Below are 115343 nucleotides of genomic sequence, written 5' to 3'. Positions count from 1 at the left end.
CCGTCGAGCGCCACCTTCAGCGCCTTGTAGCCCGACTCGCCTTCCTCGAACGACAGGTCGTCGCAGAACACGATGAAGCGCTCGGGACGTTGCGAGATCAGGTCGACGATGTCGCCGAGATCGTGCAGGTCGTCCTTGTCGACTTCGATCAGACGCAGCCCGTCCTTCGCATACGCGTTCAGGCACGCCTTGATCAGCGACGACTTGCCGGTACCGCGCGCGCCGGTCAGCAGCACGTTGTTCGCCGGCTTCTGCTGCACGAACTGCCGCGTGTTCTGGTCGATCAGCCCTTTCTGGCGATCGATGTTGTGGAGGTCGTCGAGCGTGATCGACGACACGGCCAGCACCGGCTGCAGATAACCGCGCCCCTGGCGCTTGCGCCAGCGGAACGCGTGTGCGGCATTCCAGTCGACCGCTGCCTGCGCGGGCGGCAACATCCCCTCGAGACGACCGAGCAGCGCTTCCGCGCGCGTCAGAAACTGTTCAAGCTTGTCCATGTCGTTCAGGCACTCCCGATCAGGAGCGGTAATCCGCGTTGATGCTCACGTAGTCGTGCGACAGGTCGCACGTCCAGATGGTGGCCTGTGCGTCGCCGCGGCCAAGCAGCACGCGGATCGTGATTTCGCTCTGCTTCATCACGCGCTGGCCGTCCTCTTCCTGGTACGCCGGATTGCGGCCGCCCGCCTTTGCGACGAGCACATCGTCGAGATAGAGGTCGATCTTGCCGACGTCGAGATCCGCGACGCCCGCATAGCCGATCGCCGCGAGAATCCGGCCGAGGTTGGGGTCGGATGCATAGAAGGCGGTCTTCACGAGCGGCGAATGGCCGATCGCGTAAGCGATCTGGCGGCATTCCGCGACGCTCTTGCCGCCTTCGACCTGCACCGTCATGAATTTCGTCGCACCTTCGCCATCGCGCACGATCAGCTGCGACAGCACCTGCGCAACTTCCGTCACCGCATCGCGCAGCGCCGCATAGGCCGGCGAATCCGTCGACGTAATCGCCGGCAGCGTGCTCTTGCCCGACGCGATCAGGATGAACGAGTCGTTCGTCGACGTGTCGCCGTCGATCGTGATGCAGTTGAACGAGCGGTCGGCCACTTCCTTCACGAGCGTGTCGAGCACCGGCTGCGCGACGTTCGCGTCGAACGCGAGGAAGCCGAGCATCGTCGCCATGTTCGGCTTGATCATGCCGGCGCCCTTGCTGATGCCCGTCAGCGTGACCGTGTGACCGTCGATCGTCACCTGGCGCGACGTGGCCTTCGGCAGCGTATCGGTCGTCATGATCGCCTGCGCGGCGTCGAACCAGTTCGCGGCCTTGCGGTTCGCGAGCGCGGCCGGCAGCCCGGCCTTCAGGCGGTCGATCGGCAGCGGCTCGAGGATCACGCCGGTCGAGAACGGCAGCACCTGCGCCGGCTCGATACCCGCGAGGCGGGCAAGTTCCGTGCAGGTTTCGCGCGCGTTCGCAAGGCCCGGCTCGCCGGTACCGGCGTTGGCATTGCCCGTATTCACGACGAGCGCGCGAATGCCCGCACCGCCCGCGCGCACCTTCGCCAGATGCTCGCGGCAGACGATGACCGGCGCGGCACAGAAGCGGTTTTCGGTGAACACGCCCGCGACCGTCGCGCCTTCGTCGACGGAGATGACCAGCACGTCCTTGCGATTCGGCTTGCGGATGTTCGCTTCCGCCCAGCCGAGCGTGACGCCGGCGACGGGATGCAGTTGGGCGGGATCGATCGACGGAAAATTGACAGCCATGGGGCACACCTGCCAGATGGAAAATGCCGGCGTGCGCCGGCATCGATTGGAAGAACCGGCGGCCGCATGCGCGGGCCGCCGCAACTCAGATCACGCGCTCGAAGCTGCGAACCGAGCGGCGCGCGTCACGCGCGCCGCCGTCGATCATGACAGCTTCCCGTGACATTGCTTGTACTTCTTGCCGCTGCCGCACGGGCACGGGTCGTTGCGGCCGACCTTCGGCATTTCACCGCCGGGGCCGCTGTGCGTCATCGCGCTGCCGACCATGTCGGCCGTCGCCGTGGCCGCCGCGGCAGCCGTGACGTTCGCCACCGGCGCACCGGCTTCCGCGTAGTCGGCGTGCTGGTACTCGACATTCTCGAGATGACCTGCGCGCTCCTCGATCTGCTCGGCCGCTTCCTCGAGCTGTTCCGGCGACTGGATCTGCACGTTCATCACGACACGCGTGACTTCCTGCTTGATCGCCTCGAGCATCGCGGCGAACAGCTCGAACGCTTCGCGCTTGTATTCCTGCTTCGGGTTCTTCTGCGCATAGCCGCGCAGGTGGATGCCCTGGCGCAGATGGTCGAGCGCCGCGAGGTGCTCGCGCCACAGGCGGTCGACCGTCTGCAGCATCACCGAGCGCTCGAATGCGCTGAACGATTCGCGGCCGACCATCGCGACCTTCGCCTCGTACTGCTCGTCGGCGGCCGTCATCACGGCGTCGAGAATCTCCTCGGCCGTAATCGACGACGACTCGTTCACCATTTCCTGGATCGCGAGGTCGAGCTGCCAGTCGTTGCGCAGCGCTTCCTCGAGCTCGGGCACGTCCCACTGCTCCTCGATGCTGCCTTCCGGCACGAACTGGCGGACGACTTCGGCAATCACGCCGTGACGCATCGCGGAGATCGTCTCGGTGATGTCGTGCGCTTCGAGCAGCTCGTTGCGCTGCTGGTAGATGACCTTGCGCTGGTCGTTCGACACGTCGTCGTATTCGAGCAGCTGCTTGCGGATGTCGAAGTTGCGCGCTTCGACCTTGCGCTGCGCGGACTCGATCGAGCGCGTGACGATGCCGGCCTCGATCGCCTCGCCTTCCGGCATCTTCAGGCGATCCATGATCGAACGCACGCGGTCGCCCGCGAAGATGCGCAGCAGCGGATCGTCGAGCGACAGGTAGAAGCGCGACGAGCCCGGATCGCCCTGACGGCCTGCACGGCCGCGCAGCTGGTTGTCGATCCGGCGCGATTCGTGGCGCTCGGTGCCGATGATGTGCAGGCCGCCAGCAGCCTTCACCTGCTCGTGCAGCGTTTCCCACTCGTCGTGCAACTGCTGGATGCGGCGCGCCTTTTCGTCGGCCGGGATCGCGTCGTCGGCCTCGATGAACGCGGCCTGCTTCTCGGCATTGCCGCCGAGCACGATATCGGTACCGCGGCCGGCCATGTTGGTCGCGATCGTGACGCGCTTCGGACGGCCGGCTTCCGCGACGATCGCCGCTTCGCGCTCGTGCTGCTTCGCGTTCAGCACCTCATGCGGCAGCCCGGCCTGCTTCAGCAGGTGCGACAGCAGTTCCGAGTTCTCGATCGACGTCGTGCCGACCAGCACCGGCTGGCCGCGCTCGTAGCATTCGCGGATGTCGCGGATCACCGCGTCGTAGCGCTCCTTGGCCGTCTTGTAGATCTGGTCCTGCTTGTCGATCCGCTTCGGCGGGCGATTGGTCGGGATCACGACCGTCTCGAGGCCGTAGATCTCGTTGAATTCGTACGCTTCGGTGTCCGCGGTACCGGTCATGCCCGCGAGTTTCGCGTACATCCGGAAGTAGTTCTGGAACGTGATCGACGCGAGCGTCTGGTTCTCGCTCTGGATCTTCACGTGTTCCTTCGCCTCGACCGCCTGGTGCAGGCCGTCGGACCAGCGGCGGCCGGCCATCAGGCGGCCCGTGAATTCGTCGACGATGACCACTTCGCCGTTCTGCACGACGTAGTGCTGATCCTTGTGGAACAGCGTGTGTGCGCGCAGCGCCGCGTACACGTGGTGCATCAGCGTGATGTTCTGCGGCGCGTACAGGCTCTCGCCCTCGCCGATCAGGCCCCATTCGGCGAGCAGGCGCTCGGCCTTCTCGTGGCCCGATTCCGTCAGGAACACCTGGCGTGCCTTCTCGTCGAGCGTGTAGTCGCCCGGCTTCTCGACACCCGTGCCGTCGGCCTTCTCTTCGCCGATCTGGCGCTCGAGCAGCGGCGGCAGTGCGTTCATCCGCACGTACAGCTCGGTGTGATCCTCGGCCTGGCCCGAAATGATCAGCGGCGTGCGCGCTTCGTCGATCAGGATCGAGTCCACTTCGTCGACGACCGCGAAGTTCAGTGCCCGCTGCACACGCGCGTCGGTCTCGTAGACCATGTTGTCGCGCAGGTAGTCGAAGCCGAACTCGTTGTTCGTGCCGTACGTGATGTCCGCCGCGTAAGCCTGCTGCTTCTGGTCGTGCTCCATGCCGGACAGGTTGATGCCGACCGACAGACCGAGGAAGTTGTAGAGGCGCGCCATCCATTCGGCGTCGCGCTGCGCGAGGTAATCGTTGACGGTCACGACGTGCACGCCGCGGCCGGCCAGCGCGTTCAGGTACACGGGCAGCGTCGCGACGAGCGTCTTGCCCTCGCCGGTGCGCATTTCCGCGATCTTGCCGTAGTGGAGCACCATGCCGCCGATCATCTGCACGTCGAAGTGCCGCATCTTCAGCACGCGCCGGCTGGCCTCGCGACAGACCGCGAACGCCTCGGGCAGCAGCTTGTCGAGCGACTCGCCGGCCGCGACCCGCTGGCGGAATTCGTCCGTCTTGCCGCGCAACTGGTCGTCCGTCAGCTTCTCGATCTGCGTTTCGAGCGCATTGATCGTCGCGACGGTCTTTTGGTATTGCTTGACGAGCCGCTGGTTGCGGCTGCCAAAAATTTTCTGGAGAAAACCGGTTGTCATCGGATCGGATCCTGCGTCGCAGCACCGGCGCCCGGCGCGTGTTGCGCGCCCCGACGCCCGAGCCTCGGCGGCTTAGCGAATTAGTGGACTCAAACGTCGAATTTTAGCACGCGGGAAAGCGTGCGCCCGTGTCTCGGCCGGACGGGCACTGCGCGCCTACGGCCGGGCCCACGGGGCGAAAGCCGCCCGTGCACGGGCCCGCGCGGGTACAATCGGCGTCAACGTCCGCGCGCGTGCGCGCCCGAAGAATGTCTCGATGAACCGATTTTCCAAGCGTTTCGGCCCGCTCGCCGCCTATCGCCCGCAACCCGTGTCCGAAGTGCTCGGCCGCACCGACGCGTTCGCGGCACTGCGCGCCGGCGTCGAGCAAATCGCGTCGCTGCAGCGCGATCTTGCCGCGCTTCTGCCCGACTACCTGGCGAACCACGTCGAACCCGGCTTCGTGAAGGACGGCACCCTGACCCTCTTTGCCGCGCACAACGCGCTCGCCGCGCGGCTGCGGCAGGTCGAGCCGCGGCTGCTCGGCGATCTGCAAAAGCGCGGCTGGCCGGTCTCGACGCTGCGCGTGCGCGTGCGCCCGAAGGATGCGCCGGAGCCGCCGCACGTGAAGCAGGCGCGGATGACGTCGGTCGGCGCGGCCGCGTTGCGCGATCTGGCCGACCATCTCGAACCGTCGCCGCTGCAGGCCGCGCTTGCGCGGATGGCGGCCCGGCACGGCGCAAAGCCGCGCTGACGGCCTACGCCGCCGGCATCGTCCGGCCAACAAAAAAGCAGCCCGAAGGCTGCTTTTTTGTTGCTTGCGCCGAACGCCGTTCAGGCGAAGGCCGTCTGCGCGTCGAACGCGAAACCCTTCGGCGCGGCCTGCGGATCGTCGAACGTGACGATCTCGTACGCATCTTCGTTCGCGAGCAGCTCGCGCAGCAGCGCGTTGTTCAGCCCGTGGCCGGACTTGTACGCCGTGTACGACGCCAGCAGCGGATGGCCGATCACGTACAGGTCGCCGATCGCGTCGAGCATCTTGTGCTTCACGAACTCGTCGTCGTAGCGCAGCCCGTCGTTGTTCAGGATGCGGTACTCGTCGAGCACGATCGCATTTTCCATGCTGCCGCCGCGGGCGAGGCCCATCTCGCGCAGCATCTCGGCCTCATGCGCGAAACCGAACGTGCGAGCACGCGCGATCTCGCGCACATACGACGTATTCGCGAAATCGACCTCGAGCTCCTGGCCGGTCTTGTCGACGGCCGGGTGACGGAAGTCGATCGAGAATTTCAGCTTGAAGCCGAAGTACGGATCGAGACGCGCGAACTTGTCGCCGTCACGGATTTCGACCGTCTTCTTCACCTTGACGAAACGCTTCGGCGCGTTCTGCTCCTCGATCCCGGCGGACTGGATCAGGAACACGAAGGTCGCCGCGCTGCCGTCCATGATCGGGATTTCCTCGGCCGTCACGTCGACATAGAGGTTGTCGATGCCGAGGCCGGCACATGCCGACATCAGGTGCTCGACGGTCGACACGCGCACGCCATCCTTCTGCAGCACCGACGCGAGCCGCGTATCGCCGATCGACGTCGCCGCCGCGGGAATGTCGACGGGCGTGGGAAGGTCGACGCGGGAGAACACGATGCCCGTGCCCGGTGCGGCGGGACGGAGCGTCAGCTCGATCTTGCGGCCCGAGTGGACACCGATACCCACGGTCTTCACGATGGATTTGATGGTGCGCTGCTTCAGCATGATGTTCTTCGTCGTGATTGAAGATATCAATCAGGAGTTATATTCAATAGGATGGATTATAGCGTAATTCCCTATTCAACGCAGTTTGAAACTGCGTATCAATCTGTTTCGGCTGTTTACCCCTGCCGATACGGGACGGGCCGATGCCCGGAACGGAGGCGTTTCCGGTCATCAGCCCGTGTTACAACTGCCCTGAGGCCGGTGAGCAGCGTTGCCGGCAGGCAACGGCGCACCGCACGATCAGGACGTCAACGTCGCGAGAACACTCGCCGCATCGCTCACTTCGAATTTGCCCGGCGCCTCGACGGCCAGCGTCTTGACCACACCGCCGTCAATCACCATCGCGTAGCGCAGGGAACGAATCCCCATGCCACGCGCGGACAAATCCTGCGTCAGCCCCAGCGCATGAGTGAAAGCCGCGCTGCCGTCCGCCATCATGCGCACCTTGCCCGCGGTGTGCAGATCACGTCCCCATGCGCCCATCACGAATGCGTCGTTGACGGACACGCACCAGATCTCGTCGATACCCGCCGCGCGCAGTTGCTCGGCGTGTTCGACGTAGCCCGGCACATGCTGCGCCGAACAGGTCGGCGTGAAAGCGCCCGGCAATCCGAAGATCACCACCCGCTTTCCCGCAACCTGATCGCGCACGCTGCAGGCGTTCGGCCCCAGCGTGCACCCTTCGCGCGCGTCGTCGATGTACTCGAACAGTTGCGCGTCGGGCAGCGCGTCGCCCACTTGAATCATGGCTGGTCCCTCATAGCGATACGGTTTTTCAGCGTGTCGCGGACAGCACGGCCCATCCCGCCCCGCTTGTGCGGAGAGGGCACGTTTCCCGGCCCGGCGTCGCAGCCGACGCGGCCTGTCGTGGTCCGTAGCATCCGTCACGCCGGCGATACCGCGGCAGTTTCGCCGCGGCTTCGCCTGTGTTTGCGTCAGTCAGCCTGCTTGCGCAGGAAAGCCGGGATGTCGTACGTGTCGACACCCTTCTCCTGCAGCGCCTGCACGTGCGATGCCGCGGTTTCACGCGAATTGCGCCACACCGCCGGCGTATCGAGTGCGCCGTAGTCGGCCGTGCTGACGTGATGCGCCGGTGCATAGCCGTGCGACACCGCGCTGACCGGCTGGTTGTCCGTACCCGTGCGCAGCAGCGTCATCGGTGCCGACTGCTGCTTCTTCGCCGCACGGCCCAGACCCGTTGCCACGACCGTCACGCGCAACGCATCGCCCATCGCGTCGTCGTACACCGCACCGAAGATCACCGTCGCATCTTCCGCCGCGTAGCTCTTGATCGTGTTCATCACTTCGCGCGTTTCCGACAGGCGCAGCGAACGGCTCGACGTGATGTTGACCAGCACGCCGCGCGCGCCCGACAGGTCGACGCCTTCGAGCAGCGGGCTCGCCACGGCCTGTTCCGCCGCGAGGCGCGCGCGATCGACGCCGGCGACCGTCGCCGTGCCCATCATCGCCTTGCCCTGCTCGCCCATCACCGTCTTCACGTCTTCGAAGTCGACGTTCACGAGGCCGTCGACGTTGATGATTTCAGCGATGCCTGCCACCGCGTTGTTCAACACGTCGTCCGCGCACTGGAAGCACTTGTCCATCTCGGCGTCGTCGCCCATCACGTCGAACAGCTTGTCGTTCAGCACGACGATCAGCGAGTCGACGTGATCCTCCAGTTGCTGCGAACCTGCTTCAGCGACGCGCATGCGCTTGCCGCCTTCGAACTCGAACGGCTTGCTGACGACACCGACCGTCAGGATGCCCATCTCCTTCGCGATCTGCGCGACCACCGGTGCCGCGCCCGTGCCCGTCCCGCCGCCCATGCCGGCCGTGATGAACACCATGTGCGCGCCGCGCAGTGCGTCGGCGATGCGCTCACGCGCTTCTTCCGCTGCCGCACGGCCCATTTCCGGCTTCGCACCGGCGCCGAGGCCCGTATTGCCGAGCTGGATCACCGACGATGCGCGCGAACGCGACAGCGCCTGCGCATCCGTGTTCATCACGATGAAATCGACGCCCTGCACGCCGCGGTTGATCATGTGCTGGACGGCATTGCCGCCAGCGCCGCCAACGCCGACCACCTTGATGATGGTGCCGTTGGTCTCGGTTTCCAGCATTTCGAATTCCATGTTGCCTCCGTCAAGAGAAAAACTGCTAATCGGCCGTTATTCGGCAGGAGATCGGGCAACCCCCTGTCGCGCGCCAGCCGCCGGCACCAGCGCGAATTTCGAGATTCGGTTTGTCAGAAGTTGCTCAGGAACCATTCCTTCATCCGCGAGAACACCTGCCCCGCGTTGCCGGACTGCACGGCGACCTTGCGGCCGCGCATGCGCTGGGCACTGCCTTCGACGAGCAGCCCCATCGCCGTCGAGTAGCGCGGATTGCGCACGACGTCGGAGAGGCCGCCTGCATACTCCGGCGCGCCGATGCGCACCGGTTTCAGGAAAATGTCTTCGCCGAGCTCGACCATGCCGGGCATCATCGACGCACCGCCGGTAATGACCACGCCGGAGCTCAGGAGTTCTTCGTAACCGGATTCGCGCACGACCTGCTGCACGAGCGAGAACAGTTCCTCGACGCGCGGCTCGATCACGGCCGCGAGCGCCTGGCGCGACAGCGTGCGCGGGCCGCGTTCGCCGAGGCCCGGTACTTCCACCATTTCGTCCGGATCGGCGAGCGCCTGCTTCGCGATCCCGTAGCCGACCTTGATGTCTTCCGCATCCGGCGTCGGCGTGCGCAGCGCCATCGCGATGTCGCTCGTGATCTGGTCGCCGGCGATCGGAATCACCGCGGTGTGGCGGATCGCGCCTTCGGCGAAGATCGCGATGTCCGTCGTGCCGCCGCCGATGTCGACCAGCACCACGCCGAGATCCTTCTCGTCTTCCGTCAGCACCGCCAGCGACGACGCGAGCGGCTGCAGGATCAGGTCGTTCACTTCCAGCCCGCAGCGGCGCACGCACTTGACGATGTTCTGCGCGGCGCTCACCGCGCCCGTCACGATGTGCACCTTCACTTCCAGCCGGATGCCGCTCATCCCGATCGGCTCGCGCACGTCTTCCTGGCCGTCGATGATGAATTCCTGCGTGAGGATGTGCAGCACCTGCTGGTCGGTCGGGATGTTGATCGCCTTCGCGGTCTCGATCACGCGCGCGACGTCGGTCTGCGTGACTTCCTTGTCCTTGATCGCGACCATCCCGCTCGAGTTGAAGCTGCGGATGTGGCTGCCGGCGATCCCCGTGAACACGTTGGTGATCTTGCAGTCGGCCATCAGCTCGGCTTCCTCGAGCGCGCGCTGGATCGACTGCACGGTGGCCTCGATGTTGACCACCACACCTTTCTTCAGACCCTTCGACTCGCTCTGGCCGAGACCGATCACCTCGTAGTGACCTTCGCCCTTCAGCTCGGCGACGATGGCCACCACCTTCGACGTGCCGATGTCGAGGGAAACCAGCAGATCCTTGTAGTCTTTGCTCATAAAGTGCTCTTGCGTGTGATCTCTCGTTACTTCTTGCGCTTGTCGGTATCGGTCAGGAACCGCATGCCTGCCGCGCGAATCGCGAATCCGTTCGGATAACGCAGGTCCGCGTACTCGATGTCGTTGCCCCAGCGCTCCGTGACCGCCGGCCAGGCGGCAACCAGACGCTGGCTCCGGTCATGCAGCGACTCGCTGTTGCGTTCCTTGCCCAGCTCGACCTGCATGCCGTTCGACAGCTTCACCGTCCACGCGTACCGCGCCGACAGCGTCACTTCTTCCGGCGCCGCCTTCAGCGGCGCAAACCATTTCCCGAAGTCGCGATACCGCGTGACGACTTCCTTCGCACTGCCCTCCGGGCCGTCGAACGCCGGCAGTTCCTGATCCAGCTCGCCCTGGTTCGCGGTGAACAGCTCGCCGTCGACGCTCACGAGCTGGTCGCTGCCCCAGGTCCCGAGCGGTTTGTACTCCTCGAGCGTGACAGCCAGCGCATTCGGCCACACCCGGCGCACGCTCGCATGGCGCACCCAGGGCATCTGCTCGAACGCGGCGCGCGCGGCGTCGAGATCGACCGTGAAGAAATTGCCCTTCAGCCGGCCGACCACGCCCGCGCGCACCGTCGGCGAATTGATGTGCTCGGTGTCGCCGTCGATCCGGATTTCCCGCAACGCGAACGTCGGGCGCTGGATCAGCCAGTAGCAACCGGCCGCCGCCAACACGAGCAGCAACAGCGCGTACAGCGCGCTGGCGGCAAGGTTGAGTTGGCGAACGTTGTTCCACATACGTCGTTCCGTTCCTGCGTCAGTCGTTGAGCGTGAGCGACAGCACCTTCACGACCAGCTCCGAATAGCTGATGCCGACCGCGCGCGCGGCCTTCGGCGGCAGCGAGTGGTCGGTCATGCCCGGTGCGGTGTTCACTTCCAGGAAGTACGCATTGCCATCGGCGTCGAGCATGAAGTCCGCGCGGCCCCAGTCGGTGCAGCCGAGCACGTCGAACGCACGGCGCGCGACGCGCTTGAGCTCCGCCTCCTTGTCGGCGGGCAGCCCGCACGGGATCAGGTATTGCGTGTCGTTGGCGATGTACTTCGCGTGATAGTCGTAGAACTCGCCGGCCGGCACGATCTTGATCACCGGCAGGTCGAGATCGCCGGCGATGCATGCGGTGTATTCGCCGCCGCCTTCGATACTCTTCTCGACGATCACGATCGGGTCGTGCTTCGCGGCTTCCTCGAGCGCAGCCGGCAGCGCATCGGCCGTCTTCACCTTCAGCACCGCGACGCTCGAGCCCTCGCTCGCCGGCTTCACGAACAGCGGCAGGCCGAGCTTCGCGACGATATCCGTCGCGCGCGCCGCGAGGTCGTCGCCGCGCAGCACCGTCTCGAACGGCGGCGTCGGCACGCCCGTCTGCTGCCAGACGAGCTTCGTGCGGAACTTGTCGAGGCCGAGCGCCGACCCGAGCACACCGCTGCCCGTGTAACGGATCCCGTAGAAATCGAGCGCGCCCTGGATCTGGCCGTTCTCGCCGTAACCGCCGTGCAGCGCGTTGAACGCACGCACGAACCCTTCGTCCTTCAGCGCCGCCAGCGGGCGCTCGGCCGGGTCGAACAGGTGCGCGTCGATGCCTGCGTCGCGCAGGCCCTGCAGCACGAGCTGGCCGGACGTGAGCGAGACCTCGCGCTCCGAGGACTCGCCGCCGAACAACACCGCCACCTTGCCGAAACGTTTCGGATCAATCCCGCTCATGTCATGCCTTCTGTTGAGTGTGCTGCGCGACCTTCGCCGGCACGCCGCCGATCGAACCCGCGCCCATCGTGATCACCACGTCGCCGTTCTGCGCGACCTTCGCCAATGCGTCCGGCACGTCGTCGACCGTCGCGACGAACACCGGGTCAACCTTTCCTGCCCCGCGCAGCGCGCGCGACAGCGCGTCGCCGTTGGCGGTCGAGATCGCGGCCTCGCCGGCCGCGTAGACTTCCGTCAGCACCAGCGCATCGACCGTCGACAGCACGTTGACGAAATCGTCGAAGCAATCGCGCGTGCGCGTGTAGCGGTGCGGCTGGAATGCCAGCACGAGGCGGCGGCCCGGGAACGCGCCGCGCGCGGCCGCGATCGTCGCGGCCATCTCGACCGGGTGATGGCCGTAGTCGTCGATCAGCGTGTACTGGCCGCCGTCCGCGGTCGGCACCTCGCCGTAGCGCTGGAAACGCCGGCCGACGCCGTTGAATTCGGCCAGCGCCAGCTGGATCGCGTCATCCGTCACGCCGAGGTCGGTCGCGATCGCGATCGCCGCGAGCGCGTTCTGCACGTTGTGCAGGCCCGGCATGTTCAGTACGACCGCAAGCGGCGCGCGACCTTCGCGGATCACCGTGAAGTGCATCCGGCCGTCGCGCGCGTCGATGTCTTCCGCGCGTACCTGCGCGTCCGGCGACAGGCCGTAGCGCACGACCGGCTTCGAGATGAACGGGATGATCTGCCGCACGTTCGGATCGTCGACGCACACGACCGCGCTGCCGTAGAACGGCAGGCGCTGCGTGAATTCGATGAACGCCTGCTTGAGCCGCGCGAAATCGTGGCCGTAGGTGTCCATGTGGTCGGCATCGATGTTCGTGATGACTTCGATCACCGGATACAGGTTCAGGAACGACGCGTCCGACTCGTCGGCCTCGGCGACGATGAAATCGCCCGTGCCGAGCCGCGCGTTCGCGCCGGCGCTGATCAGCCGCCCGCCGATCACGAAAGTCGGGTCGAGGCCGCCCGCGGCGAGCACACTCGCGACGAGGCTCGTCGTGGTGGTCTTGCCGTGCGTGCCGGCGATCGCGATGCCCTGCTTCAGGCGCATCAATTCCGCCAGCATCACCGCGCGCTGCACGATCGGCACGCGCTTCGCGCGCGCGGCCAGCACTTCCGGGTTGTCCGAGCGCACGGCCGTCGATACGACGACCGCGTTCGCGCCCTCGATGTTCGCCGCGTCGTGGCCGATCGCGATCCGTGCGCCGAGCGCCTGGAGACGATCGGTCACCGCGTTGCGCGAGAGATCCGAGCCGCTGACCTCGTAGCCGAGGTTGACGAGCACTTCGGCGATGCCGCTCATGCCCGCGCCGCCGATCCCGACGAAATGAATGTGTTTGACGATGTGTTTCATTGCAATATTTCCAGGTTCGCGCCGGCCGCCTTCGCGCACACGCGCGCGACTTCGTCGGTGGCCTCGGGCTTCGCCAGCGAGCGCGAACGTTCCGCCATGTCCGCGAGCGATGCCCGCGACTGGCCGCGCAGCCAGTCGGCGAGCAGTTCCGCCGACAGGTCGCGTTGTTGCACCAGCACGGCCGCGCCCGCATCGGCGAGGAACGCCGCGTTGCTCGTCTGGTGATCGTCGACTGCGTACGGGAACGGCACGAACAGCGCCGCCACGCCCACCGCCGCGATCTCCGACACCGTCATCGCGCCCGACCGGCAGATCACGAGATCCGCCGCCGCATACGCGGCCGCCATGTCGTCGATGAACGGCACGAGCCGCACGTCCTCGCCGGCCGCGAAACCGGCCGCTTCGTAATTCGCCTTCAGCGCGTCGATGTGCTTCGCGCCGGCCTGATGCACGATGCGCGGGCGTTCACCCGGCGTCAGCATCGCCAGCGCGCGCGGCACGACTTCGTTCAGCGCGGCCGCACCGAGGCTGCCGCCGACGACCAGCACGTTCAGCGGGCCGCTGCGCGATGCGTAGCGTGCTTTGGGCGCTTCGGTGCCGGCAAGTTCCGCGCGAATCGGGTTACCGGTCCATTCCGCGTGCGGCAGCGCGCCGGGGAATGCGACGAGCACGCGTTTCGCGAATTTCGCGAGCACCTTGTTCGTCAGGCCCGCGATCGAATTCTGTTCATGCAGCACGAGCGGACGCCCCGACAGCGCCGTCATCACACCCGCCGGGAACGTGATGTAGCCGCCCATCCCGAGCACGACGTCGGGCCGCACGCGGCGCAGCGCGGCGAGGCTCTGCCCGCATGCGCGCAGCAGGTTGAACGGCAGCGTCAGCTTGGTCTTCAGGCCCTTGCCGCGCAGCCCGCCGAACCGCACGTATTCCATCGGAATGCCGTGCTTCGGCACGAGCGTCGCTTCCATCCCGGCCGGATTGCCGAGCCACACGACGCGCCAGCCCGCCGCCTCCATCCGGTGCGCGACCGCGAGCCCCGGGAACACATGGCCCCCGGTGCCGCCTGCCATCACCATCAGCGTGCGTTGCGACGCGGTCATACCTTCCCTCCGCGCATCAGCACCCGGTTTTCATAGTCGACCCGCAGCAGCACCGCGAGCGCCACGCAGTTCAGCAGAATGCCGGAGCCGCCGTAGCTCACGAGCGGCAGCGTCAGGCCCTTGGTCGGCAGCAGCCCGAGGTTCACGCCCATGTTGATGAAGGTCTGCGCGCCGAACCAGATGCCGATGCCCTTCGCCATCAGGCCCGCGAACGTGCGATCGAGTGCGAGCGCCTGGCGGCCGATCTCGAACGCGCGGCGCACGATCCAGTAGAACAGCAGGATCACGACCAGCACGCCGACGAAACCGAGTTCCTCGCCGATCACCGCGAGGATGAAGTCGGTATGCGCTTCCGGCAGGTAGTTCAGCTTCTCGACGCTGCCGCCGAGGCCGACACCGAACCACTCGCCGCGTCCGAAAGCGATCAGCGAGTGCGTGAGCTGGTATGCCTTGCCCTGCGCGTAGCGCTCGTCCCACGGATCGAGGTACGCGAAGATCCGCTCGCGACGCCACGGCGACAACCATACGAGCATCGTGAAGGTGCCGACCGCCGTCGCGACGAGGCCGCCGAACAGCTTGCCGTTCACGCCGCCGAGGAACAGCACGCCCATCGCGATCGCCGCGACGACCATGAATGCGCCCATGTCCGGCTCGAGCAGCAGCAGCGCACCGACCAGGCCGACCGCGAACGCCATCGGCAGGAAGCCCTTCGCGAAGCTCTGCATGTATTCCTGCTTGCGCACCGTGTAGTTCGCCGCGTAGATCGTCACCGCGAGCTTCATGATTTCCGACGGCTGCATGTTCGTGATGCCGAGCGGAATCCAGCGGCGCGCGCCGTTCACGCCCTTGCCGACGTGCGGGATCAGCACGATCACGAGGCCGACCAGCGCGATCAGGAAGAGATGCGGTGCATATTTGTCCCACGTCGACACGGGCACCCGGAACGCGATCACCGCCGCGATGAACGCGACGACGAGCGACACGCAGTGGCGCATCAGGAACGCGTAATCGTGATACGCCGCGTATTTCGGCGAATCGGGCATCGCGATCGACGCCGAGTACACCATCACGACGCCGAGCCCGAGCAGCGCGATCGCGACCCACAGCAGCGAGTAGTCGAAGTCGAGCATCCGCGAACGGCTCGGGCGCACGCCGTTGACGACGCTCGCGAGGCCGCCGGTCGCGGCGCGCGTCGCCGACGCGACGCGGCCGCCCGCAGCATTGCCGCCGGTGTCGCGCCGATCGTTGAAACGGGAGACGAGGCGATCGGACCAGCTCATGGCGTCGCTCCTTTGTCGATGGCGATTTCGTCGACCGCCGCGCGGAACACATCCGCGCGATGGGCGTAGTTCCTGAACATGTCGAGGCTCGCGCATGCCGGCGACAGCAACACCGCATCGCCCGGCTCGGCGAGGTCGGCCGCCGCGTGCACCGCGCCTTCGAGCGTCGTGTGGTCGGCAAGCGGCACGCCCGTTTCGGCGAGCGTGTCGCGGATCGCCGGCGCGTCACGGCCGATCAGCATCACCGCGCGGCACCAGCGCGCGACCGGCGCGACCAGCGGCGCGAAGTCCTGGCCCTTGCCGTCCCCGCCCGCGATCAGCACGATCTTCTGGGCGAGCCCGTCGAGCGCGGCAACCGTCGCGCCGACGTTCGTGCCCTTGCTGTCGTCGACGTAGTCCACGTCGTCGATCGTCGCGATCACTTCGACGCGATGCGCTTCGCCGCGGTACTCGCGCAGCGCGTGCAGCAGCGGCGCGGCCGGCAGGTCGATCGCGCGTGCGAGCGCGAATGCGGCCAGCGCGTTCGCCGCGTTGTGCAGCCCGCGGATACGCAGTGCGTCGGCCGGCATCAGGCGCTTCTGCGCGATGTCGGGCGTGTGCGCGGCATCGCGCTTGCGCCGGCGGCTCGTCGTCGCCGCTTCGTCCGGTGCATCGCGATCGACGGCTTCCACCAGCCACGCGATGCCGTTGTCGCGCGACAGCCCGTAGTCGCCGTCCTGCACCGGTTCGTTCAGGCCGAACGTGACCGTACGCGGCGCGTCGGCCGCGCCGGCTGCCGGCGCGAACTTCATCACTGCCGCATCGTCGCGGTTCAGCACGCGCGTCGTCGTCGCGCCGAAGATCCGGCCCTTTGCTTGCGCGTACGCTTCGAAGCTGCCGTGCCAGTCGAGGTGGTCCTGCGTGATGTTCAGGATCGCGGCCGCATCGGGCGCGAACGTGCGCGCGGTCTCGAGCTGGAAGCTCGACAGTTCGAGCACCCATACGTCCGGCAGCGCGGTTTCGTCGATCGCGCCGGCGAGCCGGTCGAGCATCGCCGGGCTGATGTTGCCCGCGACCGCGACCTTCTTGCCCGAGCGCTGGCACAGCAGGCCCGTGAGGCTCGTCGTCGTGGTCTTGCCGTTGGTGCCCGTGATCGCGAGCACCTTCGGCTGATAGCCGCTCGTGCCGAGCGCACGCAGCGCCTGCGCGAAGAATTCCAGCTCGCCCCACACCGCGATGCCGCGCTCGTTCGCGGCCGCGACCAGCGCCGCGAGCGCCGGTTCGAGCGGCGACAGCCCGGGGCTCAGCCCGACGAGCTCGATGCCGCCGTCGAGCAGCGCAGGCGTGAACGCCCCGCCGACGAACTCCGCATCGATGCCTTCGGCCTGCAGCGCGGCAAGGTTCGGCGGCGCCTCGCGGGTATCGGCAATACGCAGCCGGCACCCGTGCCTCGCGCACCATCGCGCGATCGCGAGACCCGATTCCCCGAGCCCCAGTACGAGCACCATCGGCCGTTGCCGATCTCCAAACATCTCGCCAGACATCCTTGTTACCTTTCCTTTACCGCAGCTTGAGGGTGGTCAGACCGAACAGGCACAGCATCAGCGTGATGATCCAGAAACGCACGACCACCTGCGTTTCCTTCCAGCCGGACAATTCGAAATGGTGATGCAGCGGCGCCATCTTCAGCAGGCGCCGCCCTTCGCCGTAGCGCTTTTTCGTGTACTTGAACCACGACACCTGCAGCATCACCGACAGCGTTTCCGCGACGAAGATGCCGCCCATGATGAACAGCACGATTTCCTGGCGCACGATCACCGCGACCGTGCCGAGCGCGCCGCCGAGCGCCAGCGCGCCGACGTCGCCCATGAACACCTGCGCGGGGTGCGTGTTGTACCAGAGGAACGCGAGCCCGGCCCCGCCCATCGCGGAACAGAAGATCAGCAGTTCGCCCGCGCCCGGGATATGCGGGAACAACAGGTATTTTGAATAGACCGCGCTGCCCATCACGTACGCGAACACACCCAGCGACGCGCCGACCAGCACAACCGGCATGATCACGAGGCCGTCGAGGCCGTCGGTCAGGTTCACCGCGTTGCTCGCGCCGACGATCACGAAGTACGTCAGCACGATGAAACCCCACACGCCGAGCGGATAGCTGATCGACTTCAGGAACGGCAGCATCAGGTCGGCGCGTGCCGGCAGCCCCATCGACAGGCCGCTCCTCACCCACGCCATGAACAGGTCGAACACGCGCACGTTGTTCGCCTCGGACACGCTGAAGGCGAGGTAGACAGCGGCGAACAGCCCGATCACCGATTGCCAGAAATACTTCTCGCGCGACGACATCCCGCGCGGGTCCTTGTGGACGACCTTGCGGTAATCGTCGACCCAGCCGATCACGCCGAAACCGAACGTGACGAGCATCACGATCCAGATGAAACGGTTCGTCAGGTCGCCCCACAGCAGCGTCGCGACCGCGATGCCGATCAGGATCAGCACGCCGCCCATCGTCGGCGTGCCGGACTTGACAAGGTGCGTCTGCGGGCCGTCCTTGCGCACGGCCTGACCGACCTTCATTTGCGTCAGCTTGCGGATCACCCACGGTCCGCACACGAGCCCGATCCCGAGCGCGGTGATGGTGGCCATCACCGCCCGGAACGTGAGGTACGTGAACAAGCGCAAAAAGCTTGCGTCTCCTTGCAGCCATTGCGCCAGCGCCAGCAGCATGCTTCCTTCCTTCTACTCAGTGTGCAGCGGGCGCCGTGCCCGCCGCGGGTTGGTTCGTCAGCGCGTCGACCACGCGCTCCATCTTCATGTACCGCGAGCCCTTCACGAGCAGCGTCGCCTGCGCGCCGTAACCGGCCGCGAGCAGCGCCGCCACGAGCGCGCCGACGTCGTCGAAGTGGCGTGCCGTGTCGCCGTACGCCGTGCACGCATCTCGCGATGCGTCGCCGAGCGCGAACAGCGCGTCGATCCCGCGCTCGCGCGCGTATGCACCGACCTCGCGATGGAAAGCCGGCCCTTCGTCGCCGACCTCGCCCATGTCGCCGATCACCAGCACGCGCGGCGCCGGTTGCGTGGCGAGCACGTCGATCGCGGCACGCATCGAATCGGGATTCGCGTTGTACGTATCGTCGACGACCGTCGCACCCGCGAGGCTGCCCGCGATCGCCTGCTTCACCTGCAGCCGGCCCTTGACCGGCTCGAACGATTCGAGACCCTGCTTGATCGCCGACAGCGCGACGCCGGCACCCAGCGCCGCGGCCGTGGCGGCCAGTGCATTGCGCGCGTTGTGCTCGCCGAGCGCGCGCAGCCGCACCGTGACGGCGCCCGCGGGCGTATCGATCGCGAGTTCGCCGCCGTGAAGACGGCCCGTGACCTGCGCGTCGTTCTGCCGTTCGGCATCGTGCAGCGCGAAATCGAGGATCCGGTTGCCGGTCGACGCGACGCGCCAGATGCCCGCATACGCGTCGTCGGCCGGGAACACCGCAACGCCGTCCGGCGGGAGCGCGTGAATCACGGCCGCATGTTCGAGCGCGACCGCTTCGACCGTCGCCATGAATTCCTGGTGCTCGCGCTGCGCGTTGTTGACGAGCGCGACCGTCGGCGCCGTGAGACGCGCGAGGACTTCGGTCTCGCCCGGATGGTTCATCCCGATCTCGATCACCGCGAGACGATGTGCGGCCGACAGGCGCAGCAGCGTCAACGGCAGGCCGACGTCGTTGTTCAGGTTGCCGGCCGTCGCGAGCCGCGCGTCGGCGCCGACCGCCGCCGCGAAGATCGACGCGATCATTTCCTTGACGGTCGTCTTGCCGTTGCTGCCCGTCACCGCGACGAGCGGCAGCGCGAATCGTTTGCGCCAGCCATGTGCCAGTGCGCCGAGCGCGGCACGTGTTTCGCCGCCTTCGATCGTCGGCATCGTGACGCCCGTCGGCACGTGCGCGACGAGCGCCGCCGCCGCACCGCGCGCAGCGACATCGCCAAGGAAGTCGTGCGCGTCGAAGCGCTCGCCTTTCAGTGCGACGAACAGGTCGCCGGGGCCGACGGTGCGGCTGTCCGTCGACACGCGGTCGAACGTGACGCCCGCATCGCCGTGGACGGTTGCGCCGGGAATCAGGCGAGCGGCTTCGCCGAGACTGAGCATCGTCATTCGGCGCCTCCCTTGCCGTGCGTCGCGCGCGCTGCCAGCGCGAGCCGCGCGTGATCCTGGTCGGAGAACGTACGCTTCTTGCCCATGATTTCCTGCGTGCCCTCATGGCCCTTGCCGGCCAGCACGACGACATCCTCGCGTGCGGCGCCGCGCACGGCCTGCAGGATCGCGCTCGCGCGATCCTCGATACGACGTGCGTGATCGGTCGCGGTCATGCCCGCGACGATCTGGTCGATGATGCGCTGCGGATCCTCGCTGCGCGGGTTGTCGCTCGTGACGACGGTTTCATCGGCGAGCCGCTCCGCGATCGCGCCCATCAGCGGGCGCTTCGTCGCATCGCGATCGCCGCCGCAGCCGAACATGCAGACGAGCCGGCCGCCGCGCGCCGTGGCGATCGGGCGCAGCGCGTCGAGCGTCTTTTCGAGCGCGTCGGGCGTGTGTGCATAGTCGATCACGACGAGCGGTTCGTCGTTCTGCAGCCGGCCGCCGAGCCGCTGCATCCGCCCGTTGACGGACTCGAGCCGCGCGATCTCGGCGAGCGCCGCATCGAACGGCAGGTCGGCCGCGAGCAGCGAGCCGAGCACCGCGAGCAGGTTGCTGACGTTGAACGTGCCGAGCGTGCCAACCTCGACGTCCGCTTCACCCCACGACGAACGCAGGTGGAACGCCGTGCCGGTCGCGGTGGCGCGCACGTCGAGTGCGACCAGTTCGCGATCGGCGTCAGGCGCCGGTGCGTCGCCGATCCCGTACGCGATCGTACGCACGCGGCCGGCGAGCTTCTCGAGCAGGCGCCGACCGGCTGCATCGTCGCGGTTGACGACTGCCGCGCGCAGGCCGCGCCACGCGAACAGCTTCGCCTTCGCGGCCTCGTACGCATCGAACGTGCCGTGATAGTCGAGGTGATCCTGCGTGAGGTTCGTAAACACCGCGATGTCGAAACCCGTGCCGTTCACGCGCCCCTGGTGCAGCGCGTGCGACGACACTTCCATCGCCACGGCCTTCGCGCCCGCGTCGCGCAACTGCGCGAGACTGCGCTGCAGTTGCGGCGCGTCGGGCGTCGTGAACCCCGTCGGCACGAGCTGGCCGGGCATCCCGGTGCCGAGCGTGCCGATCACCGCGCACGGCTGGTGCAGCGCCGTCAGTGCGGCGGCGATCCATTGCGTGCACGAAGTCTTGCCGTTCGTGCCGGTCACGCCCACCGCAAGCAGGCTGTCGCTCGGATTGCCGTACCAGCCGCTGGCGATCTCGCCAGCGAGCTGGTCGAGCGCCGGCACGGCCAGTGCAACGGGCACCGCCGGCGCCGCGGCCAGCCCTTCCGGCTGATACAGTACGGCGGCCGCACCGCGCGCGACGGCATCGACAATGAAAGCGCGGTTGTCGGCCCCGTCGACCGCATAGGCAAAAAACACGTCGCCGGCCTTGAGGCTGCGCGTGTCGGCATGCAGTTGCGCTGCGGGGGCCACATGCTGATGCAGCCACGCAAGCGCGGCTGCGATCTGCTGATGCGCCGGATGGGAACTGCGAGCGGCGCTCATCGAACAACTCCTGGTGAATTACGCGTCGTGCTGGACACGATCATATGCTTCGCACCGCCACCTGCGGCCAGCTTTTGCGGCCCCGCTGCGGAAGGTGCTGCCGGCGAATCGTCAGACACGACGAGTTGCTTGATCGGCATGTTCGGCGGCACGTTCAGCGCACGCATCGTGTCGCCGGCGATCGCCGAGAATACGGGGCCGGACACCTGGCCGCCGAAGTGGCTGCCGGCGGTCGGCTCGTCGACCGACACCGCGACGACAATGCGCGGATTCGGCATCGGCGCCATCCCGACGAACGACGCGCGGTACTTGCGCGTGTAGCCGTGCCCCTCATGCTTGTACGCGGTACCGCTCTTGCCGCCGACGCGATAGCCCGGCACGGCCGCATCGGGCGACGTGCCGCCCGGCGCCACCACCGTTTCGAGCATCGCGCGCACTTCGCGCGCGGTGGTCGGGTTGAACACCTGCGTGCCCACGACCGGCTGATTGGGGTCTGTCTTGAAAATGGTCACAGGCATCAGCTCGCCGTCATGCGCGATCGCCGTGTACGCGCGCGCAAGCTGGAACAGCGACACCGACAGGCCGTAGCCGTACGACATCGTCGCCTGCTCGATGCGACGCCAGCTCTTCCACGGACGCAGGCGGCCGGCCACCGCGCCCGGGAACCCGACCTTCGGCGCCTGGCCGAGGCCGATGCTCGTATACATATTCCACATTTCCTCGGGCCGCATCGTCATCGCGATCTTCGTCGCGCCGATGTTGCTCGACTTCTGGATCACGCCGCCGACCGTCAGCGTGCCGAAACCCGCGTCGTCGGTGATCGGTGCGCCGTCGAGCACGAAATGCCCGTTGCCCGTCTCGACGAGCGTGTTCGGCGTCACGCGATGCAGGTCGAGCGCGAGCGACACCGTAAACGGCTTCATGATCGAGCCCGGCTCGAACACGTCGGTCATGATCCGGTTGCGCAACTGCTCGCCCGTCATGCGCGAGCGGTCGTTCGGGTTGTACGTCGGGTAATTGACGAGCGCAAGCACCTCGCCGGTACGCACGTCGACGACCATCGCCGCGCCGGCCTTCGCCTTGAACTTCTCGACGGCGGCCTTCAGGTTCGCGTACGCGATGTACTGGATCTTGCTGTCGATCGACAGGTCGACGTCGGTGCCGTTGTGCGGCGGGATCTGCTCGGCGACATCCTCGACGATGTGCCCCAGCCGGTCCTTGATCACGCGACGCACGCCCGACGTGCCGGACAGCATCTTCTGGTCGCCGAGCTCGACGCCCTCCTGCCCTTCGTCCTCGACGTTCGTGAAGCCGATCAGGTGAGCGGTGATCTCGCCTTCCGGATAGAAGCGCTTGTACTCGTTGCGCTGATAGATACCGGGAATGTCGAGGGCGGCAACCTTGTCCGCGACGTCGATCGGCACCTGGCGCTTCACGTAGACGAAACCCTTGTCTTCCGACAGCTTCACGCGCAGTTCCTTCGACGTCATGCCGAGGAGCTTGCCGAGCTGGTTGACCTTGTCGGCATCGAGATCGTCCGGCACCGCGTCGGGAATCGCCCAGATCGCGCGCACGGGCAGGCTCGTCGCGAGCACGAGCCCGTTACGGTCGAGGATCTTGCCACGCGTCGCCGGCAGCTCGAGCGTGCGCTGGTAGCGGCTTTCGCCCTGCTTCTGGTAGAACGCGTTGCCGGGCCCCTGGATCCAGAACGCGCGCGCGGCCAGCGCGACGAACGCCATGAACAGCAGGAACACGACGAGCTTCGAGCGCCACATCGGCAGATGCACGCCCAGCACCGGGCTCGACGAGAACTTCACGTTCTGGCGCTTCTGGGACGGCTTCATCGCGCGCCTCCCTTGCCCTTGCCGGCCGTGTCCGCCGATGCCGGGATCGGTGCATCGATCGCCTTCGCCGCGCCCGGCGGCAGCGTCAGGTATTGCGTGCGGCCGGTCGAGATCGGCTGCATCTTCAGCGAATCGTTCGCAAGCTGCTCGATACGCGACGTCTTCGACAGCGCGCTCTGCTGATATTGAAGCTGCGCGTAGTCCTGCTGGAGCTGACGCTCCTGCGACTGCGCGCGCTGCAGCTGGATGAAGATCTGGCGCTGCTGGTTCGTCGAATTGACGACCGACAGCGCGCAGCCCATCACGATGATCAGCAGGAAGATATTGAAGCGGCTCATGGCGTGACGCGCTCCGCAATGCGCATCACGGCCGAGCGGGCGCGCGGGTTCGCGGCGACTTCCGCTTCACTCGGAAACTGGCGGCTGATGATCTTGAGCGGCGGGCTCGGGAGGTCGACGGCGCGGATCGGCAGGCGACGATCGACCGCAGGCGCACTCGCGTGCGCCTGCATGAATCGCTTGACGATCCGGTCCTCGAGTGAATGAAAGCTGATGACCACCAGCCGCCCCCCTTGCTCCAGCAACGACAGTGCCGCGTCTAGTACGACTTGCAGGTCCGCAAGCTCTTGATTGACGTGAATCCGTATAGCCTGAAAGGTGCGGGTTGCCGGATCCTTGCCCTTCTCACGGGTTTTGACGACGTGACCCACGATTTGGGCAAGCTCGCCCGTGGTGTCGAGAGGCCCAAGACGGTCGGACTCTGCCCGGCGAGCAACAAGCGCCTTTGCAATCTGAAAAGCAAACCGTTCTTCCCCATAATCCCGTATCACCTCCGTCAATTCCTGCACCGAAGCCCGTGCGAGCCATTCCGCCGCCGACTCGCCGCGCGTCGGATCCATCCGCATGTCCAGCGGGCCATCGGCGCGGAAGCTGAAGCCGCGCGCCGGATCGTCCACCTGCGGCGAGGACACGCCCAGGTCCAGCAACACACCCGACACCTTCTCGACGCCGCGCGCCGCAAGCGCGTCGCGCATCGATGCAAAGCTGTCATGCACGATCGAGAAGCGCGCATCCTCGATGCCTTGCGCCGTCTCGATCGCTCGCGGGTCCTTGTCGAACGCAATCAGCCGCCCGGCCGGCCCCAGCCGCGCGAGCACCGCACGGCTATGACCGCCGCGCCCGAACGTGCCGTCGACATAAACGCCGTCCGGCCGCGTCACGAGCGACTCGACCGCTTCATCCAACAGCACCGTCCGATGCCGCAATTCGTTTCCCATCGCGGGCGTCTCCGTCACCGCAATCAGAACGTGAAATTCTTCAGCGCGTCGGGCATGCCCTGCGCCATCGCCGCCTGCTCCTTCGCGTTGTAGGTCTGCGAATCCCACAGCTCGAAGTGACTACCCATTCCCAACAACATGACTTCCTTTTCCAGTCCAGCTGCCATGCGCAGCTCGGGCGATACAAGAATCCGGCCGGCGCTGTCGAGATCGACGTCCATCGCATTGCCGAGAAAAATGCGCCGCCACCAGTGCGCGTCCATCGGCAGCGCGGCGATCTTGGCGCGGAATACTTCCCATTCGGGGCGCGGAAACAGCAACAGGCAGCCGTCCGGGTGCTTGGTCACAGTCACCCGTCCTTCTGCCTGTCCTTGCAGCGCTTCGCGATAGCGAGCCGGCACCGACATCCGCCCTTTCGCATCGAGCGTCAGCGCCGACGCCCCTTGGAACACTTTCCGCTCTCCCGTTCAGGGCACCGAAGCACCCGCTCAATGCTGAGAATTTAGCCGGAATAGCCCGCCAAATCACACAAAAATACACTTTCTCACACTGTCTCCCACTTTAGAGGAAGGGTGTGGCACGGTCAAGGGAGCGGCCCGCTTTTTTGACGAATTTTGTTAGTTAGAACAAGGACTTACGCGCACACGCTCATGCTGCCCCTCATTCCAAAAACCGTTATAAATGAATGAGCTAGTGCAACTTGTGAAGGTGATACGTGAGAAAGACGGGCCAGACGGGTGTGCGGACGGGGCTTTCGGGGGCGGGAAAACGAGGAATAAACGGGCGGTATCAGCGGCGGGGAACCGGGGCGACGTCACGCATCGCCCCGGTGCGAATCTCACAGATAGTACGCAGTGCTCGTCATGACTTTCGACGCGGCGCGCATCAGCATTCGCGCGGGCAGCGGCAGTTCGATCCCGCCTGCGTCGGCGGCGGCCTTGCCGTGCTTCACCTCGTCGATACGCATCTGGTCGACGATCGCGCGCGACGCGGTATCGGCCGCCGGCAACTCGGACATATGGCCTTCGAGATGGCTCTCGACCTGCCGTTCGGTCTCGGCCATGAAGCCGAGACTGACCTTGTCGCCGAGCGCGCCAGCCGCCACGCCGATCGCGAGCGAACCCGCATACCAGAGCGGGTTCAACAGGCTCGGGCGCGAGTCGAGCTCTTTCAGGCGGTGCGCGGTCCACGCGAGGTGATCCTCCTCCTCGCGCGCGGCTTCCTCGAACATCGCCTTCGCGGATGCCGTGCGCGCGGTGAGCTTCTGCGCCTGGTACAGCGCCTGAGCGCAGACCTCGCCGACGTGGTTCACGCGCATCAGCCCGGCGGCATGCGTACGCTCCGCGGGCGTCAGTTCGACTGCGGGCGCCTCGGCCGGCGCGGGCACCGGCCGGCTCATCCGGCTAATGCCCGTCAGCGACCGCAGGCCGCGATCGAATTCGCTGATCAGTTCATCAAACACCATCCTGTTCTCCTGGCTGCATGTGCCGCCGCGAGCGGCAAGGGCACGAGTCCGCTGCGTAACCGACTTGATTATTCAGCGGAAATTGCGGTTAACCCGTGATTTTAACCATTGTTGCATAAAGGAAACATGGCGGCCTTGAGCTGCGGCATTTCGCTTTGTGGCAAAAACCGGTTTTGCTACATTACGTGCGACTTCTTGCGAAGTTGATGGGGCCCGTCAACAGAACATAACTATCCGCCCCGCCAGAAAAATTCAGTGATTTTTGGAGATCCGTTAATGAAAAAGTCGCTTCTCGCGCTCGTCGCGCTGGGCGCGTTCGCTGGCGCTGCCCATGCGCAAAGCAGCGTGACGCTTTACGGCATCATCGATGAAGGCCTGCTCTTCAACAACAATGCGGGCGGCAAGCACCTGTACAGCATGGCCAGCGGCGTGATGCAAGGCAGCCGCTTCGGCCTGCGCGGCACCGAAGACCTCGGTGGCGGCCTGAAGGCGATCTTCACCCTCGAAAACGGTTTCGACGTGAACAGCGGCAAGCTCGGTCAGGGCGGCCTGATGTTCGGTCGTCAGGCCTACGTCGGCCTGTCGAGCCAGTACGGTACGGTCACGCTGGGTCGTCAATACGACTCCGTCGTCGACTTCGTCGGCCCGCTCGAGGCAGGCGACCAGTGGGGCGGCTACATCGCCGCTCACCCCGGCGACCTCGACAACTTCAACAACGCCTATCGCGTGAACAACGCGGTCAAGTTCACGAGCCAGACCTATGGCGGCTTCTCGTTCGGCGGCCTGTACAGCTTCGGCGGTCAGGCAGGCCAGTTCTCGAAGAACCAGGTCTGGTCGCTCGGCGCAGGCTACAACAACGGCCCGCTGGTCTTGGGCGTCGGTTACTTGAACGCACGTACGCCGAACCAGTTCGGCGGCATGTTCAACAACGGTTCCGCGTCCTCGTCGGTCTCGTCGCCGATCTATGGTGCGTACGCGAACAACGCGAACACGTACCAGGTCATCGGTGCAGGCGGCGCATACACGTTCGGTGCAGCAACGATCGGCGCGACGTACTCGAACACGAAGTTCAAGGGCTTCTCGGCAGGCCCGTTCGTGAACCAGACCGCGACGTTCAACAACGGCGAAATCAACTTCAAGTATCAGCTGACCCCGGCGCTGATTCTCGGCGCGGCGTACGACTACACGCAAGGCAGCAAGATCGACGGCAACTCGGCAGCCAAGTACCACCAAGGCTCGCTGGGCGTCGACTACTTCCTGTCGAAGCGCACCGACGTCTACGCGATCGGCGTGTACCAGCACGCATCGGGCAACGTGCTCGACGCGAACGGCGACGTGATCAAGGCAACCGCGTCGATCAACGGTCTCGCCGGTTCGAGCACCAGCAACCAGGTCGCGGCACGCGTCGGCATCCGTCACAAGTTCTAATCAGCTTGCCTGACAAGCCGCAGCATATTGAAGGCGCCTCCGGGCGCCTTTTTCTTTTGCGGGGCAGAACCGCAAAAGCCGGAGCGCGGCGAATCGCGCCGGGCGTTGCGCGCTCGTCGTTGGGGGCCATGCCGCTTGCCTCTGCAGCCATCGAAACGCACGGCCGCCGCCGCAAGCCCATTCCGGAGGCAGTCTCGTTCGGAGACAAACCTCCTCGGGGCCGCACTGCAAACAAAAAGGCCCGGCATGTGCCGGGCCTTTCCCTTCGATCGACCGCGACGTTACGCGCGTCCGTCGCGCAATTCGCGCCGCAGGATCTTGCCGACGTTCGTTTTCGGCAGCTCCGTACGGAACTCGACCAGCTTCGGCCGCTTGTAGCCAGTGAGGCGCTCCTTGCAGTAGGCGAGGATGTCCTTGTCGGTGAGCGCCGGGTCCTTCTTCACGATGAACAGCTTCACGGCTTCGCCGGAATGCTCGTCGGGCACGCCGACCGCCGCCACCTCGAACACGCCCGGATGCGACGCCACCACGTCCTCGACTTCGTTCGGGTACACGTTGAAGCCCGATACGAGAATCATGTCCTTCTTCCGGTCGACGATCTTCACGTAACCCCGCGCATCCATCACGCCGACGTCGCCCGTCTTGAAGAAGCCGTCCGCGAACATGACCTTCGCGGTCTCGTCCGGCCGGTTCCAGTAGCCGGCCATCACCTGCGGCCCGCGGATGCAAATCTCGCCGGGTTCGCCGAGCGCGACGTCGTTGCCGGCATCGTCGCGAATCGCCACTTCGGTCGACGGCAGCGGCAGGCCGATCGTCCCGCTGTATTCGGTCGCCGTCACCGGGTTGCAGGTCGCGACCGGCGACGTTTCGGACAGCCCGTATCCTTCGATGATCGCCGTATGGGTCTTTTCATACCAGCGTTTCGCGACGCCTTCCTGGATCGCCATGCCGCCGCCGTTGGCGATCACGAGCTTCGACAGGTCGAGCTGATTGAATTCGGGGTGGTTCAGCAGTGCGTTATACAGCGTGTTGACCGCCGGGATCGTCGAGATCTGGTAGCCCTTCAGCTCCTTGATCATGCCGGCGATGTCGCGCGGGTTCGGGATCAGGATGCCCATGCCCCCGGTACGCATCGTCAGGAAACCGCAGACGGTCAGCGCGAACACGTGATACAGCGGCAGCGCGACAACGGTCACGAACTGTTTCACCTCCGGAAACTTCTCGTGAGCCGGATGATGCCAGGCGCCGGCCTGCAGCACGTTCGACACGATGTTCCGGTGCAGCAGCGTCGCCCCCTTTGCTACGCCTGTCGTCCCGCCCGTGTATTGCAGGAACGCGACGTCATCGGGGCCGATCTTCTGCGCCTTGAATGCCTGCCGCGCGCCTTCGGACAGCGCGGCCTTGAAGCGCGTGAACGACGGCAGTTGCCAGGCCGGCACCATCTTCTTCACGTTGCGCACGACGTAGTTGACGAGCCATCCCTTGATGCCCAGCAGATCGCCCATCGACGCGACGACGACGTGCTTGACGCTCGTATTCGCGATGACAGCCTGCAGCGTCGACGCGAAATTCTCGAGGATGACGATCGCCTCCGCGCCGCTGTCCTTCAGCTGATGTTCGAGCTCGCGTGGCGTGTAGAGCGGATTGACGTTGACGACGGCGTAGCCTGCGCGCAGTACCGCGGCGATCGCCACCGGGTACTGCAGCACGTTCGGCATCATGATCGCAACGCGCGCCCCGCGCGCAAGACCGCGCGATTGCAGCCAGGCGCCGAACTGGCGCGACAGCTTGTCGAGTTCGCCGTACGTGATGCCCTTGCCCATGCAGACGAACGCCGTGCGGTCGCGGTACTGGCGGAAGCTTTCGTCGAGCAGGTCTGGAACGGAGGGATACGGAGACGCGTCAATTTCGGCTGGAACGCCGGGTGGGTACGATTTCAGCCAAATTTTGTTCATACTGCGCGTCTCCTCACGGATTTTCGAATGATCGTGCTAAAACGCATCGTAACGGCTCGCCCGTCCCGATACAACAGGGTTAGATGTCCACTTCGAACTTCCGTGGAGATTCGTCGGATGATACGGTGATATTCGGTCAAATGCGTTCAACTTCCACAAGGCAATCGTAAAACGTCGCCGAATTGCCGAGATCGGTGAGCGCCTGGCTCGTCACCTCGTTCGCGTTCCTGCCGTCCGGCGACAGCTTCTTCCACCAGATCGACAACCCGACGACGAGCCCTGCACGTGCGCGATCGGTAATTCTCGCGAGCGCCTGCATCGAACCGCGGTCGTTGAAGATGCGGACGAGATCGCCCTCCGCGATGCCCCGTGCATCGGCATCCGACGGGTGAATGTCGAGATGTGGTTCGCCTTCGGTATGACGCAGGCTGTCGACGTTCACGAACGTGCTGTTCAGGAAGTGACGGGCCGGCGGCGAAATCATCGCGAGCGGATAGCGCGCGGCGAGTTCGGGTGCCGCCTCGGCCGATTCGAACGGCGGCAGGTAGTCGGGCACAGGGTCCACGCCCATCTGCTCGAGCCGCGGGCTGTAGAACTCGCACTTGCCGGACGGTGTACGGAAACCGCCGTTCGCGAACGGCGCCTCCGGCAGCTTGAGTTTCAACCAGCCGTCGCGCTTCAGCGTGTCCCAGTCGCTGTCGAGTGCCGGATCGTCCCAGCGGAGGGCCACGCGCGCGATCTCTTCGTCGCTGTGATAGAGCGCGGGCTCGTCCAGCCCCATGCTGCGCGCGATCCCGCGGAAGATCTCCGTGTTCGGCCGCGCGTCTCCCACCGGAGGAATCGACGGCAGGTTCGCCATCACGTAGGTGTGGCCGTACGATTTGTGAATGTCCAGATGCTCGAGCTGCGTGGTTGCCGGCAGCACAATGTCGGCGAAATCGGCGGTATCTGTCTTGAAATGCTCAAGAACCACCGTGAACAGATCGTCACGCGCGAACCCCGCCGCGACTTTCGAGGAATCCGGCGCGACCGCCACCGGATTCGAGTTGTACACGATCACCGCTTCGACCTTCGGTCCGAAGGTGGCATCGCCCGGGTGCAACAGCGCATCGCCGATCGCGTTCATGTTGATGATGCGCGGCAGTTTGTGCGGCCAGCCCGGCATCAAGTCCGGGCGCAGCAACGCAGCCTGGTTGACCGGCGCGGATTCCGACGACGAGAGCAACAACCCACCGGCCCGATCGCGCCATGCACCCGTCAGCGCCGGCAGACTTGCGATCGCCCGTACCGCGTTGCCACCGCCGCGGACGCGCTGCATGCCGTAGTTCAGGCGGATCGATGCCTTCCGGGTAGCGCCGTAACGACGCGCAAGATCGATCAACTCCGACGCGTCGATGCCGCAAATCTGCGCGACACGATCCGGCGGATAGGACATCGCCCGTTCCTTGAGTGCGTCGAAACCGAGCGTATGGTTGGCGATGTAGTCGTGATCGAGCAGGTCTTCGGTAATCAGCACGTGCATCATGCCGAGTGCGAACGCGCCATCGGTACCCGGTTTCAACGCAATATGCTGATGACACTTCTCTGCTGTCAGCGAACGGTACGGATCGATGGCGACAAGACGGGCGCCTCGGCGCTTCGCTTCCTGCGCACGCGTCCAGAAATGCAGACTCGACGCGATCGGGTTCGCTCCCCATATCAGAATCAGTTCGCTTTCCTCGAAATGCTCGAGATGCATACCGAGACTGGCGCCATATGTGTACCGTAACCCCGCAGCACCGGCCGCCGCGCAGATCGTGCGCTCGAGCCGCGAGGCGCCCAGTTTGTGGAAGAACCGCTGGGCGATGCCCTCCCCTTGCACGAGCCCCATCGTCCCCGCATAGCTGTACGGCACGATCGCTTCCGGTGCGCGCGCCGCGATTTCACCGAGACGACGGCCGATCTCGTCGAACGCCTCGTCCCAGCTGATCGGTACGAAATGCCCTTCCCCTTTGGCGCCGATGCGCTTGAGCGGAACGGTGAGGCGATCGGGATGATGAACGCGATCGGCGTATCGGCTGACTTTCGTGCACAACACGCCTTGCGTCGGCGGATGGTCAGGATCGCCCGTGACCTTGATCGCCTTGCCGTTTTCGACGGTCACACGCATTGCGCACGTGTCCGGACAATCGTGCGGGCAAACGGCCCGGGCTACCTGAATCGCGGCGTTCATCGTTTTGAGTGCTTAGATGGGGGTTCGCAAATTTTACGTGGACACGCCGAATAAAGCGTTCATTTCGTTCGGATCCTGGGTTATCTGACCAAAAATCGATTCGAGGAAGCCGGGGTAGTTTCGGTTACACCACGCATCATCTGCGAGGGAGGCTTGTATGGCCCATCCGATATGCGTAGTCGACGATGGAAGGCAGATCGTGCACGACGTCGCTAATCGGTACACGGAGAGGAGGGAGTTGCGGTTTTGATCGGAGATACGACCAATAGATCAAGGGATCGCGAATGATATCGGTCATTTCGGAAAACCAGGCGTTGCGATTGGGTGCACCTGGGAGTCGCGGAGAATCGGCACCCCGGCCCCAGCTCGAGCAGCGTCCTGGCCACCGATCCCGATCACTCGCGCATTTCCATCGCCGGAATGCAAAAACCCCCGCCTGTTCGGGCGGGGGTTTCTGGCTTAGGGAGCCTGACGATTACCTACTTTCACACGGGAATCCGCACTATCATCGGCGTAGAGTCGTTTCACGGTCCTGTTCGGGATGGGAAGGGGTGGGACCGACTCGCTATGGTCATCAGGCAAAGAGGGTTGTCCTGCTGGCGTGGCCAACAGAACCAATCTGGGAAGAAGCAGTAATTAGGTTGTGTGTATCACACACGAGAATCCAACATGTCGCTCTGGATCTTGCGGCCGGTGCTTTCACACGGCGCCGATCTACAAGGCAGACTTGTTATAGGATCAAGCCTTACGGGCAATTAGTATCAGTTAGCTGAACGCATTACTGCGCTTACACACCTGACCTATCAACGTCCTGGTCTCGAACGACCCTTCAAGGGGATCTAGTCCCCAGGGATATCTCATCTTAAGGCGAGTTTCCCGCTTAGATGCTTTCAGCGGTTATCTCTTCCGAACATAGCTACCCGGCGATGCCACTGGCGTGACAACCGGTACACCAGAGGTTCGTCCACTCCGGTCCTCTCGTACTAGGAGCAGCCCCCTTCAAATATCCAACGCCCACGGCAGATAGGGACCAAACTGTCTCACGACGTTTTAAACCCAGCTCACGTACCTCTTTAAATGGCGAACAGCCATACCCTTGGGACCGGCTACAGCCCCAGGATGAGATGAGCCGACATCGAGGTGCCAAACACCGCCGTCGATATGAACTCTTGGGCGGTATCAGCCTGTTATCCCCAGAGTACCTTTTATCCGTTGAGCGATGGCCCTTCCATACAGAACCACCGGATCACTATGACCTGCTTTCGCACCTGCTCGACTTGTCGGTCTCGCAGTTAAGCACGCTTATGCCATTGCACTATCAGCACGATTTCCGACCGTACCTAGCGTACCTTCGTACTCCTCCGTTACGCTTTGGGAGGAGACCGCCCCAGTCAAACTGCCTACCATGCACTGTCCCCGACCCGGATCACGGGCCAAGGTTAGAACCTCAAACAAACCAGGGTGGTATTTCAAGGACGGCTCCACCGAAACTAGCGTTCCGGTTTCATAGCCTCCCACCTATCCTACACAGATCGGTTCAAAGTCCAATGCAAAGCTACAGTAAAGGTTCATGGGGTCTTTCCGTCTAGCCGCGGGTAGATTGCATCATCACAAACACTTCAACTTCGCTGAGTCTCGGGAGGAGACAGTGTGGCCATCGTTACGCCATTCGTGCAGGTCGGAACTTACCCGACAAGGAATTTCGCTACCTTAGGACCGTTATAGTTACGGCCGCCGTTTACCGGGACTTCAATCAAGAGCTTGCACCCCATCATTTAATCTTCCGGCACCGGGCAGGCGTCACACCCTATACGTCCACTTTCGTGTTTGCAGAGTGCTGTGTTTTTATTAAACAGTCGCAGCCACCAGTTTATTGCAACCCCTTCACCCTCCTGGCGCAGGCCAGTCAAGCTACAAGGGCGTACCTTATCCCGAAGTTACGGTACCAATTTGCCGAGTTCCTTCTCCCGAGTTCTCTCAAGCGCCTTAGAATACTCATCTCGCCCACCTGTGTCGGTTTGCGGTACGGTCATCGTTAGACTGAAGCTTAGAGGCTTTTCTTGGAACCACTTCCAATTGCTTCGCTTCCGAAGAAGCTCGCGCCACACCCTTGAATTACGCACCCGGATTTGCCTAAGTGCCTTCTCCAATGCAGCGACCGGGACTTCCAACACCCGGACAACCTTCCGCGATCCGTCCCCCCATCGCATCTAACAATGGTGCAGGAATATTGACCTGCTTCCCATCAGCTACGCATTTCTGCCTCGCCTTAGGGGCCGACTCACCCTACGCCGATGAACGTTGCGTAGGAAACCTTGGGCTTACGGCGAGGGGGCCTTTCACCCCCTTTATCGCTACTCATGTCAGCATTCGCACTTCCGATACCTCCAGCACCCTTTACAAGGCACCTTCGCAGGCTTACGGAACGCTCTCCTACCATGCGAGCAAGCTCGCATCCGCAGCTTCGGTATATAGCTTAGCCCCGTTACATCTTCCGCGCAGGACGACTCGATCAGTGAGCTATTACGCTTTCTTTAAAGGGTGGCTGCTTCTAAGCCAACCTCCTGACTGTTTTAGCCTTCCCACTTCGTTTCCCACTTAGCTATATTTGGGGACCTTAGCTGGCGGTCTGGGTTGTTTCCCTCTTGACACCGGACGTTAGCACCCGATGTCTGTCTCCCGTGATTGCACTCTTCGGTATTCGGAGTTTGCTATGGCGGGGTAATCTGCAATAGACCCCCCAACCATGACAGTGCTCTACCCCCGAAGGTGAGACACGAGGCACTACCTAAATAGTTTTCGGAGAGAACCAGCTATTTCCAGGTTTGTTTAGCCTTTCACCCCTATCCACAGCTCATCCCCTAACTTTTCAACGTTAGTGGGTTCGGACCTCCAGTACGTGTTACCGCACCTTCATCCTGGCCATGGATAGATCACCTGGTTTCGGGTCTACGCCCAGCAACTGAACGCCCTATTCGGACTCGCTTTCGCTACGCCTGCCCTATACGGTTAAGCTTGCTACTGAACGTAAGTCGCTGACCCATTATACAAAAGGTACGCCGTCACCCCTTACGAGGCTCCGACTGTTTGTATGCATGCGGTTTCAGGATCTATTTCACTCCCCTCCCGGGGTTCTTTTCGCCTTTCCCTCACGGTACTGGTTCACTATCGGTCGATCACGAGTATTTAGCCTTGGAGGATGGTCCCCCCATCTTCAGACAGGATTTCACGTGTCCCGCCCTACTTGTCGCACACCTAGTTCTTTCATACTGTTTTCGCCTACAGGGCTATCACCTGCTATGGCCGCACTTTCCAGAGCGTTCGGCTAACAATACAAATAAAGAGTGCAAGGCTCATCCCATTTCGCTCGCCACTACTTTGGGAATCTCGGTTGATTTCTTTTCCTGCGGTTACTTAGATGTTTCAGTTCACCGCGTTCGCTTCACATGGCCTATGTATTCAGCCATGGATACTCCAAAAGGAGTGGGTTTCCCCATTCGGACATCTACGGATCAAAGCTTGTTTGCCAGCTCCCCGTAGCTTTTCGCAGGCTACCGCGTCCTTCATCGCCTGTGATCGCCAAGGCATCCACCACATGCACTTGTTCGCTTGACCCTATAACGAGTCTGTCTCATCGACAGTCGCTACAGGTTGAGTTCTCGCGTTGTGCCGTATTCCAATTGAGTCAAACTTAGAGTTCGAATCATCTTGAGATACATCGATACAATCACAACCCGGATAGTTTTCACGTCCATCTCAAGACGCTTCCGCTATCCAAATTACTTACTTCTTCCAGATTGTTAAAGAACGACAGCCGATACTTTCGTACCGCTCTGACTGGCTCAATCGCCAATGCAAAATTCTCGGTTCATCATATGAACCAAGCACTTAGCGTTGGTGATTGGTGGAGGCAGACGGGATCGAACCGACGACCCCCTGCTTGCAAAGCAGGTGCTCTCCCAGCTGAGCTATGCCCCCATTGAGTACAGATACCCTCAGGTGTTAGCCGGTCGGCTTGGGGTACTCGTAAGCGCTAAAGCGCTAACGATCACCGACACGTCAGACAATGGTGGGTCTGGTTGGATTCGAACCAACGACCCCCGCCTTATCAAGACGGTGCTCTAACCGACTGAGCTACAGACCCCTGAGTCTGTCTTTAATTTACAGCCGATAAGCGTGAGCGCTCAACTTTGCGAGATAGCTCTGGAAAGGAGGTGATCCAGCCGCACCTTCCGATACGGCTACCTTGTTACGACTTCACCCCAGTCATGAATCCTACCGTGGTGACCGTCCTCCTTGCGGTTAGACTAGCCACTTCTGGTAAAACCCACTCCCATGGTGTGACGGGCGGTGTGTACAAGACCCGGGAACGTATTCACCGCGGCATGCTGATCCGCGATTACTAGCGATTCCAGCTTCATGCACTCGAGTTGCAGAGTGCAATCCGGACTACGATCGGTTTTCTGGGATTAGCTCCCCCTCGCGGGTTGGCAACCCTCTGTTCCGACCATTGTATGACGTGTGAAGCCCTACCCATAAGGGCCATGAGGACTTGACGTCATCCCCACCTTCCTCCGGTTTGTCACCGGCAGTCTCCTTAGAGTGCTCTTGCGTAGCAACTAAGGACAAGGGTTGCGCTCGTTGCGGGACTTAACCCAACATCTCACGACACGAGCTGACGACAGCCATGCAGCACCTGTGCGCCGGTTCTCTTTCGAGCACTCCCGCCTCTCAGCAGGATTCCGACCATGTCAAGGGTAGGTAAGGTTTTTCGCGTTGCATCGAATTAATCCACATCATCCACCGCTTGTGCGGGTCCCCGTCAATTCCTTTGAGTTTTAATCTTGCGACCGTACTCCCCAGGCGGTCAACTTCACGCGTTAGCTACGTTACTAAGGAAATGAATCCCCAACAACTAGTTGACATCGTTTAGGGCGTGGACTACCAGGGTATCTAATCCTGTTTGCTCCCCACGCTTTCGTGCATGAGCGTCAGTATTGGCCCAGGGGGCTGCCTTCGCCATCGGTATTCCTCCACATCTCTACGCATTTCACTGCTACACGTGGAATTCTACCCCCCTCTGCCATACTCTAGCCTGCCAGTCACCAATGCAGTTCCCAGGTTGAGCCCGGGGATTTCACATCGGTCTTAGCAAACCGCCTGCGCACGCTTTACGCCCAGTAATTCCGATTAACGCTTGCACCCTACGTATTACCGCGGCTGCTGGCACGTAGTTAGCCGGTGCTTATTCTTCCGGTACCGTCATCCCCCGACTGTATTAGAGCCAAGGATTTCTTTCCGGACAAAAGTGCTTTACAACCCGAAGGCCTTCTTCACACACGCGGCATTGCTGGATCAGGCTTTCGCCCATTGTCCAAAATTCCCCACTGCTGCCTCCCGTAGGAGTCTGGGCCGTGTCTCAGTCCCAGTGTGGCTGGTCGTCCTCTCAGACCAGCTACTGATCGTCGCCTTGGTAGGCCTTTACCCCACCAACTAGCTAATCAGCCATCGGCCAACCCTATAGCGCGAGGCCCGAAGGTCCCCCGCTTTCATCCGTGGATCGTATGCGGTATTAATCCGGCTTTCGCCGGGCTATCCCCCACTACAGGACATGTTCCGATGTATTACTCACCCGTTCGCCACTCGCCACCAGGTGCAAGCACCCGTGCTGCCGTTCGACTTGCATGTGTAAGGCATGCCGCCAGCGTTCAATCTGAGCCAGGATCAAACTCTTCAGTTTAAACCTGTTACTGTTTTCGGTTCGGTTAAGAACCGGTCGCTCACTCAAAGCTGACAGGAATATGAATCACTTCATAAACCTGACTTACTTTAGTGTGAGACTCTTGATACTTTTGCTATCTGACCCGAAGATCAGCTCGCTTCCATCAAGCGCCCACACTTATCGGCTGTTAATTTTTAAAGAGCAATCTGCGAGGAACCTCGTGCTTCCCGGCAGCGCTGCGTTTTCAGCAGCAGAGAAGCGAGATTATGAACCGTGTTTCGCAGCTCGTCAACAACTTTTTACACTACATCGTTGCGACTGCGGGGTTCAACTTCCAGGCCAGCCGCGCGCCCGACACTGCAGCACACCACCAGCTTCGCTTCCCTCTCCCGCGCTGCGTTTCCGTTAGCGCGAAAGAGGCGTGATTCTAAGCACCCGCCCTCATCCACGCAAGCCCTTTGTGAAAATATTTTGAAAAAGCCCCCGTGCGCTGACGCGCACGGGGGCTGGGGCTGGGGCTCGGCGGGCCGAGGGTTATTACACCGACAACCGATACCAGCCAGGCACCGGCCACCTACTTCGGGCAGCGCAATCAGCGGTGCTTGAACACCGGCTTCCGCTTTTCAACGAATGCCGCCATCCCCTCCTTCTGATCTTCGGTCGCGAACAGCGAATGGAACAGCCGGCGCTCGAAGTGAACGCCCTCGGCCAGCGTCGTCTCGTACGCACGGTTCACCGACTCCTTGACCATCATGACCGCCGGCAGCGAAAACTCGGCGATCGTCGCCGCGGCGGCAATCGCCTCGTCGAGAAGCGTCGCGGCCGGCAACACACGCGACACGAGCCCCGCACGCTCCGCTTCGGCTGCATCCATGAAGCGGGCCGTCAGGCACATATCCATCGCCTTCGCCTTCGACACCGCGCGCGGCAGACGCTGCGTACCGCCCGCACCCGGCATGACGCCCAGCTTGATTTCCGGCTGGCCGAACTTGGCCGTGTCCGCCGCGAAGATGATGTCGCACATCATGGCCAGCTCGCAGCCACCGCCCAGCGCAAAGCCCGACACCGCCGCGATGATCGGCTTGCGGATTTCGCGAACCGTCTCCCAGTTACGTGTGATGTAGTCGCCCCGGTAGACATCCATATAGGAATAGGTCGCCATCATGCCGATGTCCGCGCCAGCCGCGAACGCCTTCTCGCTCCCGGTCACGACGATCGCGCCGACGCCATCGTCCGCATCGAACGCCTTCAGCGCATCACCCAGTTCATCCATCAGCGCATCGTTCAGCGCGTTCAGCGCCTTCGGACGGTTCAGCGTAACCAGCCCGACACGCCCCCGGGTCTCCACCAGGATGTTCTCGTAAGCCATCTATTTCTCCTCGATCAATGAAATGAGAAACGCCTCGCACATGCGAATAGTTTGATGCTACCATTCTCCGACCAACCGGTCGGTTAATTAATCGATCCAACCCTCTCATCGTCCATCAGGCTGCCGCCATGACCCATGCACTGTTCACGAAGCACGAAGACACGCTGAAGCACGCACTCGCCGCCATCGAGAGCCGCGGGTACTGGAGCCCGTTCGCCGAAATGCCGAGCCCCAAAGTGTACGGGGAAAGCGCGAACGCAGATGGCGAGGCCGCGTTCAAGTCATACCTCGACAAGACGTTCGCGCTCGACCACCCGGCGTCCGGAGAAACGGTCGGCGCGGAACGGTCGCCGTACGGCATCGCGCTGGGCATCCGGTATCCGAAGTCGACGCCCGACGAACTGATCGCCGCCGCTGCCGCCGCGCAGCGTTCATGGCGTGAAGCCGGCCCGAGCGCCTGGATCGGCGTCAGCCTCGAAATCCTCGCGCGCCTGAATCGTGCGAGCTTCGAGATCGCCTACAGCGTGATGCACACCACGGGGCAGGCATTCATGATGGCGTTCCAGGCCGGCGGCCCGCACGCGCAGGATCGCGCGCTCGAGGCCGTTGCCTATGCGTGGGACGAACTGCGCCGCATTCCGGCCGATGCGCACTGGGAGAAGCCGCAAGGCAAGAACCCGCCGCTCGCGATGCACAAGCGCTACACGATCGTCCCGCGCGGCACCGGCCTCGTACTCGGCTGCTGCACGTTCCCGACCTGGAACGGCTACCCGGGATTGTTCGCCGATCTGGCCACCGGCAACACCGTGATCGTCAAACCGCATCCGGGCGCGATCCTGCCTCTCGCAATCACGGTCCGGATCGCTCGCGACGTGCTGCGCGAAGCCGGCTTCGATCCGAACGTCGTCACGCTCCTCGCGACCGAACCCAACGACGGCGCACTCGTTCAGGATCTCGCGCTGCGCCCCGAGATCAAGCTGATCGACTTCACCGGCAGCACGCAAAACGGCACGTGGCTCGAGCGCCATGCCCACCAGGCACAGGTCTATACGGAGAAGGCAGGCGTCAACCAGATCGTGATCGACTCGACCGACGACCTGAAGGCCACCGCCAAGAACATCGCGTTCTCGCTGGCGCTGTACTCCGGCCAGATGTGCACGGCACCGCAGAACATCTACGTGCCGCGCGACGGCATCCGGACGGCGGACGGCCATGCCAGCTTCGACGAAGTCGCACAGGCAATCGCCGTTGCAGTGCAGAAACTCACCGGCGATCCGGCCCGCTCGGTCGAACTGATCGGCGCGATCCAGAACGAAGGCGTGACCGCACGCATCGACGACGCCCGCCAGCTCGGCCGCGTGCTCGCCGACAGCCTTACCCTCCAGCACCCCGCGTTCCCCGATGCCCGCGTGCGCACACCGCTCGTGCTGCAACTCGACGTGGCCGATCGCGAGAAATTCACGCAGGAGTGGTTCGGCCCGATCTCGTTCGTGATCGCAACCGACTCGACCGCGCAGTCGCTCGATCTCGCCGGTGAGATCGCGGCAGAACATGGTGCGCTGACGCTCTCCGTCTACAGTACCGACGAAGCCATCGTCGATGCTGCACACGATGCGGCGGTGCGCGGCGGCGTCGCGCTGTCGATCAACCTGACCGGTGGCGTGTTCGTGAACCAGTCGGCAGCGTTCTCGGATTTCCACGGCACGGGCGCGAACCCGGCAGCCAACGCGGCGCTGGCGGACCCGGCATTCGTCGCCAACCGGTTCCGCGTCGTGCAAAGCCGCGTCCATGTTGCGCCGAAAGCGGCACCCGCGGAAGCCGGTCAACCTGCATAACCCGAATGGTCGACGTGCAAACGCCGCCACGTTCTCTACCATGAACGAATCCGCCACCCGGCGGGTTCGTTGCTCATCGATACGCCCATGACAGACGCCTATATCTGCGACGCGATTCGCACCCCCATCGGCCGCTACGGCGGCGCCCTGAAAGATGTCCGCGCCGACGACCTCGGTGCGGTACCGCTCAAGGCGCTCGTGGAGCGCAACCGTGACGTCGACTGGTCAGCGATCGACGACGTGATCTACGGCTGCGCGAACCAGGCCGGTGAGGACAACCGCAACGTCGCGCGCATGTCCGCGCTGCTCGCGGGGCTGCCGACCGACGTGCCCGGCACGACGCTGAACCGCCTGTGCGGCTCCGGGATGGATGCGGTCGGCACTGCTGCGCGCGCGATCAAGGCCGGGGAGGCGCGCCTGATGATCGCGGGCGGCGTCGAGAGCATGACACGCGCGCCGTTCGTGATGGGCAAGGCCGCGAGCGCATTCGCGCGCCAGGCCGACATCTACGATACGACGATCGGCTGGCGCTTCGTCAATCCGTTGATGAAACAGCTGTATGGCGTCGATTCGATGCCGGAGACGGCCGAGAACGTCGCGGTCGACTACAACGTCAGCCGCGCCGATCAGGATCTGTTCGCGCTGCGCAGCCAGCAGAAGGCTGCGCGTGCGCAGCAGGACGGCACGCTCGCCGAGGAAATCGTCGCGGTCACGATTCCGCAGAAGAAAGGCGATCCGCTGGTCGTCTCGCGCGACGAGCATCCGCGCGAAACGTCGCTCGAAGCGCTCGCGAAGCTGAAAGGCGTCGTGCGCCCGGACGGTTCGGTGACGGCCGGCAACGCATCGGGCGTCAACGACGGTGCGTGCGCGCTGCTGCTCGCCAATGCACAGGCAGCGGACCAGTACGGCCTGCGCCGCCGCGCACGGGTCGTCGGAATGGCGACGGCCGGCGTCGCGCCGCGCGTGATGGGCATCGGGCCCGCACCGGCCACGCAGAAACTGCTGCGCCAGCTCGGGATGACGATCGACCAGTTCGACGTGATCGAGCTGAACGAGGCGTTTGCGTCGCAAGGTCTGGCGGTGCTGCGCATGCTCGGCGTCGCCGACGACGATCCGCGCGTGAACCCGAACGGCGGCGCAATCGCACTGGGCCATCCGCTCGGCGCATCGGGCGCGCGGCTCGTGACCACGGCGCTCCACCAACTCGAGCGTACGGGCGGCCGCTTTGCGCTCTGTACGATGTGCATCGGCGTCGGCCAGGGTATCGCGCTCGCGATCGAACGCGTGTAACCCACGCACCGCGCGCCTATAACGAAGTCATGAAGGAGACACTGCATGTCCTATCAGGCGATTCAGCTGGATATCGATCGCGCCTCGAACGTGGCCACGATTACCCTCAACCGCCCCGACAAGCTGAACAGCTTTACGCGGGCGATGCATCGCGAACTGCAGTCGGCACTCGATGATGTCGAGGCGGCCGGCGCGCGCGCACTGATCCTGACTGGCGCGGGGCGCGGCTTCTGCGCGGGCCAGGACCTGGCCGATCTCGACTTCACGCCGGGCGCGTCCACCGACCTCGGCGCGCTGATCGACGAGCACTTCAATCCGCTGATCCGCCGCCTGCAGCGTCTGCCGATACCGGTCATCGCCGCCGTCAACGGCACCGCGGCCGGCGCCGGCGCGAACCTCGCGCTCGCGTGCGATCTCGTGTTCGCCGCCCGCTCGAGCAGTTTCATCCAGGCCTTCGTCAAGATCGGGCTCGTACCCGATTCGGGCGGCACATGGTTCCTGCCGCAACGCGTCGGCATGGCACGCGCGCTGGGGCTCGCGCTGACCGGCGACAAGCTCGGCGCCGAACAGGCCGAGCAATGGGGCTTGATCTGGCGCGCGGTCGACGATGACACCCTCGCTGCGTCAGTCCGCCAGCTCGCCACCCAGCTTGCGCAGCAGCCGACGCTCGCGATCGCATCGATCAAGCAATCGATGCGCGACAGCGTCACGAACACGCTCGACCAGCAACTCGACCAGGAACGTGACCTGCAGCGCAAGCTCGGTCAGTCGTACGACTATGCGGAAGGCGTGAAGGCATTCATCGAGAAGCGCGCGCCGCGCTTCGAGGGGCGTTGACATGACGGACGCCACTGCCACGCTCGACCCCGACTCGCTCGCCCGTGCCGCCGCGCGAGCCATGTACGACGCCGACGCATGCAGCCGCGCGTTCGGGATGGAAATCGCCGAAGTACGCGCCGGCTACGCGCGCCTGCAAATGCGCGTGCGGCCCGAATTCCTGAACGGGCATCAGACCTGCCATGGCGGGATCATCTTCACGCTGGCCGATTCGACGTTCGCGTTCGCATGCAACTCGTACAACGTGAACACAGTCGCGGCCGGCTGCTCGATCGAATTCCTGCGCCCCGTGCACGGCGACGACGTGCTGACGGCCGAGGCGATCGAGCAGGCACGCGCCGGCCGCCAAGGGATCTACGACATCCGCGTCACGAACCAGACCGGGGAAACCGTCGCGATGTTTCGCGGCAAATCCGCCCAGATCAAGGGTACGGTCATCCCGGAAGACCGCTGACGCCGACGGCTCGCACATAACAAACACTGGAGACATGCATGACTACCCCGCTACCGCTCGAGCCGATCGAGACCGCCTCACGCGACGAGCTGACCGCGCTGCAGCTCGAACGCCTCAAGTGGTCGCTCCGGCATGCGTATGACCACTCTCCCGTCTATCGTCGCAAGTTCGACGACGCGGGCGTCCATCCGGACGACCTGAAGACGCTCGCCGACCTGGCGCGCTTCCCGTTCACGACGAAGAGCGACCTGCGCGACAGTTACCCGTTCGGGATGTTCGCGGTGCCGCAGGACCAGATCTCGCGCATTCATGCGTCGTCGGGCACGACCGGCAAGCCGACGGTCGTCGGCTATACGGCCGGCGACATCGACACGTGGGCGAACCTCGTCGCTCGCTCGATCCGCGCCGCCGGTGCGCGCCGCGGCGACAAGGTGCACGTGAGCTACGGCTACGGCCTGTTCACAGGCGGGCTCGGTGCGCACTACGGCGCCGAACGCGCGGGGCTGACCGTGATCCCGTTCGGCGGCGGCCAGACCGAAAAGCAGGTGCAGCTGATCCAGGATTTCCGGCCCGACATCATCATGGTGACGCCGAGCTACATGCTGTCGATCGCCGACGAAATCGAGCGCCAGGGTCTCGATCCGGTGCAGAGTTCGCTGCGCATCGGCATCTTCGGCGCGGAACCGTGGACCAACGACATGCGCGTCGCGATCGAGCAGCGGATGGGCATCGACGCGGTCGACATCTACGGACTTTCCGAAGTGATGGGCCCCGGCGTCGCGTCCGAATGCGTCGAGACCAAGGACGGCCCGACCATCTGGGAAGACCACTTCTATCCTGAAATCATCGACCCTGAAACCGGCGAAGTGCTTCCGGACGGCGAACTCGGCGAGCTCGTGTTCACGTCGCTGACGAAGGAGGCACTGCCGATCGTCCGCTACCGGACCCGCGATCTCACGCGGCTGCTGCCTGGCACTGCCCGCACGATGCGCCGGATGGAGAAGATCACGGGGCGTTCGGACGACATGATGATCGTGCGCGGTGTCAACGTGTTCCCGACGCAAATCGAGGAGCAGCTGCTCAAGCAGCGCGCGCTCGCACCGCACTACCAGATCGTACTGACGAAGGAAGGCCCGCTCGACGTGCTGACACTCAATGTCGAGCCCTGTCCGGAGACTGCGCCCGATACGGCGGCGATTCATGCGGCCAAACAGGCGCTCGCACACGACATCAAGTCGCTGATCGGCGTGACGGCCGTAATCAACGTGCTGCCCGTGAACGGGATCGAGCGTTCGGTCGGCAAGGCGCGACGCGTCGTCGACAAGCGCAAGGGCTGACGGCAATCGCTGCGCGTGCACGACGTGCGGTGAATCCGCGGCTGCAAATGAAACAGCCCGATCGGCCAACGCCGATCGGGCTGTTTCATTCCGGGCCGCCTCAAGTCACGAGTTCGGGAACAGCAGCCACATCCGGCCGACCTGCTTCATCCGCCCGGCCTGATCGCCTGCGTCGTCGCCGAGCCCCCAGAAATAGTCGGCCCGCACACCGCCCTTGATCGCGGAGCCCGTATCCTGCGCGAACACGAGCCGGTTCATCGGCGTATTCGTGAGCGGGCGCGTGGTCTGCAGGAACACCGGCGTGCCGAGCGGGATCGACGACGGGTCGACCGCGATCGAGCGTTCCGGCGTCAGCGGCACGCCGAGCGCGCCGATCGGGCCGTCCGCGCCGCCGTGCGGCGCATCCTCCTTGGTCGGCATGTCGCGGAAGAACACGAACCGCGGGTTCGTGTCGAGCAACGCGTCGACGCGATTCGGGTTCGCCTTCGCCCACGCCTTGATACCCTGCATCGTCGCCTGGGCGGGCGTCAGTTCGCCGCGATCGAGCAGCCACTTGCCGATCGAACGGTACGGCTGGTTGTTGGTGCCGCCGAAGCCGACCCGCATCACCGAACCGTCGTCGAGCAGCACGCGCCCCGAGCCCTGCACCTGCAGGAAGAACGCCTCGATCGGGTCGTCGACCCACACGAGTTCGTTGCCGTTCAGGATGCCGGCGCGTTCGAGCTGCGCGCGTGCCGGCAGCGCGGCGCCCGCGCGATAACCGGCCGGCCAGCGGTACAGCGCGTACTGATACGGGCCACGACGCACGCGCGAACCATGCAGCAGCGGCTCGTAATAGCCGGTCACCAGCCCGTCGAGCGTACCGTCGGTGTTCGCGAACTGGAACGGCGTGAAATACGTTTCGAAGAATGCCCGCGCACTGCTGACGTCAAGCTCGTCGAGCCGGTCGGCAGCCGCACACGCACGCTGCCAGGCCGGCTGGCGCGCGAGCCGCGCGCAGTTCTGCCGCAACGCGGCCGTCGCGCCGATCAGCGAATCGTCCTGCCAACCCGGCACCTGCTGCCACGCGACCGGCGTGAGTCGCTTCGCGGCGACCTGCCCCGGCACGATCGCCGCGCCGGTCGGCGGCTTCAGCGACGAAGTCCGCGTCGGCGCGCCGCCGCACGCCGCAAGCAGCGCCGCCACCGCGACCGCTGCCGCCCACCCGGCCAACCGGGGCCCAAACCACATACAATGTCCGTTCTTGATGGAAACCGCCATGTCAGATTTTCTCGACCAATATCCGATGCTCATCTTTGCGCTCGAAGCCTTCGTAGCGCTTGCCCTGCTGATCTTCATCGTCGTGTGGACGTCGTCGGGCAGAAAGAAGCACGCCCGCGGCAACAACGACCGTCAGCCGCGCTGACGCGCTCCGCACGCTCAATGCAGCGTGCGCGGCATGTGGAGTGCGAACTCGTCGACCGGCGCCTCGAAACGCTCGCCGTCTTCCGCCACGCAGAAGTACGCGCCCCGCATCGTGCCGACCGGCGTCGCGATCACGGCCCAGCTCGTGTATTCGAAGTGCTCGCCCGGCTGCAGCAGCGGCTGGTGCCCGACGACGCCGAGCCCCTTCACTTCCTGCACATGGTTCTCGCTGTCCGTGATGATCCAGTGACGCGCGATCAGCTGCGCCGCGACTTGTCCCGTGTTGCGGATCGTCAGCGTGTACGCGAATGCGTATTGACGGCGATCGGGGTCGGATTGTTCCGGCAAGTAGCTGGTTTTCACCGAAACGGTGAACTGATACTGACTCATGATGTTTCCGGTGGAAGGTGACTGTCCGTGCCGGCATGGGCAACGGGGCCGCGGGCGCGCCGCATTGGTTCGGCATTCTATGCGCAATCGGGCCTCGGCCGCACGGCCCGCCGCCGCGCACGGGGTCGCCGGACGGTAGAATGACGGTTTTGCGCCGCAACGTCCCCGCTCCCCTGCCATGACCCAATTCCGTATCGCTCCCAGCATCCTGTCGGCCGATTTCGCACGGCTCGGCGAAGAAGTCCGCAATGTCGTCGCCGCCGGCGCCGACTGGATCCACTTCGACGTGATGGACAACCATTATGTGCCGAACCTGACGATCGGCCCGCTCGTGTGCGAAGCGATCCGCCCGCACGTGCAGGTGCCGATCGACGTGCACCTGATGGTGCGCCCGGTCGACCGGATCGTGCCCGATTTTGCGAAGGCCGGTGCAAACCTGATCAGCTTCCACCCGGAAGGCTCCGATCACATCGACCGCACGCTGTCGCTGATCCGTGACCACGGCTGCAAGGCCGGTCTCGTGTTCAATCCGGCGACGCCGCTGAACTACCTCGATCACGTGATGGATCGCCTCGACTTCGTGCTGCTGATGTCGGTCAACCCGGGCTTCGGCGGCCAGTCGTTCATCCCGGAAACGCTGAACAAGCTGCGCGAGGCACGCGCACGCATCGACGCGTACACCGAGCGCACCGGCCGCGAGATCCTGCTCGAAGTCGACGGCGGCGTGAAAACCGACAACATCGCGGAAATCGCGGCGGCCGGGGCCGACACCTTCGTCGCGGGTTCGGCGATCTTCGGCAAGCCCGACTACCGCAAGGTGATCGACGAGATGCGCGCCGCGCTCGCTACCGTCGAGCGGAGCTGACGCCGTGGCCGATTCGTCGCTCGCCGGCCATGCGCCGGCCGGGGCCGCAACCGAAGCCGCCCCGATCCGCTTCGCCGCGCCGCGCATCGACGCGGCGCTGATCGATCTCGACGGCACGATGGTCGACACAGCCGACGATTTCACGGCCGGCCTGAACAGGATGCTCGCGCAGCTCGGCGCGCCGGCCACGTCGCGTGACGAGGTGATCGGCTACGTCGGCAAGGGCTCCGAACACCTGATCCAGAGCGTGCTGAAACCGCGCTTCCCGGCCGACGAAGCGCACGCGCGCTTCGACGACGCACTGGCGATCTACCAGACCGAATACGCGAAGATCAACGGCCGCCACACGCGCCTCTATCCGGACGTAGCCGCCGGCCTCGACGCATTGCGTGCGGCCGGCATCCGGCTCGCGTGCGTGACGAACAAGCCGCATCGCTTCGCCGTCGAACTGCTCGAGCAATACGGGCTGGCCGATTGCTTCGGCGTCGTGCTCGGCGGCGACAGCGTCGCGCGCAAGAAGCCCGATCCGCTGCCGATGCTGACGGCCTGTAGCGCGCTCGGCGTCGCTCCGGATGCGGCAGTCGCGATCGGCGACTCGGAAAACGATGCGCTGGCCGGCCGCGCGGCCGGGATGGCGACGCTGACTGTGCCGTACGGCTACAACCACGGCAAAGCTATACAAACGATAAATTCGGATGGTATAGTCGATTCGTTGCTGGTCGCAGCTCGCGCAATTACCGCGCACAACACCGGCCGGCCAACCATCTGATTATTTCTTCCATCTGCATGTTTCTGAATAAAAAACGGAGTCTGAGCAGCATCGACCGGGGAGCCTGGCCCTGGCGTCGCTGGTCGCGCTAACCTCTTCGATGAGGTACGCTGAAGCACGTCTTCAGCGCCGTTTTTTATCTCGCTGCGCATCCGCGCGCCGACCGTCGCACCACCTCGAGTTCCACCGCGCCCGAACGCTTGCGTTCAGGATCGGCCGCAGGCTCGCGACGTTCACGCCCGGAGTGCCGGCCGGCAACAGGCACTTCTCGATCGACCGCCCTTTCGCCGACGGCAACCCGCGCAGCGTCAAATGATCCCTGGCGCACGCGCCGCTCGTCCCGAACAGGACCGGAACATGACCGAACTCGAATTCCAATCGCTCGCGAACGAAGGCTACAACCGCATCCCGCTGATCGCGGAAGCCCTCGCCGATCTCGAAACGCCGCTGTCCCTCTACCTGAAGCTGGCCCAGCCCGAACGCGCGGGCGCCAACTCGTTCCTGCTCGAATCGGTGGTCGGCGGCGAACGCTTCGGCCGCTACTCGTTCATCGGCCTGCCGGCCCGCACGCTCGTCCGCACCCGTAACGGCGTGTCGGAAGTCGTGCGCGACGGCCAGGTCGTCGAGACGCATGAAGGTGACCCGTTCCAGTTCATCGAATCGTTCCAGGCGCGCTTCAAGGTGGCGCAGCGCCCGGGTCTGCCGCGCTTCTGCGGCGGTCTCGCCGGCTACTTCGGCTACGACGCGGTGCGCTACATCGAGAAGAAGCTCGCGAACACCGCGCCGCGCGACGATCTCGGCCTGCCGGACATCCAGTTGCTGCTGACCGAGGAAGTTGCGGTCATCGACAACCTCGCCGGCAAGCTGTACCTGATCATCTACGCGGACCCGAGCCAGGCCGAAGCCTACACGAAGGCGAAACAGCGCCTGCGCGAACTGAAACAGCGCCTGCGCACGACCGTGCAGCCGCCCGTCACGTCGGCGAGCGTGCGCACCGAAACCTTCCGCGAGTTCAAGAAGGACGACTATCTGGCCGCCGTGCGTCAGGCGAAGGAATACATCGCGGCCGGCGAGCTGATGCAGATCCAGGTCGGCCAGCGGCTGACGAAGCCGTACCGCGACAATCCGCTGTCGCTGTATCGTGCGCTGCGTTCGCTGAACCCGTCGCCGTACATGTACTACTACAACTTCGGCGATTTCCACGTGGTCGGCGCGTCACCGGAAATCCTCGTGCGCCAGGAGAAGCGCGGCGAAGACCAGATCGTCACGATCCGTCCGCTCGCCGGCACGCGCCCGCGCGGCAACACGCCCGAGCGCGATGCCGAACTCGCGACCGAACTGCTCAACGATCCGAAGGAGATCGCCGAGCACGTGATGCTGATCGACCTCGCGCGCAACGACGTCGGCCGCATCGCGGAAATCGGCTCGGTGCAGGTGACCGACAAGATGGTCATCGAGAAATACTCGCACGTGCAGCACATCGTCAGCTCGGTCGAAGGCAAGCTGAAACCCGGGATGACGAACTACGACGTGCTGCGCGCGACGTTCCCGGCCGGCACGTTGTCCGGCGCGCCGAAGGTGCGCGCGATGGAGCTGATCGACGAGCTCGAGCCGGTCAAGCGCGGGTTGTACGGCGGCGCCGTCGGCTACCTGTCGTTCTCGGGCGAGATGGATCTCGCGATCGCGATCCGGACGGGCCTGATCCACAACGGCAACCTGTATGTGCAAGCGGCGGCCGGCGTCGTCGCGGATTCGGTGCCCGAATCCGAATGGCAAGAGACCGAGAACAAGGCGCGCGCGGTGCTGCGTGCGGCCGAACAGGTCCAGGACGGCCTCGATAGCGACTTCTGACCGGAGACTGACCATGCTGCTCATGATCGACAACTACGACTCGTTTACCTACAACCTGGTCCAGTACTTCGGCGAACTCGGCGAGGACGTACGCACCTACCGCAACGACGAAATCACGCTCGACGAGATCGCGCGCCTGAATCCCGACGCGATCTGCCTGTCGCCCGGCCCGAGCAACCCGCAACACGCGGGCATCACGCTCGACGTGCTGCGTGAATTTTCGGGCAAGAAGCCGATCCTCGGCGTCTGCCTCGGCCATCAGGCGATCGGCGAGGCATTCGGCGGCCGCGTCGTGCGCGCGAAGACCATCATGCACGGCAAGGTAAGCAAGATCGAAACCGACTGCCGCGGCGTGTTCGCCGACCTGCCGAAGCATTTCGACGTCACGCGCTACCACTCGCTCGCGATCGAGCGCGAATCGCTGCCCGACTGCCTCGAGGTGTCCGCGTGGACCGACGACGGCGAGATCATGGGCGTGCGCCACAAGACGCTGCCGATCGAAGGCGTACAGTTCCACCCGGAATCGATCCTGTCCGAGCATGGCCATGCACTGCTCGAGAATTTCCTGAAACAGGCACGCGCCGCAGCCGCGCAAGCCGCCTGACGGGAGCCACACGATGACGATTACCCCGCAGGAAGCGCTTCAGCGCACGATCGAACACCGCGAGATCTTCCACGACGAGATGCTGCACCTGATGCGGCTCATCATGCGCGGCGACATGTCGCCCGTGATGGCGGCCGCGATCATCACCGGGCTGCGCGTAAAGAAGGAGACAATCGGCGAGATCGCCGCGGCCGCGACCGTAATGCGCGAATTCGCGAACCACGTCGAGGTGCAGGACAACTCGAACTTCGTCGACATCGTCGGCACCGGCGGCGACGGCTCGCATACGTTCAACATCTCGACCGCGTCGATGTTCGTCACGGCCGCGGCCGGCGCGAAGGTCGCGAAGCACGGCAACCGCGGCGTATCGAGCAAGTCCGGCAGCGCCGACGTGCTCGAGGCGCTCGGCGTGAACATCGACCTGCAGTCGGAGCAGGTTGCCGCGTCGATCGCCGAAACCGGCATGGGCTTCATGTTCGCGCCGAACCATCACCCGGCGATGAAGAACATCGCGGCCGTGCGCCGCGAACTCGGCGTGCGCACGATCTTCAACATCCTCGGCCCGCTGACCAATCCGGCCGGCGCGCCGAACCAGCTGATGGGCGTGTTCCACCCCGACCTCGTCGGCATCCAGGTGCGCGTGATGCAGCGTCTCGGCGCACAGCACGTGCTCGTGGTGTACGGCAAGGACGGGATGGACGAGGTTTCGCTCGGCGCCGCGACGCTCGTCGGTGAATTGCGCGACGGCAAGGTGCACGAATACGAGATCCATCCGGAAGATTTCGGCCTGCAGATGGTGTCGAACCGCACGCTGAAGGTGGAAAATGCCGACGAATCGCGCACGATGCTGCTCGGCGCGCTGGACAACCAGCCGGGCGTCGCGCGCGAGATCGTCACGCTGAACGCGGGCACAGCACTCTATGCGGCGAACGTCGCCGAATCGATCGCGGACGGCATCCAGCTCGCCCGCGAAGCGATCGCGAGCGGCAAGGCCCGCGCGAAGGTCGACGAACTCGTGCGCTTCACGCAGCAGTTCAAGCGCTGACTCCCCTTACGAATCAAGCAGGAACCCACATGAGCGACATTCTCGACCGAATCATCGCCGTCAAGCGCGAAGAAGTCGCGGCGGCCATGCGCAGCGCGCCGCTCGAGGCACTGAAACTGGAAGCCTCCGCGCGCGACCTGCGCGACTTCGTCGGCGCACTGCGCGCGAAACACGCAGCCGGCCACGCGGCCGTGATTTCCGAAATCAAGAAGGCCAGCCCGTCGAAGGGCGTGCTGCGCGAGCATTTCGTGCCGGCCGACATCGCGCGTTCGTATGCTGAGCACGGCGCCGCGTGCCTGTCGGTGCTGACCGACGAGCAGTTCTTCCAGGGCAGCGTCCGCTATCTCGAGGAAGCGCGCGCGGCCTGCACGCTGCCGGTGCTGCGCAAGGACTTCATCGTCGACGCGTACCAGATCGTGGAAGCGCGCGCGATGGGCGCGGACGCGATCCTGCTGATCGCCGCCGCGCTCGACACGCCGCTGATGCAGGATCTCGAAGCGTATGCTCACTCGCTCGGCCTCGCGGTGCTGGTCGAAGTGCACGACCGCAACGAGATGGAACAGGCGCTGACGCTCAAGACGCCGCTGCTCGGCATCAACAACCGCAACCTGCGCACGTTCGAGACGTCGATCCAGACCACGCTCGACATGCTCGACATGATTCCGGCGGACCGCATCGTCGTGACCGAGTCGGGGATCCTGTCGCGCACCGATGTCGACACGATGCGCGCGGCGAACGTGAACACGTTCCTCGTCGGAGAAGCGTTCATGCGTGCCGACCAGCCGGGCGAGGAGCTCGCACGGATGTTCTTCTGATGGCGATCGAAAAGGAAATCAAGCTCGCGCTGCCGGCCGGCCAGGCCGAGGCCGCGCGACGCTTCTTCGAGACGCTGACCGGCGAACCCGGCCAAGACATCACGCTCGCGAACGTCTACTACGACACGCCCGATCTCGCGCTGGCCCGCTCGAAGAGCGCGGTGCGCGTGCGCCGCGCGCCGCAGGGCTGGCTGCAGACGTTCAAGACGGTCGGCAGCGCGGAAGGCGGCCTGCACCGCCGCCACGAATGGGAGCTGCCGGTCGCCGGCGACGCGCTCGAGATCGATGCGCTCGTCGCGGCCTGCGACGTGCCGGAGGCCGCCGCCGCGCTGAATGACGCGGCCGGCGCGCTGCGTGCGCTGTTCCGCACGGATTTTTCGCGTACGCTGTGGCGCATCGCAATCGGCGGCGCAACCGTCGAAGCCGCGGTGGACATCGGCGAGATCGTCGTCCAGGCGGAACACGAAACGCGCCGCGAACCGATCAGCGAAATCGAACTCGAACTGATCGACGGCCCGGAAGCGGCGCTCGCAACGCTCGCCGCCGAACTGCAGCAGGCGCTGCCGGGCCTCGCTCCCGAAAACATCAGCAAGGCGCAGCGCGGCTACCGGCTGCGCGCGCAATAACACGCATCACGCATGGCAACCCGCAAGACTTCCCGCGCGCCGCAACAGGCGTCGCTGTTCGACGATCCCGTGCCGGAAACGGCACCGGCCGATCTTCCGTCCCCGCCTTCCGAGCCGCCCGCGGCCGGGCGCAAGCCCGCCAAGAAAGCCGCCGCATCGGCTGCGGCACCAGCGGCACCGGCGGCACCGCAGCCTGCCGCCGCCAACGTTCCGCACCTCGCCGCGCAATTCGACGCGCTGCCGGCCGTCTGGCGCGACGTGCTGAAACCCTTTACCGACAGCGACGCATATGCGCCGCTGTGCCGCTTCGTCGACGACGAGCGTGCGGCCGGCAAGACGGTCTACCCGACCGACGTGTTCCGCGCGCTGCGCCTGACGAGCCCGGACGACGTGAAAGTCGTGATCCTCGGCCAGGATCCGTATCACGGCGACGATCGCGGCACGCCGCAGGCACACGGGCTCGCATTCTCGGTGCCGCCCGCCGTGCGCACGCCGCCGTCGCTGCGCAACATCTTCAAGGAAATCGCCGCGAACTTCGGTCATGACACGCCACGCCACGGCTGCCTCGACACCTGGGCACGCCAGGGCGTGCTGCTGCTCAACACGGTGCTGACGGTCGAGCGCGGCGCGGCCGCGAGCCATGCGAAGCGCGGCTGGGAGCAGTGCACGGACACGCTGATCCGCGAACTCGCCGGCCGCCATCGCGGGCTCGTGTTCATGCTGTGGGGCGCACACGCGCAGGCGAAGCGCGCGCTGTTCGACGCAAGCGCGCATTGCGTGCTCGAGGCGCCGCATCCGTCGCCGCTGTCCGCGCACCGCGGTTTCCTCGGTTGCCGCCATTTCGCGCTCGCGAACGACTATCTGGTCGATGCCGGCCGCGAGCCGATCGACTGGCGCCTGCCGGAAGTCGCCGAAACGCTCGCGTAACGCGCTGCCGGTTCCTTCGTGCCGGCAAGCATGCAAAAACGCCGCGTCCCTTTCGGGAACGCGGCGTTTTTTTATCGGGCGATGCAGCAGGTGCGTCGCACCCGCGTCGGCCTTCCTTACGCGGCGGCGATCGCTTCGCGTGCGCTGGCGAGCGCGGCGCTTTGCGCGTCCGGCCCGAGGTTCAGGCCTTCAGCGTGAATGAAGTTCACGTCGGTCAGGCCGATGAAGCCGAGGAACGAGCGCAGGTACGGCGTCTGGCTGTCGTTCGGCGTACCCAGGTACTTGCCGCCGCGGGCCGTCACCACGTGAACCTTCTTGCCCTTGATCAGGCCTTCCGGACCGTTCTCGGTGTAGCGGAACGTGACGCCTGCACGGGCGATCCAGTCGAAATACGCCTTCAGTTGCGACGACACGCCGAAGTTGTACATCGGTGCGCCGATCACGACGATGTCGGCGGCTTGCAGTTCGGCGATCAGTGCATCGCTCTTCGCGACGATCGCATTCTGTTCCGCGGTGCGCTTGTCGGCCGGCGTGAAGAACGCGCCGAGCACCGATTCGTCGAGGTGCGGCAGCGCATCGGCCAGCAGGTCACGAACCACGACCTTCGCGCCGGGGTTCGATTGTTGCAGCTTTGCCGTCAGTTCATTGGCCAGCAGCGTGGATTGCGCACCTTGCGAACGCGCCGCGGAATTGATTTGCAGAATGGTCGTCATGTCAGGCTCCAGTAGGGTTGCGCTTCGGTAGCGCGAGTGACGCCATTGTGCGTGGCCACATGACCGCGAAAAAGCGGGTTCAGGGCGACGGATTGTTGCAACAACAGAACAATCCTCGATCGCGCCCCGATACCCGCCTTCGTACGATCAGCCCTTCAGCCAGGCTTCCCGGGCCTTCGATACCGCCGCCGGCTTCGCGGCCGCCGTCAGCCGGTAGCGCGTGACTTCGGGGCCGTCGAGCTTCAGTTTCGCGATGCGCAGCTCGTCGCGACGGAATGCGTGAACCTCGACCTTGTCGCCCGGACGGTAGCGCGCGAGCAGCGCGTCGAGGTTGGTGCCCGTGACGCGCAGCCCGTCGACCGCGATCAGCGTGTCGCCGGCCGACAGCCCCGCGCGATGCGCGGCGCCGCCTTCGTAGACCGCCGCGAACGTGCAATCCGCCCCGCCGCGCAGGCGTGCGCCGATCGTCGGCTTCGCGGCAGCGCCGTTCGCGACATCCGGCGTGAGCGTCACGCCGAACGGTGCGAGCAGTTCGGCGAGCGGCAGGTCGCGCGTGCCGTGCACGGCATCGGTGAACAGGCGGCCGAGCGCGACGCCCGTCGCTTCCTCGATCAGCGTCTCGACTTCGTTTTCCTCGACGCCTGCCTGCTTGCCGCGGTAGAAATCGCGGCCGTAGCGCTGCCACAGCAGGCGCATCACGTCGTCGAGCGACTTCCGGTTGCGCGTCTGCGCGCGGATCGCGAGATCGAACGCGAGCGCGACCAGCGAACCCTTCGTGTAATAGCTGACGATCGCGTTGGTCGCGTTCTCGTCCTGGCGGTAGTACTTGATCCACGCGTCGAACGAGCTTTCCGCGACGCTTTGCTTGAGCCGGCCCGTGCCGCGCAGCACGCCGCCGACCGTGCGGCCGAGCGCCGCGAAATATTCGTCCTGCGACATCAGCCCGCTGCGCACCAGCATCAGGTCGTCGTAATACGACGTGAAGCCTTCGAACAGCCACAGCAGCGACGTGTAATTCTCGCGCGTCAGGTCGTACGGCACGAACGCCGCCGGCTTGATGCGCTTCACGTTCCAGGTATGGAAGTACTCGTGACTGCAGAGACCGAGGTACGTGCGATAGCCTTCCGTCGTTTCGGGTCGCCCCTTCACCGGCAGGTCGGTGCGGTTGCAGATCAGCGCGGTCGACGCGCGATGCTCGAGACCGCCGTAACCGTCGCTGACCGCAAGCGTCATGAACACGTAGCGGTCCATCGGCGCCTTCTTCGATTTCGGCTCGAACAGCGCGATCTGTGCTTCGCACACGCGCTTCAGGTCGGTGCGCAGGCGCTCCATGTCGAGCTGCGTCACACGCCCCGCGATCACGATGTCGTGCGGCACGCCGTGCGCGTCGAACGTCGCCAGCGCGAATTCGCCGATCGTCACCGGATGGTCGGAAAGCTCGTCGTAGTTCGCTGCGCGGTACGCGCCGAACCCGTAGCGCTTCGTGCCGCGCGCCTCGGGCAACGCGGTGCCGACGCGCCACGTGCGGAACGCCGCGCCGGCCGGCTTCCCGATGTCGACTTCACACGGCGCGTCCTCGCGGCCGGCGACGCTCAGGAACACGGCCGTCGCGTTGAAGAAGCCGCCCGATTCGTCGAGATACGCGGAGCGCACCGACAGGTCCCATGCGTACACGTCGTAGCGCAGGGTCAGCGTGCCGTTCACGGGTGCGGCCTGCCACGTGTGCTTGTCGGTCTTTGCGATCCGCACCTTGCGGCCCGCGTCGTTGAATGCGCCGAGCGTCACGATGTTGCGCGCGAACTCGCGCACGAGGTAGCTGCCCGGAATCCACACCGGCAGCGAAAAGCGCTGGCCTTCGGGGTCGGGATCGGTGACCGTCACCGACACTTCGAACAGGTGCGCGGCAAGATCTTTCGGGACAATCGAATAGCGGATCGGCTGGGTCATCGTGGGAATCGGACGGTCGAATATGGCGGCGGAAACGAAGAGAGGCGCCGGCAGGTCACGCGGGCGCCCCTCGCTGGCCGGGCCATGCGGCCCGGCGTGTGGTCGGTTACTTGCTCGACGCGAGCGCCTGGTTGAGCTGGTCGGCCGATACGGCGCCCGGCAGGCGGCGGCCGTCCGGCAGGAAGATCGTCGGCGTGCCCGTGACGTTCATCCCGCGGCCGAGCGCGAGGTTCTTGTCGAGTGCGGCGGTATCGCAGGTACCGGCGCCGGTCGGTGCGCGATGGTCGAGCATCCAGCTCTCCCACGTTTTCGCGCGATCGGTCGCACACCAGATCGCCTTCGACTTCGCGGTCGAATCCGGCGACAGCACCGGGTACAGGAACGTGTAGACGGTCACGTTGTCGACCGACTGCAGCGTCGTCTCGAGCTTCTTGCAGTACGGGCAGTTCGGATCGGAGAACACCGCGATCTTGCGGGCGCCGTTGCCCTTGACGACCTTGATCGCATTCGCGAACGGCAGGCTCGCGAAGTCGATCTTGTTGATTTCGGACAGGCGGGCGTCGGTCAGGTTCTTGTGCGTCTTGGTGTCGACGAGATCGCCGAGCAGCACGTAGTCGCCCGCCGCATCGCTATAGATGATCTGTGAGCCGAGGTTCACTTCGTACAGGCCCGCGACCGGCGATTTCGACACGCTCTTGATCGGCGCATCGTTGCCGAGGCGGGCCTGCAGCGTGGCTTTCAGCTTGTCGGTGGTCTGGTCGGCCTGCGCGGTGCAGCCAAGCGTCGCCATCGTGACGGCCAGCGCCAGCGACGCGATGCGGATCGTTTTTTTCATCGAAATCTTCCTTCAGCTCAATCGGTGTTCACGGCACAGTGTACGCCGTAACGGAACCGTGTCCGACCGGCGAAGCGGCCGAAGGTTCGATCAGCCGAGCGCAGCCGACACGAGCCAGCGCTTCACGAGCGGCTGCGCACCGACGAAGGCCATGCCCGCATTGCGCACGGCCTTCGCGAGCGAGCCCGGCACCGCGAACAGCCGCTGCAGGCCGTCGGTTGCGACCATCAGCGCGCGGATGTCCTCGCGGCGCGAACGCTCGTAGCGGCGCAGCAGCACCGTATCGCCGAGGTTGCGGAAGCTTTCCTTGCCGGCGATCGCGTCGGCAAGCGCCGCCACATCGCGCAGGCCGAGGTTCATCCCCTGTCCCGCGAGCGGGTGGATCAGGTGCGCGGCATCGCCGACGAGCGCGACGCGCGGCGCGATCAGCTTGTCGACCGTCTGCAGCGCCAGCGGGAAGCCGGCGGCCGGCGTCACGCAGTCGAGCGTGCCGACCTGGCCATGAGACACGCGCTCGACCTCGGCCGCGAGCTGCGCCGGATCGAGTGCGAGCAATTCGTCCGCATGCGCGGTGTGCGCGGACCAGACGAGCGACACATGGCCGTCCGGCAGCGGCAGCAGCGCGACGATCTCGCCTTCGTGGAACCACTGGTAGGCCGTCTCGCGATGCGGCAGCGACGCCTTGAAGTTCGCGACGACTCCGGTTTGCCGGTAGTCGCGCCGTTCGACTTTGGCCCCCATTTGCGAGCGCACCCACGAATGCGCGCCGTCCGCGCCGACGACGAGATCCGCTTCCAGCACCTGCCCCGACGACAGCGTGAGCACGGCTGCGTCGTCATGTACGTCGAAGCCCTGCGCGCGCGCCTCGAACCACGTGAGGTTCGGCTGGAACCGCAGCGCGGCGTCGAGCGACGCCTCGACCAGCGACGATTCGGCGATCCACGCGAGCTGCGGCACGGATGCCTGATATGCGGAGAAATGCAGTTCCGCGTGCGCATCGCCGTACACGCGCATGTCGTAGACCGGTGCGAGGCGGCCATGGTCGAGCGCCTGCCAGACCCGCAGCCGCTCGAGCAACGCCTGCGAACTGGAAGACAGCGCGTAGACGCGCGTGTCGAATACGAGATCGGCGGGGCGCGGCGCGGCCGGCTGGGCGAGCAAGGCAGTCTTGTAGCCGGACTGGGTCAGCGCGAGCGCGGCAGTCTTGCCGACGAGCCCGCCGCCGACCACGGCGACGTCGAAGGAGTGGTGGGCAGTCATGGCGGGCATTATAGCCGCGGGGCCAAACCCTTACGCGGCCGGACTTTGCGGGAAATCAGCAGAATCGCAGGCGGCCGATGCAGCGCGGCGGCCTGCCGCATCGGCCGTTCGGCGCAACCCCGGAATCCGGGGCGTCGGCACGGTACAATAGCGTCTTTGACCGTCGGCCCGCCGCGCCCCAAGCGCCGGCCGCCCTTTTTTCCCGCGCCGCCGTGCCCTGTCCGGCCGCGCCGCCTTACCCGTCCGAAGGATTCCATGAGTCTCAAATGCGGCATCGTCGGCTTGCCCAACGTCGGCAAGTCCACCCTGTTCAATGCGCTGACCAAGGCCGGCATCGCCGCCGAGAACTACCCGTTCTGCACGATCGAGCCGAACGTCGGCATCGTCGAAGTGCCCGATACGCGCCTGAAGGCGCTCTCCGAGATCGTCAAGCCGGAGCGTGTCGTGCCGGCCGTCGTCGAGTTCGTCGACATCGCGGGCCTCGTCGCGGGCGCGAGCAAGGGTGAAGGCCTCGGCAACCAGTTCCTCGCCAACATTCGCGAAACCGATGCAATCACACACGTCGTGCGCTGCTTCGAGGACGAGAACGTCATTCACGTCGCCGGCAAGGTCAGCCCGATCGACGACATCGAAGTGATCAATACCGAGCTCGCGCTCGCCGACCTCGGCACCGTCGAGAAGGCGCTCACGCGCTATTCGAAGGCCGCGAAGTCGGGCAACGACAAGGAAGCGGCGAAGCTCGTCGCGGTGCTCGAGAAGGTGCGCGCGCAGCTCGACCAGGGCAAGGCCGTGCGCGGTCTCGCGCTGTCGGACGACGAAGAGGCGCTGCTCAAGCCGTTCTGCCTGATCACCGCGAAGCCGGCCATGTACGTGGCCAACGTGAAGGACGACGGTTTCGAGAACAACCCGCACCTGGATGCCGTGCGCAAGTACGCGGAAAGCGAAAATGCGCCGGTGGTCGCCGTGTGCGCGGCGATCGAGGCGGAAATCGCCGATCTCGACGATGCCGACAAGGAAGCATTCCTCGCCGACATGGGCATGGAAGAGCCGGGCCTCGACCGCGTGATTCGCGCGGGCTTCAAGCTGCTCGGCCTGCAGACCTACTTCACCGCGGGCGTGAAGGAAGTGCGCGCGTGGACGATCCATATCGGCGACACGGCGCCGCAGGCGGCCGGCGTGATCCACACCGACTTCGAGCGCGGCTTCATCCGCGCGCAGACGATCGCGTTCGACGACTTCATCACGTACAAGGGCGAGCAAGGCGCGAAGGAAGCCGGCAAGATGCGCGCCGAAGGGAAGGAATATGTCGTGCACGACGGCGACGTGATGAATTTCCTGTTCAACGTCTGACCCTTGCATCGGCCGATGCCGTGTGAATCACGCGGCATCGCGCACTGCGTGCCCGGCACGAAAAACGAATGGCCCGACGGCAAGCGCCGTCGGGCCATTTTTCATTGCAGGACGTTCTGCCAGCCGGCGGCGAACACCGTGCGTCCGCCGCCGCTTCGTCACGGCATCACGTCGCCGACACCCGCCGCCCCGCGCTCGCCTGCGCATCGCGGCCGCGCTTGTTCAGCCACGATGCCAGCAGCACGATCAGCGCCAGCACGGCCGTCGCGCCCACTTCCATCCTGTGATCCTCACTCACGAGCATCACGGTCAGCGTGCCGCAGATGAACAGGATCACCAGCCACGTGAGCCAGGGGAACAGCCACATCCGCAGCGTCAGGTCCGCGCCGGTCGCTTCGAGCGTCTTGCGCATCCGCAGCTGCGAGATCGCGATCACGAGATACACGAGCAGCGCGATCGCGCCAGACGTCGCGAGCAGGAATCCGAAGACCTGTTCCGGCATCAGGTAGTTCGCGATCACGGTCAGGAAGCCGAATGCGGTCGATGCGAGCACGGCCGCGCGCGGCGTGCCGGTCGAATCCGTGCGGTGCAGAAACGCGGGCGCGTCCTTGCGCTTCGACAGCGAGAACAGCATCCGCGACGCGGTGTACAGCGCCGAATTCAGGCAGCTCGCGACCGACACGAGCACGATCACGTCGATGATCGCCTTCGCGTTCGGGATGCCGATCAGCTCCATCGCGCGCTGATACGAACCGTGCTTCGGCAGCAGCGGATCGTTCCACGGCACGATGGCCGCGACGATCAGGATCGAGCCGAGATAGAACAGCGTGATGCGCCAGATCACCGAGTTGGTCGCGCGCACGATCTGGCGTTGCGGGTTGTCCGATTCGGCGGCCGCGATCGTCACGATCTCCGTGCCGAGGAACGAGAACATCGTCGTCAGCATCGCCGCGAGCACCGCACCGGCACCGTGCGGCATGAAGCCACCGTGCACGAACAGGTTCGATACGCCCGACACCGCAGGGGCGGGAATGATGCCGACGATCGCCGCGCCGCCGATGCACAGGAACACGACGATCGCGACGACCTTGATCAGCGCGAACCAGAATTCGAATTCGCCGTAGTTCTTGACCGAGAAGAGGTTGGTCACCGTCAGCACCAGCGTGATGCCGAGCGCGAAGACCCAGGTTGCAACGCCGGGGAACCATGCATTGAGGATGGTCGCGGCGGCGGTCGCCTCGATCGGGATCACGAGCACCCAGAACCACCAGTACAGCCAGCCGATCGAGAAACCGGCCCAGTGGCCGATCGCGCGATCGGCATAGGTGGAGAACGAACCGCTGTCCGGATGCGCGACGGCCATCTCGCCGAGCATGCGCATCACCAGCACCACCAGCACGCCCGCGATCGCATACGCGAGGATCGACGCCGGGCCGGCTTCCGCGATCGCGTGGCCGGAGCCGACGAACAGGCCCGCGCCGATCACGCCGGCAATCGACATCATCGTCACGTGCCGCTGCTTCAGGCCCGTACCGAGGCCTGTGTTGCTTCCACTCATCTGTCTCTCTCCAAAAAACGGTTCCGGTATGGCCGGGTGTCGCGTGAAGGCAGCAGGGGGAGTTGTCGTTCTTGAATCCGGCTGCGAGCGCGCGTGCATCGCACGCGGGCATGCGGCCGGATGGGACCGTTCGGATCGGCGCGCCGCGCAGTCTGCGAAGCTGCGGGTGCGATGCGGCGCGCGGTGCGCCGACGCATCGCGTGCGCCGTTTCCGTCGGCTTTCGTCAGCTGCCTTCGAAGCGAAGGAGTGTAAGCACCAAACGGTTCTTCACTAAGAACCAATTGAAGAATTTCGATGGAACCACTCGTTGCATCGACGTCGATCGATGCAACGCTCGTACCCGTTCGGGCCGGCGCGCGAGCCGCGCCGAAAGCGCCCGGCGACGCCGGGCAGCAGGCCGCAACCGGCGTGTCAGTTCGCGCCGTGCACCCTCTCGTCGCGCCATTGGGCGGGGACGACGGCCTGCCATTCTCGCAGAAGCAGTTTTTTCACGGCGTCCGGACGGGCCGCCGACAGCCGCACCAGCACAATCGGCCAGCCGACGTAGTGATCCGTCACGTAATACACGTCCGGTTCCGATTCGATCAGCCACGCGCGCTCGTCGGGGCCGACACCTTTCACGACGAGCGTGTCGCCGTCCTCGCGCAGACGCGCGAGCATCTTGCCCCTCACCTTGAGCGCAGGCGTGCCGTACGACGTACCTTCCTCGACGCCGCGCCATGCCAGCGCGATCTGGCGGACTTCGTCGAATGTCATGAGGCCTCCCGGCTGCACTTCCTCGGTTCACGATCCGGCCACCCTACCGGAATTCGCGAAGGCACGCCGCGGGACGTGCGCCTATCCGCGCACCGCATGTGCGGCCACCGGCGCACGCCCCGTCGTCGCGACGATCGCGAAGGCGATCGCATTCGCGGCGGCGCTGGCCAGGATCGGCACGAGATAGCCGCCGCCCGCGTCGTAGATGAAACCGGCCGCGGCCGGCCCGATCAGCGTGCCGAATGCGACGCTCGTATAAAGCACGCCGATGATCCCGCTCACGTTGCGCCCGCCGAAGTAGTCCATCACGACCGCCGGCAGCACGGCGACCCAGCCGCCATAGAACACGCCGAACACGAGCGCGAACGCGGCAAGCGTCGCGACGGTGCCGGCACCGGCCCACGCGACGAGCGCGACGGCCATGCCCGCGAACATCGCGAGCAGCGACGCACGGCGGCCGAAGCGGTCGGCGAGGCCGCCGAGGAAGAAGCGGCCGGCCGTGCTGCCGACGCCGATCGCGCCGAGCAGCAGCACGGCCGTCGACGGCGCGACGCCATGATCGAGCGCGTACGGCACGAGGTGAACGAACGGGACGAACACGCCGAACGAGCAGGCGAGGCATGCGGCGTACAGGCTTGCGAACGGCCGCGACATGACGGCTTCGCGCACCGTCGCGCCGGCAGGCGCCGAAGCGGCGACCGGCTGACGCCCCGCGGCGGCACCGGACACCGAGGCCCCCGCACTGCGCCCGGCGACTTGTGCCCCGCCGCCGGGCTCATGCGCAGCCTCCCCGTCCGGCAGCAGCCCCCGCCCGCGCGGGTCGTTCTCGATCAGCAGCGACATCCCCGAGCCGATCACGACCGCGATCACGGCCAGCGTGAAATACGCGCCGCGCCAGCCGACCTGCGCGATCAGCGTGGACGCGAGCGGCGGCATCACCAGCGTGCCGACACCGATCCCCGCGACCGCGAGCCCCGATGCGAAGCCGCGCCGGCGCACGAACCAGCGCTGCACGGCGCCGACCGCCGGTACGTATGCGCAGCCGACGCCGAAACCGACGCCAAGCCCGTACGCGACATAGACCTGCAGCAGCGTGTGCGCGGCGCCGGCAGCCGCGAGCCCGGCGCCCGTCAGCAGCATCCCGGCGACGGCGAGCCGCCGCGAGCCGAAGCGGTCGGCCAGCGGCCCGCTGACGATGCCGAAACCGAAATACAGGAAGCCGGCGAGCGAGAACACGAGCGAGATCTGGCCGCGCGACGCGGCGAAGTCCCGCTGCAGCGACTCGACGAACGCACTGAACGTATAGGCGCTGCCGAATCCGACGAACGTGACGGCGAACGCGGCCGCGACCACGTACCAGCCGTAGAAATGGCGCGATGCGCCCGGGTGGTTCATGACGATGCTCCTCTCAGGTCCAGCCGGACACCTCACGGCGTCCGGTTTGCCTCGTGGATATAGTTGAACTATGTTGATCGCATTGGTCGCTGCAATGCAGCCCCCAAGCACGCAATCGGATGCGACAACGGTACTCGCGCACACGCGCCGCCTCAAACGATATTTCATCGGCCATTCGCTTTAGAAAAACTCAATGAATCGTTCCCGCCTGCCGCCGCTCAACGCGCTGCGTGCATTCGAAGCAGCCGCCCGCCACCTGTCGGTGAAATCGGCGGCCGAGGAGCTGTCGGTCACGCCCGGCGCGGTGAGCCAGATGATCCGCACGCTCGAGACGCACCTCGGCGTGCAGCTGTTCGAGCGCGTCAACCGCGGCATCCTGCTGACGGCCGCCGGTCGCGACTACCTGCCGCCGGTGCGCAACGCGTTCCGGCAGATCGCCGACGCGTCGCAGCGCGTGTCGGGCGCCGCCGACAGCGGCGTGCTGACGGTGAGCGTCACCCCGTTCTTCGCATCCGCGTGGCTCGTCCCGCGCCTCGCGCAATTCCGGCACGCGTGCCCTGACGTCGACCTGCAGGTCGTCACGAGCCACGCACTCGCGGATTTTTCGCGCGACGGCGTCGATGTTGCAATCCGTCATGGCCTCGGGCGCTACATCGGCCTGTGCAGCGAGCGCCTGCTGACGGTGGAGATCGTCGCGCTCGCGTCGCCCGACCTTGTCGCGCGGCTCGGCATGCCGGCGACGCCCGCCGATCTGGTCGGCTGGCCGCAGCTGCATGACGCCGAGCGCAAGGGCTGGCACATCTGGTTCGGCGCGCAGCGGATCGACGATATCGGGCCGCCGCGCGGCCCCGCGTTCGACGACTCGGGCCTGTTGCTGCAGGCGATCGTCGCCGGTCAGGGCGCCGGGCTGCTGCCGGCCGCGATGGTGCGCGGCGAGCTGGCAAGCGGCCGGCTCGTGCAGCTTGCCGACGTCGCGTGGCTCGACGATTTCGCGTACTACCTCGTCTATCCGCCGCATCACGCCGAGCGGCCGAAGGTCGCCGCTTTTCGCCGGTGGATCCTCGAGGCCGCGCAGGCCGACGGCGCGGCCTCGATGTCGGGCGCGGCGTAGCGTCACGCCGCCGCGCCGGTACCGGTCGGGCGCCGATCCGCTAACATGCGGCGCGGGCCATCCGCCCGACATCGATAACAACAAACCGACCGTGAGAGACCATGCCTGCCCTGTTCTGCCGCACGACACGCATCGCGGCACTGTCCGCCGTCTTCTTCGTCGCCTGCGCCGCGTTGCCCCAACCCGCACACGCGTACCGCGCACCGCCCGGCTACGGCAACGAAGCCGATCTCGACCGTCACGACACGTATCGCAACCGCGACGGCGAAACCGTGCACGCACCCGCGCATTCGAAATCGGGCCGCGTGCCCGAAGGCGCGAGCGCGCGCTGCCGCGACGGCACCTACAGCTTCAGCCGCCATCGGCGCGGCACGTGCTCGGGGCACGGCGGCGTCGCCGCGTGGCTGTGAGCACAGCCCCGGCCAAAAGGCCAGGTGTCGCGCCAGCGGCAGCCGGCGGCGAAGTACAATAGCCGCTCGCGCCGCCGACACGCGGCGACGCCGCCGCGCCGTGCGCGGCACGCTCCGTACCGAATCACCCGACGCCGCCACGCCCGCGCGCTGCGCGGCAGTCTCAACCATTTCTGACTTTCACACCCAAATGGCCCAATACGTTTTCACGATGAACCGGGTCGGCAAGATCGTGCCGCCCAAGCGCCAGATCCTGAAGGACATCTCGCTGTCGTTCTTTCCCGGCGCGAAGATCGGCGTGCTCGGCCTGAACGGCTCGGGCAAGTCGACGCTGATCCGCATCATGGCGGGCGTCGACAAGGACATCGAAGGCGAAGCGACGCCGATGCCGAACCTGAACATCGGCTATCTGCCGCAGGAGCCGCAGCTCGACCCGACGAAGACGGTGCGCGAAGCCGTCGAGGAAGGCCTCGGCGACCTGTTCCAGGCCAACAAGAAGCTCGAGGAAATCTACGCGGCGTACGCGGAGCCGGACGCCGACTTCGACGCGCTCGCGGCCGAGCAGGCGAAGTACGAAGCGATCCTCGCGTCGAGCGACGGCGGCAGCCCCGAGCAGCAGCTCGAAGTGGCCGCCGACGCACTGCGCCTGCCGTCATGGGATGCAAAGATCGAGCATCTTTCGGGCGGTGAGAAGCGCCGCGTCGCGCTGTGCAAGCTGCTGCTCGAAAAACCCGACATGCTGCTGCTCGACGAACCGACCAACCACCTCGACGCGGAATCGGTCGACTGGCTCGAGCAGTTCCTGGTGCGCTTCCCGGGCACCGTCGTCGCGGTCACCCACGATCGCTACTTCCTCGACAACGCGGCCGAGTGGATTCTCGAACTCGACCGCGGCCACGGCATTCCGTGGAAGGGCAACTACAGCAGCTGGCTCGACCAGAAGGAAGAGCGCCTGAAGCAGGAAGAAGCGTCGGAATCGGCGCGCCAGAAGGCGATCAAGAAGGAACTGGAGTGGGTGCGCCAGAACCCGAAGGGCCGGCAGGCGAAGTCGAAGGCACGTATCGCGCGCTTCGAGGAGCTGAACAGCCAGGAATACCAGAAGCGCAACGAGACGCAGGAAATCTTCATCCCGGTCGGCGATCGCCTCGGCAATGAAGTGATCGAGTTCAAGAACGTCAGCAAGGCGTTCGGCGACCGTCTGCTGATCGACAACCTGAACCTGAAGATCCCGGCCGGCGCGATCGTCGGCATCATCGGCCCGAACGGCGCCGGCAAGTCGACGCTGTTCCGGATGCTGACGGGCAAGGAGCAGCCGGATTCGGGCGAAGTCGTAATGGGGCCGACCGTGAAGCTCGCGTACGTCGACCAGAGCCGCGACGCGCTCGACGGCACGAAGACGGTGTTCGAGGAAATCTCGGGCGGCGCCGACGTGCTGACGGTGGGCAAGTACGAAACGCCGTCGCGCGCGTATATCGGCCGCTTCAACTTCAAGGGCGGCGACCAGCAGAAGATCGTCGGCAACCTGTCCGGCGGTGAACGCGGCCGCCTGCACCTCGCGAAGACGCTGATCTCGGGCGGCAACGTGCTGCTGCTGGACGAACCGTCGAACGACCTCGACGTCGAAACGCTGCGCGCGCTGGAAGACGCGCTGCTCGAATTCGCGGGCTCGGTGATGGTGATCTCGCACGATCGCTGGTTCCTCGACCGGATCGCGACGCACATCCTCGCATTCGAAGGCGATTCGCAGGTCACGTTCTTCGACGGCAACTACCAGGAATACGAAGCCGACAAGCGTGCGCGCCTCGGCGAGGAAGCCGCGAAGCCGAAGCGTCTGCGCTACAAGCCGATCAGCCGCTGAGCGGCGCGGCCCGGGCGCCCGGCACTGCGGTAACGCAGGAACGGGCACCGAGGCTGGTCGCTCCGGAAGCGGGACAACAAAAAACGGGCCGCTGGCCCGTTTTTTTATCCGGCGGCTGGCTGCCGGCTTGCCGCTTACGCCAGCGCGCCCAGTTCGCGCAGCCGTGCCTCGGTCGTGGCCGCACTCGTGTGATGAATGCCGTGCCAGCCGAGCGCCGTCGCGGCCGCGGCGTTCTTCGCGTTGTCATCGATGAACACGAGTTCGTGCGGCCCGATGCCCGGCAAGTGCGGCTCGATCCGCGCATGCATCTCGCGGTAGATCGCCGGATCGGGTTTCACGAGCTTCACACGGCCCGACACGACGATGTCCCTGAAACGCCGCAGCACCGGGAAGTTGTCCCACGCATACGGAAACGTCTGCGCCGACCAGTTCGTCAGCCCGAACAGCGGCATCCCCTGCGCGTCGAGCCGGTCGACGAGCGCGGCGCCTTCGTCGAGCACGCCGCCGATCATCTCGTGCCAGCGCGCATAGAACGCGCGGATCAGCCCCTCGTGCGCCGGAAACTTCGCGACGAGCTCGGCCGTCCCCTCTTCGATCGTCTGCCCGCCGTCCTGGCGGACCACCCAGTCCATCGTGCAGACATGCGTGAAGAACCAGCGACGCTCGGTGTCGTCGGGAATCAGTTCCCGGTAAAGGTACTCGGGGCTCCAGTCGATCAGCACGCCGCCGAAATCGAACACCACGGCCTTGATCGTCATGCGAACTCCGTCGCAAGGACATCCGCGAGCGGGCGCGGTATCACCGGGTTGCCCGACAGCGAATTGTTTTCCCATACGAAGTGATGATGCGCGACGATCTGCGCCGCCGACAGGTGCGTGCGCTCGTTCGTGGTGTGCAGGTCGGACACGACGGTCGTCCGGTAGCCGAGCAGCGCTGCGCGGCGCGCGGCCGAATCGACGCAGAACTCGGTCGCATAACCGCAGATCAGCACCGAACGGATGCCGTGGCGCTCGAGTTGCGCCGCGAGCGGCGTATCGTGAAACGAATCGCTCATCTGCTTGCGCACCCGCCAGTCATCGTTCCCGACGACCAGCCCCGCGTGCAGTTCCCAGCCCGGCGTGCCGGGCACGACGTCGTCGTCCGCGTCGCCGTCGTGCTGCACGAAGCACACGGGCGCGTTCGCCGCACGCGCCGCCGCCGTCAACCGGTTGATGCCCGACACCACGTCATCGAGCCGGTACGCGGGCGTTGCCCGCTCCACCAGCCCGCGTTGCATGTCGACCACGATCACTGCCGTGTCCGCCATCGTCGCCCTCGCTGTTGTTGTTCGGCCGGCACCCGGCCGCTTTCCTGCGTTGCGTCAGATCGGCTGCGTGCGCGCGTCGAGCCACGCCTTGGCATCGCCGCTCAGATGGCGGCCGACGCGCTCGCGCACCGTTGCGTGATACGCGTTCAGCCACGCGCGTTCTTCTTCATGCAGCATCTCGATCAGCACGCAGCGCGTGTCGATCGGGCACAGCGTCAGCGTCTCGAACGCGAGGAAATCGCCGAACTCGGTCTGCCCGGCCGCGCGGTTCACGACCAGGTTCTCGATCCGGATGCCCCACTGGCCGGGACGGTACACGCCCGGCTCGATCGACGTGATCATGCCCTCTTCCATCGCCGTATACGGCTCGGCCGGCGCGTAGTGCGAGATCACCTGCGGGCCTTCGTGCACGTTCAGGAAGTAGCCGACGCCGTGCCCCGTGCCGTGCCCATAGTCGAGCCCGGCCGCCCACATCGGCGCGCGCGCGATCGCGTCGAGCATCGGCGAGCGGATGCCGCGCGGGAATCGGGCACGCGACAGCGCCATCATCGATTTCAGCACGATCGTGAAATCGCGCCGCTGCAGGTCGCTGACGGTGCCGACCGGCACGACGCGCGTGATGTCGGTCGTACCCGTCACGTACTGGCCGCCCGAATCGATCAGCAGCAGCCCGTCGCCGGCGATCGTCGCGTGCGACTCCGGCGTCGCGCGGTAATGCGGCATCGCGCCGTTCGCGTTGAAGCCCGCGATCGTCGCGAAGCTCGGCGACACGTAGCCGGGGCGTCGCGCGCGCGCGGCAGTGAGCTTCTCGTCGATCGTCAGTTCGGTGATCGTCTCGCGGTTCACGGCCTGTTCGAACCAGGAGAAGAATTCCGCGAGCGCGGCGCCGTCGTGCTCCATCGTCACGCGCACGTGCTCGATCTCGGTGGATGTCTTGCGCGACTTCGCGAACGTCGACGGATTCACGGCCTCGACGAGCTTCACGCCGGCCGGCACGGCCTCGAGCGTGCCGAACGTCACGCGGCGCGGGTCGATCAGCAGCGTCGCGCCGTCGGGCAGTGCCGCGAGCGCGGCGCGCGCGGCGTCGTAGGCGCGGACGTCGACGCCGTCCTGCGCGAGCGACGCGGCCAGTGCCGGCGACACCTTGCCGTCGGCGACGAACAGCGTCGCGCGATCGGCGCCGATCATTGCGTGCGCAACGAATACGGGATTGAAGTTGACGTCGGCGCCGCGCAGGTTGAACAGCCATGCGAGGTCGTCGAGCGTCGAGACGAAATGCCACTGCGCGCCCTGCGCACGCATCGCGCGGCGCACTTCGGCCAGCTTGCTCGCGCGCGTCGTGTCGGCCTGCGGCGCCGCGTGCTCGAACACCGCGTCGCCGGGCAGCCCCGGCCGCTCGGGCCAGATCGCGTCGAGCAGGTCGAGGTCGGTGCGCAGCGCGATGCCGCGCGCGTTCAGCGCGGCCGTCAGCCCGCGTGCGGCCGCGACGCCGAGCACCGCGCCGTCGACGCCGACCGTCGCCCCCGCCGCCACGTTCTGCGCGAGCCAGTCGACGTGCGGCGCGCTCTGCTGCCCGCCCGTCATCTTCATCAGTTGCACGCCCGTGCCGGCCAGTTCGGCGTCGGCCTGCACCCAGTAGCGGCTGTCGACCCACAGCCCCGCGAAATCCGCGGTCACGACCAGCGTGCCGACCGATCCCGTGAAGCCGGACAGCCAGCGGCGGGCCTGCCAGCGCTCCGGCAGATATTCGGACAGGTGGGGATCAGCGGACGGCACGAGATAGGCGGCCAGGTTCTCGCGGGCCATCGCGCCACGCAGCAGCGCGAGACGGGCCGGCACCGGCGAGACTTCGGGAAGACGGGCATTCATGATTTCACCTGAGAGCATTCAGCGACGGGCCGACAGCGCAACCGTCACGGCTACTGCGAGGAACGCGACGCCGGTGCAGACCGGCCATTCGAGCGTCTCGCCATCGTAAAACAGTCCAGAGAGATTGCCGGCCATGCGGGCCGCAGCCGCGCCGACGATACCGGCGAGCACCGCGATCCACCACGCCGGCCGGCCCGTGCGCCGCATCGGATGCAGCCATCGGCCGAACAGCCCGACGGCCGCTCCCAGGACAAGGATTCCAAACCAGTTCATTCGACGCCTTCCATAAATTCGGATTCGTCCCATAGGCGTGAACGTTGCCAGCGGCTAGCATCGATTCATCCATCGAACCCGAGACCAGCCGGGTGCCGCGAACGTTCGAGTGTAGGGGCCGACTCGACGTTATGGCAAGCGCGCACCGGCTGCCGTATTGAAGAAATTCTCATGCGAATCGCTCTGATCGATCCGGACGCGCGCCATGCCGCGCTCCTGAACCGCCTGCTCTTTGCGGGCGGTCATGTGTGCCACGCGTTTCCGTCCAGTACGGCGTTCTTCGAGTGGCTCGCCGCCAATACCTGCGACATGCTGATCACCGGCCACTGGGCCGGCGACCAGCCGGCCGAGGAAGTCATTCCGCGTGCGCAGACGGTCCTGCCCGGACTGCCGGCGATCGCCGTGATGCAAATGCCGCGCGAAAGCCAAATCGTATCGTGCCTGCACGCGGGCGCCGACGATTGCCTCGTGCGCCCGGTGAGCGGGCCCGAGCTGCTCGCGCGCGTCAACGCGGTGAGCCGGCGCGCCGGCGTGCGCCGGCCGCCGGCCCGCTCACGCGAAATGTATGGCGAATACGCCTTCGACGCCACGCACTGCCTCGTTCGCTTCGACAACGCAATCGTTTCACTCACGCCGAAGGAGTTCCGTTTTGCGCAGTTGCTGTTCGCGAATCTGTCGCGGCCCGTGTCGCGCGCCCATATTCTCGAAACGGTGTGGGCACGCCGCCGCGACATGAAGTCGCGCACGCTCGATACCCACGCGTCCCGGCTGCGCAGCAAGCTGCACCTGCTTCCGGAGCGCGGCTACCGGCTGCTGCCGCTCTACGGCTATGGCTATCAACTCGACCGCGTGCCGATCGAGCCCCCAAATTCCCGGCCCCGCCACGCCGATGCCCGGTATGCCGCGAGTGAGGAAATCGCTGAAACGCTATAATATGGGGCTAAACGATAGCCCTCGATATGCAACTCCTCACGATCGGAATCAATCACCACACTGCGCCTGTCGCCCTGCGCGAACGCGTGGCGTTTCCGCTCGAGCAGATCAAGCCGGCTCTCGTCACGTTCAAGAACGTGTTTCTCGGCCCCCAGGCGCCCAATACGCCCGAAGCGGCGATCCTCTCCACCTGCAACCGCACCGAACTGTATTGCGCGACCGATGATCGCGCCGCACGCGAAGGCGCGGTCCGCTGGCTGTCGGAGTATCACCGGATTCCGGTCGACGAGCTCGCACCGCACGTCTATGCGCTGCCGCAGTCGGAAGCAGTCCGGCACGCGTTCCGCGTCGCATCCGGCCTCGATTCGATGGTGCTGGGCGAAACCCAGATTCTGGGCCAGATGAAGGATGCCGTCCGCACCGCGACGGAAGCCGGCGCGCTCGGCACCTACCTGAACCAGCTGTTCCAGCGCACGTTCGCGGTGGCGAAAGAAGTGCGCGGCACGACCGAAATCGGCACGCAGTCGGTGTCGATGGCCGCCGCCGCGGTGCGCCTCGCGCAGCGGATCTTCGAAAAAGTGTCCGATCAGCGCGTGCTGTTCATCGGCGCCGGCGAGATGATCGAGCTGTGCGCGACGCACTTCGCCGCGCAAGGCCCGCGCGAACTCGTCGTCGCGAACCGCACGGCCGAACGCGGCCAGCGCCTTGCCGAACGCTTCAGCGGCCGCGCGATGCCGCTCTCGGATCTGCCGACCCGCATGCACGAATTCGACATCATCGTGTCGTGCACGGCGTCGACGCTGCCGATCATCGGCCTCGGCGCAGTCGAGCGCGCGGTGAAGGCACGCCGCCACCGGCCGATCTTCATGGTCGACCTCGCGGTGCCGCGCGACATCGAGCCCGAAGTCGGCAAGCTGAAGGACGTGTTCCTCTACACCGTCGACGATCTCGGCGCGATCGTGCGCGAAGGCAACGCATCGCGCCAGGCTGCGGTCGCACAGGCCGAAGCGATCATCGAAACGCGTGTGCAGAATTTCATGCAGTGGCTCGACACGCGCAGCGTCGTGCCGGTGATCCGTCACATGCATACGCAGGCCGACGCCTTGCGCCGGGCCGAAGTCGACAAGGCGCAGAAGCTGCTCGCGCGCGGCGACGATCCGGCCGCCGTGCTCGAAGCGCTGTCGCAGGCGCTGACCAACAAGCTGATCCACGGCCCGACGAGCGCGCTCAATCGCGTGAACGGCGCCGATCGCGATTCGCTGATCGACCTGATGCGCGGCTTCTACCAGCACGCGCCACGCTCGAACGACCAGTCCGGCCACTAGCGCCGGCCGATCGCCCTGCCGCCGGCCGCGCGCCGGCCTATCCTTTCCGAATACCCCTTGCCCGGGAGCGCCGCTCCACACCATGAAGACGAGCATGCAACGCAAGCTCGACCAGCTGTCCACACGGCTGGCCGAACTGAACGACCTGCTGAGCCGCGAAAACGTCACGGCCGACCTCGACCAGTACCGCAAGCTGACGCGTGAACATGCGGAACTTGGCCCGGTGGTCGAACAGTACGCGCTGTGGCGCCAGTCGCGCAGCGACGAGACGGCCGCGCAGGAGCTGCTCGGCGATCTGTCGATGCGCGACTTCGCGGAAGACGAAATCCGCAGCGCGCGCGAGAGCATGACCCGCCTCGAGACCGAGCTGCAGAAGATGCTGCTGCCGAAGGATCCGAACGACGACCGCAACATCTTCCTCGAAATCCGTGCGGGCACGGGCGGCGACGAATCCGCGCTGTTCGCCGGCGACCTGCTGCGCATGTACCTGCGCTTCGCGGAACGCCAGCGCTGGCAGGTCGAAATGATGTCGGAGAGCGCATCGGATCTCGGCGGCTACAAGGAAGTGATCGTGCGGATCGCGGGCCAGGGCGCGTATTCGCGCCTGAAGTTCGAATCGGGCGGCCATCGCGTGCAGCGCGTGCCGGCAACCGAGACGCAAGGGCGCATCCACACGTCCGCGTGCACGGTCGCGGTGATGCCGGAAGCCGACGAAATCGGCGAGGTCGAAATCAATCCGGCCGACCTGCGGATCGACACGTTCCGTGCGTCCGGCGCGGGTGGCCAGCACATCAACAAGACCGACTCGGCGGTGCGCGTCACGCACATCCCGACCGGGATCGTCGTCGAGTGCCAGGACGACCGTTCGCAGCACAAGAACAAGGATCGCGCGCTGAAGGTGCTCGCCGCGCGCATCAAGGACAAGCAGTATCACGAGCAGCACGCGAAGGAAGCCGCGACGCGCAAGAGCCTGATCGGCTCCGGCGATCGCTCGGAACGAATCCGCACGTACAACTTCCCGCAGGGCCGGATGACCGACCACCGGATCAACCTGACGCTGTACCGGCTCGAGGCGATCATGGACGGCGACCTCGACGAACTGATCAGCGCGCTGGTCAGCGAGCACCAGGCCGAACTGCTCGCGTCGCTCGGCGACGCCGACTGAGGTCACGATGCCCGACACGACCGCCGACGAACTGCTGCGCGCGTCCGCGCTCGACGCGGTCGATGCGCGCGTGCTGCTCGCGCACGCGCTTGGCTGGACCCGCACGCAACTGATCACGCGCGGCGACGCGCCGCTCGACGCGGCCGCGGTCGAACGCTACCGCACGCTCGAGGCGCGCCGCATGGCCGGCGAGCCGGTCGCGCAGCTCGTCGGGATGCGCGAATTCTTCGGCCGGCCGTTCGACGTGACGCCCGACGTGCTGATCCCGCGCCCTGAAACCGAACTGCTCGTCGAAGCCGCACTCGATGCGATCGACGGGCTGCCGCATCCGGCCGTGCTCGATCTCGGCACGGGCAGCGGTGCCATTGCCGTCTCCATCGCCGCCGAGCGGCCCGATGCACGCGTGTGGGCGCTCGACCGTTCGCCGGCCGCACTCGAGGTCGCGCAACGCAACGCACGCAAGCTGCTCGACGCGCACCGCCCCGGCGGCCCGCTGCACTGGTTGCAGAGCGACTGGTACGCGGCGCTCGATCCTGCGCTCGCCTTCGACACGATCGTCAGCAATCCGCCGTACATCGCGCAGCACGATCCGCACCTCACGCAGGGCGACCTGCGTTTCGAGCCGCGCGGCGCACTCACCGACGATGCCGACGGCCTCAGCGCGATCCGCACGATCGTCGCGGGCGCCGGCACTTACCTGAAACCGGGCGGCACGCTCTGGATCGAGCACGGTTACGACCAGGCCGAGGCCGTGCGCGCCGTACTCGCATCGCACGGCTTCGTCGCGGTCGAATCGCTCGCCGATCTGGCCGCAATCGAACGCACGACAGGCGGCCGCCTGCCGGGCTGATGCCCGGCCCGTCCGGTTGAAATCCGCTATCATTTCGATCTAACGCCCCGCAAACGCAAGGTCAGTCATGGACACCCAACAACGTATCAAGCAAATCGTCGACGAAAACCAGGTCGTGCTCTTCATGAAGGGCAACGCGCAATTCCCGATGTGCGGCTTTTCGGGCCGCGCCATCCAGGTGCTGAAGGCCTGCGGCGTCGATCAGTTCAAGACGGTCAACGTGCTCGAAGACGACGAGATCCGCCAGGGCATCAAGGAATTCTCGAACTGGCCGACCATCCCGCAGCTCTACGTGAAGGGCGAATTCATCGGCGGCTCGGACATCATGATGGAGATGTACCAGTCGGGCGAACTGCAGCAACTGTTCGCCGCCGCGTAATACGCCCCGCCCCCTTTTCGATGGCATCTCCCAGCGCGCCGCCACGCCGGCTGATCGTCGCGATCACCGGCGCCACCGGCGCGATCTACGGCGTACGGCTGCTCGACCTGCTGCGCGCCGCCGGCGGCGTCGAAACGCACCTGCTGATTTCGAACGCCGGCTGGCTCAACATCCAGCACGAACTGAAGCTGTCGAAGGCCGAGGTCGAAAGCCGTGCGGACGTCGTGCACTCGGTGCGCGACGTCGGCGCGACGATCGCATCGGGGTCGTTCGCGACCGACGGGATGGTGATCGCGCCCTGCTCGATGAAGACGCTCGCGAGCGTCGCGCACGGGCTGTCCGACAACCTGATCACGCGCGCGGCCGACGTCACGTTGAAGGAGCGCCGCCGCCTCGTGCTGATGGTGCGCGAAACGCCGTTCAACCTCGCGCATCTGCGCAACATGACGGCCGTGACCGAAATGGGCGGCATCGTCTTCCCGCCGCTACCCGCGTTCTACGCAATGCCGAAGACGATCGAGGAACTCGTCGACCAGACCGTCACCCGCGTGCTCGACCTGTTCGCGCTCAGTGCACCGATGACGACGCCGTGGGCCGGCATCCGGCCGGGGCAGTAAGCCGCTCGCCTCTTCCGCGCCGTTCTTCGCGCATCTTCATCGATTCATCTGCCTTCCGGCCTGATTCGGCCACCTCGAACCCTCGTCCGCCCTCGCGCTCGCGGAATCGGCCCGATTATCAACCAATACGACTCAATCAAATTCCACGCGACGGATTTATCAATGCTCGGTGCGCGCCTATAGTCACAGGCAAATCCCTTTGCAGGCCACCACCATGAACCGCTTGCCTTCGCTCTACCTGTCCCACGGCGCCCCGACGCTGCCGATCGACCCGACGCTGCCGTCCGGCGCGTTCACCCACCTTGGCGCCGAATTGCCGCGCCCGCGCGCGGTACTGATGCTGTCCGCGCATTGGGGCACGCAGCGTCCCGTCGCCAGCGTCGCCGCGCATCCTGAAACGATCCACGACTTCTACGGCTTTCCGCAGGCGCTGTACGACATCCGCTACCCGGCGCCCGGCGCGCCCGACGTCGCCGAGCGCGCGGCCGGACTGCTGAATGCGGCCGGCATCGCCACCGCGACGACCGAGCACGGCCTCGACCACGGCGCGTGGGTACCGATGCTGCTGATGTTCCCGGAAGCCGACGTGCCGGTGGCACAGCTGTCGATCCAGCCGCGGGCGGATGCTGCACACCACTTCGCGCTCGGCCGCGCGCTGCGACCGCTGCGCGACGAAGGCGTGATGGTGATCGGCTCCGGCCAGATCACACACAACCTGCGCGCCGCCGATTTCGGTGCGGCACCGGAAGACGCGGACCCGCGCGTCGCGGAATTCACCGACTGGTTCGAGGCGAAACTGGCCGCGCGCGACGTCGACGCGCTGCTCGACTACCGTCGGCAGGCGCCGCATGCCGCGCTGATGCATCCGACCGACGAGCATCTGCTGCCGGTGTTCACGGCGCTCGGCGCGGCGGACAACGACTACCAGCTTGGCATCCAGTCGCTCGGCACGTACCAGCGCGTGCTCGCGATGACGAACTACGTGTTCGCGAGCGCGGCCGCCTGAGCGTCGCGCGGCAACCGTCGAGCGCCAATAAAAAGCCCGCCCGAGCATCGCTCGGGCGGGCTTTTTTCCGCTGCTGGCTGCCGCCGCCGAATCCGGCGACAGGTCACGCGTCAGGCACCGACCCCCTCGAGGATCTCGTCGTGCGATTCACGCTCGTCGAGATACTGGGTCCGGTAGCCGGTATTCACGCCCCAGAAGTAGAACACCAGCGAGATTGCGGCGACGATCAGCATGTCCCAGCCGTACGGCAGCACGCCGTAACCGCCGAACTCCTTGCTGCCGATCAGCGACAGCACGGCCATCGTCGGCAGGTACGCGACCAGCCACCATGCGGCCTTCAGGTCGGCACCCCAGCCGGTCCAGCCCGACTTCGCCTGGAAGTAGAAGTACACCGGCAGCGCGACGATCATCAGCAGGATGATCTCGCCCGTCAGCGGCCACTTCGCCCAGTAGAGGATCAGCGACGCGCAGACGAACGCGAACGGCGCGATCAGCTTCATCAGCGGAATCGACAGCGGACGCTCGATGTCGGTCGCCGAACGGCGCAGCGCCATCAGGCTGATCGGGCCGGTCAGGTACGAGATCACCGTCGCAACCGAGATCACCGCCGCGAGCGAGCTCCAGCCGCGGAAGAAGAACAGGAAGATGAACGAGACCAGCAGGTTGAACCACATCGCCTGGCGCGGCACGCCGTAGAGCGGGTGCACGTTGCCGAACATCTTCGGCATCGTGTTGTTGCGCTCCATCGCGTAGATCATGCGGGTGGTGGTCGCCATGTACGTCGTGCCGGTGCCGCTCGGGCTGACGAACGCGTCGACGTACAGCAGGATCGCGAGCCAGTTCAGGTTCAGCGCGATCGCCAGTTCGGCGAACGGCGACTTGAAGTTGAAGTGCGACCAGCCCTGCGCGACGTCAGCCGGATTCACCGAGCCGATGTACGCCATCTGCAGCAGTACGTAGATCACGAGCGCGATCAGGATCGACGTGATCACCGCGAACGGCACGCTGCGCGACGGGTTGCGCGCTTCGCCCGCGAGGTTCACCGGGCTCTGGAAGCCGTTGAACGCGAACACGATGCCGCTTGTCGCGACCGCGGTCAGCACCGCCGACCAGCCGTACGGCGCAAAGCTTGCATTGGATGCGGTGCCGAGGTTTTCCGGATGGTAGCTCGTCAGCATCAGGCCGAGGATCGTGAGGCCGGGGATCAGGAACTTGAAGATCGTGATCGTGGTGTTCGCCCGGGCAAACGCCTTCACGCCCCAGTAATTCAGCAAGAAGTAGATGACGACCAGCACGGCCGACAGCAGCAGGCCGGGTGTCGTCAGCTCGCCGTTTACGAATAGCGCATGCGCCCACGGATACGGCCACGTGCTCATGTACTGGATCGACGCTTCAGCCTCGATCGGGATCACGGATACGATCGCGATCCAGTTCGCCCACGCGCTGATGAAGCCGACCAGCGAGCCATGCGAGTAGCGCGCGTAGCGCACCATGCCGCCCGACTCGGGGAACATCGCGCCCAGTTCCGCGTACGTCAGTGCAATCGCGAGAATCACGACCGCGCCGATGATCCATGCGCAGATCGCTGCCGGACCGGCGATCTTTGCGGCCTTCCAGGCGCCGAACAGCCAGCCCGAGCCGATAATCGAACCCAGCCCCGTCAGCATCAATGCAAACGGGCCGATGTTCCGTTGAATAGAACTCTTCACATCCTCTCCTGTGTCTCAAAAAGCATGGTCGGCCCGCGGTCCGGGATCGGCTCGGACTGCACCGCGCACGCATTCTTGGGGGGACGCGTCACCCGATCAGGGCAACCCGTCCGCGCGGCGCGTAGTTTAACGGTTGCACCTCAAGCGTGGCGCCAAAATCGTTCGGCCCCTACAAAAAATTCGCATCGTTTGCAAGCTTTGTAAACCTGATATACGCAATAACCCTGAGTCCATGGAAATACGGTTGACCACGCGGGTGATAAGCCGTATAAAGGACTTCGCAGGATTTCAAGTGGCGAGTGAATTGGTTCTTTCGTAGTTCGCCCATCAACGGTACTCCGGTTGGTCCTATTACCCCTTCCTTGATTTTCCGCACACCATGGGCTTCGGCCCCGTTTTATCTTTTTAGGAACAAGTAACATGGCAACCGGTACCGTCAAGTGGTTCAATGACGCAAAGGGCTTCGGCTTCATCACCCCGGAAGGCGGCGGCGACGATCTGTTCGCGCACTTCTCGGAAATCCGCGTCGAAGGCTTCAAGACGCTGCAAGAAAACCAGAAGGTTGAATTCGAAGTGAAGACGGGCCCGAAGGGTCTGCAAGCTGCGAACATCCGTCCGGTCTAAGCTTGGCGCGATTATTCGTGTAAAAAAGCCCCGCTTCGGCGGGGCTTTTTGTTTTTCGGCGCCGGTCGCCCGGCATGACGGCCTTTCAGCCGCCCGCATTCAGCCGAACAAGCGCTGCGCGTGAATGCCGAGACCCGTCGCGACACTCGCGAGGCGGTCGCCGAACACCGGCTGCGCATCCGGGAACGCACCCGCGAGCGCACCCGACAGGAACGCGAGCCCCGTCGAGCCGCCGGTGAAATACAGTGCGCCGACGTCGCGCGGCGCGACACCCGCCAGCCGCACCGTCTCGCGCGCGGCATCGACGATGCGGGCGGTGTCGTCGCGGCTCGCATCGACGAGGCGCTCGGCGTCGAACGCGATCTGCAGATCCTCTTCCACGTCGTTCAGGTCGATCATCGTCTCCCCGCCCGCCGCGACGCCGATCTTCGCTTCCTCCGCGCGCGCCATCAACGCATGCCCGAGCCGCTGCTCGACCACGCTCGTGAGCCGGTCGTACTGCTGCACATCGCGGTACAGGTGCTTCATCAGCTTCAGCTCGCCGAGCCGCTTCGGCGTGTAGACCGTGTTGATCAGGTGCCAGGTCGCGAGATCGAAGTAGATCTTGTTCGGCAGCTCGCGCCCTTCGGGATCGAGCGAACGGTAGCCGAATGCGGGCAGGATCGCGGCCAGCTCGACACGCCGGTCGTAGTCGGTGCCCGCGACGTGCACGCCGTGGTGGGCCAGCACGTCGTCCTTGCGCTCGAGCCGCGCCATCCGCTCGGGCCCGACGCGCACCAGCGAGAAGTCGGACGTGCCGCCGCCGATGTCGGCGACGAGCACGAGGCGCTCCGCCTGCTGGCGCGACTCGTAGTCGAACGCGGCCGCGATCGGTTCGTACTGAAATTGAACGTCCGTGAAGCCGACCGACCGCGCGGCAGCCTCGAGCTGGTCCTGTGCAAGGCGGTCGGCGCGCGGATCGTCGTCGACGAAGAACACGGGCCGGCCGAGCACCGCACGACCGATCGGCGCAGCCGCGCGGGTTTCGGCCTTGTGCTTCAGGTGCGTCAGGAAGCGCGCGATGATGTCGGTGTACGCGATCGCGCTGCCGTCGCCGAGGTCGGTCGTCGTTTCCGCGAGCGGCGAGCCGAGAATGCTCTTCATCGAGCGCATCAGCCGGCCGTCGAAACCGTCGATGTAGGAAGCCAGCGCCGCACGGCCGTATTCGACCGTCTCTTCGTCGTTGTTGAAGAAGATCGCGGTGGGCAGCGTCAGGTGGTCGCCCTCGACGGGCGCGAGGCGCATGCCATCGCCGTCGGGCAGCGCCACGGCGGAATTGGACGTGCCGAAATCGATCGCGCAGTAAGTCATGGGAAATTGCCGCAGCAGGGCCGGCGCGAAAACGGAAAGGACGGGCTTTTTAACATGAAGCCCGCGGGATCACAACCGGGGCCGGCCACCGGTGCCGCGCAGCGGGCCCCGGTGGCGACGGCGCGCAGACGGGCGCGCCGGGAAGACAGGCGGACGGGATGCGCGACGCAGCCCCCTCCAGGCAGGTCAGGCCGCCGCGTCGAAGCCCTTCTTCCACGCGCCCGCATAGACGACCTCGCCGATCGCATGACGCGTGCGCGGCGCCTTCTCGCGATCGCGCAGCACGGGATCGAGCTTGTCGACGTTGCCGTAGTGGCCGAGCGAGATGATCGCCGGAATCGCGACGTCGGCCGGGATCGCAAACGCGTCGCGGAACGCCTTCGCGTCGAAGCCGCTCATCTGGTGGGCAGCCAGGCCCAGCGCGTGCGCCTGCAGCACCAGCGACATCGCGGCGGCGCCCGCGTCGTACAGCGCGGTCGGTGCCGGTTCCCCCTTCGGCGTGAGCGTATGCGCGGTCACGGCGATCAGCACCGGCGCCGGCGCATTCCAGCCCTGGTTGAACGGCACCAGCGTCGCGAACGCGCGCTTGAATGCGTCTTCGTCCTGCGTGCGGTCGAATACGATGAAGCGCCACGGCTGCGCGTTGTACGCAGACGGTGCCCAGCGGGCAGCTTCGAGCACCGCGTGCAGATCGCCGGCGCTGACGGGTTCATCCGAATACGCGCGCGGGCTCCAGCGGCCCGCGATCAGATCGTGAATCGAAACAGTGGTGGGAGCAGGTTTGACGGACATGCGGATCCTCGCTGACATCGATGAAGGGGCGCGAACGCCTGGCGAACCGCAAGCATACCCGCTTGAGCCGATCCGCGCCCGATCCTGCCGAGCTATGCAAATCTCCGTGCGTGCATTGGCCGGCCGCCTGCCGCGCGGGCCGGCCGGACTGCCGGCTTGCCGCGATCAGGCCGCCTGCGCAGCCGCGCGCGACGGGCCGCGGTTGATGCGCAGCACGATCAGCGCGCCGAAGATGCACAGCCCGCCCGAAATCATCGATGCGATCGTGTAGGTGCCGAGGCTCGCGCGCAGCAGCCCTGCGCCGAGCGCCGCGAACGCCGCGCCGAGCTGGTGGCCGGCGACGATCCAGCCGAACACGACCGGCGCCGCGGCCTTGCCGAACACGTCGGTCGCGAGCCGCACGGTCGGCGGCACGGTCGCGATCCAGTCGAGCCCGTAGAACATCGCGAACAGCGGCAGCCCGAAGAAATCGATCCCGAACGCATGCGGCAGGTAGATCAGCGACAGCCCGCGCAGCCCGTAGTACCAGAACAGCAGCACGCGATTGTCGTAGCGGTCGGACAACCAGCCCGACAGCGTCGTGCCGAACAGGTCGAACACGCCCATCGCGGCGAGCAGCGATGCGCCCTGCACTTCCGTCATCCCGTAGTCGCTGCACATCGCGATCAGGTGCGTGCCGACGTAACCGTTGGTGCTCGCGCCGCAAATGAAGAAGCTGAAGAACAGCAGCCAGAAATCGCGCGAGCGGCTCGCCGTCAGCAGCGTACGGAACGCGACCGCGAGCGGGTTCTCCTTGGTCGCATCGGGCGCGGGCGGCGCATCGGCCGGCTCGCCGTAAGGGCGCAGCTGCACGTCGGCCGGCCGCTCGGGCAACAGGAACGCAACGAGCGGAATCACGATCGCGGCCGCCACCGCGACGACCAGCACGACCGGCCGCCAGCCGTGGCGCTGCGCGATCGCCGCGAGCATCGGCAGGAACACGAGCTGGCCGGTGGCCGTGCTCGCGGTCAGGATCCCCATCACGAGGCCGCGCCGCGCATGGAACCAGCGCGTGACGAAGGTCGCGGACAGCGTCAGCGCGACGACACCCGTCGAGCAGCCGACCATCAGGCCCCAGATCACCACCATCTGCCAGCTCTGCGTCATCATCGACGACAGCGCGACGCCCGCGCTCATCGTCACGAGCGCGGTGAGGATGGTCGGGCGCAGCCCGAAGCGCTGCATCGCGGCGGCCGCGAACGGGCCGGTCAGGCCATACAGCGCGATGTTCACCGAGATCGCCAGCGAAATCGCCGCGCGGCTCCAGCCGAGCTCGCGTTCGAGCGGCACCATCAGCACGCTCGGCGTCGCGCGCGTGCCGGCGGCCGCCAGCAGGATCAGGAATACCACCGCCGCCGCGAGCCATCCGTAGTGGAAGCGCCCGCCGATTCGTGTCACCGCCCAGTTCATCTTCGCGTTCTCCAGTTGGCGGCGCCGACGCCTCCGCGCCCGCTCCGCCCCACCCAGCCAGGCCACCTCCGCCGCACGCTGCATCGGCTGACCCGGGCCGACGCTTGGCATTTGTCTGTCGATCCGGTCGGCATTGTTACCGACCGGTCACAAGTGTGTTGCGATCGTAGTGACCAATCGGTAACATGTCAAGCAATCCAATATGCAGTCGAGGGTCATCATGTCGGGCATCGAGATCGCCAAACCGCCGGCGCGTCGTACGCGCCGGCCGATCGACGGCGCCACCGCGCAGGAGCACCTGCTGCGCGCCGCCGAGGAGCTGTTTTACAGGGAAGGCGTTCGGACGGTGGGCGTCGAGGCGGTCGTGGAACGCGCGGGCGTCAACAAGATGAGCCTGTATCGGCAGTTCTCGTCGAAGGACGACCTGATCCTCGCGTATCTGGAGCGGATGGATGCGTGTTTCTTCGAGCGTCTCGACACAAGCACCGCGAAGCATCCGGGCCAGCCGAAGGCGCAACTGATCCAGTATTTCGTCGACCTGGCCGAGCGCGCGACGCAGAAGGACTATCGCGGCTGCCCGTTCGTCAACGTCGCGGCGGAGTTTCCGGATGCATCGCACCCGGCGCGCGAGCGCGTCGCGCAGAACAAGGAACAGTTGATGAAGCGGCTCGTCGCGCTTTGCGAAGGCGCCGGCGCGCGGCAACCGCAGGCGCTCGCCGATGCGCTCGCGCTGGTGGTCGAGGGTATCTACGCGGCGAGCCAGACCTATCGGCACGGCGAAACGCCGATCGGCACCGCGCCCGCGCTCGTCACGCAATTGATCGAAGCCGCGTGCGCGTGACGGGCCGCGCGCGTCCGCACCCTGCGCGCCCGCTACAATGCGGCCCTCGCCGCCCTTCCGCCCGACTGGTTTCACGATGACCGACACCCGCCCCGAATCGCATGACGACATCCTCGCCGCCACGCGGCACTGGCTCGCGCGCGCGGTGATCGGGCTCAATCTGTGCCCGTTCGCGAAAAGCGTCTATGTGAAGGAACAGGTGCGCTACGCGATCAGCGAAGCGACGACGCTCGAAGACGCGCTCGCCGAACTCGAAACGGAACTGCGCGCGCTCGACGCGGCCGACCCGCAGCAGGTCGACACGACGCTCTTGATCTTCCCGCATGCGTTCGCCGATTTCGTCGACTACAACGATGCGCTGTTCTTTGCCGACCGCCTGGTGCGGCAACTGCGGCTCGACGGCGTGCTGCAGATTGCGAGCTTCCACCCGCAGTACCGGTTCGAAGGCAGCGAGCCCGACGACATCGAGAACTACACGAACCGCGCGCCGTATCCGATCCTGCACCTGCTGCGCGAGGACAGCATCGCGCGCGCGGTCGACGCGTTCCCGGACGCGTCCGCGATCTACGAAAGGAATCAGGAAACACTGCGCCGCCTCGGCCACGACGGCTGGCGCGAATGGATGCGCCGGCCGGGCGACGACGTCTGACGCGGCGTGCAACGTGCGGCGTGCAACGTGCGCCGCGTGGCGCGCCCGCCGCCCGCGCGTCAGCCTTCGGCCGGCTCCGCGACCTCGCCGCCCGCCGCCGCGGCTTCCGGCACGAAGAAACGTGCGTTCAGCTCGGCAAGCCCGAACATCCCCAGGATCTCGTTCAGCCGCTCGCCGGGCCGCCGACGCGGCAGGTTCTTGTACTGCGCGATGATCAGCTCGTTCTTCATCGAATGCTCCCAGCCGACCAGCTCGGTCACGCTGACCTGGTAGCCGTGCGCTTCGAGCTGCAGGCAGCGCAGCACGTTGGTGATCTGGCTGCCGAATTCGCGCGTATGCAGCGGATGCCGCCACACTTCCGTCAGCGCGTTCGCGAGCGATTTGCCCTTGTTCTTGCGCAGCACGCCCGCGACTTCCGCCTGGCAGCACGGCACGAGCACGATGTGCTGCGCGCGCTTCGCGAGCGCGAAGCGGATCGCGTCGTCGGTCGCCGTGTCGCACGCATGCAGCGCGGTGACGACGTCGACCGTTTCGGGCAGCTTCGGCGACGTGATCGAATCGGCGACCGACAGGTTCAGGAACGACATGCCGCCGAACCCGAGCCGCGCGGCGAGCTCGGCCGAACGCGTGACCAGCTCCTCGCGGGTCTCGATCCCGTACACGTGCGACGCAAATGCCGCCGTGCCGTGCCCCGGCTGCTGCTTGAAGAACAGGTCGTACAGGATGAAGCCGAGATACGACTTGCCGGCGCCGTGATCGACGAGCGTCACGCTGCCACGGTCGGCCTGCACGCCGGCAAGCAGCGGCTCGATGAACTGGAACAGGTGATAGACCTGTTTCAGCTTGCGGCGGCTGTCCTGGTTCAGCTTCCCGTCGCGGGTGAGGATGTGCAGTTCCTTCAGCAGCTCGACGGACTGCTCCGGGCGGATTTCGTGGGTCTTGTTCGACATCGTGAAGCGGCGCCGGGCCACGGTCGGCAGACCACGGCCCGGCGGCGGGAATTCGTGAGGAATGGCGATAGTTTACCGAAAATGCGCGGTCAGGCTCGTGCGCCGAGCCGCCAGAGCGACGTGACCTCGGCGCGGCGTGCCGCGTGCAGCGGATCGTCGGCGTCGGCGGACTTCGGGTGTGCGGGGCGGATGTCTTCGCGGCCGAGCACGACGAGGCCGGCTTCGTCGATCCACTGCAGCAGGGTGTCGCGCGGCCGCAGGCCGAGATGCTCGGCGAAATCGGACAGGATCAGCCAGCCTTCGCCGCCCGGTTCGAGATGGTCGGCGAGCCCCGCGAGGAAACCGCGCAGCATGCGGCTGTCGGGATCGTAGACCGCGTACTCGATCGGTGCGCTCGGACGGGCCGGCACCCACGGCGGGTTGCAGACGACGAGCGGCGCACGGCCGGCCGGAAACAGATCCGCCTCGACGACCTCGACGCGGCCCGCGTGGCCCAGCCGCTCGACGTTCTCGCGCGCACAGGCGAGCGCCCGCGGATCCTGATCGGTCGCGACGATGCGCTCGACGCCGCGCGACGCCAGCACGGCCGCGAGCACGCCGGTGCCCGTGCCGATGTCGAACGCGAGCGACGTCGCGGGCAGCGGCGCGCGCGCGACGAGTTCGACGTATTCGCCGCGCACCGGCGAGAACACGCCGTAGTGCGGATGGATCGGCGCGCCGCCCAGCGCCGGGATCGGCACACCCTTCTTGCGCCATTCATGCGCGCCGACGAGGCCGAGCAGCTCGCGCAGCGACACGACCGACGGTGCGCCGCCCGGGCCGTACGCTTCCTCGCACGCGGCGCGCACGTCGGGCGCGCGGCGCAGCGGGATCGTGTAGTCGGCATCGAGCGGGATCAGCAGCATCCCGAGCGTGCGGGCGCGCTGCGACTGCGCGAGACGATGCAGGTTGAATGCGTCGACGCCCACCGCGGCCTTCGCCTTCTTCGGCTTGCGTTCGACACGGCGCGCCATCGCCTGCACGAGCTGGCGCGCATTCTGGAAGTCGCCCTGCCAGACGAGCGCGGTGCCCTCGCAGGCCAGACGGTAGGCCGCGTCGGCGGTGAGACGGTCGTCGGCGGGCACCGCGCGCTTCGGCGGCTGCACGCCGGCTTCGGAGCGCCAGCGCACGGCATGTTCGGCGCCGTCGGCGTCGGTCCAGTGGAAAACGGGGAAATCGGTCACGCGAGCTCGGCTACGGTTGGCTTCAGACAGGCGGCGCGACAGACGCGCGCCGCGCGGACCACACCATACCGCGCTTTGCCCGCGCGGCAAAGCGCGGGCGACCGCCCCGACCGCCGCCCGCGCGATGCTCGCGGCGTGCTGGCGCTGACGGGCCGGTCAGCTCTGGTCGTCGAGCGCGGCGTCCGGCGCGTTCTGCTTCACCGACGCGATGCCGTTCTCGCGGCTCGCTTCGGCCTTGTACAGCTCGCTCGTGCCGATGATCTCGTGATTGCCGGCCTTCAGGTTGAACATGAACTGGCCGTTGCTCGCGGTCTTGCGCTCGTAGCGCGCGTCGTCCGGCGCGTTCTTGCGCACCGACGCGACGCCGTTTTCCGCCGACGCCTTGGTCTTGTACAGCTCGCTGCGCAGAATGATCTCGCCGTTGGCGGCCTTCAGGTGGAACAGGAACTGCCCGTCGCTCGCTTTCTTGATGACGAATTTCGCTGCCATGGTGCCCTCTCGAAAAAGTCGCCCGGCCCTCCGGACTGAGGCAGTCTAAACGCGATTGACGCGCAAGACGTAAGGCACGTGAAGCTCGATCGTCAGGAATCGTCAGACGGCGCCGCGATCGCGACGCTTCGTCCGGCCCGGCATCCGGCATCCCGCATCGCGCCGGCATCGTCTACCCGCCCCACCCCGGCATCGCCGGCATGCGCAACGTGCCCGCATCGCTGAAGCGCACGGTGCCGAGCACGCCGCCCGCGAGCCGGCCGCGCAGCGCATACGGCAACTCGCCGCTGGCAGCCGCGCCGGGCAGGTTCCACGCCTGCCGCGCGGCGGCGAACGCCGACACGGAAACCGGCACGTCGAGCACGGCCTCGCCGAAGCGCGGCACGACGCCCGAGCGGTCGCTCACGCCGCTCGCGAACGGCGTGCCGTTCAGGTCGAGCGCCACCGAGATGCCGTCGTATTCGATCGGCGTGTCGTTCGGGTTCTGCACGCGCAGCTTCAGGTTGAAACGCATCTCGAGGCCCTGCCCGACGAGCGGGTCGAGCCCGGCGACCGACACGCGCACGGAATCGCGCGTGAGCCCCGCGCAGCCGCCGAGCAGGAGCACGGCGGCGAACAGCAGCAGCACGGCGCGCAGCGGCGCGATTCGGAACAGGGTTCGTGGCATGGGGGCCTCCTCGCGGCAATCGGTGAGCGGATCGTCGCTGCATTGTACCGAGCGCGCCCCGCACACCGGGTTTCGTAGTTTTCGCGGCCACGCCGGATCGTTAATAGATTAAAACTACGAAAATACCAGCTAAACGGAAAGCGCATTAATGCTTTCCAGCATTCAATGAAGCGCGGTGAATTCAATAGATGCAATTTCTAAATTTTTCGTTTCCTTTACCTAAAACCATCAAGTATATTTACGCATCCTTCGAGCAAGCCGACAAAGCTTGAAGCCGCATGACGGCGATTTTACGGAACGGCGACACGCCTTCCTGCCATCCTGCGGCCCGGCCCGGCCAGCCCCGTAGGTCGTTGGTTCAATGGAATCGCGCGCCCGCGCAGGGCGCGCGGCTCCGTGTCGTGCGCGCGAAATCAACTCAGTACAACACGCGCCCGGCCATTTTGAACCGGCAAGTTAACCGACATCCGGAAATCCAGAGGGGGCAGTAAACCATGATTACCTTCACGTAGTCGGCCGCCGTCTTTTCGAATAATCCGTCATTGGCATTTTCATCGCTGTTGATTAACGGCGAGGGGATTGTTTTTGCCGGCGTTTTCGCAGCACTGAACGATTCTTTCAACAATCGAGGTTTCAGTCATGTCGATCGATATTCGCAAGATGCGTTATCTGCCGCTCGTCGCCGCGCTCGCACTCGCCGGGTGCGGCGGTGACGACGGCGGTGCAGGCTCCGCTTCCGCGCTCAGCTCCGCCGGCGCGCCGCACTCGGGCTCGTCGCCCACCGTCAACGCGCCGCCGAGCGCATCCAACGTCGACAAGAGCGTGTCGCCTGTCGAGTTGCCGGACACCGTGGTGCCCGTGAACTACCGGCTGTGGTTCCGCCCGAACGACGCGCTGAACGCGTTCGACGGCCGCGCCGACGTCGAGATCAAGGTGCTGAAGCCGGTCAACAACATCGTGATCGCCGGCCACCGGATCAAGTTCACGAACGGCCGCATCACGCTGCAGCCGGGCAACATCCAGCTGATCGCGACGCCGCAGGACAAGGGCGACTTCTACCAGCTGCGCCCCGTGAGCGGCACGATCTCGCCGGGCAACTATTCGCTGCACATGGAATGGTCGGGCATCATCAACTTCAAGTCGTATGACGATCCGGGCACGAAGACGGGCGGCAGCTGCGGCGACGATCCGTATCCGGGCTGCTCGGCCGCGGAAGGCGTGTTCCGCGTCGACCTGAAGGGCACCGACGGCAAGACGAGCGGCGCGATCCTCACGCAGGGCGAAACCAACCTGTCGCGCCAGTGGTTCCCCGGCTGGGACGAGCCGGCGTTCCGCCCGACCTATGAAGTGACGGCCGAAGTGCCGTCGAACTGGCGCGTCGTGTCGAACGCGGCCGAGAAGCCGTCGACCAACGTCGGCGGCGGCTACAAGCTCGTGCAGTTCGAGAAGACCCCGCCGATGCCGTCGTACCTGCTGTTCTTCGGCGGCGGCCAGTTCGACACCTATGAAGACGACTTCACGAGCCCGCTGCCGGGCGGCAAGGGCGGCCTGCACCTGCGCGTGTTCACGCCGCCGGGCATGAGCGACTGGGCGAAGCCGGCGATGGACCGCACCAAGCAGGCGCTCGACTTCTACTACCGCTACACGGGCATTGCGCTGCCGCTCACGAAGTTCGACACGGTGGCCGCGAACGATGCGTTCAAGGAGCAGAAGGACCTGAACTTCGGCGGGATGGAGAACTGGGGGTCGATCCTCGAGTTCGCCGACGACATCCTGCCGCAGCCGGGCCAGCCGATGTCGCACTACGGCAACGAGGTGCTGACGCACGAAGTCGCGCACCAGTGGTTCGGCGATCTCGTCACGACCGACTGGTGGGACAACGTGTGGCTCAACGAATCGTTCGCGACGTTCTTCGAGACGAAGACGACGATCCAGTTCTTCCCCGACGAGTTCAGCTGGCTCGACCAGGTGAAGAACAAGTACCGCGTGATCAATCGTGACATCGGCCCGAACGCCTTCCCGGTCGCGCCGAACTTCAACGGCTGGGCCTCGAACGACTTCGTGCTGAGCGCCAGCGCGTTCACGTACGACAAGGGCGGCCACGTGCTGAAGACGCTCGAGAACTATCTCGGCGAACAGACGCTGCGCAAGGGTTTGCAGCAGTACCTCGTCGACTACTCGTTCGGCAACGGCACACCGAAGCGCCTGTGGGATGCGCTGTCGAAGGAAAGCGGCCAGGCGATCGGCGCGATCGGCGACAGCTACGTCCGCCAGACCGGCGTGCCGCTGATCTCGCTCGACACGCAGTGCGACCTGACGAAGAACCAGACGGTCGTCACGCTGAAACAGCAGCCGTTCCCGAACAAGAACGCGTATCCGGGCCTGCAATGGACGGTGCCGATCACGCTCGCGTACGGCCAGGGTCTCGCGAAACGCACGACGCTCGCGCTGAAGGATACGCAGACGCAAACGCGGATCGACGGCTGCACGGGCGTGGTGGCCGACCCGAGCGGGCTCGACTACTACGTCGTGAACTACAGCGACGCGGCCTGGAGCGGGCTGCTCACGCAGGTCAACGGCTCGACCGATCCGGTGCTGCTCGCGAACCTGAAGAGCGAAGCCGCGCTGCTCGTCGCGAACAACCTCGCGCCGGCATCGCGCTCGACGTCGATCGGCTCGGTCGCTTCGCCGGCTGCGATGAAGCTGCGCCAGACGCCGACCTTCGGCGGCATCGAACCGGTGACGAAGGAACGCCCGGCACTGCAATACCAGGGCATCTTCAAGCCGCGTAAGGTAGTCACGCAGTAACGGTGCGCGCCCGGCCGGTGCCGCGCAGCCTGCGGCGGCCGGCCGGCGTACCGGTTTCTCCGACCTTTGAAGGGCCTCGCGTGCGAGGCCCTTTTTCATGCCCGGCGTGCGTCGGGCCCGGCGACACGTCGCCGGCCGTCGTCACGCCCACGCCGCATCCCACGCCGGCTGCGCGAACCACGTCGCGAGGAACGCGACGAGCCGCGACGCGCGTGCGGTGCCGCGCGCCGGCTGGCGCAACACGTGGATCGTCGCCGGCTCGGGCGCCGCCGCGAACTGCGGCAGCACCGCGCGCAAGCGGCCATCGCGCAACGCGTCCCCCGCGAGCCAGGTCGGCAGGTGCGCGAGACCGAGCCCGTCGATCGCGGCTTCGAGCAACGCTTCCGAATGATTGCTGCGAAACCGCGGCTGCGCCGGCGCGTGGCGGCGCTCGCCGAAGCGCCACGCGCCCGGCGGCGGCACCCCGTGCCAGGCGAGGCAGTCGTGCCCGGCGAGCGCGTCGGGCGTATCCGGCTCGCCGCGCCGCGCCAGATACGCCGCGCTCGCGCACAGCACGCGCCGCTGCGGCGCCAGCACGGTTGCGACGAGGCGCGTGTCCTCGAGCGGACCGATGCGCACCGCGAGATCAACGTCGGAGCCGAGCCGCGCGCCCTGCAGGTCGACCATGCTGTCGGTCAGCACGAGGTCGACCTGCAGCGCCGGATGACGCTGCATGAACGCGGCCAGCGCGGCCACCAGATGCCGCCGGCCGAACGGCGCCGGACAGTCGACGCGCAGCAGCCCGCTCGGCTCGTCGTGCTGGCTGTGCAGGTCTTCCTGCAGGCCGCGCAGCTCGGCCAGCATCCGCGTCGCGCGCCCGTACAGCAACTGCCCGGCCTCGGTGGGCCGCAGCGCATGCGTCGTGCGATGCAGGAGGCGGATGCCGAGCTGTGTCTCGAGGCGGTCGATACGTCGCGTGACCGACGACGCGGCGACACCCAGCCGGCGGGCGGCCGCCGAGAAGCTCTGCTGGTCGACCACGTCGACGAACAGCGCCAGGTGCGGGGAAAGGAAATCGTCCATTCGGTGCCTTCGGATTTGGCTATGCGTTCATCGCAAAACAATCATCCGCTTTTGCGGGTTTCCGCGTCAAACCGGGCCGACTAGACTGCGTTCATCCATTTCATTCGCTGCACGCCCCGCCCCACCGGGCCGCGCGGCAGCCAACCGCCACGGAGATCACCATGCGCAGCATCCGCTTCGACGCCCCCGCCGCCGACATCGAGTCGCTCGACGCGCGGGTCAGGGAAATCGACACGCCCGTACCGGCCGACGGCCAGATGCTGATCGAGGTGCACGCGGCCGGCGTGAATCCGAGCGACGTGAAGGCCGCGCTCGGCCGCATGCCGCACGCGGTGTGGCCGCGCACGCCCGGGCGCGACTGGGCCGGCATCGTGCGCAGCGGCCCGGAAGGCTGGATCGGCGCGCCGGTGTGGGGCTCGGGCGGCGATCTCGGCGTCGGCCGCGACGGCTCGCATGCGCAATGGCTCGTGCTCGACGCGGCACTGGTGCGCCGCAAGCCCGCCGTGCTGACGCTCGACGAAGCGGCCGGCGTCGGCGTGCCGTTCGTCACCGCCTACGAGGGCTTGCGCCGCGCCGGCATGCCGACGGCCGGCGACGTCGTGCTCGTGTTCGGCGCGAACGGCAAGGTCGGCCAGGCCGCGATCCAGCTCGCGACCGCGCACGGCGCAACCGTGATCGGCGTCGAGCGCAGCGCCGGCGGCTATCGCGGCCATGCATCGGGCGACGTGCACATGATCGACGCGTCGAAAGAGCCGGTGGCCGACGCGGTGCGCGCGGCGACCGGCGGCCGCGGCGCGGACATCGTCTACAACACGGTCGGCAGCCCGTACTTCGAAGCGGCGAACGCGTCGATGGCGATCGGTGCACGGCAGATCTTCATCTCGACGATCGAGCGCAGCGTGCCGTTCGACATCTTCGCGTTCTATCGCGGCCAGCACACGTTCGTGGGCATCGATTCGCTGCAGCTCGGCGGCGCCGCGATCGCGCAGATCCTCGACACGCTCGCGCCCGGCTTCGGCAACGGCACCCTGCGCCCGTTCCCGATCGGCGACGACTACGTCTATCCGCTCGAGCGCGCGCACGAGGCGTATCGCGCGGTGCTGGCCGGTGCGCGCGAGCGCGTCATCCTCAAACCCTGACGCCGGATCACACGGGAGACCGCCATGACGGATTACGTGACTTCGCTCGCGGTGGGCCTCGGCGTCGGCGTGTTGTATGCGCTGCTGCACGTGCGCTCGCCGGCCCCGCCGCTCGTCGCGCTCGTCGGGCTGCTTGGAATGGTGATCGGCGAACGCGCGATCGCGCTGTTGCGCTGACGGGTCGATGCCGCTAGCTGTGAAGCTTCAATAGGTTGTATAGATGGTTCATCCGGACTGAGTCTGGGAGACTGGAAGTCGCCAAACACCCAACCTTCCAGGAACCCAGCCGGATGAACACCCATAAGAATGCCCGACTCACTTTCGCGCGTCGACTTGAGATGGTTCAGGAGATCACCGAATCCGGTTCGAGCGTGTCGCGAGCGGTGGCCGATCACGGCGTGACAGCACCGACTGTGCGCAAATGGCTTGGACGCTACCTAGCCGGCGGTGCGGTTGCGCTGGCTGACGCTTCTTCTCGACCGGCTCGCTCTCCACGCGCCATCGCCCCGTCGACTGCCTTACTGATCGTGGAATTGCGCCAGCAGCGCTTGCTGCAACGTCAGATCGCTCGACAGGTGGGAGTGTCGGCCTCGACCGTCAGTCGGGTGCTGGTGCGTGCCGGACTGTCTCGGTTGAGCGACCTGCAACCGCGTGAACCGGTTCAGCGCTACGAGCACAAGGCGCCGGGCGATTTGCTGCACATCGACATCAAGAAGCTTGGCCGTATCGCGCGTCCTGGCCATCGTGTCACCGGCAATCGGCGCGATACAGTGGACGGCGTTGGCTGGGAGTACCTGTTCGTCGCAGTGGACGATCACGCCCGGATTGCCTACACGGCAATGCATCCAGACGAGACGAAACGCAGTGCCGTGCAGTTCCTGCGCGATGCAGTGGCTTGGTACGCCGGACTCGGCGTGCGTGTGCATCGCTTGCTAACCGACAACGGTTCGGCGTTTCGCTCACACGAGTTTGCGCGAGCCTGTCAGGAACTGGGTATCCGGCACAAATTTACGCGGGCGTATCGTCCGCAGACCAACGGCAAGGCCGAACGCTTCATCCAGTCAGCGTTACGCGAATGGGCCTACGCATGGACATACCAGAGCTCGGCCCATCGCATCGAAGCCTTGGCGAGTTGGCAGCACCACTACAACTGGCATCGTGCCCATAGCGCCATCGGCGGCGTTGCGCCGATGGCCAGACTTCCCGCGTCGAGAAACAACCTCTTGACGCTTCACAGCTAGCGGTCGTCGCGCCGGCGGAATGCCCACCACGCGGCGAGTGCCGTGAAGCCCGCCACGAGCAGCACCATCAGCCAGAAGCCGTGCTTGTTCTCCGAGAACGGCACGCCGCCGACATTCATCCCGAAGAAGCCGGCAACGATGTTGATCGGCAGCGCGATCACGGTCACGAGCGTCAGCGTGAACAGCGTCCGGTTGTTCTGCTCGTCGAGACGCGAACCGATCTCTTCCTGAAGCAGCTTGATCCGCTCGTTGAGCCCGGCCAGGTCGGCGAGCACCAGCGAAAACTCCTCGGTCGACTCGCGCAGCTCCTGCACGTCTTCCACGTGCAGCCAGGCGGGCGGTTTCGCGAGCAGCCGGAAGATCGACCCGGGCTCGGGCGCGAGCATGCGCTGCAGGCGCGTCAGCGTGCGGCGCATCGCGCCGAGCTCGATGCGGCTCGACGTGAGCCGCTGCGACAGGAAGCGGTCCTCGATGCGATCGACGTCGATACTCGTGCGCCGCATGATCTGGATCAGCAGGTCGGCCTGGTCGCGCAGCAGGTGCACGAGCAGCTCCGCCGGCGACCGGAACTGCTCGCCGTCGCGCACGCACGCGCGCAGCGTGTCGACCGAACGCAGCGGCTTGAGCCGCGCGGTGACCATGATGCGCCGCTCGACGTGGACGAACAGCGTCGCGATCTCCGACGGCGTCAGTTCGAGGTTGAACATCACGTCGTTGACGATCGCGCGCAGTGCGCCGTCTTCCTGCTCGATGCGCGTCGAGCGCGACCCTTCGTGAAGGAATTCGAAGAAGCTGTCGGGCAGGCCGAGGTGCGTGCGCATCCAGCGCTCGCTCGCGCCGTGCGCGAGATTGAAGTGCAGCCAGACGAAATCGTCCGACGCGCCGTCGTGCTCGCGGCACGAGCGCAGCCACGCGGCGGCCGTGTCGGCATCGAGCGTCGCGCCGGATCCGCCCGGATCGAAGCGGAATCCGCACACCATGCCGGACGTATCGGCGCCGTAAGTCTGTACGATCAGGTCCATCGTGTCGAAGGTCGTGCGGCGCGCCGCGCGCCGCGCATCGCGGGTCGCGAGCCCGCGCCGGAAAAGGAAAGGAAACGTATGCCCGACGGGCGTGACGCGCCGGTGACAGCGTCACGCCGCATCATACCGGCCGATTCCGCGCCCCAAAAGCAACGCGCCGCCCAACGGGCGGCGCAGGTGCGGCAGGCCGGCAAACGCGAGACGCGTTACTGCCGCGTCTCCGACTGCGCGGCGCTCGGGCACGCGGGATCCTTGCCCCAGTGACCTTCGCAGACGCGCCAGCGGCACAGTTGATCCTCGAAGAAACCGCGCTCCGAGCATTCCTTCACGCGCGATGCCAGCGAGCCGGCCGTCGCGGCCGTCTTGGTCGGCACGGCCTGCGCCTTCTGCGCGGCGAGTTTCTTGTCGGCGGGCTTCGTGCGCGCGACGAGCGCCGCGAGCAGATCCGCATCCGGATCGTCCTTCCCGGCCGCCTTCGCACTGCGGGTCGGCGTCGCGTCGCGACGCTTCTTCGCCTGCGCAAGCTCGGCCTGCTGTTCCTTGCGATGCTTGCGGGCCTCGGCCTTTGCGTCGGCCTTGGCATCGGCCTTCGTGTCGGTCTTGCCGTGCGCCGCGACCTTCGCGTTCTTCGCTGCGTCGGCCTTCGCGGTCTTGGTCGCAGCAGCAGCTGCGGCAGCAGCGGCGGCCGCACCGGCCGTGCCCGATGCATCGTCGGCGCCGTTGGCGAGCGCGCGCGACAGGCGGCTGTTGTCCGCGGCGGACGCGGACGATGCGGAAGCAACGGTTCGGGAAGCTGCGTCGTCGTTGACGATCGTGGCCGGCTGCGCGGCGGATGCCGCATTTTGCGCGACCTGCACGGCAGCGTCGCTGGCCGCTGCGGCCTTCGCCGGTGCGGCGGCCGCGGGTGCGGCCTCGGCCGTGACGGCGGCGGCCTGCTCGCCCGAATGCTGCACACGCCATGCGCCCCAGCCACCGACGGCAACCACCAGTGCAACGACGGCCGCGATCGGCGCCTTCAGCGAACGGCGCGGCGGTTCGGCCGGCGGCGTGACACGTCCTTCCAGATTCGCGAGAATGCGCGACTGCTGAGCTCCGTCGCCTGCCGGTTTGGTATCGGACAGCAGGCTGGGCGGAGTTTTCGAATTTGAATTTTCCGGCGCACTCATTCAGCGTCTCATTGAATCCTGGTTTAATTCACCGCGATAATATAGCCCGGCCTCTCGAAGCAGCCTGATTCTAAGAGCAAGCATTGCAAAACACAATCAATTCCAATTTCCGGGGATTTCGTTGATTGCCGTCGCACTCGTCGCCTATTTCGCCCTTGCCGTAGCAGTTGCGGCACTGTTGCTTTTACCGGGTATCCGCGCGACCGTTTTCGAATCCGTCGCCCAGTTTCACGGCCGCCTAACACGCCGTGCGAACGATCGCGCCGCGCGTACGCGAAGTCAGATTGTTAAATCGGCAAGCGTTACGCGCGGTGCTTTAAACGATGTGCAAAATTTACTGGTTCGGCGGCGCTTGATGATTATGGTATCGGCAGGTATTCTTGCGACGCCGCCATTGGTCGCCATTGCGTTACGCGGCCGGCAATTGTTCCAGTACGACGACACGGCGCGCGTGCCCGACGAGAAGATCGCCGCCCTGCTGCAGGGCGAACAGCTCGTACCGCCCCCGCCGCTGCCGCCGGAAGTCTTCGCCACCAAGGAAGTCGAACAGGTACGTCCGGCGCTGAAGGATGCAAGCCGCGACTGGAACCTGCTGGATCCGGATTTCCGTACGCGTTTGCTGCTGGTCTACAAGATCATGCACGAACAATATGGATATGAAATGGCGTTGCTGGAAGGTTACCGGAGCCCGGAACGGCAGAACCGGCTGGCGGCAATGGGCGGCAACGTGACCAACGCGGCGGCCTTCCAGAGTTATCACCAATTCGGGCTGGCGGCCGACAACGCGTTCCTGCGCGACGGCAAGCTGGTCATTTCCGAGAAAGATCCGTGGGCGATGCGCGGCTACCAGTTGTACGGCCAGGTCGCCGAACAGGTTGGCCTGACCTGGGGGGGCCGCTGGAAAATGATGGATCTCGGGCACGTGGAATACCATAAACCCGGTTTTAAACTGGGACGCGGCAGCTAGCCAGGGCTGCCGGACAGGAAATAATGAGGGCGGCATGGGGCTTTTTAATATCCCGGCAGGAAACGATATGGGCGGCGCAAAAAATCATGCATTCCGGTGCGCGATTTTTTCCGGCCGCCGCTTCCGTTTTAAATCTCACAGCGTCCTTTCGTTAATGCGCGCGCCTTCTCCGATGCCGCGGGCGCATTGATGCCAGCCCCCTTCATCCCGTTTGACAGCATGGCGACACATCGCGGCGCCACCCTTGCCGCTCGACGCGCCTGCGTCGCCTCACCGAATCGCACCGGAACCTGAACGTCCTATGCAACGCATCCTCAACGTGCTGACTCATCCGCGTACGCTCTCGATCGTCGGGATCGTCGCGCTAGCGGCCATCCTCTTCATCGTCGCCGACATGCTCCAGCTGCCGCTCCTGTGGGCGGCGATCGCGTTCGCGGCGATCCTCGCGCTGTGGCTCGTCGTCGCGCTGTGGCGCCGCTGGCGCGTGAAGCGCGCGAACCAGCAGCTCGGCCAGGTGCTGGAGGAGCAGGCGGAAACCGGCAAGATCGCCGCGCCCGCCGCCGCCGCGCTCGCCCCCGACGCGAAGACGGCCGACCTCGACGTGCTGCGCACGCGCCTGTCGGACGCAGTGAAGACGATCAAGACGTCGAAGATCGGCCAGGTATCGGGCGGCTCCGCGCTGTACGAACTGCCGTGGTACATCGTCATCGGCAACCCGGCCGCGGGCAAGAGCAGCGCCGTGCTCAATTCCGGCCTGCAGTTCCCGTTCGCGGACAAGAACAGCGCCGTGATCCACGGCATCGGCGGCACGCGTAACTGCGACTGGTTCTTCACGACCGAAGGGATCCTGCTCGACACGGCCGGCCGTTATTCGGTGCACGAGGAAGATCGCAGCGAATGGCTCGGCTTCCTCGGCCTGCTCAAGCGCTACCGCCCGAAGGCGCCGATCAACGGCATCATCGTCACCGCGAGCATCGCCGAACTCACCGGCAACCGCCCCGAATTCGCGATCAACCTCGCGAAAAACCTCCGCCAGCGCGTTCAGGAGCTGACGGAGAAGCTCGAGGTGTTCGCGCCGGTCTACGTGATGTTCACGAAGGCCGACCTGATCACCGGCTTCACCGAATTCTTCAGCAGCAGCGACAAACACGAGTACGACCGCGTGTGGGGCGCCACCCTGCCCTACGAACCCGACGACAAGCGCGACGTGGTCGCGCAGTTCGACACGCACTTCGAGGAACTGTACGAAGGGCTGAAGGAAATCAGCGTCGCGCAGCTGTCGCTGTCGCGCGGCAACCAGCTGTCGCCGGGCCAGCTGAGCTTCCCGCTCGAATTCTCGACGATCAAGCCGTCGCTGCGCGCGTTCCTCGCGACGCTGTTCGAGAACAACCCGTTCCAGTACAAGCCGATCTTCCGCGGCTTCTACTTCACCAGCGCCTTGCAGGAAGGCGAAACCAACAGCGCGGCCGCGCAGCGCATCGCGCAGCGCTTCGGCCTCGACGGCAGCGCGCTGCCGAAGCCGCACAGTGCGTTCTCGAAGAACGGCTTCTTCCTGCGCGACCTGTTCTCGAAGGTGATCTTCGCGGACCGCCAGACGGTGCGACAGTTCGCGAGCCCGACCAAGACCCGGTTGCGCTACGCGACCTTCTTCGGCTTCGTCGCGGCGCTCGCGCTCGCGCTGGGCGGCTGGACCTGGTCGACGATCGGCAACCAGCAGCTCGTCGCGAACGTGCAGGCCGACCTCGACAACGTCACGCGCCTGCAGCAGGGCCGCAACGACCTGCAGTCGCGCCTGCAGGCGATGGACATCCTCGAAGACCGGATCGAGCAGCTCGAGCAGTTCCGCCGCGACAAGCCGGTCTCGGTGTCGCTCGGCCTGTACCAGGGCGACCGTCTCGAGCAGCACCTGCTGACCGAGTATTACAACGGCGTGCGCCAGATCCTGCTGGCCCCCGTGTCGCAGAATCTCGCGTCGTTCATGAAGGACGTGAACGCGCACCCCGAGCAGCTCGTGCCGATGACGCGCCCGCCCGAATCGGGCGCCGTGCAGGGTGGCGCGATTCCGGTCTCGACGAACGCGGCAGGCGCCGCGCCGCAGGCCGGCGCCGCACTGGCCGCGTCCGGCACCGCGCCGGCCGCCGCGCAACAGCCGGCCGCTCCGCAGGGCGGCCTCTACAGCGACGCGTCGCCGACCAACGTGCAGGACGCGTACAACGCGCTCAAGACGTACCTGATGCTGTCCGACAAGCGTCACGTCGAACAGGCGCACCTGACCGACCAGCTCGCCCGCTTCTGGCGCGGCTGGCTCGAGACGAATCGCGGCAACATGCCGCGCGACGAGATGATCAAGAGCGCCGAGCGCATGATCTCGTTCTACCTGTCGCGCGTGAACGACGACGACTGGCCGATGATCGACGCGAACCTCGCGCTCGTCGACCAGACCCGCGAGAACCTGCGCCGCGTCGTGCGCGGCATGCCGGCCCGCCAGCGCGTGTACGAGGAAATCAAGGCACGCGCGTCGACCCGCTTCGCGCCGATGACCATCGCGCGCATCGTCGGCGACGGCAACCAGGGGCTCGTGGCAGGCAGCTACGCGATTCCGGGCACGTTCACGCGCGAAGCGTGGTTCGACTACGTGCAGCCGGCGATCCGCGACGCGGCGACCAAGGAACTGCAGGCGAAGGACTGGGTGCTGAACACGTCGACGCAGGACGACCTGACGCTCGAGGGCAGCCCCGAGCAGATCCAGAAGACGCTCGTCGGCATGTACAAGACCGAGTATGCGCAGCACTGGCAGAAGTTCATGCAGGGCATCGCCGTGCAGGGCTTCAGCAGCTTCGGCCAGGCCGTCGACGGGATGAACCGCCTCGGCGACCCGCAGGATTCGCCGATCCGCAAGATCCTCGAGACCGCGTACGACCAGACGTCGTGGGACAACCCGTCGCTCGCGAACGTGACGATCAAGAAGGCGCAGACGGGTGTCGTGAACTGGGTCAAGCAACTGTTCTCGCGCTCGCCGGCCGGCCAGGTGGCGGCCGCCAACATCGACATCAACGGCAATCCGGCCGAGGTGCCGATGGGTCCGATCGGCCAGGAATTCATCGGGCTCGCGCGGATCGTCGCGGTGCATGACGGCACGTCGATGCTCAAGGGCTACATGGAGTCGCTGTCGAAGGTCCGCACGCGCTTCAACGTGATCAAGAACCAGGGCGACCCGGGCCCGGGCGCGCGCCAGCTGATGCAGCAGACGCTCGACGGCAACGGTTCGGAACTCGCCGATTCGCTGAAGCTCGTCGACGAACAGATGCTGACCGGCCTCACCGATTCGCAACGCAAGTCGCTGCGTCCGCTGCTCGTGCGGCCGCTGATGCAGGCGTTCGCGGTCGTGATCCAGCCGGCCAGCGCCGAAGTCAACAAGGTGTGGAACGCCCAGGTCTACCAGCCGTTCCAGAACTCGCTCGCGACGAAGTACCCGTTCGCGGCGAGCGCGAAGGTCGAGGCCGGCGCCGGTGAAATCGCGCAGGTGTTCGGTCCGGACGGCTCGATCGCGAAGTTCGTCGGCACGACGCTCGGGCCGCTCGCGGTGCGCCGCGGCGACACCCTCGCCGCCCGCACGTGGGGCGACATGGGCATCGGCCTCACGCCGGACTTCACGAACGGCTTCGCGCGCTGGGTCGCGCCGCTCGCGGGCGGTGCGGCAGGCGGCGCGGCCGCGTCGTCCGAGCCGCAGACGGTGTTCCAGATCCTGCCGCAGCCGAGCACGGGCACGACGGAATACACGATCGCGATCGACGGCCAGCAACTGCGCTACCGCAACACGCCGCCGCAGTGGACCAACTTCGTGTGGCCGAACCCGCAGGGCTCGCCGGGCGCGACGCTGTCCGCGACGACCTTCGACGGCCGCACGGTGCAGCTCGTCAACGAGCCGGGCCGCTACGGCCTCGAGAAGCTGATCAACTCGGCGCAACGCAAGCGCCGTCCGGACGGCACCTTCGACCTGACGTGGGCGCAGGGCAACGTGAACGTGTCGGTGACGATGCGCATCATCAGCACGTCGCAACCGTCCGGCGGCGGGGGCAGCGACCAGCCGCAGCAGCAGAGCCTGCGCGGCCTGCAGCTGCCGTCGTCGGTCGCCGACGCGAGCGCGGGCGCCGCGCAGAACGCGACCCAGTCCGGCGCGGGTACGCCGGGCGCAGCGCCGGCCGTCGCGGCCGCCAACGCAACGAATGCACAGGGGGCGCAATGACGCAAACCGTACAGGCGCAAATCGCCTACTTCGGCAAGATTCCGTCGCGCGGCGACTTCGTGAAGAGCCCGCACAATCCGCAGTTGCTGCAGACGCTCGACCGCTGGATCGCGCAGGCGCTCGAACTGCTCGCGGAAGATCCGCGCTGGAAGCTCGTCTACGAGGATGCGAAGCCGATGCATTTCGCGTTCCTCGGCTCGCGCAGCAAGCTCGCGATCGCGGGCCACATGGTCGCGAGCCACGACGTGTCGATGCGCCGCTTCCCGTTCCTCGGCGCAACGGCGCTCGAAGTCGACCGGCCGCTCGCGTTCCTCGCGCGCAGCCCGCTCGCGTTCGCGCGGCTGTGGTCGCGCGTCGCCACGCAGATCCCGCCGCTGCTCGGCAAGGACGAGCCGCCCGGCGCGCTGCAGGCGCTCGGCGACACGCAGGTGCCGATCGACGTCGGCGGCCCCGGCACGTCGCATGACGGCACCTTCAACGATTTCGTCGAACACCAGTCGCTGTACGGCCTCCAGGAGATGCTGCTCGACAGCGGTCATCCCGTGCGGCTGCGCGGCGCGATGCTCGCGCTCGGCTCGCTGCTGCGGCCGGTGATGCAGAGCGGCTCGTCGCACATCGAACGCGGCCTCACGCTGCCGCTGCCGGTCGATCCGTTCTACCGCAGCCTCGTCGCCGCGTTCTGGCTCGAACTGATCGCGCCGTTCGTCGCGCAGGCCGACTTCGAGCTCGCGATCTTCATCGGCACGATCGCCGAGCGCGAACGGCTCATCATCGGCTTCAACGGCGCGTCGGCCAAGACGCTGCTGAGCGTCGTCGACCCGCAGACCTACGCCGCCCACAACATCGACATCGACGATCCCGAGTGGATCGACGCCCATGCGCAAAACGATCACCAGATCAGCAAGCTCGTCAGCTACCTCGACCAACCGCAACTCTCGCTGCGCGTCGCCATCGACGCGTTCCGCGAAGCGTTCATCGGAGGCTGACGGGATGCATCGCATGAATCACGTCCTCGCCGCCCTCCTCGCCTCGGGCCTGTTCATCGGCAGCGGCACGGCTTTCGCGCAGAACACGGGCGCGACGGTCACGCCGGTCGGCAACGGCACGGTCGCGACGACCGCGCTGCCCGCGAACACCGGTGCCGCACCGGGGACGGCGTCAGGCGCCGTCGTGCACGGCACGGCCGGCGCCGCGAGCACCATCACGCCGCCGCCCGCGGCCGCGACACCCGGCCAGGTGGTCGTCGGCGGCAAGGTGCCCGACGAGGCGACCAAGGCCGCCGTGCTGCAGAAGCTGCGCGACACCTACGGCGCGACGAACGTCGTCGACCAGATCGAGGTCGGCGACGTCGCGACGCCGCCGAACTGGAGCGCGAACGTGCAGAAGCTGCTCGGCGCGCAGCTCAAGCAGATCAGCAAGGGGCAGCTGAAGATCAACGGCACGCAGATCGAGATGAAGGGCGAGGTGCACAACGAAGCGCAGCGCCAGCAGCTCGCGAGCGACATGGCGAACACGCTGAACCCGACGTATACGATCAGGAACGGGCTGCGCGTATCGGCGTCCGAACAGGGCGTGCTCGACCAGACGCTCGCGAACCGGACGATCGAGTTCGAAACGGGCAGCGCAACGCTCACGCCGCAGGGCAAGCTGATCCTCGACCAGATGGCGGCCGCGCTCGCGAAGATGCAGAACCGCACGGTCGACATCATCGGCCACACCGACAACTCGGGGAACCGCACGTCGAACATCGCGCTCAGCCAGGCGCGCGCGGATGCGGTGAAGGGTTACCTGATCACGAAGAGCATCCCGCCGCAGCAGATGACGACGACGGGCGTCGGGCCGGATCAGCCGATCGCGCCGAACGATACGGCGGACGGGCGCGCGCGGAACCGACGGATCGAGTTCCGGGTGGGGCAGTAAGCGTAGAGGGATGTCACGGGCCGCTTCGTGCGAAGCGGCCCGGCAGGCGACGGGCGGCGGCAGCGATGCGCCGCCCGTTTCGCGTTTACGACTGCTCGTCAGGCCTCACGCCCAGCAGTTCGCGAATATGCGACAGCGAGCCGTCGTCCTTCACGACGCTCTCGAGCCACTTGTGCAGCGGCATGTCGGCCCATTCGGCCGCCTTGTCGGCGAGATACGCGACCGGGCTGTGCGGCTCGGTCTGGCGGAAATAGCGGGCGACCGCGCGCAACTGGTCGACGGCCTGCGCACGGTTCTGGATGCCGGCGATCATCTGCGTCACCGGGGCGCGCGGAACGGGCTGCGGCTGCACGTGAGTCTCCTCGGTCTGAATCGGGTTGCCGAACACCGGCTCGATGCGCTCGGGTTGCGCCTGCGGTGCCGACTGCGTGTGCGGCGCGCTGCCCGTATAACCCTGCTCGCGCGCAAAGCGCTCGGCGAGCCGGTACACGGTCTCGAACGCGTCGCGCGCCTGCCGGAAGCTCGGCGCCGAATCGCCCGCGCGCTCGACGAGCCGCTCCTCGAACGCATCGAGCGCGAATTCGAACGCCTTCAGGTTCGCGAGCAGCGCCGTGTAGAACGCGATCGACGTTACGCGCCGCGACGAATCGATCTGCTCGATCGACGGCTTGCCGCGTGCGATGTCGTCCGCGTGTTCGGGGTCGCGCTTGATGGCCTGCGCGACGTGCTGCGCCACTTCCCAGTCGAGCGTGCTGAATGCGTTCGACGCGCCGTCCGTCAATGGCACCGCGCGCAGCAGCTCCGCCGTGCGGCCGGACAGCCACGCGACGTTGCCGAGCCGGTGCTCGGTGTCGTCGTCTTCGGGCAGCGGGTGCACGGTGTCCCAGAAGTCGCGGCACAGGCCCTCGAGCAGCGCATAGCCTTCGGTGAGGCCGGTGATGCCGTCCTCGAGCGCGAGCGCCTCGGTCAGCCATACGGCGAGCCGCAGGTCCTTCGTGCGCGTGCGCAGCAGCTCGCCTGCGTGATCGACGACGAAGCCCCAGTCGGCCTCCTTGATCTCGGTCACCCATTCGCCCTGGTCGAGCGTCGGATCGTCGTAGCGCCGCGCGTCCTGGATCGCGTCGAATTCGTTCGAAAACAGCAGGTCGTCGCCGCTGGGCGACGCATCGCTGATCGGCGTCAGCAGCTCGGGGAGATTGATCGGCATGGTTTCAGTTCATCGATGCTGGGTGATACGCGGCCGCGCTCATTCGACGGTGTACGTGAATTCGCCGGCCTCGTCCGCGCGCACCGCGATGCGCGCGATGGCCGCGCCGTCGGCGATCCGGCCGAGCACGTGGCCCGCGATCTCCGGCAGCAGCGTGCCGTTCAGGATATGGTCGACGTTGCGGGCGCCCGAATCGACTTCGGTGCAGCGCGCGAGCACCGCGTCGACGAGCGACTCGTCCCATTCGAACGCCGCCTTGTGGTTCGCCTCGATCCGGCGGCGGATCCGCTCGAGCTTCAGCTCGATGATCTCGGCCAGCACGTCGTCGGAAATCGGGTAGTACGGCACGACCTTCATCCGCCCGAGGAACGCGGGCTTGAACGTCTTGTACAGCTGCGGACGCAGCGTCTCGGCAAGGGCATCCGGATCGGGCAGTTCCTCGGCCGGCTTGTTCAGGCACGCCTGCATCACCGCGGCGGAACCGACGTTCGACGTCAGGATGATCAGCGTGTTGCGGAAGTCGATCTCGCGCCCTTCCGCATCGTCCATCGCGCCCTTGTCGAACACCTGGAAGAACATCTCGAGCACGTCGGGGTGCGCCTTCTCGACCTCGTCGAGCAGCACGACCGAATACGGGTTGCGGCGCACCGCCTCGGTCAGCACGCCGCCTTCGCCGTAGCCGACGTAGCCCGGCGGCGAGCCCTTCAGGCCCGACACGCTGTGCGCTTCCTGGTACTCGCTCATGTTGATCGTGACCATCTTGCGCTCGCCGCCGTACAGGATGTCGGCCAGCGCGAGCGCCGTCTCGGTCTTGCCGACGCCCGACGGCCCGACGAACATGAACACGCCGCGCGGCTTGTTCGGATCCTCGAGGTTCGCGGTCGCGGTACGCACGCGCTGCGCGATCGCGTCGAGCGCATGGTCCTGGCCGATCACGCGCGCGGTGAGCAGCGGCTGCAGGTTCAGCACGGTGTCGATCTCGTCCTTCACCATCCGGCCGAGCGGAATGCCCGTCCACGCGGCGACGATCTCGGCGACGACATGCCCGTCGACCTGCAGCGGCACCATCGGCTCGCCGCCCTGCAGCGCGTGCAGCGCCGCGACGCGCTCGGCGAGCTTGTCGCGGGTCGCCTGCACGTCGACCGGCTGGCCGTCTTCCGACGGGCCGCGTGCCTTGTCGAGCGTGTCGCGCAGTTCGGTGATCTCGGCGACGATCGCACGCTCGGCTTCATAACGCGCTTCGTCCTTCGCCAGTTGTTCGAGCGCCGTGTCGCGCGCGCCGCGCAGCTCGCCAAGCCGCTCGTCGTGCGCCGCGCCGCCGGCCGCCTCGCGCTCCAGCGACGCGATTTCCGCGTCGATCCGCTCGATGCGCTTCTTCGTGTCGTCGATCGCCGCCGGCGTCGCGCTGTGCGCGAGCGCGACCTTCGCGCACGCGGTGTCGAGCACGCTGATCGCCTTGTCCGGCAGCTGGCGGCCGCTGATGTAGCGGTGCGACAGACGCACGGCCTCGGTGACCGCATCGTCGAGGATCCGCACGTTGAAGTGCTTTTCCATCAGGCCGGACATTCCGCGCAGCATCGCGGCCGCGAGCGGCTCGCTCGGCTCCTCGACCTTCACGACCTGGAAGCGCCGCGCAAGCGCCGCGTCCTTCTCGAAGTACTTCTTGTATTCGCTCCACGTCGTCGCGGCGATCGTGCGCAGCTCGCCGCGCGCGAGCGCCGGCTTCAGCAGGTTCGCCGCGTCGTTCTGGCCGGCCTGGCCGCCCGCGCCGATGATCGTGTGCGCCTCGTCGATGAACAGGATGATCGGGTGCGCGCTCTTCTTCACCTCGTCGATCACGCTCTTCAGGCGATTCTCGAACTCGCCCTTCACGCTCGCGCCGGCCTGCAGCAGCCCCATGTCGAGCACGTGCAGCGCGACGCCGCGCAACGGCGGCGGCACGTCGTCGGCCGCGATGCGCAGCGCGAGGCCCTCGACGACCGCCGTTTTGCCGACGCCGGCCTCGCCGGTCATGATCGGGTTGTTCTGGCGGCGACGCATCAGGATGTCGATCGCCTGGCGGATCTCGGCTTCGCGGCCGATCACCGGGTCGATCTTGCCGTCGCGTGCGCGCTGCGTGAGGTTGGTCGTGTACGTGTCGAGCGCGGGCGTCTTCGACGGGCCCGCCGCGGGCGCCGCGCCGTCGACTGCCGGCGCGAGGCCGCCGTCTTCCGTATCGGCCTGGCGCGGTTCGGCCTCGCTCGATCCGGCCATGATTTCGTCGAACTTGTGCTTCAGGTCCGTCACGTTCACTTCCGCGAACTGCGACGACATCCGCTGCGCGAATTGCGCGAGATCCGGCGCGGTCAGCAGCGCGAGCAGGAGGTGCCCGGAACGGATGCGGCCGAGCTGCGAATCGAGCGACGCGATCAGCCACGCCTGCTCGAACAGCGCGATCAGGTGCACGGAGAACACCGGCGTGCGCGTGTTGCCTGTCTTCAGGCGCGTCAGCTCGCGCTCCAGATCGGCGCGCAGCGCATGCGGATCGACACGGCTCGCGCGCAGCGCGAGCGGCAGGTCGCCCGCCGGCTCCTCGAGCAACGCGAGGAACAGGTGCTCCAGATCGACTTCGTAGTGGCCGCGCGCCAGGCACGCGCTCGCCGCACGCTCGGTCGCGTGGCGGCACAGCGGGTTCAGTTTCGTGATCAGGGTCTTCAGAGGCGTGCTCATGGCGTCGATCTCAGGTTCGATTGTGTGTTTGTTGTTAGGGTCTGTTTACATATGGAACGCGCATGCGTTGCCACGAGAACGGCCGCTCGCGAGGCGCGCGACGCCGCGAATACTGACGTATTCGCAAGGAGCGCAACGCGGCGAGCGGCCGTTCTCGTGGCAACCCCAAATCAAAAAATTCATATCACGGGAATGCCCGAAATCGCCCGCATGGCGGCGTCGCTCGTCACTTGTTTGGCTCGGCCAAACGGCGCTCCTCACTTCTTGCCCTGCGAGCGATTTCGGGCATTCGCATGCGCGTTCCATATGTAAACAGACCCTTGGATTCAGTGAATCACGTGCAGTTCGTAGCGCGCGTCGGAGCGATCCTCGAGCGCGTCCCGCGTGCACAGGAACGCGTCCCAGCCGAGCCGCGAGCCCGCGCCGAGCACGCTCGCGCCGACCTCGGTGCGCTTGAGCACGAGCTTCACCTCGTATTCGAGCGTGACGCCGGCGAGCAGCGTCAGCATCCGCTCCAGTGCGATGGCCTGCGCGCCGCCGGGCAGGAACGCCTCGTAGTCGCGCTTGGACAGCGGGCCGACGACGATCCGCGCGCGCATGTCGCGCTGCCATACGCGTTCGCCGACGAGCGCCGTCGCGCCGAGCACCGCGTTGACCTCGCCGAGCACGCTCAGCTGGTCGGGCGGCACGTCGTACCACTTGCCGACGAACTGGTCGATCTTCACCGGCACGCGGAAATAATCGGACAGCGTGCGCTGCAGGTATGCAGCCGACATCGGCCGGTGCCGCGCGGCCAGCGCATAACCGGCAACGGCCTCGTCGAGCACGCCGCCCACGCCGGCCGCGAGGCTGTCGCGCACTTCGTCGCTCGGCACGCCCGCGATCGCGAGCAGCAGCGGCAGGTAGCGTTCGTCGCGATCGAGCTCGTAATGGAACGGCAGCCGGTATTTCTTCCACGCGGCATAGAACAGCGCGGTCGCGCGGTTCGAGAACACGTCGAAGAATGCGCGCGCCGCGTGGTCGCGCTTCAGGTGCTCGCGCGCGATGATCTGCTCGGTGTAATGCAGCGGCAGCGCGCCCTGCCCGCCAAGCAGCCCGAAGAACGCGGGCGTCAGCTCGACGTGGCCGAGCTCGCGGGCCGCGAGCGCGGCGCCGCGCTGCTCGTCCGTCTTCAGTTGCGTGCCGTCGCCGTCGAACGAGCGCGCGCCTTCGATCTCGCTCGGCGGAAAGCCGAGCGACAGCGTATTGCGGAATTCGATGCGCTGCGCGACCACGTCGCCCTGCCGCCACGCGCCGGGCGCATCCGACGCCTGCCGCGCGAACAGCCCTTCGAGCACGCGCACGGCCTGGAAGAACTCGAAGCGGTGCGGTTCGTCGAGCAGTGCGTCGACTACGCCAGGATCGATTCGCCGGTCCGGGGCTTGCATCGGATGATCTCCTCGCCGGTGCGCTTCGACACGACGACTAGTTGAACGAAACTGTTGAGGTGGACGTACAGCCCGAAGAAGCTGTCGAGCACGCGCACGAACGAGGCCAGGCTCGCGCCGACGAAGTGCTCCTCGTCGATCGTCAGGCGGATCTCGATGCCGCGCACGAAGGTCGCGAACGGCTTGCCCGGCAGCCACTGCACGGCGCCGCGCTGCTCGACGCCGGCGAGGCCGTCGATCTGGCGCATCGACACGGCGGTGCGCCGCAGGTCGTACAGCGTCAGCATTTCCTTTAGCGGCGCGAGGCCGTGCGCGACCAGCGACACGTGATTGAGCGCGAGGTGCGACACGAGCCGCCAGTGCGCGGCGCGACCGCGCTCGAAGCGTACGCTCTGCGTCGGGCGGCGCAGCATCGAGATGCCGCTCGTCTGCGCGCCGCCTTCCTGGAACAGGTCGCCGCCTTCGAGCCCGAACGCGAGCATGGCCGGCAGGTCGCGGTTCGTGCAGGTGAGGTCGAGGCTCAGCGTGTCGGTCTGCGGCGACGTCGGCTCGAAATCGATGTCGACGATCGAGATTTCGGTTTCATAACCGGGGCTCTTCTGCGCGACCCAGTCGTTGCGGCGCGCGAACCAGTAATGGCCGATCCGCGCCGATTCGCCGTGATGCAGCGAGTAGAACGGCCGGAATTCGATCACCGATTCCTCGTGCGCCTGCTGCCTGACGAGCTTCACCGAATCGATCGAGTACACCTCGTATGCGAACGCGCGCCGCGCCTCGGCGATCACCGGGTAGGACACCGCGCGGTGCGTGATGCGGATCGGCTCGCCGTGCTGGCGGAACAGGTTGACGATCGGCGTGCAGAACAGCCGGAAGTGGCTCGCCGTCAGCAGTTCGAGCAGCCGCGCGACGTGCGAATCGCTGCGCACGTCCTGCAGCACGAGATGCAGTGTCGCCCGCTGGCAGCGTCCCGTCGCGCGCGCGATCGCCGCGATGTCGAAGTCGACGAAATCGAACTTGTCGGGGAACGCGAAGTATTCGGTGAGCAGGCGATACGCGGGATGCGATTTCGCCGGGTAGTCGATCAGCGCGTCGTCCTCGTCGAAGCCGGCGTGCGCGATCGGCAGCTTGCGCAACGCGGTCCAGCGACCGTTGCGTTCGGGCTCGACATACGCGCCGAGCACGTTGACGAACAGGCAGTCGGTCAGCGCGGCGACGAACGACTGCTCGCCGTGCAGGTGCGCGCGCAGCGTCGGCAGCTTCAGCGCACCGAGATCGAGCTGCGCGGCGAGCGACTCGAACGTGACCGAGATCACGCCCGTCGCGTTCGACGGCAGCACCGTCGCGCTCGGCGCGAGCGCGACCGGCGTGTAGCGCGCCTCCGAGATGCGGATCGGCGCGAGCGTCACGTCATAGGCGGTGCGGAACCGGCACTGCACGCCGCGGATCGGGCGGCTCTTCAGCTCGGTACCGCGATCGATCACGACCGGCTCGGTCTGCTGGCCGGGCGAGGCCGGCGTGAACTGCGCGATCGAGCACGACGGGAACGGCCGCAGGTAGTGCGGATAGAGCACTTCCAGCAGCGCTTCGGTGAATTCGGGGTAGTCGTCGTCGAGCTTCTTGTTGATGCGCGCGCCGAGCAGCGCGAACGACTCGATCATCCGCTCGACGTGCGGATCCTCGCAATGCTCGCCGGACAGCGCGAGCCGTGCCGCGATCTTCGGATAGCGTTCGGCGAAATCTCGCGAATAGCGCCGCAAAAACGATAATTCGCGCTCGTAATACGGCAGCAATTCTTCCATCGACGACCCCGAACCTCAATATTTCCTGCCGGACCCTGAACCATCACCGGGCGGTCCGGCCCGCTCGGCGGCTTGATTTACTGCATTCTTGCGGCGCGTGCGCGCGTGACCGAATACTGCAGCGTCGACGGCTGCAGCATCGCGTCGAAACTCACCGGCTCCTCGGCCGGGTGCACGACGAGCAGCGCCTGGATCGCGAAATAGAGCGCGTTGGTGGCCTGCTCGTTCAGCTCGAACGTCACCTGCACCTGCTGCAGGCGCGGCTCGTGGCGCGCGATGGCCTGCTGGATCGACTTGCAGATGAACGCGCGGTCGTAGTGACTCGCCAGGCTCAGCCCTGCGAAATCGTTCAGCCCGTAGGTCAGCACCGACTTCTGGCACTCCGGCAGTGTGGCCAGTTCGTTCTCGGTGTGGGCGATACGGGTGTTGAGGATCGCCTCGACGTCGCGGGCGACCGTGTTCTTGAGCTCGTCCAGCGACAATTGCCGCATCGCTGCCGAGGCCGGCAGGTGCGGTTCGTCGTCGAACAGCTTGTCGAGAAAACTGGGTTCGAATCGTTTCATAAGGGCCTGTTTCCGCTAATAACGGGCTTGCGAACGTGTGTTGCCGGTCGTAGTGCAAGGAGTGAGGAGCGCCGTTTGGCCGAGCCAAACAAGCGACGAACGACGCCGCAATACGGCCGGCAACGCACGTTCCCCTGTTTGAAAAAATCATTCGTGGGGCTGGCCCCCAGAAGGGCCGATCGCCGCGTCACGCTCCTCGCGAATACGTCGAGTATTCGCTTCGTCGCAATCCTTGCGCTCGGCCCTTCTGGGGGCCAGCGCAAGCCCGTTATTAGCGGAAACAGGCCCTGATTCACAGCGAAAACGGCAACGGGACGACGAGCGCCCCGTTGCCGCAACCGACCTTAGACCGCGTAGGTCTTGTCGTTCTTCGTCAGACTCCAGGCGCCTTGCGTGTTGCCGCCCTGGTTGCCGCCGATCTTCTGCTGGGTTTGCTTCCACTGCACGGCTGCGTACTTCAGCGAGAACGTCTCGAGCGGCAGACCTTCCTCGCGAACGCTCGGGGCGATGCTCGAGATGATCACGTACTTGAGCTTGACTTCCAGATACTGCACGCGCTTGCCTTCACCATCAGCGCGCGAGAAATGAACCGTCACCTCGTCGAACGTGGTACCGCCCGAAGCGTGTTGGTACAGCAGCGGGCTCGACGAATCGATTTCCTTCGTGAAAATCATGTCGCCGTGCTCGCAACGCGTCATCGTGTGACCGCCAGCGGTCGATGCGGTTGCCGAACGCGGCTGAACGATCGAGTGATCCCACGATTTCAGTTCGATCCAGCCCTGGTGGTCCTTGTCCGCGGACTCGCCCTTCACCGCGGGACTACCAAACTGCAAGTGCATATGTAACATGGCCCTTCGACTCCCCAAAGAGGTGGTTTTAACGTCCTACCCAGGCGGCCCGCCCGGGCGATTTACTCGCTTATGAATTTGCCGGTTTGGGCAGATCAGCGACAAGTCGCAGAGAAATCGAGAGTTCGTCGAGCTGAAAGTGCGGGCGCAGGAACGCGACCGAACGATACGAGCCCGGCTTGCCCGGAATCTCCGACACTTGTATGGATGCCTCGCGCAGCGGGAATTGCGCCTTCTGTTCCTGCGACGCGTTGTCGTCGAGCAGGACGTACTGCGAAATCCACCGGTTGAGGAAAGTCTCCACGTTCTGCGCCGATGCGAAGCTGCCGATCTTGTCCCGCATCATCGCCTTCAGGTAGTGCGCAACGCGCGACACCGAGAAGATGTACTGAAGCTGGGCGGACAGGACGGCGTTCGCATTCGCGCTGTCGGTGCTGTATTTTTTCGGTTTCTGCACCGATTGCGCGGCGAAAAACGCAGCGTAATCCGAGTTCTTGCAATGAACGAGCGGAATGAAGCCGAGGTCGCTCAGTTCCTTCTCGCGGCGATCGGTGATCGCGATTTCGGTCGGGCACTTCAGCGCGACTTCACCGTCGTCGGTCTTGAACGTGTGGGTCGGCAGGTCCTCGACGAGGCCACCGCCTTCGACGCCGCGGATCGCCGCGCACCAGCCGAAGTCGTCGAATGCGGCCGTCAGGCGCGCAGCGAACGCCCACGCGGCGTTGCACCACAGGTACTTGTCGTGGTCGGTGCCGTCGACGTCTTCGACGAAGTTGAAGTTCTCCGCGGTCTGGCCGTCCTTCGGATTGAACGGCAGGCGACCGAGGAAGCGCGGCAGCGTCAGGCCGACGTAGCGGGAATCTTCGGCGTCGCGGAACGACTTCCACTTCGCATATTCGACCGTATCGAACACCTTGCCGAGATCACGCGGCTTGCCGAGGTCGGAGAACGACTCGAGGCCGAGCAGCTCGGGCGACGCCGACGCGATGAACGGCGCATGCGCGGCCGCCGCGACGTGCGACATCTGCTCGATGAAGTACATGTCTTCCGGCTGGCGCGAGATCTCGTAATCGCCGATCAGCGCACCGAACGGCGAGCCGCCGAACGTGCCGAATTCCTCTTCGTAGACCTTCTTGAACAGCGCGCTCTGGTCGAATTCGCTCGCGCCCTTGAAGTCGCGCACGAGGTCGCGCTTCGGTGCGTGCAGCGCCTTGATCTTGATCGTCTGGCCGGTGTTGCTTTCCTTGACCAGATAGTCCATCCCGCGCCACGTGCTTTCGAGGCGCTGGAATTCCGGTGCGTGCATCACCGCGGAAAGCTGCGTGGAAATCAGGCGGTCGAGTTCCGCGACGCGCGCGTCGATCGTGGCCGACAGGTTGTCCGACACGATCACCGTGCCGTCGAGCACCTGGTGCACGAGTTCGCCGATCAGGTCCTTCGCACGCGCATGCTCGGAATCGGATTTCGCGACCTTGCTCTTCTCGACGATGTCGTCGAGCAGCGAAGTCCCGGCGGCGTATTCCGCGCCGCTCGCTTGGGCCGCAGCCGTTTGCTGGTTCATCTCAACACTCCGTCGTCATTCGCCGTCTTTGTCGCCGCCGGTGCCCTTCGCGAGCTCCTGCAGCTGCTGCGTGTTCTTCAGCACCTCGGACAGCAGATCCTCGAGCTTGTCGTTGCCGGCGAGCTTGTTGCGCAGGTCGGCGAGCTTCGAGCGCGCCTCGAGCAGGCGGCGCAGCGGCTCGACCTGTTCGACGACTTCGTCCGGGCTGAAATCCGACAGCGAACGGAACTTCAGGTCGACCGCAAACTTGCCGCCACCCTCGCTCAGGCGGTTTTCCACCTGGAACGCGGCACGCGGCTCGATCGCCTTCATCACGTCGTCGAAATTGTCGCGATCGATGTTGACGAACTTGCGGTCGCGCAGCTTCGGCTGCTCGATTTCGGACTGGCCCGCCAGATCGCCGACGACCCCGACGACGAACGGCAGTTCCTTCACCTCGATCGCATCGCCCTTCTCGACCTCGTAGGTCAATTGGACGCGCGGCGGCCGTATTTTCTGCAAGCTTTTCTGAATGCTTTCTTTCTTGGCCATCTCGACGGCTCCCAGGTTAGTTGTGGTTATCGCGTCAGTTGCGGTCAGTTGCGCAGTGCACCGAACGGGTCGCCGCCCTTCGGCGCGGCGCCGCCCGACGACGTGTTCGTCGGCGGCACCGTAGCGGTGGTTTCGGCGGCCGGCGTCGTGCCTTTCTTGTGCACGACCGTGCGGGTCCTCTTGATTCGGCCGCTGGCGCGGGGATTCGTCTCCGGCGGGAACAGCGCCGATTCGCCCAGCGTGTCGCGCAGTTGCTTCGCGAGCGCCTGCGCATCGGACTTCGCGTCGCCCGCGAGCGACGAATCCTGACGCAGCTCGCCGAGCGACTGCGTCGCGATCCGCAGGCCGGCCACGGCCAGCACGCTCTTCGCCTGACGGTCGGTCGCGTCACGCTGCAGCGCTTCCTGCGCGGCAACGATTGCCTGACCGTAGTGGTTCTGTGCGAACTGGATTTGCGCGATGCGCGACCACGGCTCCTCGCGCGTCGGATCCGACTTCGCGAGCTGCTGATACAGGCCGAGGGCCTTGTCCTGGTCCCCCGCCTTCGCAACTGCGTCCGCATCGGCCAGCGACTTGTTGAACACCTCTGCAGTCGGCGGCGCGGGAGGCTGGCTCGCACAACCGGCGATCACGCCGCAAGCCACTACTACCCCAGACAGTTTTGCGAAGAGACGGTCTTTCATCGTTATATCCACCGGCGCGTGAGTTTTAAATCGTTGAGAATCTGGTTCTTTTGCTTTGCAAGAAGCGCGCGGGTATAGTACCGATCAATTTTTCATAATTCAATCGTCGTGTGAAGAGTAATTCCTTTTAAAACCGGGCGCTACCCCCTCCAATGGCCGCTCGCCGCGGGCTCGCAGCGATTTTTCTTTCGGCCGGAATGGGCAAGTTTTACTGGTTGCACGACGCGCCGCCGGGGTGGCGGAAAAAATTTCCGGACGCTCGCCACGACGCGGGCGTGCTTAATAGTTGAACAGTGCAATGCCGGGGATACGCAACGAGCGCGGAAATACCCGGCAGATTTGACAGGGATAAAGGCAGCACGCCGGAAATACGATGAGATCGTTGATGATTCGCTACGCGCTGCCGCTGGTTGCCTGCGCCCTTCTGGCCGGATGCGCGGCCGCCCCGCTGCTCGGCTCGGCCGCGAGCGCCGTGATGTCCGCGGCCGGCATCGGCAAGCCCGAGGTGCCCGACGCGCAGAAGCCGCCGCGCAGCCTCGGCATCACGCTCGCCGCGGCGCCGAACCTGAACGCCGCGACCGACAACAAGCCGCTCGCGCTCGTCGTGCGGCTCTATACGCTGAAGGACCCGACGTCGTTCCAGCAGGCGCCGTTCGACGCATTTACGGATCCGACCAAGGAAAAAGCCGCGCTGGGCGCGGATTTGCTGAACGTGCGTGAAATCACGCTGATTCCGGGCCAGCGCTATACGGCGACCGAAAAGGTTTCGCGCGAAGCGCAAGCGTTCGGCATCGTCGCGCTGTTCCGCGATCCCGCACTACAACGATGGAAACTGACGTTCGACCCGGTGAAGTCGGAGAAATCCGGCATAATCATCGGCCTGCATAATTGCGCGATGACGGTCACCGATGGCACCGTCATCGCACCGCAACAGGGTGCGCCTTCGCAACCGCTGAATTTGCTTTCTTCGGTCTCCTGCGGTTAAACATGACGCACGAATGTCAATTAACAAGAGTTAACAATTGGCGATTTAATTCGGGCACGAACGAATCGATTACATCGCAACGCGACATTAACCGGATTTGACATGAGTTATTCGGCCAAGGTGCTGTGGGGGGAAGGGCTGTTCCTCCGGCCTCAACACTTTCAGCGACAGGACGCGTACCACGAAGCGCGCCTGTTCGAATCGATCCAGGCGATCCAGCCGTACAACTGGGGCGTGCGCTCGGTGCGCATCGACCGCGACGCACTCGGCAGCAACGTGCTGCGGGTGGCCGAGCTCGCGCTCGTGTTCCCGGACGGCGCGCTGTATGCCGCACCGCAGGCCGACGACCTGCCGCCGCCGATCGCGCTGGACACGCTGCCTGA

At 65.8% G+C, this 115343-nt stretch carries 95 protein-coding genes, 2 tRNA genes, 3 rRNA genes and 1 pseudogene (2 of these 101 only partly in view); 39 read left to right on the top strand and 62 right to left on the bottom strand.

What is annotated here, in order from left to right:
• The 3 genes from APZ15_RS06425 to secA form a co-directional block, all read right to left on the bottom strand.
• Positions 1–497 carry the 5' portion of an ATP-binding protein gene (locus tag APZ15_RS06425; RefSeq protein WP_027788446.1) on the bottom strand. 373 nt of this gene lie to the left of the window's left edge, so only the first 497 of its 870 coding nucleotides appear in the window; the start codon lies at positions 495–497; its stop codon lies off the left edge, out of view.
• 19 nt (positions 498–516) lie between these two features.
• Positions 517–1758: a bifunctional glutamate N-acetyltransferase/amino-acid acetyltransferase ArgJ gene (argJ, locus tag APZ15_RS06420; RefSeq protein ID WP_027788447.1), complete on the bottom strand. Its 1242-nt coding sequence runs from the start codon at positions 1756–1758 to the stop codon at positions 517–519.
• Between the two features lie 144 nt (positions 1759–1902).
• A complete protein-coding gene (gene secA / locus APZ15_RS06415; protein ID WP_027788448.1) occupies positions 1903–4701 on the bottom strand; it encodes a preprotein translocase subunit SecA in 2799 nt (932 codons plus the stop codon).
• 256 nt (positions 4702–4957) lie between these two features.
• On the opposite strand from secA, the gene APZ15_RS06410 reads away from it, so the two are divergent.
• Complete coding sequence (locus tag APZ15_RS06410) at positions 4958–5434, top strand: DciA family protein (protein ID WP_021159908.1); 477 nt, start codon at positions 4958–4960, stop codon at positions 5432–5434.
• Between the two features lie 80 nt (positions 5435–5514).
• Here APZ15_RS06410 and lpxC read toward each other — a convergent pair whose 3' ends face one another.
• The 18 genes from lpxC to coq7 form a co-directional block, all read right to left on the bottom strand.
• Positions 5515–6432, bottom strand: a complete 918-nt coding sequence (gene lpxC / locus APZ15_RS06405; protein WP_027788449.1) for a UDP-3-O-acyl-N-acetylglucosamine deacetylase — start codon at positions 6430–6432, stop codon at positions 5515–5517.
• 240 nt (positions 6433–6672) lie between these two features.
• On the bottom strand, positions 6673–7179 hold the full coding sequence (locus tag APZ15_RS06400) for a peroxiredoxin (protein ID WP_027788450.1): 507 nt from the start codon (positions 7177–7179) through the stop codon (positions 6673–6675).
• Between the two features lie 188 nt (positions 7180–7367).
• Positions 7368–8564: a cell division protein FtsZ gene (gene ftsZ, locus APZ15_RS06395; protein ID WP_021159911.1), complete on the bottom strand. Its 1197-nt coding sequence runs from the start codon at positions 8562–8564 to the stop codon at positions 7368–7370.
• 113 nt (positions 8565–8677) lie between these two features.
• Entirely contained in the window at positions 8678–9910 is a 1233-nt protein-coding gene (gene ftsA, locus APZ15_RS06390; RefSeq protein ID WP_006487138.1) for a cell division protein FtsA, read from the bottom strand.
• Between the two features lie 26 nt (positions 9911–9936).
• Positions 9937–10689: a cell division protein FtsQ/DivIB gene (locus APZ15_RS06385; RefSeq protein WP_021159912.1), complete on the bottom strand. Its 753-nt coding sequence runs from the start codon at positions 10687–10689 to the stop codon at positions 9937–9939.
• A 19-nt stretch (positions 10690–10708) separates the two neighbouring features.
• The gene (locus APZ15_RS06380; RefSeq protein ID WP_021159913.1) at positions 10709–11650 is read right to left on the bottom strand and encodes a D-alanine--D-alanine ligase; all 942 of its coding nucleotides are present in this window, start codon (positions 11648–11650) and stop codon (positions 10709–10711) included.
• Between the two features lies 1 nt (position 11651).
• Positions 11652–13049 carry a UDP-N-acetylmuramate--L-alanine ligase gene (gene murC, locus APZ15_RS06375; RefSeq protein WP_027788451.1) on the bottom strand — a complete coding sequence of 466 codons (1398 nt, stop codon included), beginning with the start codon at positions 13047–13049 and terminating at the stop codon, positions 11652–11654.
• Entirely contained in the window at positions 13046–14149 is a 1104-nt protein-coding gene (murG, locus tag APZ15_RS06370) for an undecaprenyldiphospho-muramoylpentapeptide beta-N-acetylglucosaminyltransferase (protein ID WP_021159915.1), read from the bottom strand. The genes murC and murG overlap by 4 nt, the downstream gene beginning before the upstream one ends.
• A complete protein-coding gene (gene ftsW / locus APZ15_RS06365) occupies positions 14146–15429 on the bottom strand; it encodes a putative lipid II flippase FtsW (protein WP_021159916.1) in 1284 nt (427 codons plus the stop codon). The genes murG and ftsW overlap by 4 nt, the downstream gene beginning before the upstream one ends.
• Positions 15426–16940 carry a UDP-N-acetylmuramoyl-L-alanine--D-glutamate ligase gene (gene murD, locus APZ15_RS06360; RefSeq protein WP_027788452.1) on the bottom strand — a complete coding sequence of 505 codons (1515 nt, stop codon included), beginning with the start codon at positions 16938–16940 and terminating at the stop codon, positions 15426–15428. Before murD ends, ftsW begins: the two co-directional genes overlap by 4 nt.
• 28 nt (positions 16941–16968) lie before the next feature.
• The gene (gene mraY / locus APZ15_RS06355; RefSeq protein ID WP_006477019.1) at positions 16969–18138 is read right to left on the bottom strand and encodes a phospho-N-acetylmuramoyl-pentapeptide-transferase; all 1170 of its coding nucleotides are present in this window, start codon (positions 18136–18138) and stop codon (positions 16969–16971) included.
• A 16-nt stretch (positions 18139–18154) separates the two neighbouring features.
• A complete protein-coding gene (locus APZ15_RS06350) occupies positions 18155–19561 on the bottom strand; it encodes a UDP-N-acetylmuramoyl-tripeptide--D-alanyl-D-alanine ligase (protein WP_027788453.1) in 1407 nt (468 codons plus the stop codon).
• Positions 19558–21096, bottom strand: coding sequence for a UDP-N-acetylmuramoyl-L-alanyl-D-glutamate--2,6-diaminopimelate ligase (locus APZ15_RS06345; RefSeq protein ID WP_027788454.1), 1539 nt, complete (start codon positions 21094–21096; stop codon positions 19558–19560). Before APZ15_RS06345 ends, APZ15_RS06350 begins: the two co-directional genes overlap by 4 nt.
• Positions 21093–22940 carry a peptidoglycan D,D-transpeptidase FtsI family protein gene (locus tag APZ15_RS06340; RefSeq protein ID WP_027788455.1) on the bottom strand — a complete coding sequence of 616 codons (1848 nt, stop codon included), beginning with the start codon at positions 22938–22940 and terminating at the stop codon, positions 21093–21095. Before APZ15_RS06340 ends, APZ15_RS06345 begins: the two co-directional genes overlap by 4 nt.
• Positions 22937–23278, bottom strand: coding sequence for a cell division protein FtsL (gene ftsL / locus APZ15_RS06335; protein ID WP_021159919.1), 342 nt, complete (start codon positions 23276–23278; stop codon positions 22937–22939). Before ftsL ends, APZ15_RS06340 begins: the two co-directional genes overlap by 4 nt.
• Positions 23275–24216, bottom strand: coding sequence for a 16S rRNA (cytosine(1402)-N(4))-methyltransferase RsmH (gene rsmH, locus APZ15_RS06330; RefSeq protein ID WP_027788456.1), 942 nt, complete (start codon positions 24214–24216; stop codon positions 23275–23277). The genes ftsL and rsmH overlap by 4 nt, the downstream gene beginning before the upstream one ends.
• Positions 24217–24239: 23 nt before the next feature.
• Positions 24240–24668, bottom strand: a complete 429-nt coding sequence (gene mraZ, locus APZ15_RS06325) for a division/cell wall cluster transcriptional repressor MraZ (RefSeq protein ID WP_006487094.1) — start codon at positions 24666–24668, stop codon at positions 24240–24242.
• 386 nt (positions 24669–25054) lie between these two features.
• Positions 25055–25681 (bottom strand): 2-polyprenyl-3-methyl-6-methoxy-1,4-benzoquinone monooxygenase, encoded by a 627-nt coding sequence (gene coq7, locus APZ15_RS06320; RefSeq protein WP_027788457.1) that lies wholly within the window; start codon positions 25679–25681, stop codon positions 25055–25057.
• 276 nt (positions 25682–25957) lie between these two features.
• On the opposite strand from coq7, the gene APZ15_RS06315 reads away from it, so the two are divergent.
• The gene (locus APZ15_RS06315) at positions 25958–27109 is read left to right on the top strand and encodes a porin (protein WP_027788458.1); all 1152 of its coding nucleotides are present in this window, start codon (positions 25958–25960) and stop codon (positions 27107–27109) included.
• A 281-nt stretch (positions 27110–27390) separates the two neighbouring features.
• Here APZ15_RS06315 and APZ15_RS06310 read toward each other — a convergent pair whose 3' ends face one another.
• From APZ15_RS06310 to APZ15_RS06275, 8 genes are all read right to left on the bottom strand, one after another.
• Positions 27391–29064: a long-chain fatty acid--CoA ligase gene (locus tag APZ15_RS06310; protein WP_027788459.1), complete on the bottom strand. Its 1674-nt coding sequence runs from the start codon at positions 29062–29064 to the stop codon at positions 27391–27393.
• 136 nt (positions 29065–29200) lie between these two features.
• Positions 29201–31276, bottom strand: a complete 2076-nt coding sequence (locus APZ15_RS06305) for a molybdopterin-containing oxidoreductase family protein (protein WP_027788460.1) — start codon at positions 31274–31276, stop codon at positions 29201–29203.
• A gap of 466 nt (positions 31277–31742) precedes the next feature.
• A 5S ribosomal RNA gene (gene rrf, locus APZ15_RS06300) occupies positions 31743–31855 on the bottom strand.
• Positions 31856–32010: 155 nt separating this feature from the next.
• Positions 32011–34891: ribosomal RNA gene (locus tag APZ15_RS06295) — 23S ribosomal RNA — on the bottom strand.
• A gap of 287 nt (positions 34892–35178) precedes the next feature.
• Positions 35179–35254 (bottom strand) — tRNA-Ala (locus tag APZ15_RS06290).
• Positions 35255–35343: 89 nt separating this feature from the next.
• Positions 35344–35420: transfer RNA gene (locus APZ15_RS06285), tRNA-Ile, on the bottom strand.
• A gap of 63 nt (positions 35421–35483) precedes the next feature.
• Positions 35484–37016, bottom strand: a 16S ribosomal RNA gene (locus tag APZ15_RS06280).
• Together the 16S, 23S and 5S rRNA genes with 2 tRNA genes alongside form the textbook arrangement of a ribosomal RNA operon.
• A 574-nt stretch (positions 37017–37590) precedes the next feature.
• A complete protein-coding gene (locus APZ15_RS06275) occupies positions 37591–38367 on the bottom strand; it encodes an enoyl-CoA hydratase (RefSeq protein WP_027788461.1) in 777 nt (258 codons plus the stop codon).
• Positions 38368–38495: 128 nt separating this feature from the next.
• Between APZ15_RS06275 and paaN the strand changes: the two genes are divergently transcribed.
• From paaN to paaK, 5 genes are all read left to right on the top strand, one after another.
• On the top strand, positions 38496–40202 hold the full coding sequence (gene paaN / locus APZ15_RS06270; RefSeq protein ID WP_027788462.1) for a phenylacetic acid degradation protein PaaN: 1707 nt from the start codon (positions 38496–38498) through the stop codon (positions 40200–40202).
• 87 nt (positions 40203–40289) lie between these two features.
• Positions 40290–41492: a 3-oxoadipyl-CoA thiolase gene (pcaF, locus tag APZ15_RS06265; protein ID WP_027788464.1), complete on the top strand. Its 1203-nt coding sequence runs from the start codon at positions 40290–40292 to the stop codon at positions 41490–41492.
• 45 nt (positions 41493–41537) lie between these two features.
• A complete protein-coding gene (gene paaG / locus APZ15_RS06260) occupies positions 41538–42329 on the top strand; it encodes a 2-(1,2-epoxy-1,2-dihydrophenyl)acetyl-CoA isomerase PaaG (protein ID WP_021156977.1) in 792 nt (263 codons plus the stop codon).
• Between the two features lies 1 nt (position 42330).
• A complete protein-coding gene (gene paaI, locus APZ15_RS06255) occupies positions 42331–42783 on the top strand; it encodes a hydroxyphenylacetyl-CoA thioesterase PaaI (RefSeq protein ID WP_027788465.1) in 453 nt (150 codons plus the stop codon).
• A 38-nt stretch (positions 42784–42821) separates the two neighbouring features.
• On the top strand, positions 42822–44120 hold the full coding sequence (gene paaK / locus APZ15_RS06250; RefSeq protein ID WP_027788466.1) for a phenylacetate--CoA ligase PaaK: 1299 nt from the start codon (positions 42822–42824) through the stop codon (positions 44118–44120).
• Positions 44121–44225: 105 nt separating this feature from the next.
• Here the strand turns inward: paaK and mltA are convergent, their stop codons facing one another.
• Complete coding sequence (mltA, locus tag APZ15_RS06245) at positions 44226–45458, bottom strand: murein transglycosylase A (RefSeq protein WP_034195927.1); 1233 nt, start codon at positions 45456–45458, stop codon at positions 44226–44228.
• Between the two features lie 81 nt (positions 45459–45539).
• Positions 45540–45914 carry a Co2+/Mg2+ efflux protein ApaG gene (gene apaG / locus APZ15_RS06240; RefSeq protein WP_011350820.1) on the bottom strand — a complete coding sequence of 125 codons (375 nt, stop codon included), beginning with the start codon at positions 45912–45914 and terminating at the stop codon, positions 45540–45542.
• A 178-nt stretch (positions 45915–46092) separates the two neighbouring features.
• Here apaG and rpe point away from each other — a divergent pair, with 178 nt between their 5' ends.
• The 8 genes from rpe to APZ15_RS06200 all read left to right on the top strand — a co-directional run bounded on the left by rpe (position 46093) and on the right by APZ15_RS06200 (position 53416).
• Positions 46093–46779, top strand: coding sequence for a ribulose-phosphate 3-epimerase (rpe, locus tag APZ15_RS06235; protein ID WP_011883156.1), 687 nt, complete (start codon positions 46093–46095; stop codon positions 46777–46779).
• 4 nt (positions 46780–46783) lie between these two features.
• Complete coding sequence (locus APZ15_RS06230) at positions 46784–47548, top strand: phosphoglycolate phosphatase (protein WP_027788469.1); 765 nt, start codon at positions 46784–46786, stop codon at positions 47546–47548.
• Between the two features lie 357 nt (positions 47549–47905).
• Entirely contained in the window at positions 47906–49399 is a 1494-nt protein-coding gene (gene trpE, locus APZ15_RS06225) for an anthranilate synthase component I (protein ID WP_027788470.1), read from the top strand.
• Between the two features lie 13 nt (positions 49400–49412).
• On the top strand, positions 49413–50003 hold the full coding sequence (locus tag APZ15_RS06220) for an aminodeoxychorismate/anthranilate synthase component II (protein WP_027788471.1): 591 nt from the start codon (positions 49413–49415) through the stop codon (positions 50001–50003).
• Between the two features lie 13 nt (positions 50004–50016).
• A complete protein-coding gene (trpD, locus tag APZ15_RS06215; protein ID WP_027788472.1) occupies positions 50017–51048 on the top strand; it encodes an anthranilate phosphoribosyltransferase in 1032 nt (343 codons plus the stop codon).
• Between the two features lie 29 nt (positions 51049–51077).
• Positions 51078–51863, top strand: coding sequence for an indole-3-glycerol phosphate synthase TrpC (gene trpC / locus APZ15_RS06210; protein ID WP_027788473.1), 786 nt, complete (start codon positions 51078–51080; stop codon positions 51861–51863).
• Positions 51863–52489: a CYTH domain-containing protein gene (locus APZ15_RS06205; RefSeq protein ID WP_027788474.1), complete on the top strand. Its 627-nt coding sequence runs from the start codon at positions 51863–51865 to the stop codon at positions 52487–52489. The genes trpC and APZ15_RS06205 overlap by 1 nt, the downstream gene beginning before the upstream one ends.
• A 12-nt stretch (positions 52490–52501) precedes the next feature.
• Entirely contained in the window at positions 52502–53416 is a 915-nt protein-coding gene (locus APZ15_RS06200) for a uracil-DNA glycosylase (protein WP_027788475.1), read from the top strand.
• A 116-nt stretch (positions 53417–53532) separates the two neighbouring features.
• Here the strand turns inward: APZ15_RS06200 and APZ15_RS06195 are convergent, their stop codons facing one another.
• The 4 genes from APZ15_RS06195 to APZ15_RS06180 all read right to left on the bottom strand — a co-directional run bounded on the left by APZ15_RS06195 (position 53533) and on the right by APZ15_RS06180 (position 58180).
• Positions 53533–54129, bottom strand: coding sequence for an FMN-dependent NADH-azoreductase (locus APZ15_RS06195; RefSeq protein ID WP_027788476.1), 597 nt, complete (start codon positions 54127–54129; stop codon positions 53533–53535).
• Between the two features lie 147 nt (positions 54130–54276).
• A complete protein-coding gene (locus APZ15_RS06190) occupies positions 54277–56076 on the bottom strand; it encodes a M61 family metallopeptidase (RefSeq protein ID WP_027788477.1) in 1800 nt (599 codons plus the stop codon).
• Between the two features lie 106 nt (positions 56077–56182).
• A complete protein-coding gene (locus tag APZ15_RS06185) occupies positions 56183–56911 on the bottom strand; it encodes a DsbC family protein (protein WP_021156966.1) in 729 nt (242 codons plus the stop codon).
• Between the two features lie 90 nt (positions 56912–57001).
• Positions 57002–58180, bottom strand: a complete 1179-nt coding sequence (locus APZ15_RS06180; protein WP_027788478.1) for a UbiH/UbiF family hydroxylase — start codon at positions 58178–58180, stop codon at positions 57002–57004.
• A 246-nt stretch (positions 58181–58426) separates the two neighbouring features.
• Between APZ15_RS06180 and ychF the strand changes: the two genes are divergently transcribed.
• Positions 58427–59521: a redox-regulated ATPase YchF gene (gene ychF / locus APZ15_RS06175; RefSeq protein WP_027788479.1), complete on the top strand. Its 1095-nt coding sequence runs from the start codon at positions 58427–58429 to the stop codon at positions 59519–59521.
• A gap of 166 nt (positions 59522–59687) precedes the next feature.
• On the opposite strand, the gene gabP is transcribed toward ychF, so the two are convergent.
• From gabP to APZ15_RS06160, 3 genes are all read right to left on the bottom strand, one after another.
• Positions 59688–61079, bottom strand: coding sequence for a GABA permease (gene gabP / locus APZ15_RS06170; protein ID WP_027788480.1), 1392 nt, complete (start codon positions 61077–61079; stop codon positions 59688–59690).
• 412 nt (positions 61080–61491) lie between these two features.
• Positions 61492–61836, bottom strand: coding sequence for an MmcQ/YjbR family DNA-binding protein (locus APZ15_RS06165; protein WP_027788481.1), 345 nt, complete (start codon positions 61834–61836; stop codon positions 61492–61494).
• A gap of 81 nt (positions 61837–61917) precedes the next feature.
• A complete protein-coding gene (locus APZ15_RS06160; RefSeq protein ID WP_027788482.1) occupies positions 61918–63231 on the bottom strand; it encodes an MFS transporter in 1314 nt (437 codons plus the stop codon).
• Between the two features lie 193 nt (positions 63232–63424).
• On the opposite strand from APZ15_RS06160, the gene gcvA reads away from it, so the two are divergent.
• The 3 genes from gcvA (at position 63425) to ettA (ending at position 66610) form a co-directional block, all read left to right on the top strand.
• Positions 63425–64342: a transcriptional regulator GcvA gene (gene gcvA, locus APZ15_RS06155; protein ID WP_027788483.1), complete on the top strand. Its 918-nt coding sequence runs from the start codon at positions 63425–63427 to the stop codon at positions 64340–64342.
• A gap of 101 nt (positions 64343–64443) precedes the next feature.
• Positions 64444–64752 carry a DUF3761 domain-containing protein gene (locus APZ15_RS06150; RefSeq protein ID WP_027788484.1) on the top strand — a complete coding sequence of 103 codons (309 nt, stop codon included), beginning with the start codon at positions 64444–64446 and terminating at the stop codon, positions 64750–64752.
• Positions 64753–64942: 190 nt separating this feature from the next.
• Positions 64943–66610 (top strand): energy-dependent translational throttle protein EttA, encoded by a 1668-nt coding sequence (gene ettA / locus APZ15_RS06145; RefSeq protein ID WP_027788485.1) that lies wholly within the window; start codon positions 64943–64945, stop codon positions 66608–66610.
• 134 nt (positions 66611–66744) lie between these two features.
• Here ettA and APZ15_RS06140 read toward each other — a convergent pair whose 3' ends face one another.
• Genes APZ15_RS06140 through APZ15_RS06125 form a run of 4 tightly spaced genes read right to left on the bottom strand, consistent with a single transcriptional unit; the run spans position 66745 to position 70058 of the window.
• Positions 66745–67368: an HAD family hydrolase gene (locus APZ15_RS06140; RefSeq protein WP_027788486.1), complete on the bottom strand. Its 624-nt coding sequence runs from the start codon at positions 67366–67368 to the stop codon at positions 66745–66747.
• The gene (locus APZ15_RS06135) at positions 67365–67916 is read right to left on the bottom strand and encodes a cysteine hydrolase family protein (protein WP_027788487.1); all 552 of its coding nucleotides are present in this window, start codon (positions 67914–67916) and stop codon (positions 67365–67367) included. The genes APZ15_RS06140 and APZ15_RS06135 overlap by 4 nt, the downstream gene beginning before the upstream one ends.
• Positions 67917–67970: 54 nt before the next feature.
• Positions 67971–69785: an aminopeptidase P family protein gene (locus tag APZ15_RS06130; protein ID WP_027788488.1), complete on the bottom strand. Its 1815-nt coding sequence runs from the start codon at positions 69783–69785 to the stop codon at positions 67971–67973.
• 18 nt (positions 69786–69803) lie between these two features.
• Entirely contained in the window at positions 69804–70058 is a 255-nt protein-coding gene (locus APZ15_RS06125) for a DUF1129 domain-containing protein (RefSeq protein ID WP_027788489.1), read from the bottom strand.
• A 309-nt stretch (positions 70059–70367) separates the two neighbouring features.
• Between APZ15_RS06125 and APZ15_RS06120 the strand changes: the two genes are divergently transcribed.
• The 7 genes from APZ15_RS06120 (at position 70368) to APZ15_RS06090 (ending at position 76333) form a co-directional block, all read left to right on the top strand.
• Positions 70368–70991 (top strand): response regulator transcription factor, encoded by a 624-nt coding sequence (locus tag APZ15_RS06120; RefSeq protein ID WP_226152101.1) that lies wholly within the window; start codon positions 70368–70370, stop codon positions 70989–70991.
• A gap of 26 nt (positions 70992–71017) precedes the next feature.
• Positions 71018–72316, top strand: a complete 1299-nt coding sequence (gene hemA / locus APZ15_RS06115; protein WP_027788491.1) for a glutamyl-tRNA reductase — start codon at positions 71018–71020, stop codon at positions 72314–72316.
• An 82-nt stretch (positions 72317–72398) separates the two neighbouring features.
• Positions 72399–73481 (top strand): peptide chain release factor 1, encoded by a 1083-nt coding sequence (gene prfA, locus APZ15_RS06110; RefSeq protein WP_027788492.1) that lies wholly within the window; start codon positions 72399–72401, stop codon positions 73479–73481.
• Between the two features lie 7 nt (positions 73482–73488).
• Positions 73489–74331, top strand: a complete 843-nt coding sequence (prmC, locus tag APZ15_RS06105) for a peptide chain release factor N(5)-glutamine methyltransferase (protein ID WP_027788493.1) — start codon at positions 73489–73491, stop codon at positions 74329–74331.
• A gap of 67 nt (positions 74332–74398) precedes the next feature.
• The gene (gene grxD, locus APZ15_RS06100) at positions 74399–74710 is read left to right on the top strand and encodes a Grx4 family monothiol glutaredoxin (protein ID WP_021161789.1); all 312 of its coding nucleotides are present in this window, start codon (positions 74399–74401) and stop codon (positions 74708–74710) included.
• A gap of 20 nt (positions 74711–74730) precedes the next feature.
• Positions 74731–75327 (top strand): UbiX family flavin prenyltransferase, encoded by a 597-nt coding sequence (locus APZ15_RS06095; protein WP_027788494.1) that lies wholly within the window; start codon positions 74731–74733, stop codon positions 75325–75327.
• A 214-nt stretch (positions 75328–75541) separates the two neighbouring features.
• Positions 75542–76333 (top strand): DODA-type extradiol aromatic ring-opening family dioxygenase, encoded by a 792-nt coding sequence (locus APZ15_RS06090; protein WP_027788495.1) that lies wholly within the window; start codon positions 75542–75544, stop codon positions 76331–76333.
• Between the two features lie 110 nt (positions 76334–76443).
• On the opposite strand, the gene APZ15_RS06085 is transcribed toward APZ15_RS06090, so the two are convergent.
• Positions 76444–78042, bottom strand: coding sequence for an APC family permease (locus APZ15_RS06085; RefSeq protein WP_021161792.1), 1599 nt, complete (start codon positions 78040–78042; stop codon positions 76444–76446).
• Positions 78043–78462: 420 nt separating this feature from the next.
• Between APZ15_RS06085 and APZ15_RS06080 the strand changes: the two genes are divergently transcribed.
• A complete protein-coding gene (locus APZ15_RS06080; RefSeq protein WP_006477070.1) occupies positions 78463–78666 on the top strand; it encodes a cold-shock protein in 204 nt (67 codons plus the stop codon).
• Between the two features lie 99 nt (positions 78667–78765).
• Here APZ15_RS06080 and APZ15_RS06075 read toward each other — a convergent pair whose 3' ends face one another.
• The 3 genes from APZ15_RS06075 to APZ15_RS06065 all read right to left on the bottom strand — a co-directional run bounded on the left by APZ15_RS06075 (position 78766) and on the right by APZ15_RS06065 (position 82257).
• A complete protein-coding gene (locus APZ15_RS06075; protein ID WP_027788496.1) occupies positions 78766–80016 on the bottom strand; it encodes an Hsp70 family protein in 1251 nt (416 codons plus the stop codon).
• Between the two features lie 186 nt (positions 80017–80202).
• Positions 80203–80808, bottom strand: coding sequence for a nitroreductase family protein (locus tag APZ15_RS06070; RefSeq protein ID WP_021161795.1), 606 nt, complete (start codon positions 80806–80808; stop codon positions 80203–80205).
• A gap of 165 nt (positions 80809–80973) precedes the next feature.
• A complete protein-coding gene (locus APZ15_RS06065; protein ID WP_027788497.1) occupies positions 80974–82257 on the bottom strand; it encodes an MFS transporter in 1284 nt (427 codons plus the stop codon).
• Positions 82258–82477: 220 nt separating this feature from the next.
• On the opposite strand from APZ15_RS06065, the gene APZ15_RS06060 reads away from it, so the two are divergent.
• Positions 82478–83098 (top strand): TetR/AcrR family transcriptional regulator, encoded by a 621-nt coding sequence (locus APZ15_RS06060; RefSeq protein ID WP_027788498.1) that lies wholly within the window; start codon positions 82478–82480, stop codon positions 83096–83098.
• Positions 83099–83174: 76 nt separating this feature from the next.
• A complete protein-coding gene (locus tag APZ15_RS06055) occupies positions 83175–83747 on the top strand; it encodes a DUF1415 domain-containing protein (RefSeq protein ID WP_027788499.1) in 573 nt (190 codons plus the stop codon).
• Between the two features lie 59 nt (positions 83748–83806).
• Here APZ15_RS06055 and APZ15_RS06050 read toward each other — a convergent pair whose 3' ends face one another.
• The 4 genes from APZ15_RS06050 to APZ15_RS06035 form a co-directional block, all read right to left on the bottom strand.
• Positions 83807–84697: a class I SAM-dependent methyltransferase gene (locus APZ15_RS06050; RefSeq protein ID WP_021161799.1), complete on the bottom strand. Its 891-nt coding sequence runs from the start codon at positions 84695–84697 to the stop codon at positions 83807–83809.
• A gap of 89 nt (positions 84698–84786) precedes the next feature.
• Positions 84787–85920, bottom strand: a complete 1134-nt coding sequence (locus APZ15_RS06045; RefSeq protein ID WP_027788500.1) for a methyltransferase — start codon at positions 85918–85920, stop codon at positions 84787–84789.
• Between the two features lie 156 nt (positions 85921–86076).
• A complete protein-coding gene (locus APZ15_RS06040) occupies positions 86077–86409 on the bottom strand; it encodes a YegP family protein (RefSeq protein WP_027788501.1) in 333 nt (110 codons plus the stop codon).
• 172 nt (positions 86410–86581) lie between these two features.
• A complete protein-coding gene (locus APZ15_RS06035; protein ID WP_027788502.1) occupies positions 86582–87076 on the bottom strand; it encodes an LEA/WHy family protein in 495 nt (164 codons plus the stop codon).
• 639 nt (positions 87077–87715) lie between these two features.
• On the opposite strand from APZ15_RS06035, the gene APZ15_RS06030 reads away from it, so the two are divergent.
• Positions 87716–89884 (top strand): M1 family metallopeptidase, encoded by a 2169-nt coding sequence (locus APZ15_RS06030; protein ID WP_021161803.1) that lies wholly within the window; start codon positions 87716–87718, stop codon positions 89882–89884.
• 141 nt (positions 89885–90025) lie between these two features.
• Here the strand turns inward: APZ15_RS06030 and APZ15_RS06025 are convergent, their stop codons facing one another.
• A complete protein-coding gene (locus APZ15_RS06025; protein WP_021161804.1) occupies positions 90026–90946 on the bottom strand; it encodes a LysR family transcriptional regulator in 921 nt (306 codons plus the stop codon).
• A gap of 161 nt (positions 90947–91107) precedes the next feature.
• Between APZ15_RS06025 and APZ15_RS06020 the strand changes: the two genes are divergently transcribed.
• The 3 genes and pseudogenes from APZ15_RS06020 (at position 91108) to APZ15_RS06015 (ending at position 93326) form a co-directional block, all read left to right on the top strand.
• On the top strand, positions 91108–92085 hold the full coding sequence (locus APZ15_RS06020; protein ID WP_027788503.1) for a quinone oxidoreductase family protein: 978 nt from the start codon (positions 91108–91110) through the stop codon (positions 92083–92085).
• A gap of 24 nt (positions 92086–92109) precedes the next feature.
• Positions 92110–92259: pseudogene (locus APZ15_RS38810) on the top strand (DUF1427 family protein); the annotation flags it as partial.
• Positions 92260–92375: 116 nt separating this feature from the next.
• Positions 92376–93326: an IS481-like element ISBcen26 family transposase gene (locus APZ15_RS06015; protein WP_027788504.1), complete on the top strand. Its 951-nt coding sequence runs from the start codon at positions 92376–92378 to the stop codon at positions 93324–93326.
• On the opposite strand, the gene APZ15_RS06010 is transcribed toward APZ15_RS06015, so the two are convergent.
• Positions 93323–94348, bottom strand: coding sequence for a transporter (locus APZ15_RS06010; protein WP_027788505.1), 1026 nt, complete (start codon positions 94346–94348; stop codon positions 93323–93325). The two genes, APZ15_RS06015 and APZ15_RS06010, sit on opposite strands and share 4 nt — an antisense overlap.
• A gap of 206 nt (positions 94349–94554) precedes the next feature.
• Complete coding sequence (locus APZ15_RS06005) at positions 94555–95514, bottom strand: hypothetical protein (protein WP_027788506.1); 960 nt, start codon at positions 95512–95514, stop codon at positions 94555–94557.
• 121 nt (positions 95515–95635) lie between these two features.
• Between APZ15_RS06005 and APZ15_RS06000 the strand changes: the two genes are divergently transcribed.
• From APZ15_RS06000 to APZ15_RS05985, 4 genes are all read left to right on the top strand, one after another.
• Entirely contained in the window at positions 95636–96481 is an 846-nt protein-coding gene (locus tag APZ15_RS06000; RefSeq protein WP_021161809.1) for a M15 family metallopeptidase, read from the top strand.
• 301 nt (positions 96482–96782) lie between these two features.
• A complete protein-coding gene (gene tssM, locus APZ15_RS05995; RefSeq protein WP_027788507.1) occupies positions 96783–100727 on the top strand; it encodes a type VI secretion system membrane subunit TssM in 3945 nt (1314 codons plus the stop codon).
• Positions 100724–101713, top strand: coding sequence for a type VI secretion system-associated protein TagF (gene tagF / locus APZ15_RS05990; protein ID WP_027788508.1), 990 nt, complete (start codon positions 100724–100726; stop codon positions 101711–101713). The genes tssM and tagF overlap by 4 nt, the downstream gene beginning before the upstream one ends.
• Positions 101714–101717: 4 nt before the next feature.
• Complete coding sequence (locus APZ15_RS05985; RefSeq protein WP_027788509.1) at positions 101718–102647, top strand: OmpA family protein; 930 nt, start codon at positions 101718–101720, stop codon at positions 102645–102647.
• 85 nt (positions 102648–102732) lie between these two features.
• On the opposite strand, the gene tssA is transcribed toward APZ15_RS05985, so the two are convergent.
• From tssA to APZ15_RS05940, 9 genes are all read right to left on the bottom strand, one after another.
• Positions 102733–103854, bottom strand: coding sequence for a type VI secretion system protein TssA (tssA, locus tag APZ15_RS05980; protein ID WP_027788510.1), 1122 nt, complete (start codon positions 103852–103854; stop codon positions 102733–102735).
• Positions 103855–103893: 39 nt separating this feature from the next.
• Complete coding sequence (tssH, locus tag APZ15_RS05975) at positions 103894–106563, bottom strand: type VI secretion system ATPase TssH (protein ID WP_027788511.1); 2670 nt, start codon at positions 106561–106563, stop codon at positions 103894–103896.
• A 326-nt stretch (positions 106564–106889) separates the two neighbouring features.
• On the bottom strand, positions 106890–107990 hold the full coding sequence (tssG, locus tag APZ15_RS05970) for a type VI secretion system baseplate subunit TssG (protein WP_027788512.1): 1101 nt from the start codon (positions 107988–107990) through the stop codon (positions 106890–106892).
• Positions 107954–109789 (bottom strand): type VI secretion system baseplate subunit TssF, encoded by a 1836-nt coding sequence (tssF, locus tag APZ15_RS05965; RefSeq protein WP_027788513.1) that lies wholly within the window; start codon positions 109787–109789, stop codon positions 107954–107956. Before tssF ends, tssG begins: the two co-directional genes overlap by 37 nt.
• A gap of 77 nt (positions 109790–109866) precedes the next feature.
• Complete coding sequence (gene tssE, locus APZ15_RS05960) at positions 109867–110352, bottom strand: type VI secretion system baseplate subunit TssE (protein WP_021161818.1); 486 nt, start codon at positions 110350–110352, stop codon at positions 109867–109869.
• 344 nt (positions 110353–110696) lie between these two features.
• Positions 110697–111200 carry an Hcp family type VI secretion system effector gene (locus APZ15_RS05955; RefSeq protein WP_006477093.1) on the bottom strand — a complete coding sequence of 168 codons (504 nt, stop codon included), beginning with the start codon at positions 111198–111200 and terminating at the stop codon, positions 110697–110699.
• 70 nt (positions 111201–111270) lie between these two features.
• Entirely contained in the window at positions 111271–112761 is a 1491-nt protein-coding gene (gene tssC, locus APZ15_RS05950) for a type VI secretion system contractile sheath large subunit (protein ID WP_006477094.1), read from the bottom strand.
• A gap of 15 nt (positions 112762–112776) precedes the next feature.
• Complete coding sequence (gene tssB / locus APZ15_RS05945; RefSeq protein WP_027788514.1) at positions 112777–113292, bottom strand: type VI secretion system contractile sheath small subunit; 516 nt, start codon at positions 113290–113292, stop codon at positions 112777–112779.
• Positions 113293–113336: 44 nt separating this feature from the next.
• The gene (locus tag APZ15_RS05940) at positions 113337–113975 is read right to left on the bottom strand and encodes a tetratricopeptide repeat protein (RefSeq protein WP_027788515.1); all 639 of its coding nucleotides are present in this window, start codon (positions 113973–113975) and stop codon (positions 113337–113339) included.
• A 373-nt stretch (positions 113976–114348) separates the two neighbouring features.
• On the opposite strand from APZ15_RS05940, the gene tssJ reads away from it, so the two are divergent.
• A complete protein-coding gene (gene tssJ / locus APZ15_RS05935) occupies positions 114349–114960 on the top strand; it encodes a type VI secretion system lipoprotein TssJ (protein ID WP_027788516.1) in 612 nt (203 codons plus the stop codon).
• Between the two features lie 102 nt (positions 114961–115062).
• Positions 115063–115343, top strand: the 5' portion of a protein-coding gene (gene tssK / locus APZ15_RS05930; RefSeq protein WP_011350756.1) for a type VI secretion system baseplate subunit TssK. 1066 nt of this gene lie beyond the right edge of the window; only the first 281 of its 1347 coding nucleotides appear in the window; it begins with the start codon at positions 115063–115065; its stop codon lies off the right edge, out of view.

It is taken from the genome of Burkholderia cepacia ATCC 25416 (assembly GCF_001411495.1).
In the GTDB taxonomy this organism is placed as follows: Bacteria; Pseudomonadota; Gammaproteobacteria; order Burkholderiales; family Burkholderiaceae; genus Burkholderia; species Burkholderia cepacia.
Note: the sequence above shows the minus strand (reverse complement) of the source record. Positions and strands in the feature narration are given on the sequence as shown.

Bases quoted from the DNA above. Each gene is read 5' to 3' on its own strand.
- APZ15_RS06025 (WP_021161804.1), bottom strand. From the start codon at position 90,946: ATGGACGATTTCCTTTCCCCGCACCTGGCGCTGTTCGTCGACGTGGTC.
- murG (WP_021159915.1), bottom strand. From the start codon at position 14,149: ATGACCGCGTCGCAACGCACGCTGATGGTGATGGCAGGCGGCACCGGG.
- APZ15_RS06350 (WP_027788453.1), bottom strand. From the start codon at position 19,561: ATGACGATGCTCAGTCTCGGCGAAGCCGCTCGCCTGATTCCCGGCGCA.
- APZ15_RS06035 (WP_027788502.1), bottom strand. From the start codon at position 87,076: ATGCCACGAACCCTGTTCCGAATCGCGCCGCTGCGCGCCGTGCTGCTG.
- APZ15_RS06130 (WP_027788488.1), bottom strand. From the start codon at position 69,785: ATGAATGCCCGTCTTCCCGAAGTCTCGCCGGTGCCGGCCCGTCTCGCG.
- APZ15_RS06190 (WP_027788477.1), bottom strand. From the start codon at position 56,076: ATGACCCAGCCGATCCGCTATTCGATTGTCCCGAAAGATCTTGCCGCG.
- APZ15_RS06040 (WP_027788501.1), bottom strand. From the start codon at position 86,409: ATGGCAGCGAAATTCGTCATCAAGAAAGCGAGCGACGGGCAGTTCCTG.
- tssA (WP_027788510.1), bottom strand. From the start codon at position 103,854: ATGCCGATCAATCTCCCCGAGCTGCTGACGCCGATCAGCGATGCGTCG.
- APZ15_RS06160 (WP_027788482.1), bottom strand. From the start codon at position 63,231: ATGAACCACCCGGGCGCATCGCGCCATTTCTACGGCTGGTACGTGGTC.
- paaI (WP_027788465.1), top strand. From the start codon at position 42,331: ATGACGGACGCCACTGCCACGCTCGACCCCGACTCGCTCGCCCGTGCC.
- pcaF (WP_027788464.1), top strand. From the start codon at position 40,290: ATGACAGACGCCTATATCTGCGACGCGATTCGCACCCCCATCGGCCGC.
- APZ15_RS06340 (WP_027788455.1), bottom strand. From the start codon at position 22,940: ATGAAGCCGTCCCAGAAGCGCCAGAACGTGAAGTTCTCGTCGAGCCCG.
- APZ15_RS06385 (WP_021159912.1), bottom strand. From the start codon at position 10,689: ATGTGGAACAACGTTCGCCAACTCAACCTTGCCGCCAGCGCGCTGTAC.
- rpe (WP_011883156.1), top strand. From the start codon at position 46,093: ATGACCCAATTCCGTATCGCTCCCAGCATCCTGTCGGCCGATTTCGCA.
- APZ15_RS06090 (WP_027788495.1), top strand. From the start codon at position 75,542: ATGAACCGCTTGCCTTCGCTCTACCTGTCCCACGGCGCCCCGACGCTG.
- murD (WP_027788452.1), bottom strand. From the start codon at position 16,940: ATGTTTGGAGATCGGCAACGGCCGATGGTGCTCGTACTGGGGCTCGGG.
- tssJ (WP_027788516.1), top strand. From the start codon at position 114,349: ATGAGATCGTTGATGATTCGCTACGCGCTGCCGCTGGTTGCCTGCGCC.
- APZ15_RS06345 (WP_027788454.1), bottom strand. From the start codon at position 21,096: ATGAGCGCCGCTCGCAGTTCCCATCCGGCGCATCAGCAGATCGCAGCC.
- ftsZ (WP_021159911.1), bottom strand. From the start codon at position 8,564: ATGGAATTCGAAATGCTGGAAACCGAGACCAACGGCACCATCATCAAG.
- APZ15_RS06125 (WP_027788489.1), bottom strand. From the start codon at position 70,058: ATGAACTGGTTTGGAATCCTTGTCCTGGGAGCGGCCGTCGGGCTGTTC.
- tssF (WP_027788513.1), bottom strand. From the start codon at position 109,789: ATGGAAGAATTGCTGCCGTATTACGAGCGCGAATTATCGTTTTTGCGG.
- tagF (WP_027788508.1), top strand. From the start codon at position 100,724: ATGACGCAAACCGTACAGGCGCAAATCGCCTACTTCGGCAAGATTCCG.
- tssG (WP_027788512.1), bottom strand. From the start codon at position 107,990: ATGCAAGCCCCGGACCGGCGAATCGATCCTGGCGTAGTCGACGCACTG.
- ftsL (WP_021159919.1), bottom strand. From the start codon at position 23,278: ATGAGCCGCTTCAATATCTTCCTGCTGATCATCGTGATGGGCTGCGCG.
- mltA (WP_034195927.1), bottom strand. From the start codon at position 45,458: ATGAAGATCAGCAGGGCAAGCGCTACGAAGGCTTCGAGCGCAAAGATG.
- rsmH (WP_027788456.1), bottom strand. From the start codon at position 24,216: ATGGGAAACGAATTGCGGCATCGGACGGTGCTGTTGGATGAAGCGGTC.
- APZ15_RS06400 (WP_027788450.1), bottom strand. From the start codon at position 7,179: ATGATTCAAGTGGGCGACGCGCTGCCCGACGCGCAACTGTTCGAGTAC.
- APZ15_RS06120 (WP_226152101.1), top strand. From the start codon at position 70,368: ATGCTGATCACCGGCCACTGGGCCGGCGACCAGCCGGCCGAGGAAGTC.
- APZ15_RS06055 (WP_027788499.1), top strand. From the start codon at position 83,175: ATGACCGACACCCGCCCCGAATCGCATGACGACATCCTCGCCGCCACG.
- APZ15_RS06380 (WP_021159913.1), bottom strand. From the start codon at position 11,650: ATGAGCGGGATTGATCCGAAACGTTTCGGCAAGGTGGCGGTGTTGTTC.
- APZ15_RS06020 (WP_027788503.1), top strand. From the start codon at position 91,108: ATGCGCAGCATCCGCTTCGACGCCCCCGCCGCCGACATCGAGTCGCTC.
- APZ15_RS06080 (WP_006477070.1), top strand. From the start codon at position 78,463: ATGGCAACCGGTACCGTCAAGTGGTTCAATGACGCAAAGGGCTTCGGC.
- hemA (WP_027788491.1), top strand. From the start codon at position 71,018: ATGCAACTCCTCACGATCGGAATCAATCACCACACTGCGCCTGTCGCC.
- APZ15_RS06165 (WP_027788481.1), bottom strand. From the start codon at position 61,836: ATGACATTCGACGAAGTCCGCCAGATCGCGCTGGCATGGCGCGGCGTC.
- secA (WP_027788448.1), bottom strand. From the start codon at position 4,701: ATGACAACCGGTTTTCTCCAGAAAATTTTTGGCAGCCGCAACCAGCGG.
- tssB (WP_027788514.1), bottom strand. From the start codon at position 113,292: ATGGCCAAGAAAGAAAGCATTCAGAAAAGCTTGCAGAAAATACGGCCG.
- APZ15_RS06050 (WP_021161799.1), bottom strand. From the start codon at position 84,697: ATGTCGAACAAGACCCACGAAATCCGCCCGGAGCAGTCCGTCGAGCTG.
- paaG (WP_021156977.1), top strand. From the start codon at position 41,538: ATGTCCTATCAGGCGATTCAGCTGGATATCGATCGCGCCTCGAACGTG.
- gabP (WP_027788480.1), bottom strand. From the start codon at position 61,079: ATGAGTGGAAGCAACACAGGCCTCGGTACGGGCCTGAAGCAGCGGCAC.
- paaK (WP_027788466.1), top strand. From the start codon at position 42,822: ATGACTACCCCGCTACCGCTCGAGCCGATCGAGACCGCCTCACGCGAC.
- coq7 (WP_027788457.1), bottom strand. From the start codon at position 25,681: ATGGTGTTTGATGAACTGATCAGCGAATTCGATCGCGGCCTGCGGTCG.
- APZ15_RS06140 (WP_027788486.1), bottom strand. From the start codon at position 67,368: ATGACGATCAAGGCCGTGGTGTTCGATTTCGGCGGCGTGCTGATCGAC.
- paaN (WP_027788462.1), top strand. From the start codon at position 38,496: ATGACCCATGCACTGTTCACGAAGCACGAAGACACGCTGAAGCACGCA.
- ftsW (WP_021159916.1), bottom strand. From the start codon at position 15,429: ATGAGCTGGTCCGATCGCCTCGTCTCCCGTTTCAACGATCGGCGCGAC.
- APZ15_RS06410 (WP_021159908.1), top strand. From the start codon at position 4,958: ATGAACCGATTTTCCAAGCGTTTCGGCCCGCTCGCCGCCTATCGCCCG.
- ftsA (WP_006487138.1), bottom strand. From the start codon at position 9,910: ATGAGCAAAGACTACAAGGATCTGCTGGTTTCCCTCGACATCGGCACG.
- ychF (WP_027788479.1), top strand. From the start codon at position 58,427: ATGAGTCTCAAATGCGGCATCGTCGGCTTGCCCAACGTCGGCAAGTCC.
- tssH (WP_027788511.1), bottom strand. From the start codon at position 106,563: ATGAGCACGCCTCTGAAGACCCTGATCACGAAACTGAACCCGCTGTGC.
- APZ15_RS06010 (WP_027788505.1), bottom strand. From the start codon at position 94,348: ATGGACCTGATCGTACAGACTTACGGCGCCGATACGTCCGGCATGGTG.
- APZ15_RS06315 (WP_027788458.1), top strand. From the start codon at position 25,958: ATGAAAAAGTCGCTTCTCGCGCTCGTCGCGCTGGGCGCGTTCGCTGGC.
- trpE (WP_027788470.1), top strand. From the start codon at position 47,906: ATGACCGAACTCGAATTCCAATCGCTCGCGAACGAAGGCTACAACCGC.
- APZ15_RS06180 (WP_027788478.1), bottom strand. From the start codon at position 58,180: ATGCCCGCCATGACTGCCCACCACTCCTTCGACGTCGCCGTGGTCGGC.
- APZ15_RS06070 (WP_021161795.1), bottom strand. From the start codon at position 80,808: ATGTCCGTCAAACCTGCTCCCACCACTGTTTCGATTCACGATCTGATC.
- murC (WP_027788451.1), bottom strand. From the start codon at position 13,049: ATGAAACACATCGTCAAACACATTCATTTCGTCGGGATCGGCGGCGCG.
- prmC (WP_027788493.1), top strand. From the start codon at position 73,489: ATGCCCGACACGACCGCCGACGAACTGCTGCGCGCGTCCGCGCTCGAC.
- APZ15_RS05940 (WP_027788515.1), bottom strand. From the start codon at position 113,975: ATGAAAGACCGTCTCTTCGCAAAACTGTCTGGGGTAGTAGTGGCTTGC.
- grxD (WP_021161789.1), top strand. From the start codon at position 74,399: ATGGACACCCAACAACGTATCAAGCAAATCGTCGACGAAAACCAGGTC.
- mraY (WP_006477019.1), bottom strand. From the start codon at position 18,138: ATGCTGCTGGCGCTGGCGCAATGGCTGCAAGGAGACGCAAGCTTTTTG.
- tssC (WP_006477094.1), bottom strand. From the start codon at position 112,761: ATGAACCAGCAAACGGCTGCGGCCCAAGCGAGCGGCGCGGAATACGCC.
- APZ15_RS06275 (WP_027788461.1), bottom strand. From the start codon at position 38,367: ATGGCTTACGAGAACATCCTGGTGGAGACCCGGGGGCGTGTCGGGCTG.
- APZ15_RS06150 (WP_027788484.1), top strand. From the start codon at position 64,444: ATGCCTGCCCTGTTCTGCCGCACGACACGCATCGCGGCACTGTCCGCC.
- APZ15_RS06220 (WP_027788471.1), top strand. From the start codon at position 49,413: ATGCTGCTCATGATCGACAACTACGACTCGTTTACCTACAACCTGGTC.
- APZ15_RS06065 (WP_027788497.1), bottom strand. From the start codon at position 82,257: ATGAACTGGGCGGTGACACGAATCGGCGGGCGCTTCCACTACGGATGG.
- gcvA (WP_027788483.1), top strand. From the start codon at position 63,425: ATGAATCGTTCCCGCCTGCCGCCGCTCAACGCGCTGCGTGCATTCGAA.
- APZ15_RS06135 (WP_027788487.1), bottom strand. From the start codon at position 67,916: ATGGCGGACACGGCAGTGATCGTGGTCGACATGCAACGCGGGCTGGTG.
- APZ15_RS06205 (WP_027788474.1), top strand. From the start codon at position 51,863: ATGGCGATCGAAAAGGAAATCAAGCTCGCGCTGCCGGCCGGCCAGGCC.
- lpxC (WP_027788449.1), bottom strand. From the start codon at position 6,432: ATGCTGAAGCAGCGCACCATCAAATCCATCGTGAAGACCGTGGGTATC.
- APZ15_RS06200 (WP_027788475.1), top strand. From the start codon at position 52,502: ATGGCAACCCGCAAGACTTCCCGCGCGCCGCAACAGGCGTCGCTGTTC.
- APZ15_RS06030 (WP_021161803.1), top strand. From the start codon at position 87,716: ATGTCGATCGATATTCGCAAGATGCGTTATCTGCCGCTCGTCGCCGCG.
- APZ15_RS06060 (WP_027788498.1), top strand. From the start codon at position 82,478: ATGTCGGGCATCGAGATCGCCAAACCGCCGGCGCGTCGTACGCGCCGG.
- APZ15_RS05985 (WP_027788509.1), top strand. From the start codon at position 101,718: ATGCATCGCATGAATCACGTCCTCGCCGCCCTCCTCGCCTCGGGCCTG.
- trpD (WP_027788472.1), top strand. From the start codon at position 50,017: ATGACGATTACCCCGCAGGAAGCGCTTCAGCGCACGATCGAACACCGC.
- APZ15_RS06195 (WP_027788476.1), bottom strand. From the start codon at position 54,129: ATGACGACCATTCTGCAAATCAATTCCGCGGCGCGTTCGCAAGGTGCG.
- APZ15_RS06095 (WP_027788494.1), top strand. From the start codon at position 74,731: ATGGCATCTCCCAGCGCGCCGCCACGCCGGCTGATCGTCGCGATCACC.
- prfA (WP_027788492.1), top strand. From the start codon at position 72,399: ATGAAGACGAGCATGCAACGCAAGCTCGACCAGCTGTCCACACGGCTG.
- argJ (WP_027788447.1), bottom strand. From the start codon at position 1,758: ATGGCTGTCAATTTTCCGTCGATCGATCCCGCCCAACTGCATCCCGTC.
- apaG (WP_011350820.1), bottom strand. From the start codon at position 45,914: ATGAGTCAGTATCAGTTCACCGTTTCGGTGAAAACCAGCTACTTGCCG.
- ettA (WP_027788485.1), top strand. From the start codon at position 64,943: ATGGCCCAATACGTTTTCACGATGAACCGGGTCGGCAAGATCGTGCCG.
- APZ15_RS06075 (WP_027788496.1), bottom strand. From the start codon at position 80,016: ATGACTTACTGCGCGATCGATTTCGGCACGTCCAATTCCGCCGTGGCG.
- tssE (WP_021161818.1), bottom strand. From the start codon at position 110,352: ATGAAACGATTCGAACCCAGTTTTCTCGACAAGCTGTTCGACGACGAA.
- APZ15_RS06305 (WP_027788460.1), bottom strand. From the start codon at position 31,276: ATGAACGCCGCGATTCAGGTAGCCCGGGCCGTTTGCCCGCACGATTGT.
- tssM (WP_027788507.1), top strand. From the start codon at position 96,783: ATGCAACGCATCCTCAACGTGCTGACTCATCCGCGTACGCTCTCGATC.
- APZ15_RS05955 (WP_006477093.1), bottom strand. From the start codon at position 111,200: ATGTTACATATGCACTTGCAGTTTGGTAGTCCCGCGGTGAAGGGCGAG.
- trpC (WP_027788473.1), top strand. From the start codon at position 51,078: ATGAGCGACATTCTCGACCGAATCATCGCCGTCAAGCGCGAAGAAGTC.
- APZ15_RS06005 (WP_027788506.1), bottom strand. From the start codon at position 95,514: ATGAGTGCGCCGGAAAATTCAAATTCGAAAACTCCGCCCAGCCTGCTG.
- APZ15_RS06185 (WP_021156966.1), bottom strand. From the start codon at position 56,911: ATGAAAAAAACGATCCGCATCGCGTCGCTGGCGCTGGCCGTCACGATG.
- APZ15_RS06310 (WP_027788459.1), bottom strand. From the start codon at position 29,064: ATGAACAAAATTTGGCTGAAATCGTACCCACCCGGCGTTCCAGCCGAA.
- APZ15_RS06015 (WP_027788504.1), top strand. From the start codon at position 92,376: ATGAACACCCATAAGAATGCCCGACTCACTTTCGCGCGTCGACTTGAG.